Here is a 111,325-nt window from a genome sequence, read left to right as displayed (position 1 = left end):
GATCTGGCCGTCCTCGTCGCCACCCTCGATCAGGTAGCCACCGACAGGCGATCCTCCGACTGCCCCGCCAAGGACGTCCGACAGCAAAAGACCGACTTCCGGCCCAAAGGCAACGGGGGGCGCCGCGTCGGGGAAGAACTGACCGAAGGCATTGTCGGAAATGCCCTGAAGCTGGGTGGCGATTTCATCCTCGGGGATAGCTTCATCGAAGGCAATACCGTCAAATCCGCTTTCATCTTCACCAGCGACGAAGGACTCGACGCTGAACACCTCGTCCACCTCGCCGGATGGCACGTTTTGCACCTGACCGTTTCCTTCCTGGCTGACCGTGACAAAGACATTGCCGGTGTCCTGAGCAACATAGGTATCGTTGCCTTCATTGCCGAAGTAGACATCGTTGCCAGCGTTATCGAGGAACGTGTCATCCCCGGCACCGCCATCGACGAAATCGTTGCCAGGGCCCGCGTCGATCGTGTCGTTCAGACCGTCGGTTCCGTCGATCTGGTCGCCGTCTTCATCGACGAAGTCCGACAGCAGCACATCGTCTCCCGCCGTTCCATCAACCACCGGCGCATCCGGCACTTCTTCCACTTCGACGGTCACCTCGCCGGTATCGGTGTTCCCGAACCCGTCCGAGATCTCGTAGGTGATGATGTCGGTCCCGAAGAACCCGGGATCGGGGGTATATTCGAGGCTGTTGTCGTCGTTTACGGTCACCGTCCCGTTCTCGGCGCTGGCCTGCGTTACCGTCAGCGGGTCCTCTTCGGGGTCGACATCGTTCGACAGCACGTCGATCGTAACCGATCCATCCTCGAGCACGACGGCGGCATCATCAACGGCAACAGGTGCGGCATTCGCCTCGCCATCGCTGAGGATTGTCTCGATCCCTTCGAAGGTCAGGGTGCCGCCATCGGCGAAGGTGACGGTGCCCTTGGTGGCGCCCTCGTCATTCTCGTCGATCTGCTGATCGATGGTGACCGGGCCTGCACCACGCAGATCGAGCGTGTCGTTGTCCAGCGCGCCTTCGGCTCCGCCGAAGATCATGTCGCCCGCGCCATCGGTGGTGGGGTCTTCGTTATCCACGAACGGATTGTCGAAGGTGATCAGGTCATCGCCCGCGCCGCCTTCGATCCTGTCGGCATCGGCACCGCCCACAAGCGTGTCGTGGCCGTCGCCGCCAAGCAGGGTGTCGTTGCCGTCATCGCCATAGAACTGGTCATTGCCGCCACCGACAAACCCTTCGAGCGCGTCGCTTATAATGTCGTCACCTGCGCCACCGCCGATGAAGTCGTCACCGGTGTCGCCATAAAGCGAGTCGTTGCCATCCTCGCCGAGGATGTCATCATTGCCCGAGCCGCCAGCCACGAAATCGTCGCCCGCACGACCCCGCAGCACGTCGTCGCCGTCTTCGCCCATGATGTTGTCATTGCCGGCGCCTGCGTCGATGTAGTCATCGCCTTCGCGGCCACGCACGGTGTCGTCGCCGTCTCCCGCGAGGACGAAGTCATTGCCGGTCCCGCCGAAGATGTTGTCATTGCCGGTGCCGCCATCGATGAAATCATCACCACCGCCCGAGCGGATATCATCATCGCCCCCGTTGCCGAAGATGCGGTCATTCCCTTCGGTGACGACGTCGCCCTGCGTATCCGCATAGCCCACGGGCATGAACTCACCCGTTTCGGCCCCGTCGACCGTGCCATCGCCATCGCTGAGGATCGTCTCGATCCCTTCGAAGGTCAGGGTGCTGCCATCGGCGAAGGTGACGGTGCCCTTGGTGGCGCCCTCGTCATTCTCGTCGATCTGCTGATCGATGGTGACCGGGCCTGCACCACGCAGATCGAGCGTGTCGTTGTCCAGCGCGCCTTCGGCTCCGCCGAAGATCATGTCGCCCGCGCCATCGGTGGTGGGGTCTTCGTTATCCACGAACGGATTGTCGAAGGTGATCAGGTCATCGCCCGCGCCGCCTTCGATCCTGTCGGCATCGGCACCGCCCACAAGCGTGTCATGGCCGTCGCCGCCAAGCAGGGTGTCGTTGCCGTCATCGCCATAGAACTGGTCATTGCCGCCACCGACAAACCCTTCGAGCGCGTCGCTTATAATGTCGTCACCTGCGCCACCGCCGATGAAGTCGTCACCGGTGTCACCATAAAGCGAATCGTTGCCATCCTCGCCGAGGATATCATCATTGCCCGAGCCGCCAGCCACGAAATCGTCGCCCGCACGACCCCGCAGCACGTCGTCGCCGTCTTCGCCCATGATGTTGTCATTGCCGGCGCCTGCGTCGATGTAGTCATCGCCTTCGCGACCGCGCACGGTGTCGTCGCCGTCTCCCGCGAGGACGAAGTCATTGCCGGTCCCGCCGAAGATGTTGTCATTGCCGGTGCCGCCATCGATGAAATCATCACCACCGCCCGAGCGGATATCATCATCGCCCCCGTTGCCGAAGATGCGGTCATTCCCTTCGGTGACGACTTCGCCCTGCGTATCCGCATAGCCCACGGGCATGAACTCACCCGTTTCGGCCCCGTCGACCGTGCCATCCTGTTGCGGTTTCAGGCTGTACCCTGCATCGACCTCGGTCTTGCTTTCACCCGGCTGCACGTGAATTGGATCAGTTCGCCCGGTGTCTACGTTCGCGTCGCTGTCTGCACGGAAGCCACCAATGTCCTTTTCAGCCAAAGTCAGGTCATCAACCTGATTTGGGAATTGGACGAAGTAATCCCCACTTGCCAGATGCGTGAACGAATAGAACCCGTAATGATCGGTATGGGTTGCTTTGATGACATTACCATGTGCATCGAGCAGCTGAACGAGCTGTCCGTCAAGCCCGGCTTCGAAGCCGCCCGAGGCCGAAAACTCGGTATTGTCTGCATTGCTGTCTGAGAAGACGCGACCGCCGATAACGGCAGTCTTGGGATCGAAAAAGGTCAACTTGCACACTCCTACACAGGCGGTATCACCACCGCACTCATACAATTCCGGCTGCACCTGACCTGATGCGACCGAACACGAATTCCGCTGCCAATCTCCGGCAAACGGGCACAGAACCGCGGCTGACTGATCGTCAGAGGGCAGGCATCGTCTTGTGCGCCATTTCAGACGCAAAACACCTCATGGTCCCTCCGAACCACTGCCATGCCACCCAGCCGGGCTTTTGGGGCTGATTTTCAGCTGGGGTCGTTGATCCGGGAAAATTCGTGACAAATTTGGGTGTAAAGATGGCGAAAAAGGGGTCGGGGGATTGGGGGCGTTCGTGCGCCCGGGAAGCGAGATCGGCGGGATGCGAGGTACTGCTTTAGGTTGCGTGGAAAAATTGGCTAAAATTCATTTTTTACATTTTTTTCAAATCTTTAGGGGCAGAATTTAACGGTGATGCAAGGGGCGGATCCGGATTATTTCCATATCAAGGACGCACGGTTTCCGGGGCGATTTCCCGGGTTTTCGGCATCAGACCCTGACCAAGGCGCCGCCAGATACTCGCCAAAATTGTGTAAGATTTGTACAAAATTGTCGCCAGGTTGTTCCAATCAATCCACGAAAGCACGCTCGACCACATAGGTTCCGGGCACGCTGTTGGAACCTTCTTCCAGACCGGCCGCCTCGCACAGGGATTTGCTGTCGCGCAGCATCTCCATCGAGCCGCAGATCATCACCCGGTCTGTCGCCGGATCGAGCGCGGGCAAGTCCAGGTCGTCGAACACACGGCCCGATGTGATCGCATCGGTCACCCGGAGACGGCGGGGATGGTCTTCGCGGGTGACGCAAGTGTAGTGCCGCAACCGATCGGCGGCCAGTTCGCCCACGAGAGGATCGTCTTGCGTGGCGGCCACCAGCTGTTCACCATAGGTCAGCTCGGCCTGCTGGCGACAGCCATGCATCAGAACGACCGTTTCGAATTTCTCATAGGTTTCCGGATCGCGGACGAGGCTGGCGAACGGTGCGATGCCGGTGCCGGTCGAGAGCATATAGAGCCTGCGCCCGGGCAAAAGCGCATCAAGAACGAGCGTGCCTGTGGGTTTCTTGCGCATCAGGACGGTATCCCCCGGTGTGATCCGTTGCAGATGTTCGGTCAGTGGACCGTCCGGCACCTTGATCGAATAGAATTCCAGGCTGTCATCCCAGGCGGGCGACGCGATGGAATAGGCGCGAAAGACCGGGCGTTCGGCATTCGGCAGACCGATCATCACGAATTCGCCCGAACGAAACCGAAAGCTGGCCGGGCGCGTCATGCGAAAGCGAAACAGACGATCGGTGTAGTGTTCGACCTCGGTCACGGTTTCGGCAAAGCAATTGGCGGGAACAGGCGGCATGGGGGCGGTTGCGGAGTGCACTGTCATCGGGGCGTCCTTTGAAATTCGGTCCACAAAAGGTAGCAATTTTTTTGTTTGTATGCGAACAAATTTTCGACGGGCAAAGGGCTTTTGCATCCGCTCGCTCAGGCGTGGTCGCAGATGCCGAAAAATTCAGCCGATCTTGCGCAGAAGCCTTTGGAGGGTCGTCTGTTCGCTGCGTGTCAGGGGGGCGAGGGTCAGGCGGGTGATCTCGGTGGCCAAGGGCAGAACACGGTCATGCACGCGCCAGCCTTCGGGGGTGAGGCGCAGCATATGAAGACGGTGATCTTCTTCGGAGGGGAACTTTTCGATCAGGCCGCGCTGCGTCAGACGACGCACGACACCGTTGATGGTCGAGTTGTCCATGGCCGTCTGCCGCCCGAGAGAGTTTTGCGACGATGGCTCGACCTCGGCCAGCTTGACCAGTGCGGCGAATTGCTGAGCGGTGAGCCCTTCGCCCATATGTGCGGTGAAGATGCTGAGGTGCCGCTGTTGCGCCTTGCGCAAAAGAAACCCCGCCTGCGTGTCCAGCACATAGCGACGGCGCACACGTTTCGTGGTTGCGTCGTCGTCATGGACCTCGTTTGAAGGCTCGCTCCGGGTCAAAATGCGGGTCCTTTCAGGTCAGCGCAGCCCGTCTTTGCCGATCGCCTCGGCAGCTGTCAACCCGCCGACCCGGGGCAAGGGACGCCCGCTATCGGTGACAGCGACGGCGACCATGATCTCGCCTGCACGGGGCGCATCGTTCAAACGCACTTCGATCCCATCGAAATGGCTGCGCACATAGGCCGCGTCCTTGTGGCCAAGCGGCACGTCAAGCGGTTGGCCAGGACCCCCCATCTTTTTCGATGACGGCACAAGCGCTGCCCCCTTTTCGACCGCAGTCCGAAGGGGCGCGCCCAGCTTTGGATGCAGGATCGCGGCGGCATGTTCCAACTCGCCATTTTCGCCGACCATCGCGGCCTTGCCATAGCTTTCGGCCTCGGCTGGCGTGATCCCCAAAGCCTCGACGCAGCGCCGGCCCAGAAGATCACCAAGCTCGGCGCCGATATCCATCAGCGGCTCGAGATCCGCCTCGAAGCGGCCCGCAAAGGGGTTTTCGATGACCGCTACCGCGGCAGCGCGGCGCGTCGGCGGCGCGATGGTCTGGCCCATTTCAATGTGGGTTTCGTCGAGAAAGACGGCAATCTTGCGGATTTTCGCCTGCATTTTCGTGCTCCTTCAGATGACCGGCACGCGGGCCGAAGGCGGGGTCGAGCGCGAACGCCCGGTGCGCATCTTGCCGTCGATCATGACAGCGGCGATGCCGGGGATGTTGCCCATGGCCATGGCACCCAGAACGTCGTCACCCGGCGAGCCGCCGGGCCGGTCCATGAAGACCAGATCGGCCGGGCGGCCGGGCGCGAGGATGCCCTGGCTCAGTCCGCGCCGATGGGCCACGTTGCCTGTGCCGCAGCACCACGCAAGCTCGGCCGGCAGGCCCCCGAAGCTGGCCAGAAGGGTTGCCATGCGCAACATGCCGTTGGGCTGGACACCCGATCCGGCAGGCGCATCGGTGCCGATCAGGAAATCGGCCAGCCGGTCATTCGCCATCGCCCCTTCGAGCGCGACGATGGCGGATTTCTCGTTGCCATTGTGCACCGCCTCGAGCGCGCCGGTGGCATGGCGGCACAGCTCGCGGATATCGTCATGCGGGATTGAGGTGGGGCCGCCATTGATGTGGCTCACGATATCGGGCTGCGCCTCGAGCACATCAGCCGCGCCAACGAGATGCGAGCCGGCAATCGACGGCCCGCCCGTGTGCATGATCGTCTCGATGCCCAACTCGCGGCACCATGCGGTGACACGGGCGGCGTCCGGCCCCTTGGCGACGGTGCCAAGGCCGATCTCGCCGATATGGCGGATACCGGCATCTTTCAGGGCGACATAGAAGTCGCGGTCAAAGTCCAGTTCAGGCACCGGGGCGCCCGCGATGACCTTGGCACCCACGGCGCGGAAATTGGTAAAGCAGCGCTGTGCGACCATCGCCAGCGCCTTGACGCCTTCGGCATCCTTTGGGCGGCCCGGCAGGTGCACTTCGCCCGCAGAAATGAAGGTGGTGACGCCGCCGTTCACGTTCATCTCGATCCAGCCGGTCTGGTTCTGGCGAGGGGTCCAGTCGCCGAAGACCGGGTGGCAATGGCCGTCGATCAACCCCGGAGCCACGGCGCACCCGGCGGCGTCGATTTCGTGATCGGCGGGTTCGGCGGTGAAGCCCGCGATCACACCATCCTCGATCAGAAGGCAGTCGCTGTCGGCCAGAGGGGCGTTCAGATCGCCAGTGAGCAAGCGGCCGATATTGCGGATCAGGCAGCGGCCCGTGGCCGGTGTATCCTTGATTTCAACAGCCATTCAAAATCCCCAATCTTGTTTGTGTGGAAACGATACTGCGCACCGTTTGAGCTGACAAGCCCGTTGGGAGGCACGGCTAGAGCAGGGCAAGGCTGAACCATGGGACCAGTGCGAGAACCAACAGTGCAAGGCAGGCCGCCACAAAGAAGGGCGCGGTCACCCAGAACACCCGAAGCGGGCTGACATTGCTGACTTGGGCTGCCACGTAAAGGCCGATGCCCACAGGTGGCGACAGCAACCCGAGGATCAGGTTGATCGAAACGACGACCCCGAAATGCAAAGGGTGGATGCCGTAGACATCCGTTGCGATCGGCAGCAGGATCGGCACCACCATGATGAGCCCCGGAATGCCGTCGATCACTGTGCCCACCACCAGCAGCGCCACAAGCACCAGCAGCATGAAGGCCATGGGCGTTGTGGCAACGGATTGAATCCAGGCCGCGGCGGTCTGCGGCACCTGCCCGAAGATCAGCACCCAGGAGAACACCCCCGCCGCCGCCACGAGAAACAGCACCAGCGCGCTGTTGATCCCGGTACGGATAAGGATAAGGGGGAAATCACGCAGCCGGAGCGAGCGGGTATAAAAGAGGCCGATCAGCACGGCGAGCACAGCGCCCACCGCCGCAGCCTCGGTCGGAGAGCCGAAGCCGCCCAGGATGGTGCCGATGATTACCAGAGGAATGGCCAGCATCGGCACGGCATTGCGCAGCGCGGCGAAGCGCGCGGGCCATGTCTGTCGCGTGCCGACCGGATAGGCGTGCTTGCGGCCCAGAAGGGCCACGACCAGAATAAAGAGGCCGGTGAGCATCAGGCCCGGCAGGATGCCCGCTACTAGCATGTCACGCACGGCCACCTGCGCCAGCACCGCATAGACCACGAAGACGATCGAGGGCGGGATGATCGGCCCCAGAAGCCCGCCATAGGCCGTGAGGCCGGCGGCGAAGGCGCGATCATAGCCTGCGCGCTGCATCTCGGGGACCATGACCTGGCTCATCATCGCGATCTGTGCCGTGGCGGACCCAAGGATCGACGCCACCATCATGTTGGCCAGAAGATTGATATAGGCCAGCCCGCCCTTGAGCGCCCCGACAAAGGCCGCCGCCAGTTGGACCAGCCGCTGCGTGATGCCCGCCCCGTTCATCAGCTCGCCCACCAGAATGAAGAGCGGGATGGCCAGCAGGCTGAAATTGTCGAGCGACGTGAACAGTTTGAGCGGGTAGCTTTGCAGGAGAATGAGGTTGTTCGTGTCGTAGATGAAGACCAGTGCCGCCACGCACAGGATCAATCCGATCGGCAAGCCGATCACCAGAAGCAGCAGGAAAGCGGCCAGCGTCATCGGGACGTCTCCGGGAGGGGAACATCGTCCTCGGACGGATCGAGTTCACGGGCGAGGTTGCGTTGCGGGATCAGGCCCAGATCCTCGGCCAGATTGGTGAGCGCGTGAACACTCAGCGTCAGGGCGAACCACGGCATCACGAGATAGAACCAGAACACCGGCCAGACCAGCACGGGTGTCTTGCCGGAATAGATGAAGTTGAAAGTCGTGGCTTCGAATGTCGAGATGTCGAAACCGGCGGCAATAAGTCCGGGCGGATTGAACCAAATCCAGTTGAGCCAGATAAGGATAATGCCGAAGACGGAGGCCAGCACCGAGACGGACACCCGAAGCGCGCGCACGCCGAGCGGACCAACCGCCTCATGCAGCAGGCGGACGGCCGGATCGATGCGGGCCCGCAGCATCAACGAGGCCCCCACGAAGCCGGACCATGCCATCGCCAGCACGGCCAGCTCATCCGCCCATGCCAGAGTGATCTCGAAGAGGCGAAACCCCACGTTCAAGAGAACAAGAGAGACGACCGCAAAGACAAGCAGCATCAACAGAATGCGCTCGATCCGGACAATGCCATCGGACAGGGCGCGCAACAGGCGTATCAGCGGCATGCGGTTCTTCCTTGGGTCTCGGGGCCTGTAAGGTGGCGCGGCGAGAAGGCCGCACCACCCGGGTTTACCAGATCAGAACGAGGCGACCAGCTCGCGCAGGCGGGCGACATAAGAGGTCTTGGCCCCCCATTCGGCATCCCAACGTTCGACGATATCGCCAAAGAAGTCCTGACCCACATCCTCGGTGATCTGGATGCCCGCCACTTCCCGCAGGCTGGCGAGCTTTTTATCTTCTTCCGTCACGAAACGGTCGATGGTGCGGTCGCAATGCATCTGCGTCACCTCGCTGATGAGGGCACGATCCTCTTCGGAGAGCGTTGCCCAGACCGGCGCCGAAATCAGGGCCACCATGCCGAACATATGGTGGTTGGTCTCGAGGATATGCGGCGCATGTTCGTAGTAGCGGAAGTTGATGATGGATTCGTAATCCATGTCCAGCCCGTCGATCTGACCATTGGCGAGCGAGTCGTAGATCGCCGGAAGCGGCATCGGCGCGGGTGCGGCGCCGAACATCTCGAAGAAGGTGCTGATCGCCGGGGCGGGCGTGATCCGGATCCGCTTGCCGGCAAGATCGGCGGCGGAGTCGATGTTCTCGCGCAGAACCATCTGACGCATCCCGATCATCGCATAACAGACGCCGACCGTGCCGGTAGCGGCTGGCAGCGTGTCGAGGATCTCGCGCGCCTCGTCCGAGCGCAGGACACGCGCGGCATCTTCGATATTGTCCACGAGGAAGGGGGCGTGCAGCGCGGCCATGTCCGGCACGCGGAAGGTCAGCTCGGCGGTGGTAAGCCACGCCATGTCGAGCGCCCCGGTCTGCAATTGCTGCAACATGGCGGATTCGTTACCCAGCTGGCCCGAGGGGAAGGCGGTGATCGAAAAACGCCCATCCGACCGCTCCTTGAGCGTTTCGGACATCGCGTCCACCTCTTTGTTCCAGACATGCACCGGGGGCGTAATCAGCCCCAGGCGGAATTCACGCTCTTGTGCCATGGCCGGCAAGGCCAGCCCAAGCGCCACAACTGTTGCCATCATCGGCTTCAAAAACATTCTCGGTCTCCCTATCGGTTACTTGTTCAAGCCCGGTTTTCCCCGGGTCGGTATGGCGGCGCGGTCCGCGCCAGCATTCTATCGCAATCCATCCTTTCCCTCTATGTCGGCGGCGGCAAGGCCTCCGACACGCGCGTGGATGCGAGGCCCGGTCGTCATGACCAGTATCAAGGCCAGTTCGGCAGCACGAGGTGCATCTGTGAGCCCGACTTCCATCGCGTCGAAATGACTGCGCACATAAGAGGCGTTCACATGGGTGATCGGCACATCAAGCCGGGTGCCCGGCCCGCCCACCTTCTTGGTGGAGGGCACGATCGCCATGGCGTCGCCCAGAACTTCGCGCATCGCCCATCCCCCCGGCACATGCCACAGCGCGCCATGCTCCAGCTCGCCCGCAGCACCGACGATGGCGCCCTTGCCATAGCCCTGCACCTGCGCGGGATCGCCCCCAAGGGCGTCGAGCATCCGGCGGGCCATCGCCTCGCCCAAGGGTTTGAGCGTGTCCATGAAGGGCGCGATGTCGGGCTCGTAGCGGCCGGCGAAGGGGTTTTCGATGACCGACACCATGGCGACCCGGCGCAGAGGCACATCCGCGGGAGGGCCGAATTCGTGAAAGATCTCTTCGGTCAGGAGCGCCTGTTTGCGCAAGGTGAGATCAGGCATGTGCAAGCGCCTCCCTGTTGGGCTGTGAAATAGTCGCGGATAGCGGCAGATCGCCGACAATACGCACGGTGCCCTGAAGAACGATGAGCGCGCCGCCGATCAGGCCGCGCGCCAGCATCGAGCGGGCCGCCGTCTCGCCCGCGTCGAGGGCTGCCGAAATCCGGTCAGGCGAGAGCGGGGCGACATGCTGCGTCACAAGGCGCGCCCCCAGATCGCTGTCGGGCGACAGAGCATGCGCCGGAGCGCGGGTCACCGCCGGGTCGCCGGGCAGGTCAACGGCATTGGCGATGAGCGTTGCCGCCACATCGGCGGATTCGGCATCACGGGCGAGCACGGTGACACTGTCGGCGATGCCCATCGAATGGCTGCGCCCCCGCGCGCCACTGGTGGCCACCCCGCGCCAAGGGGTTTGAGGCCCGATCATGAGCCGCCCCGGTGACTCAGGTGCTGCGGGATCGACCACGATGCCAAGCCTGTAAGGAGCTGCCCCTTGCGCCAGAAAGAGTGCGATATCGCCCCCATTATTGACATAGGCGCGCCCAAGTCCCGGAACGTCGGTCATCGCCGCAAGTATGGCCGAAGCCCCGGCCCCGGCCACAGCCGCCATTGGCGTGACGAAAGCGGGCAGATGCGCGCGCGCGGCACGGGCCATGGCGCGCGCCACCCGGCCTTGCAAAGGGCACTCTGGCAAGGGTCTGACGGGTTGGCGTAAAAGCGGCAGTTCGGACACAAGCTCGGACAGGAGGCTGTCGAAGCGGGTGATGGCCTGACCATAGGCAGTCTGGACCGAGAGGGCTGGGCCGTCTGCGTCCACGATCATGTCGATCGGCCCGTGCTGCAGATGCAGCCGCCCGTCGGCAAAGTGCCGGTGGACAGGGCCTGTGCCGGTCATTCGGCGGTCCAGCCGAAGCGGTGAGGCAGCACCGGCCAGCGTGCGGGATCGCTTGCGCGGCCAAGATGGCGAAGCCCACCCTGCGCCACCCCGGTCACGTCATCCAGCGCACGGACCGACTCCATATGGCCGCCAAGGGCCGCGTAGTCAGACAGGCGCAGGGTGAATTCGATCGGAGCGACAAGTGCGGGGGTGGGCACGTAGCCGAAGGAATTTTCCGGCATTTGCATCACATCGACCATATAGGTGATCCCACCACCCGGCCAGATATAGACCTCGGCGCCGCCGGAGGTGACATGGGTCAGGGTCTCGCGCACCGAGCGGGTCAGCTTGACAGGGTTTTCCGTGACCCCGGCCCGGAGAGATCCGCCCGCGCCACCGATGAACACCACCGAACAGAGGGCGGGTTCGCAATTTTCCTGCACACGGGCCACCGAGGCTGCGACAGGATCGGGCATCGGGCTGGGAACGGGCCGCAGATCGGCGTCGAGCTCGTAATAGGCGGCGTGATCGCCGGTGGTCGAGACCATCAGCATCCGCAGTCCCGGCCATGCGGTCTTGGCGTCGAAACGGTCGATGATCGACAGGGGGTCGACAATGTCGGTGCCGCCCCAGCCCTGCCCCGGCTCGGCCACGCGGAAATAGCGGCCCGGGGTGCTTTTGTGGCCCTTGATGCGAATACCCGTGGGCGGCACGTCCAGAAGCTTGCCGGCCTGGTGCTCGGAGAGAACCCCGGTGATGTGGTCGTCCACGACAACCACCTCGTCGAGATGCCGGAACCATTGCTGGGCAAACATCCCGATGGCCGCCGATCCGCACCCGACACGCATCCGCTCTTCGCGCTCGCCGTCGATCACGGGCGGCTTGCCGGCCTCGACCACGAGGCTGACACCGTCATCCACGGTCAGTTCCACCGCCTGACGGTTGCACAGGTGGAGCAACGCCTCGCAGGTGGCGCGGCCCTCTTTCTTGCTGCCGCCGGTGAGATGATGCACCCCCCCGAGGCTCATCATCTGGCTGCCGTATTCCGCCGTGCTGACATGGCCTACCACTTCGCCGTTATAGCGCACCGAGGCGGTTTCGGGGCCAAGATGGCGGTCGGTGTCGATCTTGAGCTTGACGCCGCAATAGGAAAAAATGCCTTCGGTGACCACGGTCACCATGTCGATGCCATCCATCTGGCTCGAGACGATGAAGGGCGCGGGCTTGTAATCGGGATAGGTGGTGCCTGCGCCCACGGCGGTCACGAAACGGTCCGAGGTGTTGACGATCTCGCCACCCCAGTCGCGGCCGTTATCAAGAAAGCTGACCAGTTCGCCGCCATCAGAGGCCATGCGATCCAGGATCACCAGAGGATCGACGCGGGTCAGAATCCCATCGACATTGGCGTAGCGATCACAGGCGCCGGCCCGCCCTTCGGCGATGTAGCACAGGACAGGACAGGCATCGCAGCGGATCTTTTCGGGCTTCTCGCGGCGCGGACGGCCCGAGACGGGCGGGGGTGCGGGGGTGTCACTCATGCTGCGCTCATCTTCTGGCGGACTGCAGGGCACGCAGCACCTTGTCAGGTGTCGCCGGCATATCGCGGACCACGGCGCCGGTCGCATCACGCAATGCGTTCAGGATCGCGGGCGCGGTGGGAATCAGCACCTGCTCGCCGATCCCCTTGGCACCGAACGGGCCATGCGCGTCCGGGTCTTCGATCAGGATCGAGTCCACCCGGGGCACATCGCCCACGGTCGGGATCAGGTAATCATGCAGGTTCTCGGTGCGCCCGGGAATGAACTCTTCCATCAGGGCAAGGCCGATCCCCTGGGCCGATCCGCCCTCGATCTGGCCTTCGAGAAGCGTCGGGTTGATCGCGCGGCCCACGTCATGCGCGCAGACCAGATCGCGGACGCGGATGGTGCCCAGTTCGATATCGACGTCGATTTCCGCAAGATGCGCGCCCCAGCCATAGGCGGCATAGGGTTCGCCCTGTCCGTTCTCATCAAGCGGCGAGGTGGGCGGATCAAAGGTTTCCTCGGCCATCAGCACATAACCGAAGGCGTTTTCCTGACCCGCCAGCGTCGCCAGATCGAAAGCCGCAGATCCGGCGGAAATCACGCTGCCGGCAAGCTGCAACTGCGCATCATCGCCCGCATTGAGCCTGCGCAGGAGCTGCGCCCTGAGCGCCGCCCCGGCCCTGAGCGATGCCGCCCCCGAAACGAAAGTCTGCCGCGAAGCGGATGTCTTGCCCGCATCGGGCGTCAGATCGGTATCGGCGCCCACCAGCGTGAAGGCCGAGACCGGCAGGCCAAGCGCCTCGGCACAGATCTGGGTGATGACCGTGTTGGCCCCCTGCCCGATATCCATCGCGCCCTGATGCAGAACCAGTGTGCCGTCGGCCTTGATGCCCACGCGGATCGTGGACGGATTGGGCAGCGAGGTGTTGCCGCAGCCATACCACATGCCCGCGACACCGACACCGCGCCGCAGCGCGCCGCCTTCGGCACTTTGCGCCGCATTGAACGCAGCCGCCGCCGCGCGCCTTTCGGCCCATGCAGGGCGCAGAGCTTCAAGACAGGCGCGGATCCCGACACCTTGGGAAAAGACCTGTCCGGTCACCGTGGGCTGACCCGTCTCCAAGGCGTTCCGGATGCGGAATTCGAGCCGGTCATGACCCAGTGCATCGGCAAGTTCATCAAAAAGCGCCTCTTGCGCGATGGAGCCTTGCGGGACGCCGAAGCCCCGGAAGGCACCCGCTGGCGCGCAATGGCTATGAATGGCCGCGGCGCGCGCCTCGTAGGCGGGCAGAAAATAGGGGCCGGAGGCATGCACCGGCACCCGGTTGGCCACGGTCGGCCCCCAGGACGCATAGGCGCCCGTGTTGAAACTTGCCGCAACCGTCATGCCCAGCAACCGGCCTTCGGCATCGGCGCCGATGCGCGCGGTGATCTGCGACGGGTGCCTTTTGGTGGTCGTCATCATCGACTCCCGGCGGCTATAGACCATGCCGCAAGGTGCGCCCGTGACCCAGGCCGCCAGCGCGAGATAGGGCTGAAGCGAAAGATCCAGCTTGGCCCCGAAGCCCCCGCCGACCGAAGAAGGCAGGATGCGGATCGCCTCGCGCGGCAGGTCCATGATGAGCGCCAGATCCTCGAGGTCCATATGGGGCGCCTGCGTGCAGGCCCAAACCTCGATCCGGTCTCCGACGCGGCGGGCATAGCCGGCTTCGGGTTCGATATAGGCGTGTTCGATGAAACCGGTGGTAAATGTGGCCTCGACCACCGCCGCCGCTTGCTGGAGGGCGTCTTCGGGCGCACCACGCCGCACGAAGCCTTCGGTCAGCAGGTTGCCGGGCCGCCCCTCATGCAGCAACGGCGCCCCTTCGGCGCGGGCCGAGGGAATATCGAGCACGGCAGGCTGTTCCTCCCATGTGACGGGGAAGTGACACAGATCGAGACGCTCGACCACATCGCGCGGGCCGATGATGGCGGCGACCGGCTCTCCCTTGAAGCGCGCGACATCCTCGGCGAAGACGGGCTGATCGGCGAAGGGCGGAATGACGCCATGGCAGTTGCGACCGGGAATATCCGCGGCGGTCAGGACTGCGCGCAGGTCCGGGTGGGCCGAAGCCCAGGCCGCGATATCGCCGAAGGCGAAGCCCGCATGGTGATGCGGGCTGCGCACCAGACGCACCGCGAGCGTTCCCTCGGGCCAGCCATCCGCCCCGAAAAGATCGGTCCCAAGAACCTTGGGCAATCCATCGAGCCGCTCGATCCGCGCGCCCACGGCCCCATCGGGCGGGGTGACATCCGCGCCGCCGCAATCCATGACGGCGGAAACGATCTTGCTGTAACCGGTGCAGCGACACAGGACGCCCGACAGCGCCTCTTCGACCTCTGGCCGGGTTGGGTGCGGCACACGACGCAGCAAGCCTTCGGCCGCCATAAGCATCCCCGGCGTGCAGATGCCGCATTGCGCCGCGCCGTGGCGCTGAAACGCGCGCTGCAGCTTGCCCGGCACACCGCTGGACGGGGCGAGCGCCTTGACCGTCTCGACCACGCGACCCTCGGCGCGGGCGGCGGGCATGAGGCAGGCACAGATCGGCGCACCATCCAACAGCACCGTGCAGGCGCCGCAATCGCCCGCATCGCACCCCACCTTGATCTCTTCGCAGTCAAAGGCATCGCGCAAGGCCGCACTCAGCCGTGCCGCGGGGGCAACGACGCCCTCGCGCGGCGCGCCGTTGAGGGTCAGGGACAGGGTGATGCGATTGTCCGTGTCAGCGGCGGGCGTCGCGGGGGCGATCCTGTTCATCGGCGCTCTCCTGTCTCAGTTGTCCATGCAGCGCGCAAGCGCCCTGCGCACAAGCACCGGCACAACCGCTTCACGATAGGCTGCCTCACCCCGCACATCGGTGATCGGGGTCAGGCCTTCGATCAATTCGGGGCGCACCGCGCTTGTCAAATCCTTGGTTCGCGCGCCCACCAGTGCCGCTTCGAGCGCCCGCAGCCGCTGCGCCACCGGCGCACAGGAGCCGACCGCGATCGCCGCGCGCGCGATACGGCTGGACGCGTCGAGCTGCACATGGGCGGCGACCATTGCGATCGAGATGACGAGGTATTTGCGCGCGCCGAGCTTCACGAAAGCGGAGCGCCCGGGCAATGCGGGCAGATGCAAGGCCGTGACGATCTCGCCCTTGTTGAGGTCCACACGGCGCACTCCGGTCACGAAAGCCTCCAGCGGCAGGCGCCTTTGACCTTCGGGACCTGCGATTTCGACCTCGGCCCCCAGAGCCATCAGCGCCACGGTGCCATCCGCAGCAGGCGAGGCATTGCACAGATTGCCGACCACCGTCGCGGCATTCTGGATCTGCGGCGAGCCGACTTCGCGCCCGGCTTCTTGCAAAGCCAAAAAGGCCGGGCCCAGATCCGCCGCCTGCAGATCCGACCAGGTGGCCAATGCGCCGATGCGCAGACCGCCTTGGGGGCGGGTGATATCGCGTAGCGCAGACAGTCCGGTGATATCCAGCAGGTTGGCATGCTGAACGTCTTCAGCCAGGGAAGGGTAGATATCGGTCCCGCCCGCAACGATCCTCAGCTCGGGATTTGCCTGCAGGGCGGCCAGCGCCTCGGGCAGCGTTTGCGGACGAAGATACTGCGTCAAGGATACTTCTCCCATTCTGGCCGTCCCATTCTGGCCCGGGCAGGATTCGGCGCGTTTCGGGGCGCGCCTGCCGCCTCAGCCTTGCTTAAATCTTACAGAGCCTCAGGATTCCGACAAGATATTTTTCGATCCCATACCAACAATATATGCATCGACTTTTGATCTGATGATGTTTTGAGCAGTGGATATGGCCCTTTTTGAAAGTGATTTTGACCGAAAAAGAGAGGGAATACGGGACGACCCAAGCGACTGATGATTATTTATCTTGTTTGTCTGCATACATGTTTGACAAGTTATTCAAGGTTGCTGATTTCGTGCTCCCATGATCCGCGCATGGCGCGGAGGTTCACAAACACGGATCGCGGAAGAGCATGATTATAAGGTCATCGCCGCAGATTGGCCGCCCCCCTGCGCCACGCCCCTATCCAGGGCTGCAGCCGATGCACTGTCAGCGCCATGGCGGCGATCAACACCGTGCATATCAGGATCTTGGAAACGGTGCCCATCGTGCCCTCGATCAGGATCGCATGGGCCACGCTGCCGACGACCACAACCAAAGCCCATGTGACATGGGCAAGGCGCCATAGCTGTGGGCGCAGGCGCAGTTTCTTGCGAAACCCGGCCAAGAGCGCGGCCGCGATCAAGGCCCACATCGCGATCACGCCGAACACCGAGAACGCCGTCGGCGCCGTGAATGTCAGCGCATCGATCATGTCCGGAGGGCTTGTGATCCACAGGCCCACGACATGCACGGCGATGGCGAACAACAGCGCCACGCCGGTCCAGCGATGCACCCTGCGCCCGACGGCCATCGGCAAACCGGGAAGAAGCCCGGAGGCCAGCAATGGCTGCAAAAGCAGGATCGACAAGGCGATGACGCCGGCGAACCCCGCCACGACATAAGTGGCGCTTCGGTATTGCAGGAACTCGCTGCCCGTCGCGACGATCACGGGCACGACCATCACACCGGCAAGCAGGCTCCAGACCAGAAGCGCCCTGAGGACAGTCACGATCAGGCAGGTTTCAGCACGAAATGCGCGCTGAGGCTGGTATCGCGGGGGCTTGGCATGACAGGGCGCAGAAACACCGTCTCGAACGTGCCGCTGTCATAGGCAAGATGCGCGTGAGGTTGTCCGAATGCCGGCACGATCTGCGGCATCTCGAGTTGGAATTCACCGTCCGCGTTGGTCAGCGTTGCGCCGTGGCTGTGGGGGTCACGCTCGAACCCTTCGGTGGTATGCGCCCAGATCTGGATGCGAATGCCCTCGAGCGGCGCACCATCACCCGCACGGCGCACGGTGCCTGACATCAGGAAGCCCCCGCCACCGATCCGTTCGACAATGGGCGCTCCGGGCAAGTAATTGTTCGATCCGCCGCGCATTGAGTCCGTTGGAGCAAGACCCTGCGCCCAAACGGGCGACATCAGGCCTGTGCCGGTTGCCATCAGTGTCGCGGCCCCTGTCTTCATGAGGGTCCGGCGGCCAATCCTGTCTTTGGTCATGGGTAAGCCTCTTTGGTTTGAACAGGTTCATTCACCGCATGATAGTGCAAATCGGCGGTTCGGCATCATGGCTTGTCGGCCACCCACAAGGTTGTGAAGAGATCAAAAACCGGTGGTCACGATGTCGCCAGACGGCTTTCCAGAAGTTCGCCGCGTTCCTCGAGCAGGGGATAGGCGACCATCGCAAAGCTGGTGTTGAGCATCTTCAGAGAGCGCAACAGATCGAGGTGAATGGCGCTGGTCTCAAAGGTCTCGGTCAGGCCCTTGCGGAGCCGTTGCAGATGGGCGCGCTGGAGTCGTTGCTCGAGATCGCGCACCCGTTCTTTCTGCTCGACGAGTTCTCGGGCCAGACCGACATCCTCGGACATCAGCACGGAAATCGCATGCTGCGCATTGCGCAGCACCACGTCATGAAAATCGGTCAGTTCGCGCCATCCATCCGCGGAAAATTGCAGATCCTCGATGTCCTTGGACCGCGCAAGTTCGACCATCTTACGCGCAACGACATCCGCGCCGGCCTCGAGATTGACCGCGATCGTCGAGAGATCGAAGGCACGGTTTCCGGTGACGTCATCCTTGCTGCGGACACGTGACAGATAGGTTCGGATATCAAGCGAGATGCGGCTGACATTCTGAAATTCGGCACGGTATCCCTTTGCGGTCGTCTCATCATAGGTCTCAAAGAGCCGCAGGGCGTCACGCAGCATGATCTCGCATCGGTGGCCCATCTCGACAAGTTCGCGTTGGGCGCAGCCGAAAGCCCGCACCGGCTGATGCAAGACCGACATATCAAGGGCTGAACGCCATTCGCCGGGCGACGGGTTTTGGGCAGGGTCGCGCACGAGTGTTGTCGCGATCCGCATCAACGGACCGACAAACGGAAGGCTGATCAGGAGCAGCGCCAGATTGAAGAGCACATGGAGGTACAAGGCAAGTTGACCCGCATCCGCGCCCTGCAGTCCGGTTGCTGCATCGAACTTGACCAGCAGGGCCAAAGCCGCAGCGGCACCGCCACCGCGCAGAAACAGATTGCACCAAACCACCCTTCGCACTGCGCTGTTGGCCTTCAGCGTGAGCACGAATGCAACCACCGATCCCCCCAGATTGGCGCCGAGCACCATGGCCAGAGCCGCCTCGAGCGGCAAAAGCCCTTGCGTGGCCAAAGTGGCGAAAAGAAGCACCGCCGCGACGCTTGAATGCACAAGCCAGGCGAACATGGCCGCGAGAAGGAATGCGACCGTCACATCTTTGGCAAGATAGAGCACCAGGGTCTCGGCGCCCGCGAGATCGGTCAGCGGCAAGCTGGCATCACGGATCAGGTCGAGCGACAGGAAGATCAGCGACAGCCCGATCAGAATACGGCCGATCTGACGCATGCGGCGGGCCGAGCTACGCAGGAAAATCATCACCCCGGCCAGCAGCAGAAGCGGTGTCACGATCGCGATCCGGGAATTGAGCATCAGTGCCACGAGCGATGAACCAAGATCCGCGCCAAGCATGATCGACAGGCCCGCGACGCTTCCCATGGCCCCAGTGGACACGAAGCCGGCCATGAGAACCGCCACAGCCGTGGAACTTTGCATCAGCACGGCCGTTGACGCGCCTGACAACGCGGCGGCAAAGCGGTTGGAGGTGGATCGGCGCAGCCAGAGCCGCAATTGCCCGCCGAAGGCACGTTCGAACCCGGTTCGGACAAGGCGCACCGCCCATATCAAGAGTGCCGCAGCGGCGGCCATGTTGATGATGAACAGGGCGGGTGTACTCGCCATTATATCTCCGGGTTCTGGCCTCGTGTGCCTTGTTTTCGGGTCGTCTCAGAACTTGAACGGGCCGGTACCATGATCAAGCGGCACTGCGGTCCAGACCCAGTCAGGGCCGATGTCGATCACCGCAAAGCCTGTGGGCCCCGTCATGAAGCCGATGGGGGCGTCCTCGCGGCGGTCGAGCGCGAAGGCGCTGCAGGTCGATGGCGCGGTGACGACCGTGTGCGGACCAAGCGCGCCGTGATGGACGCCATGCACATGGCCGGCCACGATCCGCACCGGCGCGGTGCGCCGTTCAAGGACCGCCGCAAGCTCATCGGAGTTTTCCAGCCCGATCGCATCCATGAAGCGAATGCCTGTGCGCAAGGGCGGATGATGCAGCGCCACCAAAACAGGACGGTTCCCTGATGCATCGAGCGCGTTGGCCAGCACCGAAAAGCTTTCGGGGCGCAGTCGTCCGCCGCCCTGCCCTTCGACCAGCGTATCGAGACCGATGACCGTGGTGCCACCCATGTCGAAATGCCAGTCGATGAGGCCGGTGGGCGGCATCGTCGGCAAGTCGCCAAAGGCACTGCGCAAGGTGTCCCTGCAATCATGGTTACCGGGAACGACAAGCAGCGGCAGACCCAGCCTGTCCAGCTCGGAGCGCGCAAGATCATAGCTTTCGGCACTGCCGTCATCGCTGATGTCACCCGTCACCAGCAATGCTTCGATCGGGCCAATGGCGTCGAGCCGAGCAGCGATCGTGTCGATCGCACCGCGCAGCAGGCCCGGTGTGTCAAGCCGCCCGGACGCCAGAGCACCGGGGGCCACGATATGCAGGTCCGATATTTGCAGGAGGCGCGCCATCGCTATTTGATCCCCGCGCGCAGGAACGCCTGGACGAATTGCCGCTGGAAGACGAGGAACGCAATCAAAAGCGGGGCCACCGACATGATCGTTGCCGCCGAGATCACGCTGATATCCACGCCGTTCTCGGGTGCTGCGAAGATCGACAGACCGACGGTCAGCGGCCGTGTATCCGGCGAGTTGGTCACGATCAGCGGCCAGAGGAAATTGTTCCAATGGGTCGACACGGACACAAGGGCATACGCAAGGTAGGTGGGGCGTGCCAAGGGCACATAGACCCGCCACAGGATACCGAACCAGCCGCAGCCTTCGACGCGGGCAGCCTCGTGCAGCTCGATCGGGACGCCCTTGAAGGCCTGCCGCATCAGGAAGATACCGAAGGCGGACGCCATGTAGGGCATGCCAACGCCCAGGATCGTATCGAACATGCCAAGCCGCGAGACCATGACGTAATTCTCGACGATCAGAACCTCGGGCAGAATGAACAGTTGCATGAGCACGAGAATGAACACGATGTCCCGGCCCGGAAAGCGCACCTGCGCAAAGGCGAAACCGGCAAGGGTCGTGACGAAGAACTGCCCGATCAGAATGACGGTCACCAGCAAGAAGGTATTGAGGAAATACCGCAGCCACGGCGCCCCGTCCCATGCCGTCCTGAAATTGTCGAGCGTCCAGGGCGCCGCGAGGTTGAAATTCACCGCGTCCGACGTGGTGTGAAACGCTGCCCAGAATGCGAACACCAAGGGCGAAATCCAGATCACTGCCAGCAACAGGGCGCCAAAACTCTCGATATATCGTGACAGGCCGCTCATTGGTAATGTGTCCGTTTGTCGAGAATGGTGAATTTGATACCTGCGACGACGCCGAGCACCACAAGGATCATGATCGTCATGGCAGCGGCCTGAGGCGCATCGAAGAAGGCAAAGGCCATCTCCCAGATATAATAGAGGATCAGCTTGGATGCATCGTTCGGGCCACCCTTGGTCAGGATGAACAGGTGGTCGATCAGCTTCACGGAATTGATCAACGCGTTTACCATGATGAACAAGGTTGTCGGCATCAGCAGCGGCAGCACGATCCTGCGCGTATAGGTAAATCGGCTGGCCCCTTCGATATCGGCGGCTTCCTTGAGGTCTTCGGGAATGGTCTGCAGGGCCGCGAGGTAGAAGATCATGAAGAACCCGGCTTCTTTCCAGATCGTCACGATGATCACGGCCCAAAGCGCCGTTTCAGGCTGGCCCAGCCAATTGACCGTTGGCAGGCCGAACAGCGACCCGATCTGATCCAGAACGCCAAGCCCCGGCGTGTAGAAAAACAGCCAAAGGTTCGCCGCGGCGATCATCGGCAGAACCGTCGGCGTGAAATAGGCGGTTCGCACGAAACTGCGCGCCGGGATCTTGGAATTGGCCCACAGAGCCATTCCAAGCGCAATGGCGATGGACAGCGGGATCGTCGCCCCGGCGTAGATGAGATTGTTCGTGACCACCTTCCAGAACGTGGGGTCGGCAAAAAGGTCGGTGTAATTCTCGGTTCCGACGAATTCGCTTGGGCGGCGGCGGGTTCCACGGCTGAACACGCTTGTCCAGAGGGTGGCAAGGGACGGATAGAAGGCGAAAGCCGTGAGAAGGATCATGGCGGGCGACAGCAACAGCCAGCCGTAAATGGCCTGTCTGCGGCGTTCGATATTCACGTGCTTTGCCATGCAATCCGGCCTTTCGCCCTGACGGGAACGGGCGCCAGGCCGTAACCTGGCGCCCGATGAAGATTAACGGTAGTCCTTGAGAAGACGCTCGGCGGCGGCCTGCGCTTCGGCCAGGGCGTCAGCTGGCGACTTGGCATCCGTCAGCGCTGCCTGGATTGCATTGTTCAGCCCATCGCGGACCCGCGCCGTTTCGAAGGTCGAGAATTCGGCAACGGCGTTTTCAAGCTGATTGCGCGCGACCAGAGCGGGCGGGAATTCCACCGTATAGGCTTTGAGCGCTTCCGTCTCGTAAGCGGCGGGCGACACGCCCATATAGCCCGTGGCAATCGACCATTCCGCGGCCTGCTCGGGCGCGGTCATGAACTCGATCAGTTTGAGGGCGGCGGCGCGCTCTTCGTCGGTCGTGTCCTGGAAAACATAGAAGTTTCCACCGCCGGTCGGCGATCCGGGACGCACATTTGCCGGAAGTTCGGCAACGCCGAAATCAAAGCTTGCGCTGTTCTTGACTGCGGTCAGGTTGCCTGTGGAGTGCCACATCATAGCCGTCTGACCTTCGAGGAAAGCCTGACGCAGGGTGCCCCACTCGACCGTGCCGGTCGGCATGATGCCATGTTCCGCCGACAGGGACTTCCAGAACTCCAGCGTCTCAACCACGGCAGGATCGGCGAAATAGGTTTCGAGGCCATCCCCGGACATCAGCTCCTTGCCGTTCTGAATGGCAAGGGCCTGGAACATCCAATAGGGGTAGCCCGTGGACGGGATCATCAGGCCATATGTGTCACCCTTGGTCAGTGCCTTGCCCATGCTGACCAGTTCCTCCCAGCTTGTGGGCGGGGCTTCGGGGTCAAGGCCTGCCTCGCGGAACATGTCCTTGTTGTAATAGGCCACGATCGTCGACCGCTGGAACGGGATACCCCATGTTTTGCCTTCGATCCGGCTATTGGCCATCAAGGCGGGGTAGAAGCTGTCGAGCCATGCCGTATCCACACCTTCGATGTCCTCGAAGGCGACAATCGTTTCCTGTTCGATCAGATCATAGGCGTCGATCGAGAACATGACCGCCAATTGCGCAGGCTCGCCCGAGGCGATGGCCGAAAGGGCGCGCACACGGGTGTCGTCGTAATTGCCCGAATAGATCGCGTTGACCTTGATATCGGGGTTTGCCTCTTCGAATTTCGCGACGATTCCATCGACGACTTCGGTCAGCGCGCCGCCGACGGCGATGGGGTAATACATCGTCAGTTCGGTTTCGGCAGCAACCGGTGCGGCAATCATGGTTGCCATGGCAGTGGACAGTCCGATCTTCCTGATAGTGTTCATGATGGTCTCCCTTGGATTGAACACGTGCGGGTGCGCCGGCCGTCAGGCCGACACGCGTTTTACGTGGTTGGTTCGATTTCCGTCTGCGTCGAAAAAATGCAGATCCTCGTCGGCAAAATCTATTTCCAGCTCCTCTCCAGTTGGAATGGTCTGCAGCCCGGGCATCGAAATGGTCAGTCCCTTGGCCGCGGGATGCGTCAGCCCCACGAATGTCTCGGATCCGAGGAACTCGCATTCTGAAACGAGGCATTTCAGCCGGCCCTGACCCGCCTTGGCCAAGCTCAGGCTCTCGGCGCGCAGGCCGATCTTTGCGGCGCCTTCAAAGCCGGGCAGAGCCGAGCCTTCGACAAGCGCCATCGGCGGGGACCCGACAAATTCGGCGACAAAGGTGTTGGCGGAGCGGTAATACAGGCTCTCCGGTGCGCCGACTTGCTGAATACGCCCGTCCTTCATCAGGACAACGATATCGGCCATGCTCATGGCCTCGGTCTGATCGTGGGTGACGTAGATCACGGTGATCCCCAGATCGACCTGCAGTTTCTTGATGTCCTTGCGCACCGAAGCGCGCAGCTTTGCATCGAGGTTCGACAGCGGCTCATCCATCAGGCAAAGCGGCTGGTTTGCCACGATCGCGCGGGCCAGTGCCACGCGCTGACGCTGGCCACCCGACAGCTCGCCGGGCTTGCGCGCCTCATAGCCGAGCAAGCCGGTAATCTCGAGCGCGCGACGCAGCTTTTCGCGCCGTTCCGCAGCTGCGACCTTGCGGACCTTGAGGCCGAAGATCACGTTTTCGGCGACACTGAGATGCGGAAAAAGCGCATAGGACTGGAACACCATGGACAGGTTACGCTCGGATGGCGCGGCCGTGGTCACGTCCTTCCCGTCGATGATGATCCGCCCCTCATCCGCGAGCTCCAACCCCGACAGCAGCCGTAGGGTCGTGGACTTGCCACAGCCCGACGGCCCGAGAAGCGCCACGAAAGACCCGCGCGGAATGGAAAGGGAAATGTCCTCGACACCAAGCTGGCCATTCCAGCGTTTGGCCACGCCATCCAATTGAACGAACGCGTCTTCCATCATTCGGCCTCCTCTGCAAACACGATCCGCCCGCCCAAAGGCTCGATCAGATGGTGAAACTGGTCAGACGGCGGGCGGTCGCAGATGATGGTGTCCAACTCCGAAAGACTTCCGCCAACGGACGGGGCAAGCCGTCCGAACTTGCTGCGGTCGATCACGAGGATGGATTTTTGCGCGTTGCGCCACATCTGATAGGTGGCGCGAACCTCGGCCTGGTGAAACTCCAGAAGCCTGCCATCAGGGTCGATGCCGGCGGTGCCGAAGATCGCGAACTCGGCCCTGTAACGGCTGAAGAACTCCACGACCTCCTCTCCGACGAAATCACGGTCAGGAAGACGGATTTCACCGCCAGGCACGATGATGCGGTTTGATATCTCTTCGCTGAGCGCCATCGCCACGCTCAGGTTGTTGGTGATGACCGTCAGTTCCTTCTTGCGGTGCAGCGCACGCGCGACGCTTAGGGCCGTTGAGCCGATCGAGATGAAGATGGTGGAGCCATCAGGGATCAGCGCAGCGGCACTGCTGGCGATGGCACGCTTGCCGACAAGATTGGTGCCAGCGCGCTGATCGAAAGGGGTATTCCCCCGACCCTCTGCCAGCTCGATGCGCCCATGCGAGCGCTGAAGGGCCTGCCCGTCGCAGAGCGTATCAAGGTCACGCCGGATCGTCTGCATGGACACGCCGAACATCTCGGCCAGCGCGCCAACGCTCATGCCGCCCTGCTCTTGCACGACCTGCTGTATCAAATCGCGTCGCCGGATTTTCTTCGACGCCATGACCGACTCCCCCCGTTTTGATTGATTGTTGGCGAATAAAAACCACAAAGCAACATTTATTTGGATCGCCCGCCGTTACCCAGACACACCATTTATCCGAAGTACGCTATTTTATTGCGCTGCACCCTGCGACTCGGGGGATACATTATGGATGTAACAACAATATTAAATGTAGCTTTGTGGTTTTCACTTTTATTTTCCAGAAGGCGTTGTAAGTTTGAAAAGGTCAGGGCAGGCACGTGCAAACGTCGCGTCGCGATCTTTCGACGCTTGAAGGGGATGCGCCACTCATATGGATAATGTCGCCACCATATTCGATCGCTACGAAGCCGTTCGACACCGTCTGCCGTCTGCCGAGTTTTCCCCGGGAACGACGGCGATCACCTCCTTGCGTGACATCGCCGACCAGGCGGACGCCTTCATTTTCGATGCCTATGGGGTGCTCAATATCGGGGAAAGCGCCATTCCGGGCGCGTCGGACCGTCTGGCCGATCTGCGCAAGTCCGGGCACCAGATTCGCATTCTGTCCAATGCGGCAAGCTACAATCACGAGGGGGCGCTCACCAAATTTCAGAAGCTGGCGATGCATGTTCGAAGCAACGAGATCGTCACGAGCCGTGATGCCGCCTTGGCAAGACTTGAGACCGGGCTTTGGGGCTGCATCGCCGCGCCACAGGATGATCTGTCGGACATCCCGGTGCCAACTCGCCGCTTGGTGGATGATCCCGCCTGCTATGATCTGGTCGACGGGTTTCTGTTCCTGTCGACCGAAGCATGGTCGGCCGGCAGGCAGGAAACCCTGGAAGCATCGCTGCGAAAGACCCCAAGGCCACTCATCATCGCGAATGCCGACCTTGTTGCACCGCGTGAACATGGTTTTTCCCTCGAACCCGGCTATTTCGGGCACCTGCTGGCGGATCAGGGCTTTGACGACATCCGGTTCTTTGGGAAGCCTTTTGCACAAGTCTACGACATGATCGAAGCCTCTCTGCCCGGAATCGCGCCGGATCGTATCGTGATGTGTGGCGACACCCTGCATACCGACATTCTGGGTGCGGCCGCCCGCGGGTGGAAAACCGTTCTTGTGGAGATGGACGGGCTGTTTTCAGGTCACGACGCCAGCACCTATTGCAGCCGGTCGCAGATATATCCGACCTGGACATTGTCGCGGATATAAAGGCCGATCGACCGACCACATTGCTGGATTGACGGCTGAGCTGGGGTGGATCGTGCAACAGGTTGCTGACGCGCGTGCAGGCCAAGGGTCACAGCCCGTGACAATCCAGAGAAATGCAGTTTAAGTGACGGCCGTTGCTGGCGCTGACTGACAAGGAATAGATCGAATGAGCAAACTCTTCTCGCCGTGGATGCTTGGGCCGATGAAGCTTGAGAACCGGATCGTCATTGCGCCGATGTGTCAATACTCCGCCGTCGACGGGAACGCTCAGGATTGGCATATCATCCATCTGGGCAACCTGGCCCTGTCGGGCGCCGGAGTGCTTGTGATCGAGGCAACGGCCGTCTCACCAGAAGGGCGGATTACACCGAGTGATTTGGGCCTGTATTCCGACGAGAACGAAACTGCGCTGAAACGCGTGATGGACGCGGTCACAAAGCACGCGATCTCGCCCATGGTCATACAGCTTGCCCATGCAGGGCGTAAGGCTTCCAGTCAGACGCCATGGGAGGGCGGAGCACAGATCCGCCCGGATGAGCCCGGTGGCTGGAAAACGGTCGCCCCCTCGGCCTTGCCCCATGCATCAGGAGAGGACGTGCCGCTGGCGCTCGACGAAGCGGGTCTGGAGAAGGTTCGGAAAGATTTCGCCGCGTCTGCCTGCCGCGCAGTGGCCCTCGGTTTTCGCGGGATCGAAGTGCATATGGCGCATGGATACCTGCTGCATCAGTTCCTGTCTCCGATCGCAAACGAACGCCTGGATGACTATGGCGGGAGCCTTGAAAACCGGATGCGCTTTCCGTTGGAGGTTTTCGACGCGATCAAGGCCGCCATCCCGGACGATATCCCGGTCTGGGTTCGCGTATCCGCAACGGACTGGGTCCCGGGTGGCTGGGACATAGAGGACACAGTTGCTCTGGCCCACCGCATGAAGGAGCGCGGCTGCGCGGCCATTCATGTCTCTTCAGGAGGCGTGTCTCCCAAACAGCAAATCCCACTGTCCGACGGTTATCAGGTCCCTCTCGCTGCGAGAGTGAAGGAGGCCGTGGGATTACCGACCATAGCCGTAGGCCTCATCACCGACCCGGCCCATGCAGAAGCGATCCTGGAGAAAGGCGAGGCTGATGCCATCGCTCTTGCGCGAGGTATGCTCTATGATCCGCGCTGGCCGTGGCACGCCGCAGCGCAACTCGGGGCGGAGATCGAGGCCTCGCCGCAATACTGGCGGTCTCAGCCGCGCCAGTATAAGGCGCTCTTCAAGAATGCAACGGTTGGTCAGAGGTAGGGAGCAGCCACTGAACTTTCCTCGGTTTCGAACCGGAGCCTATTTGGCTTGATATGCCGATTGGCGCGGGTGAAGCGGCGGCCCCTTCGGGTCGCGCGGCGGTTCTCTCGATTGCGAAAAAGGTGTGCGGTGGCGGTTCCGACTTGGGGCTTTGCTTTTGTGACGATTATGCTTTCCTGCGTCGCTTGCTTGGCGCGAACCGGTAGACCTGTGGGAGACCACAACAGGCCACATCTACGGCTATGCCTCAAACAAGCGACGCCCAAGGTATCCGATAGCTGGACCTCAATTGAACATGGAGCGCGCCATGGCGGCGCCTTCCACAAGCGCGGCCAATTTTGCCTGTGACAGCTCTTGTGTCAGGTACTTCATACCGCAATCCGGTGCCGCCACGATATTCGCAGCAGGAATCACGGACGCGGCCGCAACCAATGTGTCTCGCACCTCTTCCGGGGTCTCGGCGGTGTCTCTGCCAAGGTCAAGCGCCCCGATCAGAAACCCTTTCTTCATTCCGGCGATCAGGGACAGGTCCAGCCGTGGCTGCGATACTTCGATGGAAAGCTCGTCAGCCGCGCAATCGTCAAGCTCGCGCAGGAACGAATAGCCCTGAGGTTTCGTCTGATCCATGATGTAGGCATAGCCGAAACACATATGGACCACCGTTCGCCCGGCCGCCCCTTCAAGCGCCTTGTTGATGGCCTTGATGGCAAATAGGCGGGCAGATTCCGGCTCCGCCTGCATATAGGGTTCATCAAGCTGAACGATATCGATCCCGCTTGCGAAGATGTCTGCGATCTCATCCCGCAAGACATCCGCATAGGCAAGCGCCAACGCTTCTTCGTCAGGGTAGTGTTCGTTCAAGGCCTGCATCGCCATCGTGAACGGCCCGGGCAAGGTCATTTTCGTCAGGTGTTTGGTGCAGCGACGCAGGAAAGCAGCCTCGCGGGCCATCACCTGCTCGCGCCGCCGGATCGGGCCAACGACACGCGGCACCACCATCGGACGTCCGCTTCGACCCGTCTTCGTGCCTGGATTATCGAGGTCACGGCCATCCAGTGACGTGGCGAAATGGTTCGAGTAACTCTCGCGGCGCACCTCGCCATCGGTTATAATATCAAGACCAACCTCTTCCTGATCGAGAACAGCCAGACGCGTGGCCGCATCTTGCGCCTCAGCCAGATCAGCCTCGGCCACCTTCCAAAGCGAAAGGTCGCGCACACGCGGCGGGCCCTTGGAGCGCAGCTTCGCGCGATCAATCAGCCAGTCCGGCTGAGGGTAGCTGCCAACGAGGCTCGTCGGGAAGAGTTTATCGTACATGAAGGCCATCCTATCGCTTCAAATTTGGCTCAGGTCGCAGTGTCGTTTCACGCGAAGGTGCTGATTTTTTCTGTCGCCTCACGCACGATCCCGTTCTCGATCGGCAGGCAGCTTTTGGGGAAATCCTGAACGAACTCCACGCCCATGGACCGGGCCTCATCACAAAACCTTGCGAGGACGTCGATCTGAGGGGCGATGAACCGGTCGTGCAGCACAAGAACCGTCCAGTCGTCACGCGCAAGATCGGCAAGCGCACGCTCCATCCAGTGCCTGTGCGGCGGCTGCCAGTCTCCGGGCGCCGACGTCCAGGTGACGACGGTAAAGCCATTCTGTGCAAGATATTCGACCGCCTCGGGACACAAGAGATGCGTTCCCAAAGCGCCTCCCCCATTCGGCCGGAAAAATTTGCGCGGATGCGCCAGCGTGCCAAGCTTCTGCTGTGCCAGGCCAATCTCATCCGCAAATCGGCTTGCGCCTTCTTCGCCACCAAGCGGAGCACCATGCGTAAGGGTGTGGTTGCCGATCCAATGACCTTCGGACATGGCCCGCTCGGCAAGTGCACGCGCGTTCGGATCGTCAAGACGCGCGCCCACCATAAAGAATGTCGCAAGAAACTTGCGCTCGGCCAGAAAGGCCAGAACCGTCTCGGTCGCGCCAAGCCATGGCCCATTGTCAAAGGTCAGGGTCAATCGCTTTGGCATCAGTCAGCCGCCTCGTCGGCATCCTGCAACGCCTGACGCAACAGCTTGCCGGTGCGATTGTAGTGGGTCATCAGCTTTTCGACGGCCAGATCCGCATCCCGAGCCAGCGCCGCCTCTGCAATGCCTTCATGCTCGTCCGTTACACTTCGCGGCGCGGTGCCGCCATATCGCGAAAGATGCCGGTAGCGGCTGTTTTCGTCAAAGAACTGACTGCACAGACGAAGCAACGTCTCTGAGCCCGAACCCGCATTGAGCGCCAGGTGAAACTCGCGGTGACATCCCTCCCATGCCGGATCGTAGGTCTCCGAAGGTGCTATGGACTGCAGTCTGTACAAGGCAACAACGATACCCTCTTCCCATTCAGGGCCACCACGTTCGATGGAAAGGCGCAACGCGCGTTCTTCGACAAAGGATCGCACATGAAGCAGCTCGTCAAACTCGCGGCCACTGATGCCGGCCACACGGAACCCACGCTGATCCTCGCGGACGACAAGGCCATCGGATACCAAGGAACTCAACGCTTCACGAATAGGCGTCGCCCCAACCCCGATCTCCCGGGAAAGATGTTCAATCTTGAGTTTCGTCCCCGGCTTAAGTTTGCCGCTGATGACGGCATCCCGGATGCGCATATGCGTCTCGCTGGTCCGTGAGCGGAACGCACGGGGATTTTCCGAAACCTTTTGCTCCAATCGCATATCACCCTCGATTTTCGTTTTGGCCCGGCTGCGTGTCACCGCAGTTGGACGTCCTCATGCACTGATCCGCTCTGCCACCACAGGATTGCTGATCGTTCCGATCCCTTCAATCTCTACCTCGACGGTGTCGCCATCGCGCATCCAAACCTGAGGGCGACGCGCATGGCCGACACCCCTCGGTGTCCCCATGGCGATCAGATCGCCAGGTTCCAAGGTCATGATCTGCGACAGGATCTCGATGGTCCGGAATGAGCTGAAGATCATTTGATCGGTATTCGAGTCCTGCATGATCTTACCGTTGAGCCGCGTCTGTATCCGCAAACCGCTCGCTTCCTGCGGCAACTCGTCCGCCGTGACGATGCAGGGGCCAAGCGCGCCGGTGCCATCAAAATTCTTGCCCGCTGTCCACTGTGCGGTCAGCCGCTGATACTCTCGGATGCTGCCATCGTTGAACGCCGTGTAGCCAAAAATCACCGAACCAGCGTCAGCGGCGGCCACATGTCGGCAACGGCGGCCAACAACGATGACCAGCTCCGCTTCATAATCCAATTGCTCGGAACATTCCGGCAGGATCATCGGATCTTTTGGCCCGATCATCGAGCTTGCCGCGCGCAGGAACAAGGCCGGGTAATCCGGGACGGCATGCCCGCCTTCCTTGGCGTGATCCGCATAGTTCAGGCCAAGACAGATGATCTTGCCGGGATTGGGGAGCGGCGACAGCAGCCTGCAATCTTTCAGAGAAACGCGCTCGACACCTGGGTCGGACAAACGCTGTCCAAGCGCCTCATGCAGGTCAGGCTCCGCGCCGATGAACTCTAGCATCGTTTCCGGGGCTTTTGAAGAAAGGCTCGCGATATCAATGATATCCGCACCAACAATAGCGCCCAGCCGAACGCGTCCATCTGTTTCATACCTTGCGTAGCGCATCTTCCCTCGCTTGCATGTCTTCGATCAAAAGCAGTCTGCAACTTGTCGCGACTATTATCGATAAAAAATACTTTCTCAATACATTTTCAAAAATATCGATTTTAATTGACTCACGAACGGGCGCTCGTAGAATTCCACCTGCAGCAGTGACGACCTGTCGCACTGCAGGACGAAACAAGGTGCACACACCCGTGCGCCGATTGCGGAGCGCGCAGAAAAAAGCGCGAGGGAGGAACTACAATGACAACTATTCGCAACATGATGGCGGTATCGGTTGCCGCCATGCTTGGCTTGGCGGGAAGCGTTTCGGCGCAGTCCTTTCCCGACAAGCCCATAACCATGATCGTCCCATTTGCCGCCGGGACATCTACGGACACCGTAAGTCGGCTCATCGCCGAGGGCATGTCGCAGGAATTGGGCCAGACCGTCGTCGTCGAGAACCGTGCTGGCGCCGGCGGCAGCGTCGGAACTCAGGACGTGGTGTCCTCCGACTCGGACGGCTACACCATTGCCATGGCCACAGTTGGCACGCTGGCGATCAACAAGTCGATTTTCCCTGAACTGCCATACGACCCCGAGAGTGACGTGACGCCAATTGCGTTTGTCGGCTACACGCCAACCCTTCTGGTGGTCAGTGCTGAGTCCAGTTTCCAGTCGCTCGATGATCTGGTCGAAGCCGCCAGATCAGAGGACGGTGTGACCTTCGCTTCGACCGGCAACGGCACCTCGACTCACCTGGCCGGCGAATTGTTGAAAACGCTCAGCGACACCAACATGATCCACGTCCCATTCGGCTCGGGTGCCGTCGGCCTGGCCGCCGTCATGTCGGGCGAGGTGGATTTCATGTTCAATCATCCAGTCTCCGCCAAGCAAAACGTGGATGCAGGAAAACTCCGGGCACTCGGTGTGAGTGGGGCCGCGGGGTCCGAAGTGGCCCCCGAAGTGCCGCCGATCAATGACAGCTACGAAGGGTTCGATCTTATTGCATGGTGGTTGATGCATGGCCCCGCAGATATGCCCACAGATGTTACGGAAAAACTCAACGCTGCCGTCACGAACGCGCTCGCGTCCGATGCGGTGAGCGAGCATTTCGTCAAAAGCGGCATCTCGAAGGGCGAGATCCCTTTCGCGGAGCTGGAAGGCTTCATTTCGTCGGAAGTGAAGAAATGGGGCGACATAGCCAGCGCCGCCAACGCGCAAGCAAACTGATATCCAGTTTGTCTCCGGTGCCGGATGTGACGCTTAGCATGCGTCACATCAGGCTTCTTGCACTGATCCGCCATGGAAGGCTTGCTGCATGTTGCGTCATCGGAATTTCGCCCATGATCTTTTTTGCCTGACGATCATAGGGTTCGGATTTTTCGTCATCTATGGCGGCCTTGAACTTTCGATCGGCACCATGCGCCGCATCGGTCCCGGATTTTTTCCGCTCGGGCTTGGGACGATCATGGCGATTTTGGGTGTTGGCCTCCTTTTCGAACGCCAGGACGAAAACCGGGATGATACGCGCAATCCGCGGGGCCTGATATTTATCTCGCTTGCCCTCGCTGCGTTCGCCGGTCTGCTGGAAACTCTGGGGCTCTTTCCTGCTACGGCGGCCATGGTTCTGTTGGTCGTGGCTGCGGAACCTGAACGCGTAAGTCTGCCAACGGTTGTGGGACTGATCGCAGGGCTATGGGCCGTAGGATATCTGCTGTTCGTGGTGGTGCTCAGGCTTCCGTTGCAACCTTTGGCACCTGAAATCTGGACGATGATGTAGGCAATGGATCTTTTCTCGAATATCGCGCTCGGTTTTCAAACAGCCTTTACGGTAGAGGCCCTGTTTTACTGTTTTCTGGGGTGCTGCATAGGAACGTTTGTGGGCGCGCTTCCGGGGATTGGACCCATGGTGACCATCTCGGTTGCGCTGCCGCTGACCTTTGGTCTCGATCCGACCGTCGCTCTGATCATGCTGGCCGGTATTTTCTACGGTGCGCAATACGGAGGGTCCATCTCTTCCATTCTTCTGAACTTGCCCGGCACAGCGTCGACGGCCGTGACTGCGCTTGACGGATATCCGTTAGCACAATCCGGCAGGGCGGGCTTTGCTCTGTTCATCAACGCCGTCGCCTCCTTCTGCGGCAGCACTTTGTCCATCCTCGTGGTGATGGCATTCGCCCCGGCGATCGCTGAAATCGCCCTGCGGTTCAAATCCACGGAATACTTCGCCGTCATGGTGCTCGGACTTGTCGCAGCCTGCACCATCGGGGGCGGATCGCCTCTCAAGTCGTTGGTGATGGTGGTGTTTGGCCTCATCTTCGGAATTGTCGGCATGGATATCAATTCCGGGGCCATGCGCTATACCTTTGGCTTTCTCGAATTGACGGATGGAATCAGCCTGATTTCGGTCGCGATGGGTCTGTTCGGTGTTGCCGAAATTGTAAGGAAAATGGCCGGGCCCTCCACGCACACGTCCAAAACGATGATCCAGGACCTGTCGCTCGCCTCGATGTTGCCAAGTCGTGAGGATCTGTCACGCCTCTGGCTGCCAATTCTGCGCGGAACGTCCATCGGCTCGATGATCGGCGCTCTGCCCGGTGCCGGACCGACGGTGGCTTCCTTCATGGCCTACGCCGCAGAGAAGAAGGCAAGCCGCGACCCGGATCGCTTTGGAAAAGGTGCACCCGAAGGCGTGGCGGCGCCCGAAGCTGCCAACAATGCTGCCGTTCAAGCGGCCTTCATTCCGACATTGAGCCTTGGGATCCCGGGCGACGTTGTAATGGCGATCCTGCTCGGCGCCATGATCATGCACGGCGTCATTCCCGGCCCACAGTTCATCGCCAACGAACCGGCGATGTTCTGGGGTCTTCTAGTGAGCTTCTGGATCGGTAATCTCATCCTGTTGTTCCTTAATCTGCCCCTGATCGGCCTGCTTGTAAGGATCATCACGGTACCGTCCCGCATTCTGCACCCTGTCGTGATCTTTTTCATCTGCCTCGGATCATACGTAAGCGGTCGCTGGCCCTCACCTTTTACCCGCTTGTCTGACCTGCGATGCCATGTCCGATGGAGATCGGTGCAGGAGTTTCGCGATGGCGACTACGTTGGAGTTTCTCCGGGATTACGGGGTGGACATAAGGACCAACGGACAGCGACGCTGGCCGGATGAGATAAAGGCTCGGATCGTTGCTGAGAGTTTGCAGCCAGGTGTGAGCGTGAATGCAGTTGCGGCGCGGTATGGTCTTCGGGCGAACCATTTATCGGAATGGCGTAGTCGGGCACGTGATGGCCGGTTGGTTTTGCCTGTGGTTGAAGATGACAGCTTCTGTTTTGCACCGATCGTCGTGTCGGATGGTGGCGGCGGTGCGGATGTGCCGGCTGTCGCCGGGCAGCCCACAAAGCCTGACGGGTTGTCCTGTAAACCCATCGAGATTGCGATAGGTCGTGTGACAATCCGGGTCGATGGCACCACCAGTTCTGACCGGATTGCCGAGATCGTGCGGGCAATCGGGGCGCGGCCATGATGTTCCCGTCAAACCGCGTGCGGGTTCTGGTCTCGACGCAGCCAGTGGACTTCAGGAAAGGTCATGATGGTCTGGCGGCAATCGTGTCATCTGTGCTGCGCAAGGATCCGTTCACCGGCACGGTGTTTGTGTTCCGATCGCGCCGTGCCGATCGGCTGAAGCTTCTTTACTGGGACGGCACCGGTCTGGTGATGGCTTACAAGCGACTGGAGGAGGCAACCTTCACCTGGCCTGCGATCAAGGACGGGGTGATGGCGTTGAACCATGCCCAGTTCGAGGCGCTGTTTGCCGGGCTGGACTGGCGTAAGGTTAAAGCCTTAGAGGCGCGCCCCCCTGCTGCGGCAGAGTGAATCAACCATATGTTTTTGCGTGATTTTACTGGGGCATCTGGGTAGCTATGGCCTATGCAAACTGCCCCGCAACTTGATCTTTCCGCTATCCCGGCTGCGCAACGCGCGGCGGTTCTGGCGTTGATGGAAAAGGTAGCGGCGCTCACAGAAATAACCCAACGGCAAGAGCACCTGATCGCCGAGTTGAACCATGCCCTGCATGGGAAGCGGTCGGAAAAGCTGACCGAGGATGAGCGACAGCTGGCGTTCGAGGATCTGTCCATCGCACTGGCAGAGGTCGAGGTGCAGAAGGAACATCTGGCTGACAGGTCAGGTGACAAGACGACAACCAAGCCTGCGCCGAAGCGCACCATCGGCAATCTGCCGACAGCATTGCCCGCATCGAAGAGGTCATCGAACCCGAGAGCTGATTTGCCCTTGTGGCTGTGGCGTCATGCACAAGATCGGTGAAGACCGCAGCGAGCGGCTGGATATCGTGCCAGCGCAGTTGCGCGTCATCGTCACCGTGCGCCCGAAATACGCCTGCCGGACCTGCACCGACGGCGTGACCCAAGCCCCCGCACCATCGCATCTGATCATGGGCGGCCTGCCGACCGAGGCGACCATCGCCCATGTGCTGGTCAGCAAATATGCCGACCACCTGCCACTATACCGCCAAAGCCAGATTCTGGCGCGGGCGGGTCTTGATCTGCACCGCGCTGTGCTGGCCGATTGGGTGGGTAAGGCGGCGTTCCATCTCAAGCCCGTCGTCGACCGGCTGACCGACCATCTGAAGCGATCCAGCAAGCTGTTCATGGATGAAACCACGGCCCCGGTGCTGGACCCAGGGCGCGGCAAAACCAAAACCGGGTATCTCTGGGCACTGGCCCGCGATGACCGACCATGGGGCGGTGAGGACCCGCCAGGCGTGGTCTACTTCTATGCCCCCGGGCGCGCGGGCCAGAATGCCGAAACATTCCTGACAGGCTTTGATGGCATCCTTCAGATCGACGGATACCAGGGCTACAACCGGCTGACCAAGCCTACCCGCAAGGGCGGCAATCCCATTCGCGTGGCCCATTGCTGGGCCCATGCCCGGCGCAAACTGAACGAAGTCTTTGACCGCGATAGATCAGAGATCGCCGCCGAAGGCCTGCGCCGCATCGCCGGGATCTATGCCGTAGAAGCTGACATTCGTGGCATCTCCCCCGGCCAGCGATTGTCTGCCCGCCAGACCCACAGCGCTCCACTGGTCGCGGCCTTCGGTGATTGGCTGCAGGCTGAGCGACGCAAGGTCTCTGCCAAATCCCGCTTGGGCGAAAAGCTGACTTACATCCACAATCACTGGGACGGGCTGCAGACCTTCTTGGCTGATGGTCGCGTCGAGATCGACAACAACCGCGTCGAAAACATGATCCGACCGATCGCTTTGAACCGCAAGAACTCACTCTTCGCGGGTCACGACGAGGGCGGCATCGCTTGGGGCCGCATTGCCTCGCTCATCGAAACCTGCAAAATCAACGGCGTCGAGCCCTTCGCCTATCTCAAGGCAACCCTCACAGCGATCGCCAATGGCCACCCGCAAAACCATATCGAAGACTTGCTACCGTGGAACTTCAAGCCGTCAAGCTAAGCCGTCAGTGTTGTCCAGCGAACGCTTACGATCATACAGTGTCTCGAACAACATTTTTGATGTCTTCGTGACACTTGTTTTCGGAGTGCTCGGATATCTGTTGGTCCGCCGCGGGTTTCATCCCGCACCGGTCCTGCTTGGCTTCATCTTGGGTCCGATGATGGAAGAAAACCTGCGCCGGTCGCTTGTCATCGCTCGCGGCGATCCATCGGTCTTTCTCGAACGCCCAGCAAGCGCGGTGATGCTCGGCTTGGCATTTCTGTTGATCGTGATGCCCCTCAGAAAGCCCGCACTCCGCTTTCTAAGCCGTGTCCGGCGGTAATATCAGATCGGCCCGGCCTCCCAACGTCAGGCCGGTCACAAACACGCGCCAGCGAAGCGCATTCATGTCGCTTCCGTCGAAAAAGGACAGACTTGCCATGCATTATGGAAGCGATCGCCCCGACGTGCTCCCATTCAATCCGTTCAAGGCGATCATCGCCCCCAGACCCATCGGTTGGATTGGAACCCTGAATGCCGATGGTGTCGCGAATCTCGCGCCCTATTCGTTCTTCAATGGTGTCGGCTCCGGGCCGGACATGGTGATGTTTGCAAGCGAGGGCGCAAAACATTCCTACATCAACGCACGTGATACCGGCGAATTTACCTTCTCGCTTGTGACCGCCGATCTTGTCGATGCGATGAATATAGCATCGGAAAACGTGCCGGACGGCATCAGCGAGTTCGATCTTGCAGGTCTTGAAAAGGGCCAGCCTGTTGTCATACGGGCGCCCTTTGTCGCCGCCAGTCCCGCGGCCATGGAATGCGTCACCATAGATGCGTTTCAAATAAAGGATCGACATGGGGTGCTCTTGGATCGCTATGTTGTCATCGGCGAGGTGGTGCGCACACATATTAAGGATGAGTTCCTGCAAGAGGGTATTTTCGACACCAGTGCCGCCACACCGGTCGCTCGGCTCGGTTACCGCGAATATACGACGATCACTCAGTCTTGGACCTTACGCCGACCCGATGACCCTGTCTGAAGCAGCACGTGAAGGCCGACCGCTCCACCTGAAATAAGCCCATTGAGGTGGGGGCAATCCGTCCAAGAAAAGGAAGGGCCCTGAAAAATGAGAACAATAAGCTGAAGCCCATGCTAGCGGCATGAGATACTGGATCATGCTGCATGGAAGGATCTCGCGACAAAAATTAATGATGCATGACGTAATGGATCGGGACGGCTTGGCACGTCTTTTTGGTGTGCAACCGAATTTATTTTCGAGCAATTTCAACGCGACCGGCATGTTTCTGCGCTTCGTCACAACGCTGTCAAGGACCTCGCCTTCGTGGTCTACGGCCCGCCAGAGATAATGACACTCCCCGTTGGTCTTCACGAACATCTCGCTCAAATGCAAACACCAATTTCTTGATTTCATGTCGGAAATTCGGCGTTTTCGGAGCTCCGCCTCAAACATCGGACCGAACCGATGCCGCCAAGCCGCCAGCACAGGACAACAAATTCTCAAGGTTCAATGTGCCACCGGTTTTTCCAACCGCAACGCCATCACCACGAGCGCCGCTCCGCTGCCCAGAAGTTCCAGCGACAGTATGACACCCAATTGCAGGCCTACGCCCAACAGCACGATCAGTCCCAAGACGATGGAGAGCCCGCCCGCCACGGCAACCACCCAGAACAGCGGATCGGTCTTGAAGTGCCGCCCGATCCACAGTTTCGCAAGCCCCACGACCAAAAGCAGCCCGCACAGCATCCAGCGCAAAAGCGTGCCATCACCGAAGGGCCCCATGAGAAGCGAAAGGCCGAGAAACAGCCCTGCCACAGCGAAAAGGCCCGCCCCGGCGCGCTCTCGTAAGGCGGCCGATTTCCAGGCGGCGCGGCCCTGCAAGAGGCTCATCACGACAAGCGCCCAGCCCGTGATGGTGGTGGACGTGATCTGCGCTGCATTCGGATTGATCAGGCCCAGCACACCTCCCGCAAATGCGACAATCCCCGCCAGGAGCCACCATAGCCAGTTTTTCATCGTCGCCTCCTCAACTTGCCGGTTTTCGGGCGGCCAGACCCAGAGCGATCATGGATATCCCGTTGGAGATCAGCTCGATCGCAAGCAGGATACCCAGCACCACTGCCGCTGAAAATGGAAAACTCGTCAGGATCATCGTGCCCAGCGCGAGCGAAATAATCCCAGACACAATAAGCAACGCCTTGAGCCCGGCACTTTTCATTCTGAAGGCAACGACAAGACGCAAAAGGCCGATAATGAGCATCAGGATAGCGACGACAACGGTCAGTTGCAGCACGCCCTGAAGCGGGTTGCTGACCAGATTGACCCCGATAGCCAGCAAAGCAATCCCGAGCACCAGTGACAGCAGCCGCGATCCCCAACTGTCATCCGAAAATATCGACAGCAGCATCAGAACGCCGATGGCCATGAACAGATATCCGGTCAGCATTTCTGCGGTCAGCGTAGCCGCCAGGGGGTTCAGCAAGGCAACTATACCGCCCAGCAGGGACAGCACGCCTATTCCGATTAGCAAAACAGAAGATTTCATCGCATTTCTCCTCGATCAAAAACAGGTCTCATGCATCTGTTGGCTCCGCCACCAGGTTAAAACTGTCCAGCCTAAACATGTCGCTCAGCCAGACCAGCAGCCTTTCGGACAAGGACAGGTCCGCGCGCGCCTCCATCACCTCCCGCGCAAGGGCGGGTTCATTGGTAATGAGCCCGTCAACCCCCATCGAGACCATCCGGGACATTGCCCTTGGATCGTCGACCGTCCAGACAAAAACTTTCTGACCTGCGTCATGCGCGCGGCGCAGGAGTTTGCCCGAGACCTGCCCGGTATTGACGGCCAGGAACTCGGCGTCGAGTCCCGTCAGGTCGCCGATCGCACGTGCCGCCAGAATGCCCATCGGCCAATCGGGGCGCAGTTCGCGCATCTTGTTCACGCCGGAGCGCTTTAGCGACATGATCATGACATCTGCGGCCATTCCGGTTTGCTCGACGATCTGCGCGACACGCTCTTCCAGACGGTCGTCATGGCCATAATATTTCAGTTCGATCAGGATACGCCCGCGCCCCTTGGCCGTCTCCAGAACCGCGCGCAACGTTGGAACACGCGCGGCGGCAAAGCTCGGGTCGAACCAGCTGCCAATATCGATCCTTTCCAGATCGTCCAGTTCCGCATCCCAGACTTTCAGTGCCACGCCGGCCTGCTTCATGAAGTCACTGTCATGCGTCACGACAACAGTGCCGTCCGCGATTTCCTGCACGTCGATCTCGACCCAGTCAGCGCGATCCTCAAGCGCCTTTTCCACCGCGGCCAACGTATTCTCGGGCCGGGCCGCCGCCGCGCCCCGATGCGCGATGATCTCGACGGGGTGTGGGGTCGCCAAGCGTGTCGTCACATCGCCCAAAACCACGGCTGAGCCGAGCCCTGCCAGCCCGGCCACCACAGCCAGACCACCCAGCACCAGCACGCCGCCACGTGGCTCGTAATCGGGCCGTGGGGCCAATATCCTTGGCGCGGCGCGGCGGTGCAGATCGTCGAGCAGCGCGGCCAGTGCTCCGTTCGACACGGCGGCCACCACCGCGTTCAGCAGCGACCAGAGCGCCAGCGTCAAAACCGTCGCCACCACAACTCGGCCCAGATCCGGAAGGACCAATGCCTGCGCTCCCGCGCCAAGCGCCCCCAGTGCCGCCGCGATGCCAGCCCCGAGCGCCAACCGCAGCACGAGCCAGATCAGGATGCCCCGGATCACCGCGCCGCGCCGCGCTCGCAGATAAACCTCGCTCTGCGCGAGACAGTCGCGCGCCGGTATCGCGTCGATCAACCGAAGGTGCAGGGCCAGCGCCCAGCCCCCGAGCCGCCAGATCAGCAGGCCCGCCATGATCAAAACGAGCGCCGCGATTACTCCCGCTGCCAGCAGAAAGGACGGTGGTCGCCAGGTTAGGTAATAGTTTATGTCATGCGCGGTCAGCCCCAATCCCGCCACGAACCCCGCGAGCGCGAGGAACGGCAGGCAGATTGCCAATATCCGCAACAGCAGGCGCAGCGCCAACCGAAATACCCCACCCAGACCCGGCAACACCATATTCCAGGCATTGACCAGAGCCACCCCGATACCCGACACAGGCCGGCGCCACAGCGCCGCCATCAGCGCAAGGTCGAGGATCGCTGCGACAATCAGCACGGCGACCACGGCCAGCGCGCCAAGCACGCCCATGGGGCTGAACAGTAGCCCGGCGATTTCTTGATCGGTCAGCGCCGGATCGCCCGACCAGCGCAGCACGAGGCCTAGGAACACACCCGCCAGCGGCAAGAGCAGCACCGAGACCGCGAGCCGGACACTCAGATGCAGGGCCAACAGCTGAAACAGATGATCCAGGGCGCGGCGATAGGCCCTTATGATCGCCGCGCCTGTCATGGCATCAGGTCTCTGCGTCGGAAGGACCACGGCCCTTTACCCGCTCGCGCAAGGATTGGAACACGACGTAGAGAGCGGGGATCACGAATATCCCCACCAGCGCCGCCGCCAGCATGCCCCCCGCCACACCGGTACCAACGCCGCGTCGCGACAACATCGACGCGCCCTCGGCCGTGACCAGCGGGATGAGCCCGGCGATAAAGGCAAAGGAGGTCATCATCACAGCCCGGAAACGCGCATGCGCGCCAGAGATGGCGGCCTGCAGGATCTCCTCACCCGCCTCGCGCCGCGCCTTGGCGAATTCCACGATCAGAATGGCGTTCTTTGCCGCAAGCGCCAGAAGCACCACCAGCCCGATCTGGGCATAGATGTTGAAGGGCAGCCCGGCGAGCAAAAGCGCTGCAACCGCGCCAGCTACGCCGAACACTACAGATAGCATCACCGGTACCGGGATTGTCCAGCTCTCATAGAGCGCCACAAGGAACAGATAGGCGAACAGCATCGCCAGCGCGAGGATCACCGTGGTCTGTCCCGCGGCCTGCTTCTCCTGCAACGCAGTGCCGGTCCATTTGAAATCATAGCCCGGCGGCAGGTTGGCCGCGGCCACCTCTTCCATGGCGGAAAGCGCCGCGCCGGACGAGAAGCCCTCTGCGGGATTGCCGCTGACCTTGGCCGCGCGCTGATTATTGTAGCGCGAGAGCGACATCGGTCCGGTAATATACTCGGCGCGGGCAAACGCACCCACCGGCACCATCTCCCCGGAGGCGCTGCGCACCTGGATGCGCGCGATATCGTCGATCGCATCGCGATATTCCGGCTCGGCGGTCATGCGAACCTGCCATGACCGGCCGAAAAGGTTGAAATCGTTGATATAAGCCGAGCCAAGCGTCGGTTGTAGAGCGGCAAAGACATCCGATACGGGAATGCCCAGCGCATAGAGCCGCTCGCGGTCGATCTCGAGGAAAAGCTGCGGGCTGTTGGCCGAGAACGTGCTATAGACCCCCGAAAGCGTCGGATTGCCGTTGGCGGCAAAGGAAAGCCCCCGCGCGGTTTCGGCCAACTCCTGTGGCGTGCGCCCCTGAGTGTCGAGCAGTTGCATCTCGAAGCCCGATCCACTGCCAAGCCCAGCGATGGGCGGCAAGTTGAAGGCGATGATCTGGGCCGAGCGGATCGCCGCGCCCTGCCGCATCGCCTGGTTGATCGCATAGAAGACACTGGTTTCTTCTGTGGTCCGCTCTGCAAATTCCTGCATCGATACCAGGGCGAAGGCAGCGTTGGACTTGGTGATGCCATCGAGCAGCGAGAAGCCGGTCACCGAGGTGACCGATTCCACACCTGGCAGGCCGAGCAGGATCTCTTCGACCTCGCGCTGCGCCACGAGCGTGCGGTTGACCGAGGCCGCCTCGGGCAGGCGCGTCTCGACGATGAAGGAGCCTTGATCCTCGGACGGCAGGAAGCCGGTGGGCACTGCCTTGAAAAGCCCGCCGGTGAGCGCGAAGGCCCCGATCAGCAGCGCCAGCCCCAGCACGGCGCGCCTTGCGATGGCGCCGGCGATCTTGGTGTACCCATCACGCCCCTTGTCGATTCCGCGCGAGATGGCACCCATGATCCCCTTCTTCGGCCCGTGATGCGGCTTGAGAATGATTGCGCAGAGCGCAGGTGACAGCGTTAACGCGTTGATCGCCGAGATCACCATCGATACCGATACCGCCACGGCGAATTGCTGGAAGAGCTGCCCCGAGATGCCTGGAATGAAGGCGACCGGCACGAAAACCGACAAGAGCACCATGGTGATCGCGAGGATCGCGCCGGTGATCTCAGACATCGCCGCCGAGGCCGCCTCGGCGGGTGTCATCTCCGGGTTCTGCTCCATCTTCGCCTCGACCGCCTCGACAACGACGATGGCATCATCCACGACGATCCCGATGGCCAGAACCAGCGCCAGCAGCGACACGGTGTTGAGCGAGAAGCCCATCGCCAGCATCACCGCGAAAGTACCCACCAGCGCCACCGGAACGGCGATAAGCGGCACAATCGTGGCGCGCAGCGAGCCAAGGAAGATGAACACCACGAGCACCACGAGGATGAACGCCTCGATCAGCGTGTGCTCGACCTCGGCGATGCTTTCCTTGACGAAGGTGGAACTGTCCGAGACGATTTCGTAGGCCATGCCCTCCGGGAAATCCGCCTTCGCCGCTTCCATCATCGCCTTGGCGCTGTCGGCTGCCGCGATGGCGTTGCCACCCGGCGCGAGGTAAATTCCGATCAGCGTGGCGGGCCTGCCGTCGAAGCTTGTCACCACGTCGGAATTTTTCTCTCCGAGTGTCACCTCGGCGACGTCGCGAATTCGGACCACACTGCCATCCACGCCCGCGCGCAATATAATCGCGCCGAAGTCCTCGGGGCTCGACAGCCGCCCCTTGGTCGAGATGTTGAGCTGCAGCCCCGGATCCTCAGTCACAGGCTGTCCGCCCACGCGCCCGATGGCGGCTTGCAGATTCTGGCTGCGCAAGGCGGCGGTGACATCGGATGGCACAAGACCAAGCGCCGCCATACGGTCCACGTTCAGATTGACGCGCATGGCGAATTCGTTGGCGCCAAACATCGAGGCATCGCCCACCCCCTCGACTCGCTTGATCCGGTCCATGAGGTTGAGCCGGGCGTAGTTGGTCAGGTCGCTGCCCTCCAACGCCTCGCTTTCGGCATAGAGCGCTATGCCCATAAGCAGGGAAGAGGATTTCTTGGCCACGCGCACGCCGGTCTGGCGTACCTCCGACGGCAAGAGCGGCTCGGCCAGAGAGACGCGGTTCTGCACATTCACCGTGGCGATATCGGGGTCGGTCCCCACCTCGAAACTGATGTTGAGGATGTAGGTGCCGTCAGCGCCGGAGGTGGACGACATGTAGATCATATCGTCGACACCCACGATCTGATCCTCGATCACCTGCGCTACGGTCTGTTCCAGCACTTCGGCGCCTGCGCCCGGATAGCTGGCGCTGACAGAGACCTGTGGCGGCACGATATCGGGGAACTGCTCCACCGGCATCCGCGTCAGCGCGATGAGCCCGGCGAGGAACAGAACAATTGAGATAACCCCGGCAAAGCGGGGGCGTTTTATGAAGGTATCGGCCAGCATGGATCAGCCCCCGGGTGCGATGGCATCGACGGCTGCGCCGGGGCGGACCTTGTTGACACCCTCGGTGATGACGCGCTCGCCTTCGCTCAGCCCCTCGGCGATGACGGCGAAGCCCTCGGCGTTTCGGCGCACGGTCACACGGCGTTGCTGGGCCACATCTCCCTCGCCCACCACAAGAACAAAGGCGCCCTGGATGTCGCGCTGCACCGCCTGCGCCGGGATCGCCAATTCGGCCTCAGGCGTATCTGATGTGAGCGTCACGCGCACCAGCTCACCGTCCAGCAAACGTCCCTCAGGGTTGGCAAATCGTGCCCGCAATGTCACGCTGTCAGTCCCGGAATTCACACGGCTATCGACGAAATCGATATCGCCGGGCTGTTCATAGATACTGCCATTGGCCAGCGTCAGTGTAACCGCTGCCGTTTTGGAGATCTCGCCGCGTTCAACGCGTTCGAGGAAATCGCGCAAAACTGCCGTTGGCACGGCGAATTCGGCATGGATCGGGTCAAGCTGGACAAGCATCGCCAACGCACCCGTCTCGGGCCCAACCAGCGCGCCCGCATCCACAGCACGGTCGCCGATGCGCCCGGCGAACGGGGCCTTGATCTGTGTATAAGACAGGTTGGTGCCCGCCCGGTCCAGCACGGCCGCAAGCCGTAGCACATCGGCCTCGGCTGTGGCGAGTGCGGCCTCTGCTTGGTCAAGACGTGCCCGCGCGCCTGCATCGCGCGACACCAACTCAGCTTGGCGGTCGCGCTCGATCCGGGCCAGATCTCGCTGCGCCTCTGCGGCACGCAACGCGCCTTCGGCTTCCCGCACCGCCGCCGCGTAGAGATCATCCTCGATCACGAACAGCGGTTGCCCCTCCGTCACCTGCGCACCGGGCGTAAACTCCGTCATCTCGATCATTCCGGACACACGCGCAGCAAGCGCAACGCGCCGATTGGCGTCGAGCCGGCCATTGAACACAGATGTTTCCGCAAGAGTTCGGGTCGTTGCCTCAACCGCGACAACCGCTGCGCGAGGGGCAGCTTCCTGTGAAAAAGCGGTGCTTCCTGCTGAAAGCACAATCGATGCAAGAAAAAGAATTTTGATCAAACGAGTCTTTCCTTATGCATAAAATATAACGTGACGATAACCAATTCATTGAGAAAGTCACCGGCTTTGTACCACGTTTGCAAACGCATCAAAATAATGTTGCTGACCTTAGGTGATCTCCTTTCTGGTCAAACCGTCAGCGCAGCTCAACACGATCCGTCACCTGCCGGACACCGACCGCGCCGCCTTGTGCCCGCGCAACTGCGCTTCCAGAAACCCGCGCTCTTCATCGCTGAAAGCAACCGATGACCGGTCCTTCATGCCGTATCTCCCAAATTTGCTTCGTGCCAATGATGGCAAATTTGGTTCCGGGTGACGAGACCACTCCCCGGCACGGACGCGATCAAAACGCAACTTGGTAAGCTCTTTGTACGGCAAATGTCCCAGCACCAACCACAATGCCGGTCAGGAGCAGCCCGACAAATGCGTTCAACACAGTAAGGAACTTACTGAAACCGGTCGTTGGACAAAAATCACCATAGCCTACCGTAGTGGCATTGATGAATGCGTGATAGAGGGAGTCTCCCACGCACCATCCCTCCAATCGACCGACGGCAAGGCCATTAGCCACGATCAAAGAAATCAGGGCGAGCAATATCGGCGTGAGTTCTACAATGGCATCCATAAATGCTTCGTAAGCGTTCGCTGGACAACACTGACGGCTTAGCTTGACGGCTTGAAGTTCCACGGTAGCAAGTATTCGATATGGTTTTGCGGGTGGCCATTGGCGATCGCTGTGAGGGTTGCCTTGAGATAGGCGAAGGGCTCGACGCCGTTGATTTTGCAGGTTTCGATGAGCGAGGCAATGCGGCCCCAAGCGATGCCGCCCTCGTCGTGACCCGCGAAGAGTGAGTTCTTGCGGTTCAAAGCGATCGGTCGGATCATGTTTTCGACGCGGTTGTTGTCGATCTCGACGCGACCATCAGCCAAGAAGGTCTGCAGCCCGTCCCAGTGATTGTGGATGTAAGTCAGCTTTTCGCCCAAGCGGGATTTGGCAGAGACCTTGCGTCGCTCAGCCTGCAGCCAATCACCGAAGGCCGCGACCAGTGGAGCGCTGTGGGTCTGGCGGGCAGACAATCGCTGGCCGGGGGAGATGCCACGAATGTCAGCTTCTACGGCATAGATCCCGGCGATGCGGCGCAGGCCTTCGGCGGCGATCTCTGATCTATCGCGGTCAAAGACTTCGTTCAGTTTGCGCCGGGCATGGGCCCAGCAATGGGCCACGCGAATGGGATTGCCGCCCTTGCGGGTAGGCTTGGTCAGCCGGTTGTAGCCCTGGTATCCGTCGATCTGAAGGATGCCATCAAAGCCTGTCAGGAATGTTTCGGCATTCTGGCCCGCGCGCCCGGGGGCATAGAAGTAGACCACGCCTGGCGGGTCCTCACCGCCCCATGGTCGGTCATCGCGGGCCAGTGCCCAGAGATACCCGGTTTTGGTTTTGCCGCGCCCTGGGTCCAGCACCGGGGCCGTGGTTTCATCCATGAACAGCTTGCTGGATCGCTTCAGATGGTCGGTCAGCCGGTCGACGACGGGCTTGAGATGGAACGCCGCCTTACCCACCCAATCGGCCAGCACAGCGCGGTGCAGATCAAGACCCGCCCGCGCCAGAATCTGGCTTTGGCGGTATAGTGGCAGGTGGTCGGCATATTTGCTGACCAGCACATGGGCGATGGTCGCCTCGGTCGGCAGGCCGCCCATGATCAGATGCGATGGTGCGGGGGCTTGGGTCACGCCGTCGGTGCAGGTCCGGCAGGCGTATTTCGGGCGCACGGTGACGATGACGCGCAACTGCGCTGGCACGATATCCAGCCGCTCGCTGCGGTCTTCACCGATCTTGTGCATGACGCCACAGCCACAAGGGCAAATCAGGCTCTCGGGTTCGATGACCTCTTCGATGCGGGGCAATGCTGTCGGCAGATTGCCGATGGTGCGCTTCGGCGCAGGCTTGGTTGTCGTCTTGTCACCTGACCTGTCAGCCAGATGTTCCTTCTGCACCTCGACCTCTGCCAGTGCGATGGACAGATCCTCGAACGCCAGCTGTCGCTCATCCTCGGTCAGCTTTTCCGACCGCTTCCCATGCAGGGCATGGTTCAACTCGGCGATCAGGTGCTCTTGCCGTTGGGTTATTTCTGTGAGCGCCGCTACCTTTTCCATCAACGCCAGAACCGCCGCGCGTTGCGCAGCCGGGATAGCGGAAAGATCAAGTTGCGGGGCAGTTTGCATAGGCCATAGCTACCCAGATGCCCCAGTAAAATCACGCAAAAACATATGGTTGATTCACTCTGCCGCAGCAGGGGGGCGCGCCTCTAAGGCTTTAACCTTACGCCAGTCCAGCCCGGCAAACAGCGCCTCGAACTGGGCATGGTTCAACGCCATCACCCCGTCCTTGATCGCAGGCCAGGTGAAGGTTGCCTCCTCCAGTCGCTTGTAAGCCATCACCAGACCGGTGCCGTCCCAGTAAAGAAGCTTCAGCCGATCGGCACGGCGCGATCGGAACACAAACACCGTGCCGGTGAACGGATCCTTGCGCAGCACAGATGACACGATTGCCGCCAGACCATCATGACCTTTCCTGAAGTCCACTGGCTGCGTCGAGACCAGAACCCGCACGCGGTTTGACGGGAACATCATGGCCGCGCCCCGATTGCCCGCACGATCTCGGCAATCCGGTCAGAACTGGTGGTGCCATCGACCCGGATTGTCACACGACCTATCGCAATCTCGATGGGTTTACAGGACAACCCGTCAGGCTTTGTGGGCTGCCCGGCGACAGCCGGCACATCCGCACCGCCGCCACCATCCGACACGACGATCGGTGCAAAACAGAAGCTGTCATCTTCAACCACAGGCAAAACCAACCGGCCATCACGTGCCCGACTACGCCATTCCGATAAATGGTTCGCCCGAAGACCATACCGCGCCGCAACTGCATTCACGCTCACACCTGGCTGCAAACTCTCAGCAACGATCCGAGCCTTTATCTCATCCGGCCAGCGTCGCTGTCCGTTGGTCCTTATGTCCACCCCGTAATCCCGGAGAAACTCCAACGTAGTCGCCATCGCGAAACTCCTGCACCGATCTCCATCGGACATGGCATCGCAGGTCAGACAAGCGGGTAAAAGGTGAGGGCCAGCGACCGCTTACAATGCTTCGAAAAACGCCCATGTGTATTCCATCTCAAGGCTCCTCACGTTCAGTGGTTTCCGCCAATGGCATTTAGGGGATGAACCGGTGTCTTTGGAAGTCTTCGTTCAATTACCGGTCGACGTGATGTACTGCGGCGAGAAAGGTCGGCTATATCCGAATTCTGTCGAAAAACTCCGCTTGAACGAGTCTTTGACTGCTCATTCACTGCTCCCGAGGCGAGGGAGAGCTGGCGATGACAGGGCCGAGGCTTGTGGCGCAAGAGCGCTGTTCTTCGAGATCTTGATTAGGATCATTTACCGTCAGCCCCCTTGCTGCGGTCGATTGATCGTTTTGTCGATCTCGGCGACACGCCTCGACAACTTGTGCCGTTCTACAGCTCGACGGGCAGGCCTTGGTGGACCCGGAATGATGATACTCATACCGGTCACCTGTTTGGGATTTCGTGGAGCAACCCGTGCTGTGTATCCGATCACACGAAGACCTGATGCATCGGCAGTGTCTCATTGGGTATTGTGTGCCGGGCACCGCCTTTTCTTGATGTTGCAAAGCCCATTAGAGGACGCGACAATACTGGTCGATGAGGTCGAGATGCCCGGCAGGTGTTGCGCGTCGTGGGTGGTGACGGTCGGCGCTAAGTGACACACTTTCCGGCGATCATCTCAAAGACGAAGACGCTTGTAGCTACGCGGCGACATGTGCCAGTTTATCTGGGCGCAATCAATTCGGTGGTGCAACAAATGGCGGATCGCAGTTTGGGACGGAGTATCAGAAACCTCGTACTGGCGTTTCTGAACGCCACCTTGATCCTGACAGCGCTTTGCCTTTGGCTCGTCTGGGGGGCACTGTCGGCAGCGGAACGCGTCTCGGAACAGATTGGGGAGGCCGCCAGGGCTGTCTTGCCGTTGCGAACCGACATAACCACCTTGTCCAAGGAAATCGCCGCCGCCCGCACCGATCTGGCCACACCTAGCATGGCGCGCGGCATAGACACCTCGACGCTCGAGGCGCGTATCGCCGGAGCAGAGATGCAACTTGCCGAGTTGACCGCAGCGGTGACCGCACTCGGCGCAGACCCGGACGCGCTGATTGAAACAGCAGTCACCTCTGCTTTTGACAGTTTGGGGAAATCTGTCGCGGACATGCTTACCGGTCTGCGTGGGACATCAGCGAACGAGTGATGCGAGCTCAAAGCAAGGGCGCCAGGAGCCGCGCCAGAGTCGCGCTGGTCGTCGAAATAGGCACAGGCGGCACGCCATGGGAATTGGTGATCGATCATCTCGGGCACCAGAATCCGCACATCACGCGCGGCGAGGGCGGCATGTTTCAGCACCGTCAGAATATCTGTGTCTGGGACGTGATAGGCGGACGCGATCCAGACCCTTTCGCGTGCCGCGACGATGCCCGCCCGAACTCGTCGTCATGCACAATAAAGAATTGCACCAATATGTAGCGTTCCGCCCTGTCGATGGCCGCAAAAATGGTATCGACACCATCAGACCCGTCGATCAGGGGATCAACGAATTTCCCCGCACGGCAAGGAGATTGGCGATCACCTCAAAAGGGGAGCGGATCAATCGGCAGCTTAGTAACATGCTTATGTTCGGTCGCAAGATGGCGCAAACCGTTGATGACCCGCTCGCGCCTCTTGCGCAGCATGGCGTAGCGCCGGTAGCGATGACGCCCGAAAGCCAGTTAAAGAAGCACACTGATATACGGTGCCCTGAGCAAAAAAGGCCCAGCCTACTCCGCCCCGGCGGCCTCCGAGCCGAGGCAACTACCCGCCAGGCAAAATAGATGGCGCCGACCTGAAGCGCGCCGCGTGACAGAATGATAACTTTAATGACCACGACGGTTCCCTCCCGCCCTGCCAAAACTTCGTCATTCAATTTAAAAACGATCCGGCGCTTTGGTCCATCCTAACTAGGACAAGGGGACGAACGGAGCTTAACCCGTCGCCGGCCAAATGCTTTTGCGGACGCTGATGAAGGTTGCCCGACCATGCCGGGCCATGCGATAAATTGCGACGGGTCTTTTTACACGAAAGGCGGACAATGGGCTTCCTGAGATTTCTTCTCAAGACCGTCATTGTAGCGGCGCTTGTCATCGTTGTTCTGCGGCTGACGCACCCACTGCCCGACCCGCCCACCGAACAGGCCTCGACGGCTATTCGCGCCAACGTCGACACCCGCCTCGGCGGCGCCCTTCTGCCCCTAATTGCTGAACATGAAGGTCTCAGTGGGGTTGTTCCCTTGGCCGATGGCCGCGACGCACTGACCGCTCGAATACTTCTTGCGCGCGCGGCGGAAGCGTCAATCGACGTGCAATACTACATCTGGCAGACTGACACGACTGGCTGGTTGTTGCTCGAGGAACTGAGAGCCGCGGCAGAGCGCGGGGTGCGGGTTCGCATTCTGCTGGATGACAACGGCATCCCCGGCCTCGACAGTGTTCTGGCCGATCTCGACGGGATGGAAAATGTCGAGGTCCGTATCTTCAACCCCTTCACCATGCGAAAACCCAAATTGCTATCCTACGCGTTCGACTTCTTTCGCCTGAATCGGCGAATGCACAACAAGTCGATGACCGTAGACGGGTTGGCAACCGTCATCGGCGGGCGCAACATCGGCGACATATATTTCGCTTATGGTGAGGGCACGGCCTATTTCGACTTTGATGCGCTGGCGGTCGGGCCCGCGGCCCAAGATGTTTCGGACAATTTCGACGCGTATTGGACCAGCGGTTCCTCATATGATGCCGCCGACGTGCTACCGCTCTCCGAAGACGGGCTTGCGGAGATGGCCGTCGCTGTTGCCGAAGCGCAGAATAGTTCACGCGGATCAGATTACGCAGCCGCGATCGTTGACGCCCCCATCATGGCGCGTGTTCTGGCGGGGGAGGACGTGTTGGAGTGGACCACCGTCACTCTGGTCAGCGATGACCCAGCCAAGGGAGTTGGCAAGGCGGAAGATGACGCGCTGCTCATAGGTCAGCTTCCCGAAATTTTGCGTCAGCCCAAGCGTAGCCTTGATCTGGTGTCTGCCTACCTGATCCCGGGCGAGGCCGGTACAGCCCTTATCGAGGGGTATCTGGCCGACGGAATCCGCACCCGACTGGTAACCAATTCGCTAGAGGCAACGGATGTCCCGGTGGTTCACAGCGCTTGGGTAGGGTACCGTGACCGCCTGCTGCGAGCGGGTGCCGAGATTCTCGAATTACGTGCCCGCCCTGACATGCCCGACGGCACGTCATTCGCGCAGCTTTTGACGGGTTCACAATCGAGCCTTCATGCCAAGACGTTTGCCGTCGACGGTGAACGCATCTTCATTGGCTCTTTCAATTTCGACCCGCGCTCCGCCTCACTGAACACCGAAATGGGTTTCCTGATTGAAAGTCCGGCAATCGCGGCATCACTCGCGGCAGCTCTGGACCGAAACGAGATGTTCTACCACCTGGGCGAAGGTTTGGACGGACAGATCGAATGGTCCGAGGTCAGTGACAGTGACGCGCCGCTGGTCTGGCTTGAGGAACCGAACACCACGGCATTCCAACGCGGCCTTGTCGGCTTCATGAGCCTGCTGCCTGTTGAATGGATTCTGTGACCTGGACAAACGTGTTCATTACGCCCCTGTGCTGGCGTAACATAAGGCAAGAAAGCGGTGAGTCTCGTACTGACCAGCAGCCTTGGCAGCCTTCAGGTTGCGTAAGATGCATGATCCGGCATGCAAATCTCGAATAACTGGATGCGCGCTTAGAGTGACCGAGGCGTGGTATCAGGAGGCTTGCATGAGAATTGATACGTAACCCTCATTTTCATTCGACCTGCACAGAGAGAATGCGTGCAGCCTGATCGCCAATGACCCGGATTGCCCGGCCGGGGTTTTCATAATCTGTATCTTCCAGACGTATGACCGCACCGGCGTTGAACCGCTCCACATGACCTGCACTCGAGGTCAATTCTACTTCGCCAGAAAGCAGAACGCAAAGTTGGCGACGGCTGGAAAAATCCTTGCTGCTTACGTAACCGGAAGGCAGCTCTGTGTAGAAATAGCGCTTGCACGGCTCAGCCGAGGACATCATCGGTGACGTGGCTAGGAAGTCGCTAAGGCCTGCGCGCAATTCCACTGTCTCATGACCGAGCTTTGTGCCGCCTTCGCCATCATTGGAAAAGGTCGCAATCCGCATCGTCATTTGTGTCTCCTTTTTCACCAATTGAGCGTTGGCCGGTGCAAACCGGGCCATTTACCAAGAGGCTACAAGCTCCTTTTTAATTTGGAAATGTGCTTCAAGTGACCGAGCAGCTTTTCATCACGTTCAGACGCCGAATTTCTTGCCTATGCCTATAAGGTGAGACAGAATTTTGCCAAAACAGGCGCTTCAGGCAGATGGGGACGGCATGGAAAGGTGGCTTGCAGGTTTGTTGACGTGTATCGGCGTTGGCATTCTAAATGCCTGCGCCGTGATGGCCTGTACGCTGCCAACCATGCGCACCGACGTGGCACCAATACGCGAAGATGGTGGTCCAGTTCAGGTGAACGCATCCTTTATCGTACTCGACATCCTCGGTGTTGATGATGTGACACAACAAATCAACGTCGATATTGGCGCGACGTTGGCTTGGCAAGATCTACGTCTGATATCGCTTGAAGGGTGTCGGTTTGCACGCTCAGAGGTTTGGGTTCCTGACCTAGTCTTGCAGAACTCGTCCAGCCTGCGCACCGCGCGAAACAATGCGCGCGATCAGGTTGTGATCGGGGCAGAGGGACGCGTGAGCTACAGGCAGAGGTTCTTTGGAGACATTTCGACCTATCATAACCTGCGCAATTTTCCATTCGACACGCATGATTTCGCCATCACGTTCATGCCGGTCGGCACTGGTGCCGCGACCCTGAAATTCGTGCCGGATCAGGCGAACACATGGCTATCGGACCAGCTCAATATATCGGGCTGGCATGTCAACACCCTGTCACTCCAAGAGCAGCAAGCAAAACTTCGAGAATCCGGGCATTTTTTGAGCATGCTCACACTGACCATTTCGGCGGACCGTGAGGTGAATTACTACCTCTTCCGGATCATGCTGCCGCTGTTTTTCGTGGTCGCGATGTCTTGGGTGATCTTCTGGGTGCCGCCAAACAGGTTTGAGTTTCAGATCGGCCTAGGAGCCACATCAATGTTGACGGTGATCGCCTTCAATCTTGCGGTCGCCGGGTCCCTGCCCCCGCTTGGCTATCTGACAGTTCTTGATCAGATCCTGATATGGTCAATAGCGATTGTGTTTCTGGCCATCGCCGAGGCTCTTGTGACGGGGCTGTACGTCGTCAATGGCCACGAGGCACGCGCGCACCAGATTGACCGTTGGGCGCGCGTGATTTTTCCTATTTTGCTGATTGGCGGATGGGGCACCCTTGCAATGTCGGGAATACACTGAGCGGCGAAACCGAGACGCGTTTCACTCCGGGCCGGAGCAACAGTTCGTCTGCACCGTCTGATTGGTCAGATAGTGTTGCCCCCGCCAGCGGGCGTCGGCAACGATGTATTCAGAGACATCTGAAGGCGATGGCCTTCGTTGCGCAGATGCCATGTCATCTGACGCACGCCGTAAAACGGTGTTTCCAGGAACTGCTTATCGATCACGCGCATCAAGTCGAGGTTCATCTCGCTCTCGCCCTTCGGCTCATAGTAAAACGAGGACCGTGAGATCGACAGCAAAGCGCATTGCTTCCCAACAGACAGGCCCGGCAGGTTCGGTTCAATCATCTTACGCCTCACTTGCCGGTCCAGGGTTTGAGCTTTCTGGCCAAAAAATCGTTGGCGACGGCCAGCTCCCCGATCTTGGCGTGCAGGTCTTTGACCTGTTCCTCATCGACTTCCGGCACCTTGCGACCGCCGCGCTCGAACACGCCCGATGCGCCTTCCAACAAAGCCCGTTTCCATTGGTGTATCATTGTTGGATGCACGCCGAACCGACTGGCCAGTTCACTGACCGTCTCCTCGCCTTTCAGCGCCTCCAACGCCACCTTGGCTTTGAATTCTGGATGATGTTGCTTCCGTTTCGACATTCCTGATCTCCTTCGTGTTGAAGATCAGCAGACTACAAATTGCAGCTTACGTCAGTGTCCGAATTTCGGGGGGTAGCTCAGTGGTAAGGCGTTCATACAAGGCGGACGAAAATTCCTGCGCGATGCACTCTATATGCCCGCGCTCGTCGCTGCCCGCTACAATCCGGATCTGAGGCAGAAATACCAAGCGATGACATCGGATGGAAAACCCGCCAAAGTCGCTCTGACAGCCCTCATGCGAAAGCTCATCGAACTGGCCAACGCACTAGTCCGACAAGACCGCACATGGACGCCAAAACCCGCTTGATCAAGACGGATACTCTAGACAAAGCAAGTCTTCGTCTATGCTGCGAAGTAACGAGCCAGTGGTCGCACAAAAAGCGCTTCGCGACAAACCCAAACAAAGGAATTTTGCGACTTGCTGCAATAAAATGCATCATCCACTTGACACTCGTCAAGATTCAGTTGGACAAGACAGCGGGAATATTAAGGCGCAATTTACTTGCTGAAATGAACACAAAGCAGAGCCCACTCTTGAAAGATCCCAGAGGTGGGACAAAAGAACTAAGAACTTTTTTTATACACAGCTATTTCGTTATGAAGCTTTCTCTTCATTTGATACATTTTTTGATCAGCTGCCAGAAGCGCACCATCTAGTGAAGAAAAATTTGTCAACAAACAAATTCCGTACGACAGCGGAAATTGCTTGGAAATATTTTTATAATCAGGAAATAGTAGCATGATTTTTTTTGACGCGTCATTAAAAAGCGCTGCCAATTCATCAACGGGTAGGCTTGACCCAACCCAAAACTCGTCACCACCGACACGAGCCACAAAACCAGCTTGAGAAGTTACGTTTTCCAATGCCACCGACGCAGCTTTTAATAATTGATCTCCAGCACTATGACCCAGCGTATCGTTGACTTCCTTGAGCTTATTCAGATCAATAACCGCAATACTTAACAGATTTTTTTCTTGCGCAGCAACATCATAAAAGCCTGATCTAGAAAGGCTACCAGTGAGTGCGTCATGCCGCAGCTCATCTTCCAAGACTTCGCGACGACTTGAAATCCGGACATTAATAAAAACGAGCCCAAGGGTTATCAGGACAAACAATGCGCCAATCAATATAGAATTTCGTGCATTACTCAACGCATCCCGAGCAGCCTCTAATTGGTTGAACTTTTGCTCACGCGCGGCCTGTAGGATCGCAAATTTATACGGTCGCCAAAGGTCCTGAAGGTCAGATGCGATAGTATACACTTGGAAAAGATTGTCACCGGAGGCCGGACCTGGTGCATCCAAAATATTTGCCATAGACGCCCTTGCCCTTTCGACTTCGCCTACAGGGAGAGTGAAGTTAGTATTTTCCAAAACTTGTGCCAGAATGGGATCCGATACTTGCACTAGCCTCGAATAGAAAATATCAAATTCCAGATCAATTGATTTTCCCATCATTTTATCAGGCGCATACAGTTCATACAAAATAAGGCGCCTAAAATCGGTAATAGAATTGTCAATTTGAGTTGATGCCCATACAGTCTGTTCTTGATCAAGCTTATCAACTCTCGAAAGAGCTTCATTTAAGTTCTGCAAAGCTAACGTAATTTTTACAATTACCAGAAAGCAAACTGGAATCGCTAATATTTTCGATATCCTTATAATCGCCATCCTCGCCTCCGAACAAACACCATTTAAAACTTAGCTAAGTATCATTTTAGAATAATATCAATCGCCTTCAATTGCCAGACGCTTTGCGCGAAGAACTTCTCAGATTTATATTCTGGCTTGTCAAAAGGATAAATAATCCAAAATGGACCTCTATCTCGGACTCTGAGAGTTTTTCCATTCATCTTAAACGCAACTATGGGAAACTCATCGCTCAACTCCGAAGATTGCAATGTTACAGTGTAATCGTTTAATGCAATTAGCTTGATCAATACATTTTCAGAGACGGCTCGGATTAAACCTTTAAGCGGAACCCCTTCAAACTCTTGTAAACCCTCAGTCCAGGGCGTGGTCGTTGTTATTTTTGTAAGAGGCGCGGCCAACAATTTGTCGCGGCTCAGTGTAATGCTGTTTTCAACTTTGCCTGACCTTAGAGAGCGCACCTCAAGATATGCTGGTGTTGCCGATCCCAGCTGTTCCGCAACTACTTTTGACGGCGTCACGATCACCACAATTACGCAGGCCATAGCAATTAATAGAAGGGCGCCGCATGTAAACGTTCGAGCTTTTTGAAAGAGCAGTTTTATCATTGTGATTTGACTCCCACTTTCCTGTACGACAAGAGCACAAACTTTAATTATTCGATAGAAGGCAAACGTCTAAGCACTCGGTCAATAGATCGCAAATCGAAAAAGATTTCAATCATTATGCTTAAAAATCGCGTGTATAACCACTCATTATGAGCTGTTCTTAATCAGGCGCCCTCTGGATGAAGGATGTATACCAGTACGAAGCTCGAGCACTTCTGTTTGGCACTAAACCGCTCTCCATCTGAACGATCAAGCCGCAACCTTTAGCTTGTAACAGTGTAGTTATTAGGACGTTCAACATCCGAGCCAATGATCCGGCCACCAAGGACTATCATCATGCCAACTGCGCGAGCAATGTACTAACCCTGAGTATTAAGCCGAAGATCATTTATAGGGCATCAGAGCAAAGCACTCGGTAGACGGGGCAAGAACAAAGTTGGGCCCGCACTAGAAGCAAACCAATTGGTAAAAAGCATTCATTGCGAGCTCAACGGCTATTGTTTATAATATGCAGCTAGTCAGGTAGGAAAGAGCACCCTCATGGTACTGAACTACGTCGATGAAATTGCCAGCTCATCACACTCAGACCCTGTAGAGCTACTGCGTTTAATTAGGAGTGTTGTACGAGAGTTGCGAGAGTTTTTACATATGGACATTGCTTATGTATCTCAGTTTCACGATGAGTTTCAAACATTTTTAGCAGTAGACTTTTCACAGGAAGGGGAACAGGTCGGTATCTGCGAAGGTGACAGCACGTATCTCTCAAAAAGCTTTTGCAAAAGAGTTGCCGATGGCAAGTTGCCTAACCTTATTATTGACGCGACGACAGAACCCGCGGTTGCTGATATTCCTGAAACCTTTGCCGTACCAATTAAATCATTCATTAGCGCGCCCATACGAATGGGTGATGGAAAGATATTTGGATCTATTTGTTGTTTCTCTCGTAGCACTTGCGATTGGCTCACTCCGCAAGACGCCTCTTTACTTAGTCTTTTCTCTGAGTTTATTGCTCGTAGCTTTAGCGTCAAAGCAGATACATTAAATGAGTTATTTAATCGTCAGAAAGAAATAAGTGATATAATAAAAAGTAAACGATATCGGATTTTATACCAACCAATCGTTGAATACCCCACCAAGAGTATAATTGGCTTTGAGGCATTGACGCGTTTTCAAAAGAACAACATTTCTAGAGATACTGAAGAGGTTTTCAAAATTGCATCAGCAGCTGGCATGGCCCCACAACTGGAGTTGGAAATAATCCAGTCTGCTTATGAACAGTTCGCACCGGCCTCTGATGATCAGTTTTTATCTGTAAATCTCTCACCCAAAACTGTCGAAAGTGAAGCATTCTTCACCGCGTTTCCGACCTGGCAGGAACATGCACTCGTGCTTGAACTGACTGAACATGATGCGGTCGAAAATTATGCGTCTTTCAACAAAAGACTCGATACCTTGATACGCTCTGGAGCCAAACTGGCTATTGATGATGCGGGTTCCGGCTATGCGTCTTTCAAACACGTTGTTGAGCTTAATCCAGAGATCATCAAGATTGACGCGAGTACAATTCGCGGCATCAATGAAAACAAAAACAAACAAGGCTTAATCAAGGCATTTGTCGAGTATGGCAACTTTACAGGTACCAAAATAATTGCGGAAGGTGTGGAATCTGAAATGGAGTTGGATATACTCCTGGCACTAGGCGTTAAATTATTTCAGGGTTATTTCTTTTCGCAACCCGTGGAGGGCACCTCTCTCCACATTAATTGAACAGTTTCAAAACATTCGAATATAGGTTTGTTGACTTGACAACTCTCACTTGAGAGAAAATTGGCATCTTTTCGTTTGGCACATTATCCAGAGCAACTTTGAAAGACTGCATTCGTGCCTGTGCATCAAAGGCCAACTGAAACTCGGGCAGCACTTCCGGTGCAATAGGGTCAATGGAAACCACGCGCCCTGTTATTTGTGATCCCCCTGTTCGCACGAAGACTTCATCATTTACATTCAAATCAAACAGACGGCCGACCTCCAGAAAACCGGTGACGTATGGCTCCCCATGTAACACTGTCGCCAAAACCGCACCAGGTTGAACGTACTCACCAGGCAGAACGTGTATTTTTTCAACGACACCGGGAAGTAAGCTTGTGATGTTGCCACTGTTGAACGTTGTGGAGATATCTTCGAGTACTGCTTCGAACAGCCGGAGCTCCTCCTGGTTCTGTTCTATTTGCAACGCAAGGCTCTGCCGCTCCGCTTTTAACTCGACATAATCTTGTTGCGCTTCAAACAATCTGTCTGCCAGAATCTCAGAACGATTTTGCGTGATGAGCCCCTGCTCCCCTAAAGACCCAACGGCCCTGTTAGCTTTTTCTAAATTTTCAACCCGAGACCGCGCCAGGGGTATTAATTCTTCCAAGCTATTTAAGCGGCGCTCCTTATCTTGTAGTTCAAAAATGTACGAGTTGGTATTCGAAAGTAAATTGGCAACATCTTTATTGGTTTCCAAGCTTCGAACCTTAGCGATGTGAGCACCCTTTGTGATATTGTCTCCTTCTTCCACAAACACAGCCTCAACCACGCCTGCAAAACCCAATGAAACAGATTGCTCATCTTTAACAATAAGCGCCGGCGCTTTGAGATAGAGATAATTTCCAAAAAACAAATCAAATATGAAAGCAAAAAGTGCGATAACAACTGAAAAATAGATGAATCGACCAAGTTTTTGTGACCGCTTAGTACGGACCTCACTTGAAATATTATCGATTCTTTTTTTGCCAAGAATGCGTCTCATCAGAACTTCTCTTGCTGTTGCCTTACTTTTGTCGGGTAGAAGCTGTCATTGTATGAGGAGCGAAATAAAAGCTCTGAAAGATATGCATACACCCTGTTTGCGCGCATCAAAAAGCCGCCATAAAGCGCGTAAGCGGGTAAGTATAGGACGAGTTTCCAAAAGTAGCCTCTTGGATGCAAGGTCGCCGCTTGAAGAAAAAGAAGAACATCAAACACAAACATTATTATATGCAGCGACAAAATAATCATAATTGCCCACTCACCATAGGTTATGATTGAGTAGAAAATATAAAATAAATACGCAAATGTTGCTATGAAGTTGAACCATAACTGGTTCGTCGCGGCGACGACCTCGACCAATGAAAAGTTGTGAAGGAAAGGATTGAACACAGATCGGAACTTTCTCCACCTATTCCGTATCAGACTTCTGTTCCAGCGCAGTCTTTGGGTCCATAGGGCCAGAAAAGAGTCCGGGACGTCCGTCAACGCCCAAGCGTCAGGCTCAAATTGAATCTTCCAGCCGCTCAAACGAATTTTTGTGGTGAGGTTTGAGTCATCGCCCGGTCCAACGTCCCAGCCACCAACTGATCTTATTGCAGACGCGCGGAAAGCTCCAAATGCTCCTGACACAATGGTCAGGATACCAAACATGGACTGGAATTGACGTCCAATCGTGATGTTATTCAAGTATTCGATCGCTTGGACTGACGGCCAAAAACCCGACGCGAGGTTTCTTGGCGCGAGATTACCGCTGACCCCACCAATCTTCTTATCGCTGAGCAAGCGGCCGATAATTGTGCTAATTGCGTTTCTATCAAACGAGGTGTCGATATCTGCCACAACAACGTATTCTGAAGAGCAACGCGTAAATCCTATGTTCAAAGCCGCTGCTTTTCCGCCCCTTATCTCAGTTTTAATGTACTTTTGTATGTCGCCAGAGGCTTCAAACTCTTTTCCCAGCTGATACATTGTGGTTCCAGGGCCATCCTGCACGACAATGATCTCTAGGTTCTTATGGGTCTGGGACTTCAGAGATTGAAGAGTTCTCGCCAACCCTGCTTTATCATTCAACCCTACGATGAGGACGCTGACAAGGAGGTCTTTGGGACTATCAGGCCTTTCTCTCAGAACGGATGCCACCGCAACAGCGAGTGCGGATAAAATAAAACGCGGAAATTCAAAAAGAAAATAGTACCAATACAGATGAACAGCGCTGGATGCGCTTAAATTTGCCAAAAAAGCAAAACTCAGTTCAAACATTACTTGAGCATCTCTTTATAAGGTCTTCGACCTCCTTTCGAGACAACTTCCGGATCGATACTCCTTTTTCAGATTTGGTGTAATTTTCTATTTTGGTCTTAAACCGTTCAATCGCTTTGTCGGCGCCTTGATCATCGGTTTCCGGCAATGCTATAAAAATTTCGCTTTCGATAGACGTGAGGAAGTCTGTTCCTCGAAGCGTTTCTACCAGTAGATCAATGACGAAATCCTGGTAGCGTTGGGTTTCCACACTGGCATCGTCTGACATGAAGACTTGCTGACTTGAGTGCCCGACTTTCATGCACAGGACGTTTAAATTACGCGCATAGCGATCAACAATGCCAAGATAAAAATCCAAGATCAAACTGAAGCTAAGACGCGGCTTCCACTTATCAAAACTCTCCAAAAGCTCCTGCATACGGCGCTGCGGCAGTATACCAAGGCTAGCCGTAGATTTACCCGCGCTTGTTATGTCGTATTGATACCACTCCTTAACCACGGCTCCATCGGAGGCCATGGACTCGCCACAATCACCACACAAGAAATTAACTGATACGTCGTCAGATATTTCATCGCAGGCTTTACATTTCACGATCACGCTCGGTTGATCATAATCCACGCCAAAATGCCTCAATTGCTTGTTGCATTTGGGGCATATTAATTCAGCGCCATCTCGAAAGGCACTTTTGGCTTGTTGGGTCCCACAAGCAAAATGATGGATCAGGCTATCCTCTTGAATATCCACGCTACCGCATTTTGAGCAAGTTTCTCTGGCAATCAGACGCGCCGATGAACACTGGGCACAGTGAAATGTTTTCTGTTGAAGAGATACGCTGAGCAAATTGTTGCGCACGAGACTTTCGAGGGCCGCTTGAGTATTCTCCAGCCAATATAATCGTGGATAGTAAAACATGGTTTTTAAGTTTGCATCTGCCACTGGGGCCAAACGGGTGTGGCGCGTAGAGAGGAGCCCGAGGATATGCAGACGATCCTGCTCTTCCTTAAATTTTGGTGGATTTAGCTTGCGTGTTTGTTGAACGAAATCAGCAGCTTCTGACAGCTTTGCAAGCAGGTCCTGCCCGGCCGACGCGTCGACATGAATGTCACACCAAGCTGGCGGGTTTTGCCCGACATATATGATGCAAATGAGCGGTGATACGGAGGCCGAGACCAGACTGTGCGGCACGTGTTGATCACCCTCGAAACAAACAATGGCGTCGAGATTGCTATCGTTTGGAATGGTGTCGACAAACACCCAAGGGTCTGGGAGATCGCGCAGTGTTTGGTCTGCGAAAATTTTATACTGCTCCAACTTTGTGTCCCCCGTTGGTTTTTTTGTCATTTAGGCAGGTTTATGATCTGGGGAAGTCTCCGGGATTAAAAAAACGCAGTTTTTTGGTTGGGTGTTGGCTTTGTGGTAGTGATTGATAGTTTTTTATGTGGATTGTGTGGTGTGTTATTGGTGTTGTCGGGCGTTATTTTGTGGCGTGCGTACCCACGTTATCAGGCATTCTAAGTCGGCGCCATTTTGGGGCTGGGCCCCGTTATTCCTGTTTTTTTAACAGGTTTCCGGATCGAAAAAATGGGGGCGACTGCGCGGCGGGCATTCCGGGGTGGCGCGGCTTTGATGGTGGTGGCGCGGCGCTCCGGTGGCTTTGTTTCGGGAAACGCGTCCGCCGCACGGCGCCAGAGGCTGGCTTTGTTTCGGGATATGACCTCTGGCTTTGTTTCGGGAAACTGCGGATCTCATGAGACGGCCTCACATTCGCTGAGCGAGAGCCAGTGGTTGAGCGCCTTGCGGCGCCGCGACCGAGCCTCCGAGGCATAGCGCATGAGGAGCCTCACGCGTTTTGCGGGCGGACCCGGCTTTTCAATGGCAGGGTTTGTGACCTCGTCGCGCAAGGCCTGCTCGGCGGCGGTGAGGACGGCCTCGGCGCGGGCAAGCGCGAGGGCGGCCTGGCCGCGGGCGTCTTGCGGGAGTGTGGCGGCACTTGGCAGGTCGTCACATTCCAGAATAACCCGGAGCCAAGCGGCCACGTCGCCCGGCCGCGGCTCGGCGGTGAGGCCATGGCGGCGGGCGTTGCCGGCCACGACGGCCTTGCCAGCCACCGATTTGGGCCCGGTGCTGCGGGCCGCGTTGCGGAGGTTTCGGGCGGCGCGCTCGGACGGGGCGGTCACGCGTCGAGCCTGCTTGCGTCAATGGGGCGGCGCGACTGCAGGGTCTCGTAGTCGCGCATGACCTGGCGGCGGCGCAGCTCGAGGATGGCCAGGGGGCCGTCGGTTTTATTTGCGACCTGCTCTTCGTAGATCACGCTCATTGCGTCGGCGAGGTCGAGCCCCATTTTGTCAATCTGGTCCAGGGCGGCCCACTTGGTCTCGGGATCGTCGGAGCTGTCACATCCCGGAAGGTAATATGGCTGTTTCTTGAACAGCTCAGGCTTGAGTTTGTGCCAGTCCTTCATCGCCTGCAAGGGCGACCTGCTGCCCAATGCTGATTGTGGGAGTTGCTGGTTGTAGAGCCAGACATAGCGATGCAGCGTGGCCTCTAGCTCCTCACCTGATCGGAAGTGATGGCTTTGAAGCACCTCTTCGATCCGACCGTTGAACCGTTCGACCATGCCGTTTGTCTGAGGCGATTGCGGCGGGGTCAGGCGGTGCTCGATGTCCAAGTCAGCACACAGCTTGTCGAACTCGTGCTCGCCCGTCGCAGCACGCTTGCGCAGGCCGAAGAGGCGATCGGTGAACTCTTTTCCGTAACACCTTCGGAATGATGCTGATTATGAGGCTATGACCGCCTGCGCAGCCCCCAAATAGCGCAGCAGGTGGTCATAGCCGGGTCTCGGGTCCCTACAGTGGTTTTGCACAAACCACACCGCAAAGGAGACCGACTATGACCAAGATTATTGTTGCACAAGATGCCCCTGTTTTGGTGGCTATCGACATCGCCAAGGCCCGGCATGAAGTTTTGATCGCTATGCCAGATAAGAAACGGCGACGTCGCTTAACCGTTTTGAACGAACTCGCCGACTTCAACCGCCTCGTCACAGTACTGAAGGAATACGGACGGCCAGTTCGTGTAGCCTTTGAGGCGACTGGCAATTATCACCGTGCCTTGGCGTACCATCTGGCAACTGCTGGCTTTGAGGTAAAGCTGGTTTCCTCAGTAGCTTTGGCGCGTACGCGCGAAGCCCTCAACAACAGCTGGGATAAGAATGACCCAAAGGATGCGCAAGTTATCCTGCATATGATGGAGATTGGGTGCGAGCAATATTACCACGACCCTCTGGTATGCGGCACGAATGACATTCAAGAGCTGTCCAAAACCCACGATATCGTCTCCAAGTCGAAGACTGAACTTTGGCACCGGGTCTTGACCCATTATCTGCCGCTGTACTTCCCTGAAGTGGATCGATTTCACCGCAGCTCGCGCAGTGATTGGTTCTTTGCATTCCTTGAGCGTTATCCATCACCACATTTTATCACGGCAATGGGCAAAGACGCTTTCACCGCTGATGCTTGGGACGTCATTGGGCGCAAGGTCGCGAAAGAGCGTTTGCTTGCAGATATTTACGAGACAGCCAAGTCTTCAGTGGGACTGCCGGTTGCCCCAGATTCTGATGCGATCAGAATGTTCCGCTTGGTACTTGGAGAAGGCCGCAGTCTCATTGCGCAACGCAATCAAATTGAAGATCGCGCCATCGCGCTTCTCAAAGATCTACCTGACTATCAGTTGCTGACATCAATACCTGGGATTGGCCCGATCAACGCTCTGACCATCCTCGCAGAAGCTGGCGACTTGCGCCGCTTTGGACACCACCGGCAGTTCTTGAAGTTTTGTGGCATGGACCTTGCAACTATCCAGTCCGGTACATTCCGGGGCCAAACCAAGCTGTCAAAATACGGGAATGCCCGCTTGCGCCGCACCCTGTGGATGGCTGGTCAGGTTGCCATTCTGCAGCGGACCAACAGCTTCCGGGATAAGTTCGAGCGCTACATCGCTAAGGACCGCCACAACACACATTTGCGCCGAAAGGCGTATACCGCAATCGCCGCCAAGATGGCCCGAACAGTTCACGGGATCATTAAACATGGCGAGCCCTATCGCCCCTTCTTTGAGGGGTGATCGATCGCAGAAGGACCTTTCTCTGTAAGGGCCGTGGAGGCAGACATCTGACCTCGTAGATAATGTTCAGGCCTTCTGTGTTAGCGACCCAATGATCTCGTCTTAAGGACGGTGAGAGCCGCAACAGCGTACTCTGTGTTTGTTATGGGAGAGACTGTCGTTGACCAAATCGCCGAACTGAGCCAGTTTATGTACGTGTCGAGGCACCTCGATACGACAATGACCTGATGCCAAATCAGCCAATTATTCCGCGCATAGGACGTTGTCCGTGAGAATCGTGCGGATGCGGATCGGGCAGGCACGCTCCAGGTCTCGCAGGAAGCGCCGAGCATTCGCCGCAGTCTTTGCCTTGAAGATGCGGATGAAAACCCATCGCGTCGCGCGGTCGATGGCCACAAACAGATAGCGGCGTGAAGTTTCGTCAGCCATCTGGGGCAGATACTTCACGTCGATGTGGATGTAGCCAGGCTCGTAAGCTTTGAAGCCGCTGTGTTTGGGCCGCGCCGCCTTGGCCTGCAGGTCACGCAGGTTGCCCACCCCATGCCTGCGAAGGCAGCGGTCGAGCCCCGAGCGCGAGACATCCGGGTTCAGGAACTCCCGCACCACCGCCAGCAGGTCATCGAGCGAGACCAGCAGCGTCTTGCGCAGCGCCACGGCCACGGCTTCCTGCGCGGGCGTAAGCGTGGTCTGCAGACGGTGTGGCGTATGGCTTCGATCTTCAACGCTATCGCGCTTGCGCCACTTCCAAACAGTTTGCTCTGTCGTCCCGTGGCGCTCTGCAAGAACCCAGGCAGGCTCATCGCTGGCCTGTATTGCCGCCCTGATCTTCGGCGTCGTGGTTGCCTGACTGTGAAGCTTGATCAGCATGCCGCTCTCCCGTCCCGCGCCTCGGTCAGAACCCAGCGTGCCATGAAAAGCGCGGACCGACGAGGGGCTATGTGATCATCCGGGATGGAACATGTAATCTAGGTTTTTCGCGAAACACTTTAAACGCTGGAACAGTTTAGCCAAAATCAGCGCCTAAAACGGCGCGCCTCAAATGGCTAAAACATAATATTATGTCCCTTGTGTTGCGTTGTATAATATCATAAGCCAAAGCTCCAATGTTGCACACTTTGTAGTGATAATATGTAGTGATAATATCAAAATGATAATAAATCCGGCTATTAATGACGATGACCTTAAATCATATTCTTGGATAAAAATGTGAATAAACCAAATCCAATATGACCAATGATGATTAGTCACGTAAACCCACTCAAAATATCAAGGACCAAACGCGCATGGCTATTTCCAAATCCGATCTCGATAAAATGTCGCTCGAGGAATTGAAACAGCTCCAAGAAGATGTCGCCGTCGCCATTTACGATTTGAGCGGCGACGCCTCGAGGAGGCAAAATCCGCCCTCGAGGCGACGGCCAAGCAGTTCGGCTTCTCTCTGGACCAGGTCATCGGGCAGACGCCGGCCAAAACTGACCGCCGCACCAGAACAGTCGCCCCGAAATACGCCGACCCCGCCAACCCGGACACCACCTGGTCAGGCCGCGGCAGAAAGCCCAAGTGGGTGGAGGCGTATCTGGCGTCCGGCAAGACCCTGGACGATCTGAAAATCTAACATCAGTCGCCAAAACCGGGTCGCAGATGATTGAGCCGTGCGCCCAGCCTGCCTGCAATGCGTGCCCCGGGCCGCGGGCAGGTCATTTGCGGTTCCTCGGCACAAAAAACGCCTACCCGCGCCAATAATTGGGACTGCGCGGGTAGGCGTTAGTTGGCTAGCTCATGGGGGATGGCTAGCCTGGAAGGCTTTACTCAGGACGGCGCCGAGGTCCTTTTGACCAAAAGAGACACTGAGACAACCGCCTCGGGTAGGTCGATAGGCGCCCCGTCGCCGAGCGTGTAGATAATGGCCTCACCCGACGGGTCAAGTTCGGCACCGAGGACGCTGACATCCACCTTGTGCAGCTCATTGTATGCAATCCAAGTCAGCGTGGCCTCGGCGGCGCTCGGCTCTTTCCAAAGCTCTACATACGCGTCCGGGCTGAGGTGGCCGTGCACCCGCTTGACGCCATCCCGGAAGGCAACGATCTGCTGGTCAACGGGCAGGCTTAAGCTCGCCCCGCTCACCGTGACCGATTGCGCAGATTGAATATACATCCACTTCGGTTTGTCATGCGTCTCAGCCAGCAGCGGCCCGGAGACAAATAAGGCCGACGCGGAGACGACGAGATCCCTGATTTTTTTCATATCACAACTCACGTTTGACACGCCGTTTCGCGGAGCATCTACCCATTAAATAAGATTATTTGTACATATGGTAAAAATCCAATCAATTGACACTCAGGCACCATTCCTACCGTAAAATATTGTTTTTATTTATTTTTATTGATACACTCGGGATCAAAATTCGTTTGCCAACGTGGGCCACAGATTTTGCGACATGCAGCGCGCCCTTTCAATCGTTCCGCCCCTCGCTGATGCCTAGCGTTAAAGGCGCGACGCTGTGACCCCTGCGACGCGGCGCCTGGCGGCGGACAAAAAGGAGCCCCCGCAATTCGCGGGCGCCCGTAGGTGGCTCTCAAGCGCCTGAAACACAAGCCACACCATATGACGGTGCAATTGGCATGCTTGTGGAGCGGTTTACGCAGAGAGCAAGGCATTCTTTGTCCCGCCGAGAGCGGCCAGCCCGAGCCGCGTTAGCGCATGCACAGAACCTCCGGCGTGGGCGTTGGGGAATTGTCGCAAGGGCTTGCCCCAAAGACGCCGTCAATGAACAGCGACACGCTGCCGAGCGCCTCGGGCAGCGGATGACCCGTCCCGAATTCTATCTCATAGGTAATAGCCCGCCCGAAATCCGTCACCTCGGCGCCCAGAAGACCGATCTCGGCCTCCCGGACCTCGTCATCCGCAACCCAGGTGATCACGGCATTCGGCGGGTTCACAGTAAAATTATCCCCCTCAAACTCCCACATGTGCATGAATTCATGCGCCGTCAGGTGGTCGTGCAAGCGGTCGGGGCGGTCCGTGAACGCAAAGATTTCGCGATCATAGGGCAGGGTCAGCGACCCCTCCGCCGACGCCGCCGACAAAGCCGTCTGCACAAAGAGCCACTCGGGCTGGTGGTCATCGGCCACTGCCGGGCCCGCTACGGCCATCGCCGCCGCCAAGCTTACCATTTTGAACTTTGCAATCATCGTTTGGGCTCCATCATTATCTTGGGTCTGAGTGTCGGTGCTCATGAAGATGCACGGCAAGGTGGAAGTCAATTCAGCTGTACTGGACCCACATCCCCTCGCCCACTCGCCTGTTTTTAATAAGTTTTTTTGAGACACGGCCACATTTAGGCTTACCCCAGTCGCCAGGACTGCGCGGCGCGGGTCGCAGGGGACAAGCCACGGCCCGCACGCGTCGCACTTACACGGGCATCGGCGCCGCCGTGGACTTTTGTTTCAGCGACATCGTCAGCATTCTGAGATATTCCGCATAAAAGGCCTCCACAAGCTCGAGCTGGCCTCGGGTAATCTCCAGAGCCGCCCCCTCGTCAAAAGAAAAGTCGGGGCTGTCCACGCCCGCGCTCAGCCGCGCCAGCCTCGGCTGGGCGCGCCCGTGCCCCTCCGAGATGTGGTCGCGCACCGCCTGCAATACAGCAACAAAGGCGTTGACTTGCTGGAGGGCGTCGCGGTCGTAGCCGCCGGCCATGAACAGCTGCGCGTCGCTCCAATACCAGGACACCAGTTTGCTCGCGTCACTTTGCGTCTGACTGCGGCGCCAGTTGACCATGAAGGTGGACCATGACTTGGCCCAACCGTCCGGGTTTTCGGCGCGGCGCTGGTAAATGCGTTTGAGCCCGCGCTCGGTGGGGCGCTCGAGGACACTGTGCGGCCCCTTCAGGAGCAGGATCTCAAAGGCTTGTAGGGCGGACCTCTCGATTTCGTCCACCATTTCCCGCATCGCCAGCCGCATCGCCGACGACAGCGCCGCATCGTGGCGCTCCACCGCCGTCTGCGGCGACCACGCGACCAGTGGCGTGCGCTCAAAGTTCTTTGCTCCAGGCCTCAGGCCCGTCACCTCATAGGTGCCCGCCATCATGGCGGCGTCGCAGCGCGACGCGCAAAGCGCGCGGTCCGTGACAGACCACCTAAGATAGGCGTCGCTCACGCGGGTTTGCCACACAGGGATTTGCTCCAGCGTGAGCTCCATCCAACGCGTCGAGGCGTCGGCCAGCCAGTTTGGATCCAAACCAGAGCCCGGCATCACGCCGGCGCCACTGCCGGATACGGCGTGAACCCGCGGCAGAGCGCTCACCCGCGCCCACTCATATGCGCTATCAGTGGTCATCTTGGCCTCAATATCTGCTCTCGCAAGGGGTCACGGTTTTATTCGCGCCCCTTTTTATTGGGGATAAGTATACGGTAAAAACTCTGACATCTCGCAGTGCATGAGATCAAAAACTCTCGCCTGATTGTATCGAGACGCGATCGATAGCAGTCGAGCCGCCGTAGGCTGAGAGACTTGGAACAACTCGAACCCGTTTTGTCGCTCAGCGCGCCGCGTGAGCCACCCTTTATTCCCGATCGGCGCCCGTCAGCGGGAGCCGCGTCACCGGCATGGGCTGGGCGCAGTTGTGAAGCCCAGCCCCCAAAACATGCTCTCCTTGGGCGCTTTTACTCATAAGGGGCGTGCGCCATCGAAAGACAGCTTGATGACGCGTGGCGATTGGCGGACACCAAAAGCACCGAGCCGCCCCGCGCTCTCGCAGGCCGCTTGGAGCAAGATCCTTGATAAACGGGAGGCGCGGCTCGCCATGGCGCAGACTGAAAACCAAACGGGCTCTCAAAGTCAAAATGCCGGCTTCAGCGGCAGCATGGCCTTCATCCTGGCGGCGTCAGGCTCGGCCGTGGGCTTGGGCAACATTTGGAAGTTCCCCTATGTGACCGGGGAAAACGGCGGCGGCGCTTTCGTGCTCTTTTATCTCATGTGCATCCTGGCACTCGGCGCCCCACTCATGTTCGCCGAAATCTTCATCGGCAAGCGCGGCAAGGCCGGCCCCGTCGACAGCTTCAAGAACCTCGGCACAAAGGCCGCCGCGCGCGCCCACCCTGTGGGCTATATCTTCATCCTCACCGCTTTTGTCGCCCTCTCAGTCTACGGCGTCATCGGTGGCTGGGCCGTCTACTACACGTCACTCGCGCTGGATAACGGCTTTGACGGCATGACGCCCGAAGCCGCGTCGGGGACGTTTGGCACGCTCATGGATGATTTTGCCACGATGGTCCTCTTCCAGATCCTCTTCATGGCCGCAATCACCTACGTGGTGGCCAAAGGCGTCTCCACTGGCATCGAACGATACACCACAATCCTGATGCCACTCTTTTTTATGATGCTCCTGGGCCTGACTGCCTACGCCCTCACCACGAGCGGCGCGGGCATGCGCAGCGTGTCCTTCATGTTCAATCCAGACTTCACCAAGCTCACACCCTCGGCAATGGCGGAGGCTTTGGGGCACGCGTTCTTCTCGCTGAGCCTTGGAGTGGGGGGGATGCTCGTCTACGGTCAGTACATGCCGTCCTCCCCCTCAGCAACGCCAATCACCCGCTCGGTGGCCACGATTGTCGTCGTAGACACGCTGGTGGCCCTCTGCGCGGGCTTGCTGATTTTTTCCGTCATCTTTGGCCACGGGGGCGAAGCCGCCGGAGGGCCGGGCCTTCTCTTCATGTCCCTCCCCGTGGCCTTTGGCGAAATGACGGGGGGGTATTACGTGGCGGTCTTGTGGTTTGCGCTCGTCGTCGTGGCCGCCCTCACCTCTGGCATTAGTTATCTGGAAATCATCGTAGCCCACGCCGACCGCCTCGGCATGGGCCGCGCCAAGGCCGCTGTCTCTCTCGGCGTCGCGATTACCTCCGTGGGCTTTGCCACGGTCTGGAGCTTGGGGCCTGGCAAGGACGTGATTATCTTTGCCGGCAAGAACCTCTTTGACACGCTGGATTTTTTCGCCTTCGGGGTCTCGCTGCCTTTGGGCGGCCTCGTAATCGCCATCACCGTGGGCTGGGCGGTGCGGCGAGAAGAATACCGCGCCTATCTGAGCGAGCTGGGCGAGGGGACCTTCAACAAGGTCGTGTTCTTGACAAAATATGTCACGCCCGTCCTGATCATCATGATCATGGCCTATCTGATCAAGACAAGCTGAGGCCGAGGAAGGGATAACACGCAGGCCGCGTTGTGCACGCCTTCGCACGGCGCGCCCTAGGCAATCACTGATCCAGAAAACGGCTGCTGCCGTCCACGAAGAGCGAAATGCTCCGCGCAGTTTCCGGCAGCGCGGCGCCCACGACGAATTCGAATTCGAAAATAACTGCCGCGGCGGAGGGGCCCATGTGCGCGCCGGTGAGCACGATTTCTGCCTCGTGGACACGGTCTACGTCAGCCCAGGTCAGCACCGCGTTGGGCGGCGTGTCCGTAAAATTGGCCTTGCCGTCTTTCCAAAGGGCCACGAATTGCCCCGCCGTTAAGTAGCCGTGCTTGCGCTTGGGCCGGCTTGTGAAAGCGAATACGTCACGCTTGACCGGCACCACCAGCTTGTTGCCTTGGATCTCAATGGACTTCGCAGTTTGCACGAAAAACCAGTTCGGCTGCCGATACTCCGCAAACGCCTTCGTCGATGCGAAAATCGCGGTCGCGAGCAAGGCCGCCGGGATGACGTGCGTGACATAGTTCATGGATCAGGGCTCGATATGCGTTTCGCCTCGTTGCACATGAAAGAAAGCCCAGCACCCATCAAAGTCAAACTATTTGCGCCCCTAACGCGCATTTAAACCAATTGGTCACACTGCTCGCGCCAGAAGAAGCCGCCCGCTGGCAAAGTCTTCTCGTTGAGATTGCGCCGCGCGCATACGCCTTGTCATGCCGCCACCGCGTCAGCTACTGCTTTAAGCAGATTGCAATCCGACACGCTGCCAAAAACAACGCGGTGAGCTGCCCCCACTAAGTGGTCCAAGTTGATTGTTAGTGCATGACCGGCCTCTGGTCCATCTGAACGATGCTTTCCGGTGCGGGAGGCCGGTATCCAAGGGCGCTGTGAGGCCGAACGGTGTTGTAGTGTCTTCTCCAGTCTTCGATGATGATCCTTGCCTCCTTTATTGAGTAGAAGAGCTCGCCATTGAGCAACTCGTCCCGGAAGCGTGCATTGAAGCTCTCGCAGTATCCATTCTCCCAAGGCGATCCTGGCTCGATGAACGCAGCCTTGGCACCTACTGCGGCGATCCAGTCCCGGACCTTCTGAGCCACGAACTCGGGACCGTAGCACGTCGGGAAGCACGCTGTTTTTGAGGTATGGCCACGCGCGCAGCCCCAAATAGCGCAGCGTGTGGCCATAACCGGTCTCAGGTCTCAACAGTGGTTTTGCATAACCACACTGCTGAGGAGACGGCTATGACCGCCACGATATTACCGCTTCGACCTTGCTAGTCGCCATCGATATTTCCAAGTATCGCCATGAGGTGCTGATCGGCATCCCTGGCAAAAAGCGCCGTCGCCGAATGACGATCCTGAACACGCTTGACGACTTCCAGCGTTTGTCCGCAACCCTTGCCAGCTACGACCTGCCGGTGCGGATAGGGTTCGAAGCGACCGGCAACTACCACCGAACGTTGGCGCATCATCTCGGGCAGGCCGGGTTCGAGCTGAAGCTCGTCTCGTCCGTCGGCCTGGCTCGAACACGGGAGGCCCTGCACAACAGTTGGGACAAGAATGATCCCAAGGACGCCCAGGTCATCCTTCACATGCTGGAGATCGGCGCCGTGCAGTTCTTTCACGATCCGATGGTGGTCGGGACCGCCGACATCCAGGAACTCTCGAAGACGCACGAGATCGTCTCTCGATCGAAGACCGAGCTGTGGCACCGCATTCTCACCCACTACCTGCCACTGTATTTTCCCGAGGCTGAACGATTTCATCGAAGCTCACGGACGGATTGGTTCCTGGCATTCCTTGAGAAGTACCCATCGCCACATATGATCTCGGCCATGAGCCGCGAGGCCTTCATCGCCGACGCCTGGGATGTCGTTGGCCGAAGGGTTTCGAAAGAGCAATTACTTTCCGATATTTACGCCACTGCGGCCGCTTCGGTCGGCTTGCCAGTTCAGGCAGATTCTGACGCGGTGCGCATGTTCCGCCTTGTTCTTGCCGAGGGGCGTAGCCTCATCCGGCAGCGCGATGTTATCGAGGCACGGGCCGTCGAGTTGTTGTCGGACCTACCCGACTATCAGCTGCTGACCACCATTCCCGGCATCGGCCCAATCAACGCAATGACCATCTTGGCCGAAGCAGGCGACCTGCGTCGGTTCCGACACCATCGACAGTTCTTGAAGTTTTGCGGCATGGACCTCGCCACCGTCCAGTCTGGCATGTTTCGCGGACAGAGCCGGATCTCAAAGTACGGCAATGCCCGGCTGCGGCGCACGCTCTGCATGGCCGGTCAGACCGCCGTTCTAAAGCGGACTAACAGCTTCCGCGACAAGTTCGAACGTTACATCTCCAAGGATCGACACAACGCCCATCTGCGCCGGAAGGCCTACACCGCGATCGCGGCCAAGATGGCGCGCACCGTACACGCCGTGGTCAATCACGGCGAACCCTATCGCCCCTTCTTCGAGGGGGTGAGCCCAGGCGGAAGGACCTCTCTCTGACATGAGCCGTGGAGGCAGACATCTGACCTCGTAGATAATGTTCGGGCCTTCTGCTTGGGATTTGGGATCTCGTATTAAGGACGGTGAGGGCCGCCGAAGCGCGTACCCTGTGTTTGCTATGGAAGAGATCATTTCTTGACGGCAGAGCCCGTCTGGGCAACTTTAACAGGGCATCTGGGACACCAGATGCCCCACGACCTGCTGACCTAAGCGGCCAGATTTTCCCGACATAGGACGTTGTCGGATCGTATGTAGTCCGGCGGGCCGCGGAGGATGAACAGGTCCGTCAGCGCATCAAGCACATCGGTCGAGTTGAGCTTTCGGTCTATGCGGATCATCAGCGCCTCCCTGGTGAACTCGTCTATGATGTTGAGAATGCGATAGGTGCGGCCGTCCGCTGTCCGGTCCTGCATGAAGTCATAGGACCAGACATGGTTTGGACGCTCCGGTCGAAGCCGGATATGCGCCCGATCTTATTAAGGATATCGATAGGTATCTTGAGATGCGTCAATGGCCGGACCTGCTTGCGCCCGGGAGGACGCTCCGCCCGATCGCGGCCTCGTCCGCTACCACCTATCGTTACATGTTACTGCGCTTTGTAAGTCACGTCGTTGGACATGGAGTTGCGCCCCAAGAGATTACTTCGATGGAAGCATTACTGCAGCCTGCTCATGTGGAAGGGGGTCTGCGGCAAATGTTGGAGCGTAACGGTGGCGCGACATGTACGTCGATCGGCGATACCGCAGGGCTTCTTCTGACTATCGCCAAACATCTGGGCTTGCCCGACGAGACAGTGCGCGCCCTCACTACATACAAAGAACGCCTTGCTGTTCACGAACCAGGCGGTATGACGGCCAAGAACCGCGACCGCTTGCGCGTGTTGCGCAACCCTGATGTTCTGCGCCGTCTGCTGCATCTGCCAGAGCAGATCATGGCGCGCCCGCTCGGCCAGCACCGCTATAAAGCGCTGCGGATGCGGGAGGATGCCATCGCCATCGGCATTTTGCTCTACTGTCCCTTGCGAGTTTCGAACTTGTCATCTTTGGAGATCGATCGCCACCTGCAGCGCCCCGGCATGCGGCTGTCGAGAAAGTCACGAATGCCGATCATCTCTTCCTCGCTGTCAGCCCGGATGGCCTCAGCGATCAGGCGCGAGGCGAGCGTCCAGACCTCCGCGCTGCGCCGGTCGCGCTCAGGGCAGCGGGTCATGGTGCCGAAGAAGCCGTAATCCTCGTTGCGGCTGGGCAGAATGGTGGGCGTGGTCATTTCAGAAATCCTTGTCGCTAGGGTTGCGGGGCGCTGAGCCCCGCGCGTTGGGGTTCAAGCGGCGCTGGCGGCTTCCAGCGTGGCGATGTGGCGGCGCAGCGTGGCCGCTTCCTCGCGCGCGGCGTCAGCCCAAAAGGCGGCGCGGGCGCTGCAGGCTGCTGCAAGGCACTCGGCATCCTCGCGGGTGAAGCGGTTGACCTTATGCGCACGGCCGTGACCGGTGCAGGTGGCGCGGTGCTTTTTGCCCTCAGGCGTTACCGTGAAGGTCAGCGGCCCGAAGTCGTCGATGATGATCCAGTTATGCGAGGCGATCACAGTGCAGGCGCTGGGTGCGAGGCGGGCTTCGATCTCTTCGGCGGCGGCGCGGAAGTCGGCGATCAGGGTGACGGTGGAGGTGCTCATGGCGTGGTCCTTTCAGGTGAGTTGCATCGTTTTGGTCCTATGAGCATCGCTCTGAAGCACCGATTAACGTAGCAAAATCAGAGCAATAACATTTCTTTCTGATCATTCGGCTTGATCCGTCGCATCGATCCATGTCCCACCTTGCCAGACGTAGAGATGGGATAGCTCACAAGTCGGTCGCGGCAGGATGCGAGGCTCACGAGACGGGTCAAAACAGTCCAGTGCCTCAGCGGTCACCTGTCGGAGTTCTCGGGCGGCAAGAATGTCCTCTGGCGTCCAAGCGGCCAGCGCCGGCAACATGTGGGACGGGTAACCGTCATAATGCACATAGTTGTGGGCCCATTCTTCGGGACCGATCTGGATGGCGATTTGTGCGCGGGTGCTCATTGGATCGCCCTCACTTCTGCTGATCAATCAGCGCGAGAAGGACCGCCGCCATGCCGCTGAGGTATTCGCTGCGGCGGAACACGATCTCGTCGATGTGGCCGGCGTTGTCGATCGTGGGGTCAACCGAGAGATCGTCTGCCATGTGCGGCATCAGGCGTTTGGCTTCGGCGTTATAGCGGGTGGCAATGGTCATCTGTGTTTCTCCATTCAGGCAATTTGCTTGATGTGAGAATCGCTCTACGCCGAAGTGCAATCAACTCAAATAGACAGTTTTTTTTGTTTACTTTCAATATATTGAGGACAATTCAACCGCCATGGAAGGTCTATCTGAACGCGCCTATGCCGAGCATGCCAGGATCTCCCGCGGGGCTGTTCAAAAGGCCCGCAAGACCGGACGGCTGGTGCTTTTCGCGGATGGGTCGATCAATGCTGCTGCCTCGGATGCGCGGCGTGGGGCCGCCACCGATCCGGATCAACAGATGCGCTCACGGGGTGGATTTGGTGCGGCGAATGATGGGCCTACAGTTTCAGGCTCCGGCGATAGCAGCTCTTACATCAAGGCCCGCACCGCGCTGACGGTCTATCAAGCGCAGGAACGGCAGCTGTCGATCCAGAAAAAGAAGGGCGTGCTGGTCGATCGCACGCGCGCCGAGACTCTGGTGTTTCGTCTGGCCCGTCAGGAGCGGGATCTTTGGGTCACCTGGCCCACACGCGTGGCGGCGCTCATGGCCGCACAATTGTCCGCAGACATGGAGAAGGCATCCGGCAAGGCAGTGACGATCGAGACTGCGACCTTGCAGAGGGTGCTGGAAACCCATGTCCGAGAGCAGCTCGACGCCCTGGCCGACCTCAGGGTCTCGCTTGAATGAGGAGGAAAATACATCTGATCTGACCGAGGGCCTCGACCTCGCGTTCGAGGGCGCTGAGGATATCCTGCGCGCCTGGCGCCGGGGCATGCGACCTGACCCGGACCTGACGGTGTCGGAATGGGCCGACACCCATCGCAAGCTATCCTCGCGCGCCTCAGCCGAGCCTGGGCAATACAGAACAGCCCGCACGCCCTACCTGAGGGCCATCACGGATGCGTTGAGCCCGGGCCACCCGGCGCAGCGGATCAGCTTTATGAAAGCAGCGCAGGTCGGCGCAACGGAGGCCGGCAACAACTGGATCGGGTTCGTGATCCATCATGCGCCGGGGCCGATGCTGGCTGTACTACCCACCGTAGAAATGGCCAAGCGCACCTCACGTGGGCGGATCGATCCGCTGATTGAGGACAGCCCGGCGCTAAAAGAACGGGTCCAGCCGGCACGGTCGCGAGATGCGGGCAATTCGATGCTGTCGAAGGAATTCCCCGGCGGCATTTTGGTGCTGACCGGGGCGAGTTCGGCGACAGGTCTTCGGTCGATGCCTGCGCGCTATGTGTTTCTGGATGAGGTGGACGCGTATCCCGCTTCGGCCGATGAGGAAGGCGACCCGGTCAGTTTGGCCGAGGCGCGCACCACGACCTTCGCGCACAGGCGAAAGGTGTTCATGGTATCGACGCCTACGATCCGGGGGCTGAGCCGGATCGAGCGCGAGTTCGAGGCCAGCGACCAACGGCGGTATTTCGTGCCCTGCCCGCATTGTGGCCACATGCAATGGTTGCAGTTCGAGCGGCTCCGCTGGGCAAAGGGACAGCCGGAAACCGCGGCTTATGCCTGCGAGGGATGCGAGCAGCCCATTGCAGAGCACCACAAGACGCAGATGCTCGAGCTGGGTGAGTGGCGGGCGACAGCGACCAGTGCTGATCCCAATGCGATCGGGTTCCACCTCTCGGCGCTTTATTCGCCGATCGGCTGGAAAAGCTGGGAGCAAATCGCGCGGGACTGGCTGGCGGCCCAGGGCTCGGACGAAATGCTGCGCGCGGCGCGCAACACACTGCTCGGCGAGACCTGGGTGGAAAGCGGCGAGGCGCCGGAATGGCAGCGTCTGGCAGATCGACGCGAAGTGTTTGAGGCGCAAATACCCATGCAAGGTCTATTCCTGACCGCCGGGGCCGATGTGCAAAAAGACCGCATCGAGGTCGATGTCTGGGCTTGGGGGCGAGGGCTGGAAAGCTGGCTCATCGATCACATCGTCATTCCGGGCGGACCTGGAGATCCCGCCTGCTGGCAGGCGCTCACAGCGCTGCTTGGCCAAACTTGGGTGCATGAAAACGGTGCCGTGATGCCGCTTGCCAAGCTGGCGATCGACACCGGCTATGAAACCGCCGCGGTCTACGCCTGGGCGCGGGCGCAAGGTATCGCGCAGGTGGCAGCCGTCAAAGGTCTGGAAGGGTTCAATCGGGCCACACCCGTCTCGGGGCCCACCTTTGTCGATGCAACTGTGAATGGGCGGAAGCTGAAACGAGGCGCTCGTCTCTGGACGGTGGCCACCGCCACCTTCAAGGCCGAGACCTATCGGTATCTGCGCCTTGAGTGGCCGTCGGATGAGGATCGTGCGCGGGGTGTGCCCAACCCGGCGGGCATGATCCACCTGCCAGACTGGGCGGACAGCGAATGGCTGAAGCAGCTTGTAGCCGAGCAATTGGTGACGATCCGCGACCGGCGCGGTTACGCCCGCCAGGAGTGGCAAAAAATGCGGGAGCGGAACGAGGCCCTCGATACGCGGGTCTATGCCCGGGCCGCGGCTTGGATCCTTGGGGCCGACCGCTTTGATGAGCGCATGTGGCGGCAGTTGGAGAAGCAGGCGGGCGTGGAGACCAAGGTCAGTGATCAAACGGACGCTCCGGAGACATCGAATGAACCCCAAGCAGGGCGCATCGAAACGCCCCGGCGGCGCGGCTGGAAGATCAGTACGCCCAAATATATGGAGTAATCAGAAGCCAGAGAAAACCATGTCGAGCGCGCCGCGGATTTCATAATCGGAAGCGGTCAGGTCAGCTACAGGCTCCCCTTTGAGAAGTGATGATGGAATCGCGGCCATCTCGGCAGTGTGCAGAACGCAAGGCACGCCTTCTATTTTTAAAATTGGCTCAAGTCGTCCGATCGGCTTTGGCCCCGATGATACCGGTATCAATGGGGCGACAACGCGCGTGCCGGTCTCGATCAAATCTGTCTGCAGGTCGAGTACGAGACGATCACCAAGGACCCGATAAACATGAAACTGTGCCATCAGTCGATGTTCAAAACCTGCAGATCCGCCAATGGCGTCCCATGCGTTTCAATCCAAGTACGGCGCTCTTCGATGGCTGACGCATTTTCTTGCGCCCAAGCTTTTGCCTTGGCCAAGCGAACCGCTTCGGCAACGGCGGCGTCGCTGATCGCCGACACATTAAGACCTAACTCCCTAGCGGCAGCCAAATTGGCAGCCGTGAGGGTGACGTTGGTGCGCTGCTTTTCTGTGGTGGCGTGCTGCATTGGGTCCTCCCGACACATACGCAACATACACACTCCTAGTGTGCAAAACAAGAGACCCTCATGACCCTCGACGAGCTGAAACTTCGCCACAGCGCGCTCTTGGCTGCGCGCTACAGCGGCACGCGCTCGGTCAGCTATGACGGTAAGACCCTGAATTACGGCACCGACGCCGAGCTTGCCGCGGCGATCAGCGATGCCGAACGGCGCATTGCAAAACTCGAGCGCGGCGCTGGGCGTGTGCTCCGCCCCTTTGCCGTGAAGGATCTGTGATGAACTGGCGGCAGCGTCTTGGCGCTTTCATCGGGGGCTTCGATGCCGGCCAGCACCACCGCAGGCTGCGCGGATTCCAAGCGACGCGGGCCCATGTGAATGCGTTGATCGCCGCGAGCGGCCCTGACATCACCGCTCGCGCCCGCTGGCTCGTGCGCAACAATGGCTATGCCGTGAACGCGATCGAAAGCTGGGCGGCCAATACAGTCGGCGACGGGATCAAGCCGATCTCGAAGCTGGCCGATGCTGCCCGAAAAGAAGAGCTGCAGCGGCTTTGGCTTGCCTGGACGGATGAGGCCGATGCCGAAGGGCTGACGGATTTCTATGGGCTGCAGCGCCGGGCGGCGCGCGAAGTATTCTTGGCGGGTGAAGTGTTCGTGCGGATCCGGCCGCGGCGGGTCGAAGATGGGCTGACGGTGCCGCTCCAACTTCAGATGCTGCCCTCGGAAATGCTGCCGCTTCATGAAACGGGCGTGGCGCGCAACGGCAACGCTATCCGTCAGGGGATCGAGTTCGACCAGATCGGACGCCGCGTTGCCTATCACTTTCTGCGCCGACATCCGGGCGACAGCACCGATCCGGGGCTTTCGGGCGAAATCGTGCGCGTTCCGGCCAGCGAGGTTATCCATGTGATAGACCCGGTCGAGGGCGGTCAGCTGCGCGGCGTCTCGAAACTGGCGCCCGCTATCGTGAAGCTCTTCCTGCTCGATCAATACGACGACGCCGAACTCGACCGCAAAAAGGTCGCGGCGATGTATGCAATGTTCGTAACGTCGCCTGCCCCAGAAAACCCACTGGCAGCCTTGGACGATGAAGAAATGCCGACAGGCGTCGAGATCAGCCCGGGCCAGATCGTGCGGCTGGACCCCGGCGAAGATGTCACCGTGGGCCAGCCGGCCGATAGTGGCGCGACCTATGAGCCCTTCCAATACCGGACGCTGCTGCAGATCTCGGCAGCGCTCGGCATCCCCTATCCCTATCTCGCCAATGACATGGTGAAGGGGAACTTTTCGAACTCGCGGCTGGCGTTGATCGAATTCCGTCGGCGCGTCTCTGCCTGGCAGCACTCGGTCATGGTCTATCAACTCTGCCGACCGGTCTATGCACGCTGGTTGGATCTGGCGGTGCTGTCCGGCGCGCTACCCCTGCCCGGCTATGAGGCGGAGCGCCCGCGCATCCTGGCGGCCGACTGGCTGCCGACGAAATGGGATTGGGTCGACCCGCTGAAAGACGCCAATGCCGAAATCGCCCAGATCGAGGCCGGCCTCAAATCCCGCACGCAGGCCATCGCCGAGCGCGGCTATGACGCCGAGCAGGTGGACCGCGAAATCGCTGCCGAGCGCACCCGCGAACGCGCGCTGGGCCTCGATTTCCGCCAGCCGGGATCGCCAGCGCAGGGCGTGCAAGCGGTATCAAGCGCGGAAGACAACGCTAAAACCGAGGATCCTGATCTTGAGGACAGACCAACCACAGCGGCGGAGGAAGGATAGACGTCAGTTACACAGCAGGCAAACATCGCAAAGTCGCGCTGCCTTGCGATCGAAGGTCACCAATTTGGCGGCACCTACGCGCCGGGCCGCGGCGGCAATCATCAGGTCGGCAAAGCCAAACCCGTCATTGCGGTAGAGTTCCAGCGCTGGAGCAACCTCATCGGAGCCTTCGATCTCCAGCTCGGTTGCCGACAGCAAAGCGTCGAGGGCAACAGCGATTTCCGCACGGCCGAGGCGATAGGCACGCTCAAGCACCCAGACGAGTTCGATCAAGACCTCGCGACTGACAAAGCCCTGGGCGTCGTCCGTCAATAGGTCGATCACTTTCGTGGCCAACTGCGCCTGCAATGGGTCATCCTGCACCAGAAAGCGCACCAGAACGTTGGTATCGAGCGCGATCACTGATCGGGATCCATACTATCCGTTGCGCCAGCGGAAATGGCCTCGTCCATCTCTTCCAGAGAAACAGGCTTTTGATCGGACCTCGACAGGATGCCCCGTAATTCCTTGACGGAGCGCGCCTTCAGGATCCGCACCTCACCATCAAGGATCAGATAGCGCACCTTGTCCCCGCTAGTCAGGCCAAGCGCGACCCGGACATCCTTCGGTAGGGTTGTCTGGCCTTTTACTGTCACCGTCGATTCATGCATCGGCGCACTCCTTACATATTGCAATTTCCCCTTACCATATGGGAATCAGAAATGCAAAACCAAGCCAAGGACCAACCCTGATGCTTCACGCCCGGATCGCCGCACGCGCCTTCAACACGCCGCTGCTGGTGGAACCCTCCAAGGCTATGGCGTTCCTATCGGGCCTTGGACCGCGCATTTTAGGACGGCAGTTTGAGATGGTGGACGGCGACGGCGCGGCGGCTGGCATCACAGCTCTGCCGGCCCGCGCCAGTCTTATCACTGGTGGCCTGACCGAGAGCCTTCAGCACAACGGCAACGCGCCCTACCCGATCGTAAACGGTATCGCCGTGATCGAAATCTCTGGCGTGCTGATCCATCGCGGTGGTTGGATCGGCCAATCATCCGGCCAGACGAGCTATGAGGGGATCGCAGCACAGATCGAGGCGGCAGCGCGCGATCCGTCGGTGCGGGCGGTGGCACTCGAGATCGACAGCTTTGGCGGCGAGGTGGCCGGCGTCTTTGACCTCGCCGACCGGCTCCGCGCGCTGCGTCGAAACAAACCGGTCTGGGCCTTCGTCGCCGAACACGCCTTCTCAGCGGGCTATGCGCTGGCCTCCCAGGCCGATCGCATCCTACTGCCCCGCACCGGCGCCGTCGGCAGTATCGGTGTGGTGGTGATGCATGCCGATCTCAGCAGCCAGCTTGATCAAAACGGAGTGCGGGTCACGCTGATCCATTCCGGCCAGCACAAGGTCGATGGCAATCCGTATGAGCCGCTGCCCGAGAGCGTGAGGGACGACATCCAGCGCGAGATCGATGTCTTGCGGTTCCTCTTCGCCGAGACCGTCGCAGCCGGCCGCTCTGGGCGGCTGAACCAAGATGCCGCGCTGGCGACCGAAGCCGCGACCTTTCGCGGGGCGGATGCCGTCAGCGCTGGCTTAGCCGATGAGGTGATAGACCTCACCCGTGGCTTTGCCAGCTTTCGCGAAAGCCTATCCAGACCATCCCCCACCGCGCGGCTGCCCCGCGCCACTCATCCCAGACCAAAGGAGGCCGCCATGAGCGCCAAGACAGATGCCGCTGAGGCACAAGCGGAAACCCCCGACACCGAAGGCACGGTGCTGGACGATGCAGAAAAGCTATCCGATGCCCAGGATGATGCCAGTGGCGTGCAGGAAGCCGACCCCGCACCCGTCGCCGCCGCAGCACCCATTCAAACGCCATCCGCTGCGCAGCCCAGCAATCTGGCAGAGCTTTCGGCTCAGCTTCGGGAAGCGGCGGCCGAGATCGCCGAGATCGCGGCGCAGGCGGGCCGCCTCGGCATCGCAATCGATGCCGCGAAAGCGCTCCGCGAGGGCACGGCCCCTGAAGCCCTCCGCAAACTGGTCCTGCAGCGCGCCTCCGCGGCGGCGGATGCCCGCGACATCGTGGCCGCGCCACCTTCGCCCGTTCTCCCCAAATCCGTTGAAAGCCCGATTGTGGCCGCCGCAAAGAAGGCTGCCTCGGCGGGCAGCAGGGGCTGAACCGCCGCCCCGAGCATCTGTACCGCCCACCTGATCCCCCGCGGCTCCTCCCCAGCGGGGGATTTTTTTTGACCCCCAATCCTTCGGAGATTGCCCATGTCCGTGCTGACCCAACCGCCCACCATGGGTGATGTCCTCAAATACGAGCTTAACCCCAACTTCACCCGCGAGACCGTCACGCTGCTGGCAGGCACCAACTATCCCGTTGGCGCCGTGCTTGGCCGGATTACAGCCAGCGGCAAATACAAGCTGGCCACTTCGGGTGGCACCGATGGCGCCCAGAATGCTGCCGCTGTCCTGCTCTACACCACCGACGCCAGTGATGCGGATAAGGAGGCAGTGGTGATCGTCCGCGGACCCGCCCTCGTCTCAAAGGCCGGTCTGGTCTTTGACGCCAGCGTCGATGATGCAGCAAAAACTACCACGAAACACAACCAGCTCGTAGCGCTGGGCATCATCCCGCGCGACGCCGCCTGAGCGGGCGGATCACTCGTTCCCTCCATCGCGCTCGTGCGCGTTCCCCCCTTTTCCCGGAGTTCTCCCATGACCATCATCCGCAACCCGTTTGACGCGGGCGGCTATTCGCTCGCCGAAATGACGCAGGCCATCAACATTCTGCCCAATCTCTACACCCGCCTTGGCCAGATCGGCCTTTTCCGCTTCGAGGGCGTCACCCAACGCTGCGTTATCATCGAACAGCGCGAGGGGGTGCTGAGCCTCCTGCCGTCCGTTCCGCTCGGCGCGCCCGCCACGGTCGGCACGCGCGAGCAGCGCTCCATGCGCAGCTTTGCCTTGCCTTGGATCCCGCATGACGATGTGATCCTGCCGGCCGATATCCAGGGCATGCCCGCACTGGGCGTCTCGGATGCAGCCGACCCGCTGGTCGAGGTGATGAACCGCAAGCTCACGCTCATGCGCCGAAAGCATGCCCAGACCCGCGAATACATGGAGATGAACGCGCTCCGCGGCATCGTGAAGGATGGCGCAGGCACCACGCTGTACAACTACTTTACCGAGTTCGGGTTGGACCCGATCTCCGTCGATTTCGTCTTTGGTACGGCGGGCACAAACATACAGGGCAAAGTGCGCTCCATTTTGCGTGCCATCGAAGACAATTTGCTTGGCGAGACCATGACCACTGCGCATGCTCTGATCAGTTCTGAATTCTTCGACAAACTGATCAGTCACCCCAAAACGGAAGAAGCCTATAAATACTTCTCTGCCAATGGTGGCCAGCCGCTGCGCGAAGACATGCGCCGGGCGTTTCCGTTCGCGGGCCTGCTCTTCGAGGAATATAACGGCTCCGTTACCCTCTCTAATGGAACAACCGAGCGGTTAATCCCTGCGGGCGAAGGCATTGCGTTCCCGCTTGGCACGTTTGACACCTTCACTACATATGGCGGACCGGCCAACCTGCTGGAAACTGCCAATACCGTGGGCCTGCCGCTTTATGCACGCCAGCAGATAGACAGCAAGGGCCGCTGGATCGATCTCATGACCGAGGCCTCGATTCTGCCGGTGAACAAGCGCCCACGGCTGGCCATCCGTCTGCACAGCTCGAACTAAGCGCGAGTCTCATGACCGCCTTTGCTGCGGCGCTCAATGCGCTCTTTGCTGATCCCAATATCTCGGTGGAGGTCTGGCATCGCGATGTCATGGGCCGTTTTACCCGCGCCCGGGGCATCCTGCGCCGCCCTGACGATATCACCGAGTTTGGCGCAGCGCGGCTTGTGTCGGATACCGTGCGTCTGGACGTGCGGACGGTCGAGATCCCGGACCCACAGCCCGAAGAACAGATTCTGATCGCCGACGAGACGTTCCGGATCCAGGGCGCGCCGCGCCGAGACCGCAAGCGACTGATCTGGACGCTGGAGCTGCATCCCGCATGAAGCTTGGCATTGAGATCACGCCGGATCTCGCAGCGCTGATGACCGCCGAAATCAAAACTGGAGAAAAGGCGGTGACGGCGGCGATGCGGGAAGCTGGCTCGGGCCTCAAGCAGAGCTGGCGCGGACGGATCACCCGAGCAGGCCTTGGCCGGCGACTGACCAACTCGATCCGAAACCAGACCTATCCCCGGTCTGGGCAAAGCCTGAACGCCGCGGCCCTTGTCTGGTCAAAGGCGCCAGAGATCATTGGTGCCCATGAAACTGGGCCGCTGATCCGCTCGAAAGACGGATTCTGGCTGGCAATCCCATTACCCGCGGCTGGCAAGGGGGCACGCGGCAAGGCCCTGAGCCCCGGCGAATGGGAACGCCGGCGCGGGCTGCGTTTGCGATTTGTCTACCGCCGCCGTGGGCCGAGCCTGCTGGTGGCTGATGGCCGGCTGAACAATCGCGGGTTAGGTGTGGCATCGCGGGCGAAAATCGGGCGTGGGCGGGCCAGTGTGCCGATCTTCCTGCTTGTGCCGCAGGTCAAGTTGCACAAAAGGCTGGATCTCGATCGCGATGCGCGAAAAGCGCAGGCTGCAGTGCCGGGATTGATTGTGGCGAAATGGGTGGAGGCCAAAGCGCACAACACAGGATGAACGTTCAATGTCCTGCTTCGCGTTGATGACGAATAGCCAGAAGTACGGCTTTATGACCGTCAAACCTGTAGAGAGCTACGTAGCCACTGCCACCGAATGGGATTAACCATTCCCGAAACTCTGGCGACATATGGTCCATGGGACGCCCGGCTTCGGGGTTATCAACAAGGATGTTCAAACTGCTGCGGATGGTTTTCACCGCCTGCTGAGCTGCGCTCTGATTTTTGTCACCCAGAAACCTGTAAAGGCGATCAACATCTCTCAGCGCTGCCGGCGACCAAATCAGTTGTGGCATTCGGGCGGCTCAACATCCTGCCCCTCTTCAAGGCGCGCCAACCAGGCATCAGCCTCTGAGTGCGTGACATGCAGGCCGCTCAGTTCAAACTCTTCCCAAGCCGTGAGCGCCGCTTGCCGCATGGTCTCGCGCTTTTCCTCGCGGTCCAGAAACTCTGAAACAGCTTCACGCAATATCCAGTGAGGTGACCGATCTCGGGCTTCCGCCAATTTTTGAACCCGGGATCGGGTATCTTCGTCCAACTTGACGGCTACGGGGCGCATGGCACTCATGGGCCTCCCTCCTAAAAGTATTGATAGGTAATACCTAGCATGCCCCAACGATCACATCCAGCATGAACTCGTATTCAAACATTGTCACACCACGCGAAACCATCCTCACCGCCCTGGCCGACCTTATGCGCACGATCCCACATGTGCCGGTCTTGCGAGGTGAGGTCTTGCCCGAACGCGTGCCGCCCACCGGCTTGATCATCCTGCGCGATGGGGATCCCGGCACGCCGGGCGTGACGCTGTCCCCACTGCGTTATCACTATCAGCATCGGGCTGAATTAGAGGTGGTCGTACAGGACGCCAAGACCCGCGATGTGCGATTTGCCGAACTGGTGGCGTCGATCGGTGCCGTATTTGTGGCCGACCGCACACTTGGCGGGCGCTGCGACTGGGTCGAGGCCGAGGCGCCGGAGCCGGTGGATCTGCCGGTCGAGGGAGGCGCCACATTCAAAGCCGCGGTGGTGCCCGTGATCCTGCACTATGCAACCAGCGATCCGCTGGTCTGACCACACAAGCTGACAGCTTAGGAGATGAGATAATGGCACGAGCCCAAGGGGCGCGGGCGCAGATGGCGCTTGCGTTTGAGACGAGTTACGGCACGCCGCCGGCGAGCGGTTTTACCAAGATGCCCTTTGCCAGCACGACGCTTGGCGCGGAACAACCGCTGCAAACATCTGAACTGCTGGGCTACGGACGCGACCCGCAGGCCCCGATCAAGGATGCGGTGACGGCGGATGGCAATGTGGTGGTGCCGATCGACGCTGAAGCGTTTGGCTTTTGGCTGAAGGCGGCGTTTGGCGCGCCCACCACAACGGGGGCCGAGGCGCCCTACACCCACGAGTTCCGCTCAGGGAACTGGGCGCTGCCGTCCTTCTCACTGGAGACCGGCATGCCCGAGGTGCCGCGCTATGCGATGTATGCAGGCTGCATGGTCGACAGCTTGAGCTGGCAGATGGCGCGCTCGGGCCTCTTGACCGCGACGGTCAGTGTCGTGGCGCAGGGCGAAGAGGTTGTTACGGTGAGTGCTGCAGGCGTCCCGGCGCCGGTCGCCCTACAGCGCTTTGGGCATTTCAACGGTACCATCACACGGGATGGGGCCAATATCGGCAATGTGGTCTCGGCGGATATCACCTATGCTAATACGCTCGACCGGATTGAAACCATCCGGGCCGATGGCAAGATCGACGGGGCGGACCCGTCGATCGCAGCACTGACTGGCAATGTCGTGGTCCGCTTTGCCGATCAGACACTGGTGCAACAGGCGATCAATGGCGCGGCCTGCGAGCTTGAGTTCTTCTACACGCTGGCCACGGGCGAACGCCTGACGCTGACCGCACATGCGGTCTATCTGCCGCGGCCGCGTGTCGAGATCCCCGGCCCACAGGGCGTGCAAGCCACATTCGATTGGCAGGCGGCGAGCGACGTGGCCGTGGGCCGGATGTGCACCGTCACGCTCATCAACGATCGGGAGACATATTAATGCTGCGGTTGACCTTATCCAATGAACCCAGCTGGCTCGATCTTGGCCACGGTGTAAGCCTTCTGGTCGAGCCTTTGTCCACGGCCGTCATGATGGCCGCACGCAGTGATCCGGCCGTCAGGGCTGTCGCCGGTGACAATGCCGACCTGGAGGACGCCGCCGGTTCTGATCGCGATGACCAGATCGCCGTCATCGTGGCCAAGGCCGTGGCGCGCATTGTGGTAAAGGACTGGGAAGGGATTGGCGATGCGGATGGCCAGCCCATCGAGCCCACGCCGAACCGCATCGACGCGCTCCTGGACATCTGGCCGATCTTCGAGGCCTTCCAGACCAGATATATCGCGGGCGGGCTGATCCTGGAGTTGGAAAAAAACGCCTGACCGCTCTCGCCGACTGGGAGTTCGGCGGGGGCGGTGAGTATTGTGCGGCCTGCGACAGCGCCTGCCCGGACTGTCCCCGCGCCCGTCACGCGCCGTGCAGCCTCGAGGGCTGGCAGATCTGGGATCTGGTCCAGCGGCTGGGTGGCCAATTGCGCGTGGCTGCCGGCGCAAATGGCGGCGCGGTCTTGGGCTGGGATATGGGCGCGGCGCTGCACTTGGGCACCGCGCTCGGGCTTTCACCCCGCATCATCGCAGAACTCCTGCCGCCCATCGAGGCGGTGATGGTGCGCAAGATCAACGACAACATGGACCAACATCATGGCTGAGAAACGAGTGAGCGTCCGCTTGTCCGCCACAGGCGGCCGGCAGGTCCGCGCCGAGCTTGAGGGCGTGGGCGTGGCGGGCTCCAAGAGCATGAGCCGCCTGAGCCATGAGATGGAGGCGGCGAACAAACGCATGGCGGCGTTTGCGCGGCGCGCGAGGCTTGTCGCGGCCGCGGCCACAGCGGCGGTCACCGCTGCCGGCGTGTCGATGGTGCGCGCGGGACTGGACACCGTGGATGCACAGGCCAAGCTGGCGCAGTCGCTCGGCACGACGGTGGCCAGTGTGCAGGTGCTGGAGCGCGCAGGCGAACTGGCGGGCGTGGCGATGTCGGGCATTGAGCAGGCCACGAAGGATTTGACCCGGCGACTGAGCCAGGCGGCGGCCGGGGGTGGACCTGCTGCTGAGGCGCTCGATCGGCTGGGCCTCTCGGCGGGGGTCTTGATGGAGCTGCCGCTCGATGCGCGAGTGGCGGCTATCAATGACGCGATCACAGATTTTGTGCCGGCGGCCGAGCGCGCAGCGGTGGCGGGGCAGCTTTTTGGCGAGGAGGGCTCGATCGCCATGGCGCGGATCGACAGCGCCACGCTGCGCCAGGCCACGAAAGACCTTGCCGATTTTGGCGTGGTGGTCTCTGAGCAGGATGCGGATCAAATCGAGCGGACCAATGACGCGCTGTCGCGCCTCGGACTGATTGGCCGGGGTCTGGCCAACCAGCTGGCGGTGGCGGCGGCCCCCGCCCTGGAAACTTTGGCCGAGGCCTTGGCCACGGCCGCGCGGGTCACGGGGCCTCTGGGTCAGGCCATTCAGGGTCTCATGAGCAATCTGGATCGCATCGTGACCTATGCCGGCACATTTGCCGGTCTGATGGCGGGCAAATGGGTGGCGGGTGTCGCGGCAGCTGCGCTTTCGGTCAAAGGCCTCGCTACGGCGCTGGTTGTGCTGCGCGGCGCGCTCATTCGAACCGGGATTGGCGCGCTGGTCGTGGGCGCGGGTGAGCTGGTCTATTGGTTTACCAAGCTCGTGCGTGGCGCCGGCAGCTTTGGCAAAGCGATGGGGCTTCTGAAGGATTTAGCCTCTGAGGTCTGGTCCAAGGTCTCGCTCTCTGCACAGGCGGCCTGGGCCAATGTCGAGAGCAGCTGGGCCACCGCACAGGCCGGAATCCTCGAGGGCCTGCAGACCGCTAGCGATGCCGTGGTCGGCTGGGCCAACTCGGTCCTCAACACTTTCGAGGGCACCTTCCTTGGCGTAAAAGCCATCTGGGACGCGCTACCAGACGTTTTTGATCGCATCGGTGCACTGGCCATCAACGGCCTTGTCACAGCTATGGAAACCGGGCTTGCGGGGATCACCGCGGCGGTGAACAGCCTGCTGACCCTGGGCGGGCGCCGCCCGGACTGGGCGATCGAGGCGCCGGATCTGTCGGAGTGGAAAGCCACCGTGCCTGCGGCGGTGGAACTCGGCAAGGCGGCGCGCACGGCCTATGATGAGGCCTTCAACGACAGCCCGCTGAAGGCGCCAGATCTTTTTGGCAATATGGCCGATGACGCGCGGTTGCGCGTGGCAGGCTATGCCGAGGCCGCGCGTATGCTGGGGGACGCCGCCGCGCGCCCGCTCACCGCCTGGCAGGCGCTGCGCAACGCGATCAACGGCGCAGGCATAGAAGGCGCCGCATCGCTCGAAGAAGCCGCAGCTTCCGCCAACATCGTCACTGAGGCGCTCACCAAAGCGGGTGGCGCGGCCGGGTCATTGGCTCCCAAAATAAAGTCCGATGAGCAGCTCAAGGGATTTGCGGCAGTGAGTGCCAGCCTAAAGGCCTATGCCAAAACCGCGATCGATTGGGGCAAGGGCCTGGGCGAAACCCTGAGCAACGCCTTCAGCGGCGCCGAGACCGCCTTCCGCCGTTTTGTCGAGACCGGCAAGCTGGACTTCAAAACCCTGGTGCGCTCGATCCTCGCTGATCTGGCGGTGCTGGCCTTCCGACGCGCGGTGCTCGGCCCCATCGCCAGTGCGCTCTCGACCGTGTTTGGCGGGGCAGCTGCCGCCGTACCCGTCCTGCATGCCGGCGGCATGGTCGGCATCGCGGGTCAAACGCGCCGCGTACCCAGTGCGGTGTTTGCCGCAGCGCCCCGGATGCACAGCGGTGGCTGGGCCGGGCTGCGCCCTGATGAGGTACCCACGATCCTGCAGCGCGGCGAGCGCGTGCTGAACCGGCGTGAAGCGGCTCAATATGGCGCGGGTGGCGGATCAAGCGGCGGCGTCTCCATCGCCATCGATGCGCGGGGTGCACAAGCGGGCGTGGCCGAGCAGATCGACGCCAAGCTGCGCGCCGCCCTGCCGGAAATCCAACGTCTGGCCATTCAAAGCGTCAGCGACCGGCGCCAGCGAGGCTACGCCCTATGAGCCAACTCCCTCTTACACTGATCTCCTCGATCGAGCGGCGCCTCGTGACGGCGGTCACAGCGCAGACCTCACCCTTTACCGGCAGCCAGCAGATCCAGGACTGGGGCGGGGAATGGTGGGAGATGTCGTTTGAGGTGGCGCTGACCAAGGGCCGTGACGGCCGGCGGCTCTCGGCTTTCTTCACGGGGCTTGGCGGCCTGCGCGGTTGGTTTGTGCTGCGCGATCCGTCCATGGCGCGACCCGATCTCACGCAAAGCATTACCGTGGCCGGGGCTGGTCAAAACGGCAGCACGCTGGTCACAGCCGGCTGGGCGCCGGAGACCCTGGCGCTGGAGGCCGGCGACTTCATCTCGCTTGGCACAGGTCAAGACCTGCGGCTCTATCAGGTGAGCTTTGACACCTATGCCGATGCGCAAGGCCAGGCCACGCTCAGCCTTACGCCGCGGCTGCGCGTTGTGCCGGCTGATCTGAGCCCGGTGGAGATTGCCGAGCCTGGCGTGGCGCTGCGGCTTGTGCAGCCCGTGCCCACGCGGATTGCCCGCGCGGACAGCTTCCGCTTCTCGGTCACGGCCCGGGAGGCGCTCTGATGGCGCGCGATCTCTCGCCTGCGATTGCCGCGGCGCTTGATGAGCGGACCCTGCGGCCGGTGCTGTTTTTTGAAGGGGCGTTTGCCTCCGGTTGGGTGCGCATCTGGTCCGGTGCCGGCGAGATCACTTGGAACGATCACATCTGGACCGGGGTGGGCAGTCTTCTCGGGATCGGGCCCATTGAGGAGACCCAGCAGGTGGTGGCCAGTGGCACCACCGTGTCGCTCTCGGCCGTACCAACGGAAATGGTGGCGCTCGCCATTGACGAGGCGCAGCAAGGCAAGCCCGGCCGGGTATGGCTTGGGCTCTTGACGCCAGAGCGCGAGATCATCTCCGATCCGGTGCAGGCCTTCACGGGGCGTTTGGATGTGCCCGAGATCGCCGATAGCGGCGAGAGCTGCACGGTGACAATCAGCTATGAGAACCGGCTCATCGATCTCGGGACCGCGCGCAATTGGCGCTACACCCATGAAAGCCAGCAAGTGCTGGCCCCCGGCGACCGGGGCTTTGAGTTCGTGGCCGCCATTCAAGACAAGGCCATCACCTGGGGGCGGGCATGAGAGGTGCAGGCTGGACATCCCTTCTGGCTGCGCGCCTCGAGGCCGCTCGGGAGGCACCCTTTGTCTGGGGGCAGCATGATTGCGCCACTTGGGCCTTTGACATACGCCGCGATCTGACAGGCGGCGCGGATGTGGCCGCCCTCTGGCGCGGGCGCTACCGCACGCAGGTGGGTGCGGTCCGCGTGCTGCGCCGCCTCGGCTGGCCCAGCCTTGAAGCGGCCGGACGGGATCTCTTGGGAGGCCCGCTGCCCAGCCCGATGCTGGCACAGCGCGGCGATATGGTGCTGGGCGGGGACGATCCCGCCTTCGGGATCTGCATCGGCGCGCGGGCTGCCTTTGTATCCCCTGAGGGCTTGGTCTTGCTGCCGCTAGATCGCTGCCACCTGGCCTGGAGGGTCTGATCCATGCCGCCTGTCGTGATTGGCGCCGTGGCCCTGGGCGGGGCGGCGATTGCGGCTGGCGGTGTGGCCGCCGCCTTTGCCGCAGGCGGCCTTATCGGCTTTGCCGCCACCTTTGGCACCTCGGTCCTTCTGTCGGCCGCCTCGCAAGCCTTGATGCCCAAGCCCAAGGTCACGCCCACGCTGGGGCCGACCCTGCAGCTCAAGCCGCAGACCGTCAGCGTGCGCGAGCTGGTCATGCCCCGCGATCTCGTCTATGGCCGCACCCGCAAGGGCGGCACCATCGTGTTCCTGCACGAAAGCGGGCCTTCGGATCAGTATCTGCACATGGTGATCGTGCTGGCAGCCCATAGGGTGCAGTCGATCGGTGCTGTGTATTTTGACGGCGAGCAGGCGATCGACGCGAGCGGCACGCTGCTTGGCCGGTGGGTGGGGCATGTCACCGTGGACAAGAAGCTGGGCCATCCCGGTCAGACGGCCTTCGCAGGCCTCATGCGCGATGTCTCCGAGCATTGGACAGCAGCGCATCGGCTGGAAGGCTGTGCAGCCCTATACTTGCGTCTCACCTATGACCGGGATGTCTTTCCCGGCGGGATCCCGAGCATCTCGGCGGATATGACCGGCAAGGACGATATCCTTGATCCGCGCACGGGGCTGCGGGGCTACTCGGAGAATGCCGCGCTTTGCGTGGCCGACTATATGGCCCATCCGGTCTTCGGCCTCGGCGCGGGCATCGGGCTTGAGGACGGGATCGAGACCGCAAGCCTGATTGAGGCCGCCAATATCTGCGATGAGGCGGTGCCCCTGGCCGCAGGCGGCAGCGAGCCGCGCTACAGCTGCAATGGCATTGTCACGCTTGATCAATATCCCCAGCCAATCATTGAGGCGATGCTCACGGCCATGGCGGGGCGCTGTGTGTGGCAAGGCGGGGCCTGGCGCATTCATGCAGGCGCCTACCGCATGGCCGATGTCACGCTCGATGTGGAGGATCTGCGCGAGGGCGGCATTGCGCTCACCACGCGGCAAAGCCGGGCGTCGAACTTCAACGGCGTGCGCGGGCAGTTCATCAGCCCGGAGAATGACTGGCAGCCCGATGACTTCCCGGCCTATGCCTCGGTCACCTATGCAACGGAGGATGGCGGAGAGCGGGTCTGGCGGGATGTCTCGCTGCCCTTCACGATCTCGTCTTCAGCCGCACAGCGCATTGCCAAGATCGAGCTCGAGCGTGGCCGGCGCCAGCAGATGGTCAAATGGTCGGGCAAGCTCAGCGCCTGGAAAGCCGCCGCGGGCGATACGGTCCATCTCGACTATGCCCGTTGGGGCTTTGCCGGCAAACCCTTCGAGGTGCAATCGGCCCGGCTTGATCTGAGTGCCATGGGCGATGGCGTGATGCTGGTGCCCGAACTGATCCTGCGCGAGACCTCGCCGCGTGTTTATGACTGGGACGCCACCGAGGAGCAGATCTATGCCGCGGCCCCGCGTACGCGGCTGCCCTCGGCCTTCCGCACAGCCGCGCCGGGCGTGCCGGGGATTACAGAGGCGCTCTATGTCACCCGCGATGGCGGCGGCGCCAAGGTGCTGATCACGGCGCATTGGGCCCCGGCACCCTCAAGCTTTGCCGACACCTACCAGATCGAGGCGCGCCGCGATGGAGAACCTTGGATCGAGTATGGCCGCCAGGCGGGCACCCATCTGGAGATCCGGGACGCCAAGCCGGGGCAATGGGAGATCCGCGTCAAGGCGGTCTCATCCTTGGGGGTCTCGTCCGAGTGGCGTGTGGGGCGCGCGGAGATTGCGGGGCTCAGCGCACCGCCTGTAGCGTTGCAGAATGTCACGCTGCAGACCGTGGGCGGTTTGGTGATCCTCAAATGGGCGCGGGCGGCGGATGCGGATGTGCGGGTGGCTGGCAATATCGTCATTCGCCATAGCGGTGAGACGCCAGCCAGCTGGGCCAACAGCTATTCGATGGACCGGGTTGCCGGCGCCGAGGCGATTGCCGTGGTGCCGCTCAAGCCCGGGACATACCTTTTGCGCGCCGAGGATAGCGGTGGACGGCAAGGGCCGGTCACCACCATTGCCACGAAAGGCGCGCAGGCGCTGGCCTTTGCCGCCGTGGAGACCCTGCAGGCCGATGACAGCTTTCCGGGAGGCAAGACGGATCTTGTGGTCGAGGAGGCCACGCTGCGTCTGGCCACGGGCGTGGATGGCAACGGGGTGCCATATGTTCCGGTGGCCCAGGGGCTCTACAGCTTTGGGGCGGGTATGGATTTTGGCGCGCTGCGCCGGATCCGGCTGCGCAGTGAAATCAAGATGGGGGTGCTGGCTCTACTCGATGAGATCGACGCACGGCTGGAGCCCATCGATACATGGGCGGATTTTGACGGCACAGACGGGGCGGAGACCGATGTGGTCGTGGAGATCCGCGAGACCGATGATGATCCCACCGGATCACCTGCCTGGTCCGCTTGGGGCCGGGTCGACAACCATGAAATCGAGGCCCGCGCCATCGAAGCGCGCGCGCTCCTGCGCACGACGGATGCCAGCTATACGCCGGTGGCCTCGGTCCTGCGCCTGCATGCGGATGAGGTGGCGTGAGTGCGCCGTGAGGGATTGATCCGTGGTCTCTGAAAAACGCGTGGCCTGGCGGCATACGCGCGCCCGCACACCGCGCCCGCGCGTATTTTTGAAAATCGGAGTCACGACACATGGCCCAGACAGACAGCTACGAGCTTGGCAATGACGCAGGGCTGGCCTTCCGGCTGCGGCTCAATGCAGTTCTCGCCGCAGTGCAATCCACGAATGCCGGGCCGACCCCGCCGGTGCAGACCCGGCCGGGGATGCTGTGGTGCGACACGAGCGGAAGCACGCCTGTTCTGATGATCCGCACGCTCGGCGATGACGCCTGGGCGGAGCTGCTCGATGGTGGCACCTACTGAAATTGCCCGAGCAGGGACGAACCGCGCGGGCGCGCCTGTGCCGGCGCATCTCATCAATACACCTGACAGCGAAGAAAGGCCGGCAGATGGGCGGGCAAAGTTTACTCGAGATGCTCAACAGCGTCTTTGGCGGGGCGCTGACCACTCTGATTGGCGCCTTTACAGGCCGGCTGATGTATCACTCGGGCGAGGTCAAGCTTGGCAGGCGGCGGTTCTTTGGCAAGGAGCTTCTCTGGGAAATCCCCGTCGCCGTCGGCATGGCCCTCATTGGCGAGGCGGCCGCGAGCTATATGGGCCTCACCCAGCCGGTCTCGACCGGCTTTATTGCCACGCTGGCTTATCTCGGGCCGCGTGGGGCGGAAAGCCTGCTTGCCGCTTGGCTTGGGCGGCGGAAATAGCTCCCTTGAAACCCCGCGCGGCGCGCGCATCTACGAGGCATTCACACCGAAAGAAATTGGGAGGACGAATGCGATGGCAGACATTCCACAGATCCTGGGGCAGCTTGCGCGGGCCGAGGATCCCACAGAGGTGATCAAGGCCCATGTCCTGCAGGAAGGTGGCTTATGGCTGGAGCCCGGTGACCACGTGCGCAGCCTCGTTGAAATCCAACTCTGCGGCCTCGTGGGGATCGGACCCAGTGTGGCAGCTGCCGTCGATGATTGGATTATGCAGGCCAGACACGCCGCGCAGAAGGAAGAGGTTGCTGCTGCCGAGTAAGATCAGCCGCCTGTTCTGAGCGATAGACAAGACATGATGACACAACAAGCTGTCCCCCGGGGGCGGCTTTTGCTTTTTGAGGACCACGTGAAATGACACCATATGAGATCGCTCAAGGCTATATCGGCGCCACGGAAGGGCCCGGACCTGAAAACAATCCGACCATCATGGAGATGTATGCCTCGGTCGGCCATGACTGGGTCGAACATGACAGCGTCGCCTGGTGCGCTGCCTTTGTGGGCCATTGCCTTGAGAAGGCAGGACTGCGATCAACGCGCCAGCTGACAGCGCGGTCCTATCTCACGTGGGGGATAGGTGTTGCGAGGGACGACGCCCGACCGGGCGATATTGCCGTCTTTCCGCGGGGAGCCAAAAGCTGGCAGGGCCATGTTGTTTTTGTTCACCGCATCGAGGGAGGCTGGCTCTGGGGTTTGGGTGGCAACCATGGCGATGCTGTCTCGATCAAGCGCTTTGCCCTCTCCAAGATGCTCGGGGTCCGCCGGGCAGGCCAAGTGGCCCCGGCCGTGCAGATGAGCGTGCGCGATGTACAGTCTCGCCTCAAAGCCCTTGGCTATCACGAGGTCGGCGCTATCGACGGTATCATTGGGCCGCGCACACGCGCCGCGATCCTTGCTTTCCGTGATGACAATAGCCTGCCACGCATGCCAGTCATTGACGTGGCGCTTAAGGAGGCCTTGCGCGGCGCTCCACCACGTGACATCGCGCCAGAACGCGCACAGGGCGCCCCGGAGCGCAGCCGGATTATCAATGCCGCCAACGCCCAGATCGGGCTGGGGGCCGTCGGCGCTGCAGGCAGTCTGGCCAGCCAGCTGGACCCCGTGCTGCGCGACGCCGAGACCGCGCAAGGGCTACTGGCCCGTCTCATGGATAGTCTAGGTGTGGCGCATTGGGCACCCACACTCTTGCCGCTCTGCGCCGCGCTTGTTTTTGCCCTGGTGATTTTTTACGCCTTGCGAGCGCGCGCCGCACGCCTTGAAGATCATCAATCGGGGAAAACGCCATGAGCCTCCTGAGCACTTTTTTGCCGCCTGCGGTTCTGCGACGCCTGAGCCTGGCTTTTGCCTTGATCGGGGCAAGCTTCGCAGCACTTGCTGTCGCCTGGCGGCGGGGGCGTGCAGCAGGTCAGGCGGATTTTGCCATTCGTCAGGCGGATGCCCGGATTGCGGCGCTGCAGGCGGCGCGCAAGGCGCAAATGCAGGCTGGGAATTTGTCAGAGAGCTCGGTGCGCGACCGGCTTGCCCGCTGGAGGCGGGAAGACGATCGAGAGTGAACCCGACGCTCTCTGTCAGGTCAGTGCGCCCCGCAGCAATGTTTGTATTTGCGCCCAGATCCACAGGCACAGCGCTCGTTACGACCTGTCTTGGGGCTGTGGCTATGGGCCGAGAAATCAATCACATTGTCACGGCACGTGAGGCCCGCCGCATCCGGCGTGGCGCTGCCAACCCGCAGGGCGTAGGGATCGCGCTGGCGTCGCCACTCATTGATGCTGGCCACAGCCTGCGGCAGCAAAGCGGGGGCGCGTTCGTCCATCTCGTCAATCTCGGCCTCGGTCAAATCGCTCTCGCCGATGTCGATATCGTGCAGCAGGAGGATCAGGCTGACTGAGGCCGCAGCTTCTTCGTCATCGCCGCCTAGAATGCGGTTCCAGCCGTCCGGGGCAAACTGCATGCCGAGCTCGAACCCTGACACCCACGGCTCCCAGAGCGTCTCACCACTGTTCATGTCCTCTTCAAAAATCGGAGTCACCTTCCGCCCCTGATGCAGTTCGCTGGCAATGATGTTGTAATGTTCCATCACCGCATCGACGAGCATTTGCGCAGCAGCATCATCTGTCATGGGCATGATCCCTCCACCACCCCAGATCTGCGGCAGCCAGCGGGACGGGGTGACCAGATCCGGACTGACCAGGATCGCCGTCAAAAACCCGTTGAGCTCGCTCAGTGACATCGGCGGGTGATCCCAGTCGGTGAAGGGGATCTCGGAAAGCAGCTCCTCGAGAAACGCAAGCTGCCGCTTTGGATAAATCGATCGTGCCATCAAGCTGTCTTGTTCTGCTGCGGGACGGTGTTGTCCCATTCTTTTGCCACAGGTGTGCCATGCCCCATCTCCTTGCACCAGCCCTCCTCGGGATCATGACATTGAGCGCCTGCAGCGCGCCGCATCTATCATCGATAGATGACTGTGACTGGGCGTCACCAATCCGCCCCTCTGTGGCCGATCAGCTGACAGAGGACACAGCGCGCCAGATCCTGATCCATAACGAGACCGGGGCTGCGCTCTGCGGGTGGCAGCCATGAGCAGCGAGATCCACGAAGGGCCGGCCATCATGATCGGCTATGCCTATCGCCTCCGGCTTGAAGCGGAAGGAGTTCTGTTCCCTGAGGGCGCCGCTTTTGTTGGTCAGGTGCGCCAGAGCCCTAGGGCGACTGAGGTGCTGGCCACGCTGAGCAGCGCCAATGGCGGCCTGGTGCGGGTCGCCGATCATGCGCTGGATCTGCAGATTGTGGCCTCTGACACCGCTGGCATGGAGGTTGGATCCGTCGTGATCGATGTGGTGCGCACTGATGTCAGCCCCGATCTGCATCTGGGCTTTGCGCTGGAGATCCCGGTGCTGCTGCCCGTGACACGAGGGCTTTGAGATGGCGGACGCAATTTCTGTGGTCGGCTCCTCTGTGCCAATCCGGATCACGCCGTTCGAGGATCTGCCCTTGCGCGTTGCCCTGGCCGCGGGGCCGATGGTGGTCCGGCTCCGCGGCACGCCCGGGCCTGACGGTGCCATCGGCCCCCCGGGGCCGAAGGGCGATGAGGGCGCGCCCGGTATCACCATTCTTCCAACCGATGCGCCGATCAACGGAGGGTTCTTCTGATGGCCAATACAATCCAGTTCAAACGCCGTGTCTCCGGTGCGGCCGGTGCGCCCGCCGCGCTCAAATCCGGCGAGGTCGCTCATAACGAGGTGGAGGACACGCTCTATATCGGCAAGGGCGATGATGGGGCCGGCAATGCCACCTCCATCGCCGCACTGGCCGGACTTGGCGCCTTTGTGGCCCGGATCGGAGCCCAAAGCGTGGCCGGCAAGAAGACCTTCAGCACGGTGCCGGCCGCTGCGCAGGATGCCGCGGCCGGGTCCGACCTGGTGCGCAAATCGCAAATCGATACGCTCTTGAGCGGCAAGGCCAATAGTAGCCACACACATGGGCTGTCGGATGTCACGGGGCTGCAGGTGGCCCTCGACAGTAAGGCCGCCGTGAGCCATGGGCATGGTGCCGATGAGATCACCGACAGCACCCTGGCCGGGCGCGCGGTTTTGACAGCGGCGGATGTACCCGCACAGCACAGCCTGTTGGGGCTCGGCACCGCAGCCCTGATGAACAGCACGGCCTTTGCGGCTGCTGCCCATGGTCATGGGATCTCTGATGTCACCGGCCTGCAAACCGCCCTCACGGCCAAGGCGCCGCTGGCCTCGCCCGCGTTGACCGGCACGCCCACCGCGCCGACGCCTGCGTCGGGTGACACCTCCACCCGGCTCGCCACTACGGCCTATGTGCAGACCGAGATCGCCGGGCTCAACACCGGCGATATGCATGTCGCCACCTATGACAGTGACGCAGACGGCAAGGTAGATGCCGCCGAACTGGCCGATGCGGTGCCCTGGAGCGGTGTCACCGGCAAGCCGTCGAGCTTTGCGCCTGAAGCCCATGGGCATGCGCTCTCCGAGGTCACGGGATTACAGACCGCCCTGAACGGTAAAGCGCCGCTGGCCTCGCCGGGCTTCACCGGCACGCCGACAGCACCGACGGCGGCCAGCGGGACCAACACGACGCAGATCGCCACCACTGGCTTTGTCGCGGCCGCCATCGCGGCGCTGATCGACGCCGCGCCTGGCGCGCTTGATACGCTCAATGAATTGGCTGCGGCCCTGGGCGATGATCCCAATTTTGCCAGCACAGTCACCAACGGCCTCGCCGACAAGCTCGGCAAATCCGCAAATCTCTCGGATCTGACCAATGTGGCAACCGCGCGCAGCAATCTCGGGCTGGGCTCCATGGCGACCCAAGCGGCGAGCAACGTGGCCATCACCGGCGGCAGTATCTCCGGTATCGCCCTCGATGGCGGGACGTTCTGATCCCGCGTCTGGCTCATCACACCCCGATCAGGAGGCCATCCCATGGCATTCAAACTGAAGCGCTCGGCCGTGGCCGGCAAGGTGCCCACACCCACCCAGCTCGCGCTGGGTGAGAGGTGGTCCTGCTTTTTCGACCAGATTGCAGCCCAGTTAAGGTGGATCAAGGTTTCACATCAGGCTGCAATTCTCATGGGTTCCGTTTTGCTTGCATGGACCTCATCCGGGGTCAAGATGCCATGGGTCGAGTGGGGCCGCTCGGCGTTGTAATAGGCCAGCCATCGCCCGATACCCTCCCTGGCTTGTGACCCGGTCTCGAAGGCACGCAGGTAAACGCACTCGTATTTCAGCGACCGCCAAAGGCGCTCTATCATTCGATTGTCGATCCAGCGGCCCTTGCCATCCATCGATATCTTCACCTTGGCCTCCTTCAGTTCATCGATCCAGTCGCTGCTGGTGAACTGCGATCCCTGATCGGTGTTGAAGACCTCTGGCGGGCCATAGGTGGCCAGCGCCTCTTTCAGCGCCGCGACACAGAAGTCTGCCTCTAAGGTATTCGACAGACGCCAGGCCAGAACCTTGCGGCTATACCAATCCATGATGGCGACCAGATACAGGAACCCCCGCTCCATCCGGATATAGGTGATATCGGCGCACCAGACCTGATTGGGTCGGGTGATCGCCAACCCCTTGAGCAGGTAGGGGTAGATCTTGTGCGCCGGGTGTTTCTTGCTGGTGTTGGGCTCCTGGTAGATCGGCACCAACCGCATCAGACGCATCAGGCGCCGCACACGATGACGGCCGCACTTGTGACCCTGCCGCTTCATGTGACGCGCCATCTGGCGAGAGCCATACCACGGGGTCTCCAGGAACTGCTTGTCGATGATCTCCATGAAACGTAAGTTCTCAGCGCTTTCACCCTTGGGACGATAATACAGCGTAGAGCGCGACAATTGCAGCAGCGCACATTGCCGCCGCTGGCTCAGCTCATGATCCTTGCTCACCATTTTTTGCCTCGCGTCCCGAGCAGCTGAACCGAGGCATTGGCTAAAAAATCCCGTTCCACCACCAGCTGCCCGATCTTCGAATGCAGCTTCTCGATCTCAGCCTCGTTAACCTTCCCGGGATCAGCACCCCGCCGGGTGAACGCCGTGGCCATGTTCTCAATCGCCGCCCGCTTCCATGTGCTGATCTGGTTCGGATGCACGCCATACTTCTTCGACAGCTCGGCCAGCGTCATCTCTTCGCGGATCGCTTCAAGCGCGACCTTCGCCTTGAAATCAGGCGTATGCGTCTTTCTCTTTGCCATTTCGGATCGTCTCTTTCGTCATGCGATCCACCTTAACGCTTGGTCCAAGTTTCCGCGACCACCTCTGACGGATGTGGTCGCAGCCTATGCGCCACTGGCGGTTTGGGAGGTAGCTGAGGCTGTGTTTGCCGAAGTGGCAGTAGGTGCGTCTGGAGAGGTGGCGTTGTCTCTCTCACAGCCGGTGGCCGTTCTTGCCGCGCAAGTGCGCGCCGAGCGCGATCTGCGCCTCATGCAGACTGACTGGATTTACCTGCCCGATGTCACACCACCTGAGGATATCGCCGACTGGAAGGCGTATCGCCAGGCGCTCAGGGATGTGCCCCAGCAGGAAGGGTTTCCGGGGGAGGTGGTGTGGCCAGACTTTGGATAATACCCAAATCGCTGCCAATACGCTTATCTTCGGGTTTGACTAAGCACGACGAGGTAATGGTGACGGGAGAACGCTAAACTGCGCCTGTTCTATATTCTGGTCCAGAGGCCACGCAACCCAAAATGTTGACCCTTTATCCGGAACAGTTGAAAGCGCGATACAACCGCCAGCGCCTTTCACAATTTCTGAAACCACCGCCAAACCCAGTCCAGTTCCGCGTTGCCCTTTTGTCGTGAAGCCTTGTGTCCATAGATGTTTTCTAGCGGCTTCAGATATACCAGTTCCAGTATCTATCACTGTGAAGAGAGCAAAAGGGCCAGCTGGCACTTGTCCAATCTCGACCGTTGCACCTTCAGGCAATTTATCCGCAAAAATAATACTCAGTTCGATCTCTTTGATGTCTCCTTCCAAGGCATCACGAGCATTCAGCCCAAGGTTCAGCAATATCTGCATTATCTGCATTGGATCGACTTCGGCCTGGAGCGCGGCCTTGGGAAGCCGTATATTCACAACAAGATCAGGTGGGGCACCAAGTTTAAGAAGCTCCGCTGCGTTTTTGAGTAGCGCGCAAAAGTCAGTATCCTCGATCTGTGTCTGGCGTTGTCCTAAATCCCGGATCGGTTCCAAAAGGCCAATGACCTCACGGGCGGCACGGTGGATATCGGCAAATGTATCTTGCAACTGAATGCCTTTAGACTGCAGGTACAAGGGGTCTGACATATGCAAGATGATTGTTGTGAGATTAAACAAATCGTGCGTCAAGCCGGCCGAAAGCAAGTTGGATATTTCTTGTCTTTGCGCCCTCTGCACACGATCGCGCAACTCTAATCGGCTACGTTCCAAAACATTGCGCTGCGAGACATCTGCATTGATACAGACAATCTTGCCATCTGGCATTTTAGCAAGACTGAGTTCCTGTTCAAAGCGGGTGCCATCCGCTCTGAGTGCTAAAGCCTCACCTTGCCATTTTCCTGTAGCTCGCAATTCCGGGAAGGCGTCAGCAGCCAACGAAGCTGCCGCATCTGAACTGTACAGAGAATACCAGGGCTTACCTATCAGGTCTGTTGGCGAATCGTAACCAAACATTCGGGCATGTGCCAGATTGGTATCAAGGATGGTTCCTGCCTCATCTGTGACTGTAATGCCATCTGGCGTCGCATTTATAGCCGAATTGCGAAGGCGCAATTCATCTTCCAAGGCTTTGCGCTTCGAGATGTCGAGGTGAACACCCGCGATCTGACGCGGGCTGCCATCCGAATTCCATTCGGACACGCCACCACGGCTGAGTACCCAAACCCAGCGGCCAGAAAGGTGCCGAAGACGATATTCAACTTCCCAGTTTTTGGCCTTTCCAGCGAGACAGGTCTGAAATTCTTTCTCCATCGAAGGTAGGTCATCAGGATGCACCAACTCCCGCCAGTCCTCGTAGCGCATAGGCATCAACGCGTCGCGATCATACCCAAGCATATCGGCCCAGTAGCTGTTGATTGTTCCCTCACCGCTTGTAAGATCAAGGTGCCATGTACCTACCTGTGAACCCTTCATGACATTGCGAAGATAAATCTGCGCACCCTTCAGCGTCGTGATGTCTGTGAGCACATGAACTCTACCGCCATCTTCCGCGCCGCGCTCAGCAACACGAAACCACCGACCATCCTGTAGCCGAAGCTCCAGCTCAAAAGAAGATTTACGCCGACTTGACAAACGCTCGGCCAACCAAGCCTCTTGCGCCTCAGTGGCAATATCCAAAGCGCCGTTGGCAATGTCACGACGTAAGATCGCTTCAAATGTCATGCCGAGTTCAACGGCCCCCTCAGATCCCATATGCAATTGCGAATAGGCCCGGTTACAAATAACCAACCGGTCCTCGCGATCAAAATAAGCGACAGGATCTGAAATAGCGTCCATAGCATGTCGCAACCGCCGACGCACCGTGTTCAACTCAAGAATTGGTTCAAGATCTCCAGACTCATAGCTGACTACCAATTGGTGAATTTTACCGTCCAAGCCTCTTTGAGGCGCAATACGCCGCAGGTAATTCCGGCCATCCGAAGGGCTGATCTGCACTGCTTCATGTGCACGACCATTCAAAACCGCATCACAACCTAGAGGCAATCCCGGGTCGACCCGCAGCAAATGCGCCGCAGCCTCCAGCGGCATTCTTAAGCAATCGACATTCGGCGCAAACGGCTCGATAGCGTCAGGGGAAACGAAATCAATTCTGAGGTCGGAGGATAAAAGCAAGATTAGCATAAACCGCCTACTTTCGGTAGATTTAAAGCTGTCATTGATCAATGGAGCAAATGAAGTTTTCAGCAGCAATCAATCAGGCGGGGCGCATTGGCCATGGCGGCCATAATCGAAAACATTCTCCCTCAACACGGTTTTTGCTTAAATCAATTTGCTTTTGAACACATTCCTAGAGTGTAAAGATACCTTGAGGCACAGCCTAAAGTGTCCGCTGTTGCGGGCTAAGCGCCTCTATTCAGCTGCAGTTCGAAGAGCTTCCGGTATCGCGATTTCGTTGCGCAAATCTTCAAGTTCTATGAAGTCGTCAACAATCCGACGCAGATCGTCCGCAGGACGGAAACCTTCCGCCTTTAGCGAGCTTAGGAGTGTAACGCGTGCCCCAAAACGCTTAGCTTGTTGGATGGCATAGCAATAGTCGGTGTGACCACCGATCAGCAAGATATGATCGACCTGTTTAGCCATCATAATTATATCAACGCTCAAATCAGCCGTTATCGACCCTTTTACTCGCGCACCATCAACATCATCAAAGACGCGCGCCATTTTCCTGTGGATTTGGTACCCATTATAGTCAAGCCAATCCAGCAGCTTAACATATGGGTTCTCAACTTTATCGGCATCGACGATCGCATAATATTTGACTGTGGTCAGCTTTGAAACGCGCGCAAAACGAGATTTTAGCCGTCGATAATCAATCTTCATGCCGAGGCCAAAACCCAAGCTGGTCAACGCCTGACCGTCGATCAGAATTGCAAGTTTATCCGTTGAGTATAGCATGTTGTAATCCAGCAAAAAAACGGCCGACTTCAGTAAAAGCTTTCACACCGGAGCGCGCAAATGCGCAAGAGTTAGATGTTTGTTCTTAAGTTATCAAAAAGTCTCAAAAAGTTATATATTGATCAATATGAGATAATTCTCCCGTCAAAGTTCAAACAGCACTGAATTAAAATTATCATTTTGTGATTTCACAAAGACCTACCGACAGACTGAAATGCTTATTACCGCCATGGACATTGGACTCCCAAATGCACAAAAGCCACGTCGCGCTGCAAGTTATTCATTCTTGACCAGACGTTAAGAGACATCCAACTTTACCCAGAAAAATACTGCATTGCCTGAATATTAAAATTATAAAACAATGATTTAAATGCTTCTGAAAATCCATCTACATTTGAAGGACCGTGAGATGACGGCATCTTTGTGGAGAGAATTTTTGCGGTATCCACAGAGTTTTCCACAGCCGCCTGCATGCGGAACCTTCGATGTCTTATTTTGGGATTTTTACAATAATCATCCACTTAAACCGGACGATTTTTTTGTAACTTTTGAGAATATGTCTGATCTCAAACATTGAACACGATAGGCAGGGCAATGTAATCGGCAGCGCTCGATGCCTCGGTGAGGACACAAAGATCATGCCCTTGCGCCCGACGGCACATCGCCAAACGCTATATCCCTTCCAGCTTACTAGCCAACCGTGGAAAGTTCAGGATTATTCCAATGAGGGCACTTTGTTAAAGTAAAAGGGCCCTCCATCGACTTAACAACAGAGGGCCAGGTAGACAGTTAGAGTCGTAGCAGCAAACTGCGACATTCTGTGGATAACTCTTCGCCGGCCAAAAGGCCCGTGTTCGATGGATTTCTTATTGCCTCAAAAGATATGCCCCCTGCCGAGTTAACGACAGAGGGCCTAAGACGCAGCATGATACCATGAAAGAAGCGATTCAACCTCATGGATGTCTAGCATGGGGGATGCATTGACATCACGCTGCATGTTCTTGACGCTAAACGTGATGCCCGAATTCACAAGCACCCATAAGATAAAATGAGACCTCACTCGATAGAGCGATGGGCAACTCGAGCGACGGGGCTCGCAAATTATAATGTAAGTATCTGCTGCATTTGCGGCCCTTTAAATAGTAATTGGCCGCTATTGAATTGAGGGCGGTCGCCACAGCAGTGGGTCTTAGCAGTTGTTTTGGTTCTGTATCAGTTGCCGGCGTGAGCGCTGGGGAGATTTGCAGACACGTATACCAAATCGGGTATAGCTGGTATGGGGCGTTATCAAGGCTTATAAGGGCTATATTTTTACTTGTTAATCAATGAGTTAAAAGGCCGCCGCCTGGCCGCTTTTCGGCGTTGCATTGGACCTGCAGTCGGTGTCCTGAGCCGGGTGCCGTGCTGGGTTTGTTTCGGGAATTTGAGCCTTGCGCCCGCCCAGCGACCCGTGGCTTTGTTTCGGGACTCGCGGGATGTGTCAGATCGGCGGCATCAGGTGGTTGGCTTTGTTTCGGGAATTTGGCCTTCGCACGTGGCCATGGGCTGCTGGCTTTGTTTCGGGATATCGAGCCTCGCGTCAGATCGGCGACGTCAGGCGCCTGGCTTTGTTTCGGGAATCCAGCCTTCGTGCGTGGCCATTGGCTGCTGGTTTTGTTTCGGGATATGGGATGCAGCGTAATGAGGCTGCCTCTTGCGCAACTCGCGAGGGCCAGCGATCCATCGCTTTGCACCGCAGTACTCGGAGCAGCAAGGCTGATCATCAGGCGCGCCCGGAAGGCGTCGCAACCGCCCTACCCTTTACCGATTGCCGTGTTTTGCGCGCCGAGCACGCGCGCGACGGTCGCGAGATCCAAAAGCGGAACGCTGGATGGGGACGGCTCGTGTGACATGCCAGTATGTCCTTTTGTGTCTTTGCGCCGCGGGCCCTAGGTGGAAAAATCTATATTTAGGCGCGCGATCGAAAACAACCACAACATATAGAAATTCGAGGCTTTAAGCAAGCGTGTGGCCCCGTTTTGCCCTCACGCCATAGCTGCCACGCGATCGCGCAATATCACGTATCAAATGGGGCGATCCGAGACCCAAGATAGTTCGCATGCTCAGATCACATATGACACGATCTTCTTTGGGAATTTTGGGCACGCGCGCCCATATACGCCGCAGGATATGCGTATGCAGCAATCAAGCTACGGGACGCGCCATCTGGTGCGGCTCGGACAACTTCTATCTGAGATCCCTGCTCAGGACCGGGATCAGCCCCCAATGACCGTGAGCGAGCTGAACGGCTTTCTCATCGGCGTAGCTCTTAGCCCAGACCCGGTGGATCCGCAGCTGTGGCTTCCCTGCATCTGGGGTGGTGGCAGCTCTATCCCCCTCTCCGATGCTGTCGTGGCGCAACTGCTCATCGACGCGGTGGTGGAGCATTATAACGAAATCTTGCGCCAGCTTCATGAAACCTCGGCCTGTGATTTGGTCCTCAAAGATCACCCAAACCAGCTGGACACACGTTGGGAGCCCTGGGTTGCCGGGTTCGAACTCGCGATGATATTGGCCTCAGACGGGTGGCAGCGGATGATGAAAAGTGACGACGAGGACGCGTCGTCGGCGCTGAGCCTTATCATGGCGCTTTACGCAATCGATATGGGCGAAAGCACTCTGAGTAAGCAGCAGGTGCAGATTTTTGAAAAAACAGCCCCTGAGTTACTGCCGCATTGTGTGACAGTGTTCCAAAAATGGCGGCGCAGGCGCAATCCGTTTACGTGCCAGACACAGCTCAAAAAGCAGGACGTAAACCAGTTTATCTTGAGCGAGAATATGCGCGCGTTTCCAGAAGATGCAGCCTTTCCTTGTACGCCTCCAGATGCGTGCCGCTGCGGCTCCGGCCGCCAGTATATCAAGTGTTGTGGCGCGCATTAAAGCGTTTCGCGAAAAACCTGACACACAGATTTTCGCGAAATGCGGTGCTCGGTTCAATCGTTGCACGCGTTCCGCCTGTCGCTGATGCTGCAGGTTAAAGGCGGAACGCTTTAGACCGGCGCGCCAGAAACCCTCCGTCCCGCAATCCGCTCAAATTGTCTCATAGGTGCTGACGTCAGACACTTCCTGTTGAAGGCCTCAACCAATTCCAGCTGGAAATCACAATTGACACGGACAATCCACCAAGATGCGCGGGCATAGCACTTGCCACCTCCCCCATGCCTCCGTTACCTCTAGGGTAGGTCTGCCTTAGCGCGCGCCGTCACTCAAAGAGCCGGGAAACAGATGGAAAAATCACTCGCTCATATCATGGAAGAGTTTGCCATGCTGTTCGCCGTAGTGGACCCCATCGGGACGATCCCTGTGTTTTTGGCGATTGTGATCTCGCTGCCAGAGGAAAAACGGTCGAGTGTCGCGTTCAAAGCGGTCCTCATCGCCGGGTCGCTTCTGCTCTTCTTCATCGCATTTGGTCAGATGTTCCTGGAAGCGATCGGCGTAAGCCTGTCGTCCTTCCAACTTGCGGGATCCCTGGTGCTGCTGCTCTTTGGCCTCAACATGATATTCGGCGAGGCAAGACAAGACAGCGAAATAGGCTTGGCTGAAAAGTCCGACGTCGAGCTAGCCGTCTACCCGCTTGCAATACCCTCCATCGCCTCCCCCGGCGCCCTGTTGGCCGTGGTGCTCTTAACCGACAATCGCACCACGCCAATCCTGGAACAAGTGATCACAACAGGGCTTGTGCTGGTCATCCTGATGATGACCCTTGCGTGCCTTTTACTTGCGACGCGGGTTCACAAGATCATCGGCAATGCAGGCTCCTCGATTATCAGCCGTGTCATGGGGCTGATAATTTCAGCTTTAGCCGTGGAAACAGGGCTCGACGCACTCTCGATCCGTTTTGGGCTCTGAGCGGCGCGAAGCTTGCCGCAGGGGCGCCAAAGTCGGCGCGGTGCAGGTTTGCTGAGGTAAGGTTGCCCAACATTGCATCACCAATACCCTGCCAGGCCCACGGCCACCTCGGGACATTGGTGATGTACTTTGATACAAGGCAAACTGGACACGCTCCAGGAAGCGCGTGGGTGCGCGCCGCTAACATAGCCCTGACCCGCACCTTGCAAAATCTTTGCAACTCTCGCAACTTTACCTATAGTAGTAGCATGGATGATTACACACCATCCGAGGATGACATGAACGTAAAAGTGAACAAATATCCTCAGCTACGACAGCTATGCTGGAACCGTCCCAACGATGCCGTTGTGGACGGACAAACTGCGCTTGCGCTCTACGAGCGCAACTGGAGATTTATTGATCATGATGCGCTCACCCCAGCCGAGCAAAAACTTCTGGATCGCCTTGTTGCTGTGCACGGCAACGGTCACTTTCTTGCCGCTTGATGAACGAGCCGCAGGGTGCTGACTTATTCCGACGGAAACATCATAATGATATTCTTGATGTACTTCGCTGCTTAAAGCGTTTCGCGGAAAACTGAATCACAGATTTTCGCGAAATGCAGTGCTCCGTTCAATCGTTGCACGCGTTCCGCCTGTCGCTGATGCCTCAGGTTAAAGGCGGAACGCTTTAAATGGCGCGTTACTTCGCGATGCAGAGTGCTATTTCGGTCGGGGCACGGCGATTGTTTTAAGCCTTGATGAGTATCGTGAGAGCGTGGACATCGATTTCCTCTGCGCCTCTCAACCGGGATATAGGAAGCTCCGCCAAGCCGTTTGGGGCATGTCTGATCTTGATTGGCTATTACTTCCAGGGACCAAGCTTAAAACACTGCGTGATGTTAGAACCGACCAATATGGCATCCGCACTTTGATAGGGGTGGCGGATGTATCAATCAAATTTGAGATCGTCCGTGAAGCTCGAATTCAGCTCGCGGGTGAGATGGATCACCGCTTCGGCGTCCCCGTTCTAAACCGGGACTGCATGTATGCAGAGAAACTGCTCGCGAATGCTGATCGCTGGGCAGACAAGGCGGTTCTCAACCGAGACGTCCTTGATCTGTCGATGATGATCTCACGCTGGGGGCCGATCCCTGACGGCGCGTGGGCCATCGCCGATAGGTGCCTACGGCGACACAGTTCGCAAGGCATACGACGCAGCAATCACGCGCATACGAAACACGGAGTGGCTTCGGGAGTGCATGGCCGGCATGGCTATGGATCCGGCTATTGAAGGTGAGATACTCGCCCAACACGGTGGCCCCTTGAACCAAAAGCTGTGATGAATTCACGAGACGCGTAGTCGCACTCGACATTGATTTTACCCTTTTGACCCACCGCGAAGATATTCGCGGAATGCAGTGCTCTGCCCAATCGTTGCACGCGTTCCGCCTTTGGCTGGTGCCTCACGTTAGAGGCGGAACGCTTTAGGTTGAAGCCGGCCTGCTGTGGGCGAGCATAGGCCCGAATTCGCGATCACGTCTCCGGTTGTGCCGCATCCACAGCAAAATCATCAGCTGCACGTTAAGACGCGCGAATGCGAGGACATAAAAGACGATACCACGTCTAAGCACTGCGCTCGCTTCACTCAGTTTTGTTTCCGGGCCCGGGTTTACCAATGCGAATACCAGGACGGTCATCTGGGCTGCCAATGAACTCGATGCCGGCGGATTCTAAGGCGTTCACAAGAGCTGAACTATTTGCTTGCGTACTTGTCGGAGGGTCATCTTGAGCTTCAATCCGCTTAATGGTGCTCGTGCTGACTTTTGAGCGTTCTGACAGTTCGGCAACACTCCATCTTAACGCTAATCGCGCAAGACGTATTTGAAGTCCGGCTATTGATTTTTGGCTCATTTGATACTATTTAGTTCATATGAAGCAAACACTGACAAACATAAGTACAAACTGGCGCTCCGCATTCCAGCGCCTCGAGGGCGCCTACTCGCCGGCCACCATGCGCAGCTATCGCGGCGATGTCGAGGCCTTTGAAATCTGGTGCCACGAAAATGGCATTCCAACGCTGTTTCCGGCAGAGGTCGAGACACTGTGCCAGTTCCTGGAAGATCAAGGGCAGACAAAGGCGCCCTCAACCGTCAAGAGGCGGATCGGTGCGATCCGTCTCATACATAACTTGCTCGACCTGCCCGATCCGACCGTGCATCCGGATGTCAAATTGGCGCTCCGTCGTGCCTGCCGGTTGAAGCCCGCGCGTCCAAAGCAGGCCAAAGCGCTCACACGCGATTATCTGGATCAGTTTCTGGCCGCACAGCCGGATACACCTTGGGGGTTGCGCAATCGCGCGATGCTGTCCTTGGGCTATGAGTTGCTGACACGCCGCTCTGAACTCATCGCGTAAAGA

Annotated in this window: 112 protein-coding genes and 8 pseudogenes (1 of these 120 cut by a window edge); 53 read left to right on the top strand and 67 right to left on the bottom strand. The window is 59.3% G+C overall.

All coding sequences use genetic code 11. The annotated features are described in order from the left end of the window. From RAZWK3B_RS04725 to RAZWK3B_RS04615, 22 genes are all read right to left on the bottom strand, one after another. Positions 1–2,931 carry the 5' portion of an Ig-like domain-containing protein gene (locus RAZWK3B_RS04725; protein WP_007812732.1) on the bottom strand. The gene continues 156 nt to the left of window position 1, outside the view, so 2,931 of the gene's 3,087 nt are visible here — the first part of the coding sequence; it begins with the start codon at positions 2,929–2,931; the stop codon falls past the left edge of the window. A gap of 596 nt (positions 2,932–3,527) precedes the next feature. Continuing rightward, a complete protein-coding gene (locus RAZWK3B_RS04715; protein WP_037295071.1) occupies positions 3,528–4,337 on the bottom strand; it encodes a ferredoxin--NADP reductase in 810 nt (269 codons plus the stop codon). A gap of 126 nt (positions 4,338–4,463) precedes the next feature. Then, entirely contained in the window at positions 4,464–4,937 is a 474-nt protein-coding gene (locus tag RAZWK3B_RS04710) for a MarR family winged helix-turn-helix transcriptional regulator (protein ID WP_007812727.1), read from the bottom strand. Positions 4,938–4,955: 18 nt separating this feature from the next. Then, a complete protein-coding gene (locus RAZWK3B_RS04705; RefSeq protein ID WP_007812724.1) occupies positions 4,956–5,540 on the bottom strand; it encodes an amino acid synthesis family protein in 585 nt (194 codons plus the stop codon). Positions 5,541–5,552: 12 nt separating this feature from the next. Beyond that, the gene (locus RAZWK3B_RS04700) at positions 5,553–6,722 is read right to left on the bottom strand and encodes an amidohydrolase family protein (protein ID WP_007812722.1); all 1,170 of its coding nucleotides are present in this window, start codon (positions 6,720–6,722) and stop codon (positions 5,553–5,555) included. 76 nt (positions 6,723–6,798) lie between these two features. Continuing rightward, complete coding sequence (locus tag RAZWK3B_RS04695) at positions 6,799–8,058, bottom strand: TRAP transporter large permease (protein WP_007812720.1); 1,260 nt, start codon at positions 8,056–8,058, stop codon at positions 6,799–6,801. Beyond that, positions 8,055–8,663, bottom strand: coding sequence for a TRAP transporter small permease (locus RAZWK3B_RS04690; protein WP_007812719.1), 609 nt, complete (start codon positions 8,661–8,663; stop codon positions 8,055–8,057). Before RAZWK3B_RS04690 ends, RAZWK3B_RS04695 begins: the two co-directional genes overlap by 4 nt. A 72-nt stretch (positions 8,664–8,735) precedes the next feature. Beyond that, positions 8,736–9,713, bottom strand: coding sequence for a TRAP transporter substrate-binding protein (locus RAZWK3B_RS04685; protein WP_007812717.1), 978 nt, complete (start codon positions 9,711–9,713; stop codon positions 8,736–8,738). Positions 9,714–9,791: 78 nt separating this feature from the next. Beyond that, a complete protein-coding gene (locus RAZWK3B_RS04680) occupies positions 9,792–10,376 on the bottom strand; it encodes an amino acid synthesis family protein (protein WP_007812714.1) in 585 nt (194 codons plus the stop codon). Further along, positions 10,369–11,268 (bottom strand): UPF0280 family protein, encoded by a 900-nt coding sequence (locus RAZWK3B_RS04675; protein ID WP_007812712.1) that lies wholly within the window; start codon positions 11,266–11,268, stop codon positions 10,369–10,371. The genes RAZWK3B_RS04680 and RAZWK3B_RS04675 overlap by 8 nt, the downstream gene beginning before the upstream one ends. Continuing rightward, the gene (locus RAZWK3B_RS04670) at positions 11,265–12,788 is read right to left on the bottom strand and encodes a hypothetical protein (protein ID WP_007812710.1); all 1,524 of its coding nucleotides are present in this window, start codon (positions 12,786–12,788) and stop codon (positions 11,265–11,267) included. The genes RAZWK3B_RS04675 and RAZWK3B_RS04670 overlap by 4 nt, the downstream gene beginning before the upstream one ends. A 7-nt stretch (positions 12,789–12,795) precedes the next feature. Beyond that, positions 12,796–15,570 carry a molybdopterin-dependent oxidoreductase gene (locus RAZWK3B_RS04665; protein WP_007812708.1) on the bottom strand — a complete coding sequence of 925 codons (2,775 nt, stop codon included), beginning with the start codon at positions 15,568–15,570 and terminating at the stop codon, positions 12,796–12,798. 15 nt (positions 15,571–15,585) lie between these two features. Next, complete coding sequence (locus tag RAZWK3B_RS04660) at positions 15,586–16,419, bottom strand: FAD binding domain-containing protein (RefSeq protein ID WP_007812706.1); 834 nt, start codon at positions 16,417–16,419, stop codon at positions 15,586–15,588. A gap of 383 nt (positions 16,420–16,802) precedes the next feature. Then, positions 16,803–17,429, bottom strand: coding sequence for a ferric reductase-like transmembrane domain-containing protein (locus tag RAZWK3B_RS04655; RefSeq protein WP_007812704.1), 627 nt, complete (start codon positions 17,427–17,429; stop codon positions 16,803–16,805). 2 nt (positions 17,430–17,431) lie between these two features. Beyond that, the gene (locus RAZWK3B_RS04650) at positions 17,432–17,920 is read right to left on the bottom strand and encodes a peptidase associated/transthyretin-like domain-containing protein (protein ID WP_007812702.1); all 489 of its coding nucleotides are present in this window, start codon (positions 17,918–17,920) and stop codon (positions 17,432–17,434) included. Between the two features lie 116 nt (positions 17,921–18,036). Beyond that, positions 18,037–19,689 (bottom strand): Na/Pi cotransporter family protein, encoded by a 1,653-nt coding sequence (locus RAZWK3B_RS04645; RefSeq protein ID WP_007812700.1) that lies wholly within the window; start codon positions 19,687–19,689, stop codon positions 18,037–18,039. Positions 19,690–19,734: 45 nt separating this feature from the next. Next, entirely contained in the window at positions 19,735–20,532 is a 798-nt protein-coding gene (locus tag RAZWK3B_RS04640) for a phosphodiesterase (protein ID WP_007812698.1), read from the bottom strand. 2 nt (positions 20,533–20,534) lie between these two features. Then, positions 20,535–21,344 carry a carbohydrate ABC transporter permease gene (locus RAZWK3B_RS04635; RefSeq protein WP_007812696.1) on the bottom strand — a complete coding sequence of 270 codons (810 nt, stop codon included), beginning with the start codon at positions 21,342–21,344 and terminating at the stop codon, positions 20,535–20,537. Beyond that, positions 21,341–22,234, bottom strand: coding sequence for a carbohydrate ABC transporter permease (locus RAZWK3B_RS04630; protein ID WP_007812694.1), 894 nt, complete (start codon positions 22,232–22,234; stop codon positions 21,341–21,343). Before RAZWK3B_RS04630 ends, RAZWK3B_RS04635 begins: the two co-directional genes overlap by 4 nt. A 63-nt stretch (positions 22,235–22,297) precedes the next feature. Further along, on the bottom strand, positions 22,298–23,554 hold the full coding sequence (locus tag RAZWK3B_RS04625) for an ABC transporter substrate-binding protein (RefSeq protein WP_037295067.1): 1,257 nt from the start codon (positions 23,552–23,554) through the stop codon (positions 22,298–22,300). Positions 23,555–23,596: 42 nt separating this feature from the next. Beyond that, the gene (locus RAZWK3B_RS04620) at positions 23,597–24,634 is read right to left on the bottom strand and encodes an ABC transporter ATP-binding protein (RefSeq protein ID WP_037295065.1); all 1,038 of its coding nucleotides are present in this window, start codon (positions 24,632–24,634) and stop codon (positions 23,597–23,599) included. Then, positions 24,631–25,407, bottom strand: coding sequence for a DeoR/GlpR family DNA-binding transcription regulator (locus tag RAZWK3B_RS04615; RefSeq protein WP_007812687.1), 777 nt, complete (start codon positions 25,405–25,407; stop codon positions 24,631–24,633). The genes RAZWK3B_RS04620 and RAZWK3B_RS04615 overlap by 4 nt, the downstream gene beginning before the upstream one ends. Before the next feature lie 292 nt (positions 25,408–25,699). On the opposite strand from RAZWK3B_RS04615, the gene RAZWK3B_RS04610 reads away from it, so the two are divergent. Next, positions 25,700–26,584, top strand: a complete 885-nt coding sequence (locus tag RAZWK3B_RS04610) for an HAD-IIA family hydrolase (protein ID WP_007812683.1) — start codon at positions 25,700–25,702, stop codon at positions 26,582–26,584. A gap of 166 nt (positions 26,585–26,750) precedes the next feature. Further along, positions 26,751–27,866 (top strand): NADH:flavin oxidoreductase/NADH oxidase, encoded by a 1,116-nt coding sequence (locus tag RAZWK3B_RS04605; RefSeq protein WP_007812681.1) that lies wholly within the window; start codon positions 26,751–26,753, stop codon positions 27,864–27,866. A 285-nt stretch (positions 27,867–28,151) separates the two neighbouring features. Here the strand turns inward: RAZWK3B_RS04605 and RAZWK3B_RS04600 are convergent, their stop codons facing one another. Genes RAZWK3B_RS04600 through RAZWK3B_RS04585 form a run of 4 tightly spaced genes read right to left on the bottom strand, consistent with a single transcriptional unit; the run spans position 28,152 to position 31,401 of the window. Beyond that, positions 28,152–29,183, bottom strand: coding sequence for a 5-methyltetrahydropteroyltriglutamate--homocysteine methyltransferase (locus RAZWK3B_RS04600; protein WP_007812679.1), 1,032 nt, complete (start codon positions 29,181–29,183; stop codon positions 28,152–28,154). Positions 29,184–29,230: 47 nt separating this feature from the next. After that, entirely contained in the window at positions 29,231–29,884 is a 654-nt protein-coding gene (locus RAZWK3B_RS04595; protein ID WP_007812677.1) for a polysaccharide deacetylase family protein, read from the bottom strand. Then, positions 29,884–30,618 carry a GntR family transcriptional regulator gene (locus tag RAZWK3B_RS04590; RefSeq protein WP_007812675.1) on the bottom strand — a complete coding sequence of 245 codons (735 nt, stop codon included), beginning with the start codon at positions 30,616–30,618 and terminating at the stop codon, positions 29,884–29,886. The genes RAZWK3B_RS04595 and RAZWK3B_RS04590 overlap by 1 nt, the downstream gene beginning before the upstream one ends. Before the next feature lie 15 nt (positions 30,619–30,633). After that, positions 30,634–31,401 (bottom strand): fumarylacetoacetate hydrolase family protein, encoded by a 768-nt coding sequence (locus tag RAZWK3B_RS04585; protein WP_007812673.1) that lies wholly within the window; start codon positions 31,399–31,401, stop codon positions 30,634–30,636. 345 nt (positions 31,402–31,746) lie between these two features. Between RAZWK3B_RS04585 and RAZWK3B_RS04580 the strand changes: the two genes are divergently transcribed. The 8 genes and pseudogenes from RAZWK3B_RS04580 (at position 31,747) to RAZWK3B_RS04545 (ending at position 37,996) form a co-directional block, all read left to right on the top strand. Beyond that, complete coding sequence (locus RAZWK3B_RS04580; RefSeq protein WP_037295062.1) at positions 31,747–32,715, top strand: Bug family tripartite tricarboxylate transporter substrate binding protein; 969 nt, start codon at positions 31,747–31,749, stop codon at positions 32,713–32,715. Between the two features lie 88 nt (positions 32,716–32,803). Continuing rightward, on the top strand, positions 32,804–33,265 hold the full coding sequence (locus tag RAZWK3B_RS20125) for a tripartite tricarboxylate transporter TctB family protein (RefSeq protein WP_007812670.1): 462 nt from the start codon (positions 32,804–32,806) through the stop codon (positions 33,263–33,265). Between the two features lie 3 nt (positions 33,266–33,268). Continuing rightward, positions 33,269–34,654 carry a tripartite tricarboxylate transporter permease gene (locus tag RAZWK3B_RS04570; RefSeq protein ID WP_007812668.1) on the top strand — a complete coding sequence of 462 codons (1,386 nt, stop codon included), beginning with the start codon at positions 33,269–33,271 and terminating at the stop codon, positions 34,652–34,654. Beyond that, positions 34,578–35,009, top strand: a complete 432-nt coding sequence (gene tnpA / locus RAZWK3B_RS04565; RefSeq protein WP_007811945.1) for an IS66-like element accessory protein TnpA — start codon at positions 34,578–34,580, stop codon at positions 35,007–35,009. Before RAZWK3B_RS04570 ends, tnpA (RAZWK3B_RS04565) begins: the two co-directional genes overlap by 77 nt. After that, positions 35,006–35,359 (top strand): IS66 family insertion sequence element accessory protein TnpB, encoded by a 354-nt coding sequence (gene tnpB / locus RAZWK3B_RS04560; protein ID WP_007812645.1) that lies wholly within the window; start codon positions 35,006–35,008, stop codon positions 35,357–35,359. The genes tnpA (RAZWK3B_RS04565) and tnpB (RAZWK3B_RS04560) overlap by 4 nt, the downstream gene beginning before the upstream one ends. A gap of 54 nt (positions 35,360–35,413) precedes the next feature. Beyond that, positions 35,414–36,971: pseudogene (tnpC, locus tag RAZWK3B_RS04555) on the top strand (IS66 family transposase). 10 nt (positions 36,972–36,981) lie between these two features. After that, positions 36,982–37,293 (top strand): hypothetical protein, encoded by a 312-nt coding sequence (locus tag RAZWK3B_RS04550; protein WP_157132156.1) that lies wholly within the window; start codon positions 36,982–36,984, stop codon positions 37,291–37,293. 64 nt (positions 37,294–37,357) lie between these two features. Then, positions 37,358–37,996 carry a flavin reductase family protein gene (locus tag RAZWK3B_RS04545; protein ID WP_232279478.1) on the top strand — a complete coding sequence of 213 codons (639 nt, stop codon included), beginning with the start codon at positions 37,358–37,360 and terminating at the stop codon, positions 37,994–37,996. 180 nt (positions 37,997–38,176) lie between these two features. Here RAZWK3B_RS04545 and RAZWK3B_RS21580 read toward each other — a convergent pair. From RAZWK3B_RS21580 to tnpA (RAZWK3B_RS04500), 10 genes and pseudogenes are all read right to left on the bottom strand, one after another. Continuing rightward, a pseudogene (locus tag RAZWK3B_RS21580) lies at positions 38,177–38,449 on the bottom strand (DDE-type integrase/transposase/recombinase); the annotation flags it as partial. A gap of 33 nt (positions 38,450–38,482) precedes the next feature. After that, complete coding sequence (locus RAZWK3B_RS04540; RefSeq protein ID WP_007812658.1) at positions 38,483–38,992, bottom strand: DUF308 domain-containing protein; 510 nt, start codon at positions 38,990–38,992, stop codon at positions 38,483–38,485. A 10-nt stretch (positions 38,993–39,002) separates the two neighbouring features. Continuing rightward, a complete protein-coding gene (locus RAZWK3B_RS04535) occupies positions 39,003–39,521 on the bottom strand; it encodes an HdeD family acid-resistance protein (RefSeq protein WP_007812655.1) in 519 nt (172 codons plus the stop codon). A 28-nt stretch (positions 39,522–39,549) separates the two neighbouring features. Then, a complete protein-coding gene (locus RAZWK3B_RS04530; RefSeq protein ID WP_007812654.1) occupies positions 39,550–41,397 on the bottom strand; it encodes a glycerophosphodiester phosphodiesterase family protein in 1,848 nt (615 codons plus the stop codon). Between the two features lie 4 nt (positions 41,398–41,401). Beyond that, on the bottom strand, positions 41,402–44,533 hold the full coding sequence (locus RAZWK3B_RS04525; protein WP_007812652.1) for an efflux RND transporter permease subunit: 3,132 nt from the start codon (positions 44,531–44,533) through the stop codon (positions 41,402–41,404). Between the two features lie 3 nt (positions 44,534–44,536). Continuing rightward, on the bottom strand, positions 44,537–45,601 hold the full coding sequence (locus RAZWK3B_RS04520; protein ID WP_286131797.1) for an efflux RND transporter periplasmic adaptor subunit: 1,065 nt from the start codon (positions 45,599–45,601) through the stop codon (positions 44,537–44,539). A 373-nt stretch (positions 45,602–45,974) separates the two neighbouring features. Further along, positions 45,975–46,256 carry a potassium channel family protein gene (locus tag RAZWK3B_RS04515; RefSeq protein WP_007812647.1) on the bottom strand — a complete coding sequence of 94 codons (282 nt, stop codon included), beginning with the start codon at positions 46,254–46,256 and terminating at the stop codon, positions 45,975–45,977. Positions 46,257–46,294: 38 nt separating this feature from the next. Then, on the bottom strand, positions 46,295–47,854 hold the full coding sequence (gene tnpC, locus RAZWK3B_RS04510; protein WP_007811937.1) for an IS66 family transposase: 1,560 nt from the start codon (positions 47,852–47,854) through the stop codon (positions 46,295–46,297). Between the two features lie 54 nt (positions 47,855–47,908). Next, positions 47,909–48,262: an IS66 family insertion sequence element accessory protein TnpB gene (tnpB, locus tag RAZWK3B_RS04505; RefSeq protein ID WP_007812645.1), complete on the bottom strand. Its 354-nt coding sequence runs from the start codon at positions 48,260–48,262 to the stop codon at positions 47,909–47,911. After that, on the bottom strand, positions 48,259–48,690 hold the full coding sequence (tnpA, locus tag RAZWK3B_RS04500; RefSeq protein ID WP_007811945.1) for an IS66-like element accessory protein TnpA: 432 nt from the start codon (positions 48,688–48,690) through the stop codon (positions 48,259–48,261). The genes tnpB (RAZWK3B_RS04505) and tnpA (RAZWK3B_RS04500) overlap by 4 nt, the downstream gene beginning before the upstream one ends. 723 nt (positions 48,691–49,413) lie before the next feature. Here tnpA (RAZWK3B_RS04500) and RAZWK3B_RS04495 point away from each other — a divergent pair. From RAZWK3B_RS04495 to RAZWK3B_RS04485, 3 genes are all read left to right on the top strand, one after another. Then, positions 49,414–49,956, top strand: coding sequence for a hypothetical protein (locus RAZWK3B_RS04495; RefSeq protein WP_157132152.1), 543 nt, complete (start codon positions 49,414–49,416; stop codon positions 49,954–49,956). Between the two features lie 241 nt (positions 49,957–50,197). Next, the gene (locus tag RAZWK3B_RS04490) at positions 50,198–50,572 is read left to right on the top strand and encodes a hypothetical protein (protein WP_007812642.1); all 375 of its coding nucleotides are present in this window, start codon (positions 50,198–50,200) and stop codon (positions 50,570–50,572) included. Between the two features lie 257 nt (positions 50,573–50,829). Beyond that, entirely contained in the window at positions 50,830–52,377 is a 1,548-nt protein-coding gene (locus RAZWK3B_RS04485) for a phospholipase D family protein (RefSeq protein WP_007812640.1), read from the top strand. Positions 52,378–52,588: 211 nt separating this feature from the next. On the opposite strand, the gene RAZWK3B_RS04480 is transcribed toward RAZWK3B_RS04485, so the two are convergent. Beyond that, complete coding sequence (locus tag RAZWK3B_RS04480; RefSeq protein WP_007812639.1) at positions 52,589–52,966, bottom strand: cupin domain-containing protein; 378 nt, start codon at positions 52,964–52,966, stop codon at positions 52,589–52,591. 205 nt (positions 52,967–53,171) lie between these two features. Here RAZWK3B_RS04480 and RAZWK3B_RS04475 point away from each other — a divergent pair, with 205 nt between their 5' ends. After that, positions 53,172–54,203, top strand: a complete 1,032-nt coding sequence (locus RAZWK3B_RS04475) for a ligand-gated ion channel (RefSeq protein WP_083798998.1) — start codon at positions 53,172–53,174, stop codon at positions 54,201–54,203. Between the two features lie 65 nt (positions 54,204–54,268). Here the strand turns inward: RAZWK3B_RS04475 and RAZWK3B_RS04470 are convergent, their stop codons facing one another. After that, positions 54,269–54,532: a hypothetical protein gene (locus RAZWK3B_RS04470; RefSeq protein ID WP_007812636.1), complete on the bottom strand. Its 264-nt coding sequence runs from the start codon at positions 54,530–54,532 to the stop codon at positions 54,269–54,271. An 8-nt stretch (positions 54,533–54,540) separates the two neighbouring features. Beyond that, positions 54,541–54,834 carry an IS3 family transposase gene (locus RAZWK3B_RS04465; protein WP_007812633.1) on the bottom strand — a complete coding sequence of 98 codons (294 nt, stop codon included), beginning with the start codon at positions 54,832–54,834 and terminating at the stop codon, positions 54,541–54,543. 79 nt (positions 54,835–54,913) lie between these two features. Here RAZWK3B_RS04465 and RAZWK3B_RS20465 point away from each other — a divergent pair. Then, positions 54,914–55,141, top strand: a pseudogene (locus RAZWK3B_RS20465) (IS110 family transposase); the annotation flags it as partial. A gap of 257 nt (positions 55,142–55,398) precedes the next feature. On the opposite strand, the gene RAZWK3B_RS20120 reads toward RAZWK3B_RS20465, so the two are convergent. Both RAZWK3B_RS20120 and RAZWK3B_RS20115 read right to left on the bottom strand, forming a co-directional pair. After that, positions 55,399–56,505 carry a GGDEF domain-containing protein gene (locus RAZWK3B_RS20120; protein WP_007812630.1) on the bottom strand — a complete coding sequence of 369 codons (1,107 nt, stop codon included), beginning with the start codon at positions 56,503–56,505 and terminating at the stop codon, positions 55,399–55,401. A 41-nt stretch (positions 56,506–56,546) separates the two neighbouring features. Further along, positions 56,547–57,092 (bottom strand): putative pterin-binding protein, encoded by a 546-nt coding sequence (locus RAZWK3B_RS20115; RefSeq protein WP_007812629.1) that lies wholly within the window; start codon positions 57,090–57,092, stop codon positions 56,547–56,549. A gap of 540 nt (positions 57,093–57,632) precedes the next feature. Here RAZWK3B_RS20115 and RAZWK3B_RS20460 point away from each other — a divergent pair. Beyond that, positions 57,633–58,859, top strand: coding sequence for a sensor domain-containing phosphodiesterase (locus RAZWK3B_RS20460; protein ID WP_007812627.1), 1,227 nt, complete (start codon positions 57,633–57,635; stop codon positions 58,857–58,859). Here the strand turns inward: RAZWK3B_RS20460 and RAZWK3B_RS04445 are convergent. The 5 genes and pseudogenes from RAZWK3B_RS04445 to RAZWK3B_RS20455 all read right to left on the bottom strand — a co-directional run. Beyond that, on the bottom strand, positions 58,852–59,883 hold the full coding sequence (locus RAZWK3B_RS04445) for an HlyD family secretion protein (RefSeq protein ID WP_007812626.1): 1,032 nt from the start codon (positions 59,881–59,883) through the stop codon (positions 58,852–58,854). The two genes, RAZWK3B_RS20460 and RAZWK3B_RS04445, sit on opposite strands and share 8 nt — an antisense overlap. Beyond that, the gene (locus tag RAZWK3B_RS04440) at positions 59,883–61,142 is read right to left on the bottom strand and encodes a glycosyltransferase family 2 protein (RefSeq protein WP_007812624.1); all 1,260 of its coding nucleotides are present in this window, start codon (positions 61,140–61,142) and stop codon (positions 59,883–59,885) included. Before RAZWK3B_RS04440 ends, RAZWK3B_RS04445 begins: the two co-directional genes overlap by 1 nt. Then, the gene (locus tag RAZWK3B_RS04435; RefSeq protein WP_198133245.1) at positions 61,135–62,454 is read right to left on the bottom strand and encodes a TackOD1 domain-containing metal-binding protein; all 1,320 of its coding nucleotides are present in this window, start codon (positions 62,452–62,454) and stop codon (positions 61,135–61,137) included. Before RAZWK3B_RS04435 ends, RAZWK3B_RS04440 begins: the two co-directional genes overlap by 8 nt. Positions 62,455–62,888: 434 nt before the next feature. Further along, the gene (locus tag RAZWK3B_RS04430) at positions 62,889–63,320 is read right to left on the bottom strand and encodes a hypothetical protein (protein WP_007812621.1); all 432 of its coding nucleotides are present in this window, start codon (positions 63,318–63,320) and stop codon (positions 62,889–62,891) included. A 215-nt stretch (positions 63,321–63,535) separates the two neighbouring features. Further along, positions 63,536–63,895: pseudogene (locus tag RAZWK3B_RS20455) on the bottom strand (integrase core domain-containing protein); the annotation flags it as partial. Between the two features lie 137 nt (positions 63,896–64,032). Between RAZWK3B_RS20455 and RAZWK3B_RS04420 the strand changes: the two are divergent. Beyond that, the gene (locus tag RAZWK3B_RS04420; RefSeq protein ID WP_007811738.1) at positions 64,033–65,265 is read left to right on the top strand and encodes an IS110 family RNA-guided transposase; all 1,233 of its coding nucleotides are present in this window, start codon (positions 64,033–64,035) and stop codon (positions 65,263–65,265) included. A 261-nt stretch (positions 65,266–65,526) separates the two neighbouring features. Here RAZWK3B_RS04420 and RAZWK3B_RS04415 read toward each other — a convergent pair. Then, positions 65,527–66,132: pseudogene (locus tag RAZWK3B_RS04415) on the bottom strand (transposase family protein); the annotation flags it as partial. A 460-nt stretch (positions 66,133–66,592) separates the two neighbouring features. Here RAZWK3B_RS04415 and RAZWK3B_RS20450 point away from each other — a divergent pair. Next, positions 66,593–66,880, top strand: coding sequence for an H-NS histone family protein (locus RAZWK3B_RS20450; RefSeq protein ID WP_353611282.1), 288 nt, complete (start codon positions 66,593–66,595; stop codon positions 66,878–66,880). A gap of 194 nt (positions 66,881–67,074) precedes the next feature. On the opposite strand, the gene RAZWK3B_RS04410 is transcribed toward RAZWK3B_RS20450, so the two are convergent. The 3 genes from RAZWK3B_RS04410 to RAZWK3B_RS04400 all read right to left on the bottom strand — a co-directional run bounded on the left by RAZWK3B_RS04410 (position 67,075) and on the right by RAZWK3B_RS04400 (position 69,600). Then, the gene (locus RAZWK3B_RS04410) at positions 67,075–67,509 is read right to left on the bottom strand and encodes a hypothetical protein (RefSeq protein ID WP_007812614.1); all 435 of its coding nucleotides are present in this window, start codon (positions 67,507–67,509) and stop codon (positions 67,075–67,077) included. 449 nt (positions 67,510–67,958) lie between these two features. Then, positions 67,959–68,456, bottom strand: a complete 498-nt coding sequence (locus RAZWK3B_RS04405; protein WP_007812612.1) for a hypothetical protein — start codon at positions 68,454–68,456, stop codon at positions 67,959–67,961. Between the two features lie 220 nt (positions 68,457–68,676). After that, positions 68,677–69,600 carry a hypothetical protein gene (locus RAZWK3B_RS04400; RefSeq protein WP_007812611.1) on the bottom strand — a complete coding sequence of 308 codons (924 nt, stop codon included), beginning with the start codon at positions 69,598–69,600 and terminating at the stop codon, positions 68,677–68,679. A gap of 364 nt (positions 69,601–69,964) precedes the next feature. On the opposite strand from RAZWK3B_RS04400, the gene RAZWK3B_RS04395 reads away from it, so the two are divergent. Beyond that, positions 69,965–71,449, top strand: coding sequence for a sodium-dependent transporter (locus RAZWK3B_RS04395; protein ID WP_007812609.1), 1,485 nt, complete (start codon positions 69,965–69,967; stop codon positions 71,447–71,449). Positions 71,450–71,513: 64 nt separating this feature from the next. Here the strand turns inward: RAZWK3B_RS04395 and RAZWK3B_RS04390 are convergent, their stop codons facing one another. After that, the gene (locus RAZWK3B_RS04390) at positions 71,514–71,978 is read right to left on the bottom strand and encodes a hypothetical protein (RefSeq protein WP_007812607.1); all 465 of its coding nucleotides are present in this window, start codon (positions 71,976–71,978) and stop codon (positions 71,514–71,516) included. Positions 71,979–72,264: 286 nt separating this feature from the next. Continuing rightward, a pseudogene (locus tag RAZWK3B_RS04385) lies at positions 72,265–72,558 on the bottom strand (integrase core domain-containing protein); the annotation flags it as partial. 146 nt (positions 72,559–72,704) lie between these two features. On the opposite strand from RAZWK3B_RS04385, the gene RAZWK3B_RS04380 reads away from it, so the two are divergent. After that, complete coding sequence (locus tag RAZWK3B_RS04380) at positions 72,705–73,946, top strand: IS110 family RNA-guided transposase (RefSeq protein ID WP_037295054.1); 1,242 nt, start codon at positions 72,705–72,707, stop codon at positions 73,944–73,946. Positions 73,947–74,182: 236 nt separating this feature from the next. On the opposite strand, the pseudogene RAZWK3B_RS04375 reads toward RAZWK3B_RS04380, so the two are convergent. Next, positions 74,183–74,419: pseudogene (locus RAZWK3B_RS04375) on the bottom strand (DDE-type integrase/transposase/recombinase); the annotation flags it as partial. On the opposite strand from RAZWK3B_RS04375, the gene RAZWK3B_RS21040 reads away from it, so the two are divergent. Continuing rightward, on the top strand, positions 74,383–75,174 hold the full coding sequence (locus RAZWK3B_RS21040; RefSeq protein WP_157132149.1) for a hypothetical protein: 792 nt from the start codon (positions 74,383–74,385) through the stop codon (positions 75,172–75,174). The pseudogene RAZWK3B_RS04375 and the gene RAZWK3B_RS21040 overlap by 37 nt on opposite strands. Positions 75,175–75,266: 92 nt before the next feature. Here the strand turns inward: RAZWK3B_RS21040 and RAZWK3B_RS04360 are convergent, their stop codons facing one another. The 3 genes from RAZWK3B_RS04360 to RAZWK3B_RS04350 form a co-directional block, all read right to left on the bottom strand. Beyond that, complete coding sequence (locus RAZWK3B_RS04360) at positions 75,267–75,614, bottom strand: hypothetical protein (RefSeq protein WP_007812594.1); 348 nt, start codon at positions 75,612–75,614, stop codon at positions 75,267–75,269. Between the two features lie 102 nt (positions 75,615–75,716). Beyond that, positions 75,717–76,001: a hypothetical protein gene (locus tag RAZWK3B_RS04355; RefSeq protein WP_007812592.1), complete on the bottom strand. Its 285-nt coding sequence runs from the start codon at positions 75,999–76,001 to the stop codon at positions 75,717–75,719. Positions 76,002–76,011: 10 nt separating this feature from the next. Continuing rightward, positions 76,012–76,194: a hypothetical protein gene (locus tag RAZWK3B_RS04350; RefSeq protein WP_007812590.1), complete on the bottom strand. Its 183-nt coding sequence runs from the start codon at positions 76,192–76,194 to the stop codon at positions 76,012–76,014. A gap of 121 nt (positions 76,195–76,315) precedes the next feature. Between RAZWK3B_RS04350 and RAZWK3B_RS04345 the strand changes: the two genes are divergently transcribed. Beyond that, positions 76,316–76,870, top strand: coding sequence for a hypothetical protein (locus RAZWK3B_RS04345; RefSeq protein WP_007812588.1), 555 nt, complete (start codon positions 76,316–76,318; stop codon positions 76,868–76,870). Next, positions 76,818–78,857 (top strand): phage terminase large subunit family protein, encoded by a 2,040-nt coding sequence (locus RAZWK3B_RS04340; RefSeq protein WP_050774167.1) that lies wholly within the window; start codon positions 76,818–76,820, stop codon positions 78,855–78,857. The genes RAZWK3B_RS04345 and RAZWK3B_RS04340 overlap by 53 nt, the downstream gene beginning before the upstream one ends. Here RAZWK3B_RS04340 and RAZWK3B_RS04335 read toward each other — a convergent pair whose 3' ends face one another. Both RAZWK3B_RS04335 and RAZWK3B_RS04330 read right to left on the bottom strand, forming a co-directional pair. After that, the gene (locus RAZWK3B_RS04335; RefSeq protein WP_007812583.1) at positions 78,858–79,154 is read right to left on the bottom strand and encodes a CcdB family protein; all 297 of its coding nucleotides are present in this window, start codon (positions 79,152–79,154) and stop codon (positions 78,858–78,860) included. Next, positions 79,154–79,399 (bottom strand): type II toxin-antitoxin system CcdA family antitoxin, encoded by a 246-nt coding sequence (locus RAZWK3B_RS04330; protein ID WP_007812581.1) that lies wholly within the window; start codon positions 79,397–79,399, stop codon positions 79,154–79,156. Before RAZWK3B_RS04330 ends, RAZWK3B_RS04335 begins: the two co-directional genes overlap by 1 nt. 60 nt (positions 79,400–79,459) lie before the next feature. Here RAZWK3B_RS04330 and RAZWK3B_RS04325 point away from each other — a divergent pair, with 60 nt between their 5' ends. Next, positions 79,460–79,669: a phage head-tail joining protein gene (locus tag RAZWK3B_RS04325; protein ID WP_007812579.1), complete on the top strand. Its 210-nt coding sequence runs from the start codon at positions 79,460–79,462 to the stop codon at positions 79,667–79,669. After that, entirely contained in the window at positions 79,669–81,159 is a 1,491-nt protein-coding gene (locus RAZWK3B_RS04320; protein ID WP_007812578.1) for a phage portal protein, read from the top strand. Before RAZWK3B_RS04325 ends, RAZWK3B_RS04320 begins: the two co-directional genes overlap by 1 nt. Before the next feature lie 3 nt (positions 81,160–81,162). Here the strand turns inward: RAZWK3B_RS04320 and RAZWK3B_RS04315 are convergent, their stop codons facing one another. Next, the gene (locus tag RAZWK3B_RS04315; RefSeq protein WP_007812576.1) at positions 81,163–81,561 is read right to left on the bottom strand and encodes a type II toxin-antitoxin system VapC family toxin; all 399 of its coding nucleotides are present in this window, start codon (positions 81,559–81,561) and stop codon (positions 81,163–81,165) included. Beyond that, on the bottom strand, positions 81,558–81,809 hold the full coding sequence (locus RAZWK3B_RS04310; protein WP_007812573.1) for an AbrB/MazE/SpoVT family DNA-binding domain-containing protein: 252 nt from the start codon (positions 81,807–81,809) through the stop codon (positions 81,558–81,560). Before RAZWK3B_RS04310 ends, RAZWK3B_RS04315 begins: the two co-directional genes overlap by 4 nt. Positions 81,810–81,889: 80 nt before the next feature. Between RAZWK3B_RS04310 and RAZWK3B_RS04305 the strand changes: the two genes are divergently transcribed. The 5 genes from RAZWK3B_RS04305 to RAZWK3B_RS04285 all read left to right on the top strand — a co-directional run bounded on the left by RAZWK3B_RS04305 (position 81,890) and on the right by RAZWK3B_RS04285 (position 85,841). Then, entirely contained in the window at positions 81,890–83,314 is a 1,425-nt protein-coding gene (locus tag RAZWK3B_RS04305) for a S49 family peptidase (RefSeq protein WP_007812572.1), read from the top strand. A 96-nt stretch (positions 83,315–83,410) separates the two neighbouring features. After that, the gene (locus RAZWK3B_RS04300) at positions 83,411–83,791 is read left to right on the top strand and encodes a head decoration protein (RefSeq protein ID WP_007812569.1); all 381 of its coding nucleotides are present in this window, start codon (positions 83,411–83,413) and stop codon (positions 83,789–83,791) included. A gap of 66 nt (positions 83,792–83,857) precedes the next feature. Next, positions 83,858–84,880, top strand: coding sequence for a major capsid protein (locus tag RAZWK3B_RS04295; RefSeq protein ID WP_007812568.1), 1,023 nt, complete (start codon positions 83,858–83,860; stop codon positions 84,878–84,880). A gap of 11 nt (positions 84,881–84,891) precedes the next feature. Further along, positions 84,892–85,203, top strand: coding sequence for a head-tail joining protein (locus RAZWK3B_RS04290; RefSeq protein ID WP_007812566.1), 312 nt, complete (start codon positions 84,892–84,894; stop codon positions 85,201–85,203). Continuing rightward, positions 85,200–85,841, top strand: coding sequence for a DUF6441 family protein (locus RAZWK3B_RS04285; RefSeq protein WP_007812563.1), 642 nt, complete (start codon positions 85,200–85,202; stop codon positions 85,839–85,841). The genes RAZWK3B_RS04290 and RAZWK3B_RS04285 overlap by 4 nt, the downstream gene beginning before the upstream one ends. A 4-nt stretch (positions 85,842–85,845) precedes the next feature. On the opposite strand, the gene RAZWK3B_RS20445 is transcribed toward RAZWK3B_RS04285, so the two are convergent. Further along, entirely contained in the window at positions 85,846–86,136 is a 291-nt protein-coding gene (locus RAZWK3B_RS20445; protein ID WP_007812560.1) for a type II toxin-antitoxin system RelE/ParE family toxin, read from the bottom strand. Next, a complete protein-coding gene (locus RAZWK3B_RS04280; protein ID WP_007812558.1) occupies positions 86,124–86,408 on the bottom strand; it encodes a CopG family ribbon-helix-helix protein in 285 nt (94 codons plus the stop codon). Before RAZWK3B_RS04280 ends, RAZWK3B_RS20445 begins: the two co-directional genes overlap by 13 nt. 62 nt (positions 86,409–86,470) lie before the next feature. Here RAZWK3B_RS04280 and RAZWK3B_RS04275 point away from each other — a divergent pair, with 62 nt between their 5' ends. The 14 genes from RAZWK3B_RS04275 (at position 86,471) to RAZWK3B_RS04215 (ending at position 97,481) form a co-directional block, all read left to right on the top strand. Beyond that, the gene (locus tag RAZWK3B_RS04275; protein ID WP_007812556.1) at positions 86,471–86,914 is read left to right on the top strand and encodes a hypothetical protein; all 444 of its coding nucleotides are present in this window, start codon (positions 86,471–86,473) and stop codon (positions 86,912–86,914) included. A gap of 32 nt (positions 86,915–86,946) precedes the next feature. Then, positions 86,947–87,888 carry a phage tail tube protein gene (locus RAZWK3B_RS04270; protein ID WP_007812554.1) on the top strand — a complete coding sequence of 314 codons (942 nt, stop codon included), beginning with the start codon at positions 86,947–86,949 and terminating at the stop codon, positions 87,886–87,888. Next, positions 87,888–88,268 carry a phage-derived protein YdaY family protein gene (locus RAZWK3B_RS04265; protein ID WP_007812553.1) on the top strand — a complete coding sequence of 127 codons (381 nt, stop codon included), beginning with the start codon at positions 87,888–87,890 and terminating at the stop codon, positions 88,266–88,268. Before RAZWK3B_RS04270 ends, RAZWK3B_RS04265 begins: the two co-directional genes overlap by 1 nt. Before the next feature lie 155 nt (positions 88,269–88,423). Then, on the top strand, positions 88,424–88,594 hold the full coding sequence (locus tag RAZWK3B_RS21035) for a DUF7697 family protein (RefSeq protein ID WP_157132148.1): 171 nt from the start codon (positions 88,424–88,426) through the stop codon (positions 88,592–88,594). Then, positions 88,587–90,992: a phage tail tape measure C-terminal domain-containing protein gene (locus RAZWK3B_RS04260; protein WP_037295052.1), complete on the top strand. Its 2,406-nt coding sequence runs from the start codon at positions 88,587–88,589 to the stop codon at positions 90,990–90,992. Before RAZWK3B_RS21035 ends, RAZWK3B_RS04260 begins: the two co-directional genes overlap by 8 nt. Then, entirely contained in the window at positions 90,989–91,579 is a 591-nt protein-coding gene (locus RAZWK3B_RS04255; RefSeq protein WP_007812546.1) for a hypothetical protein, read from the top strand. The genes RAZWK3B_RS04260 and RAZWK3B_RS04255 overlap by 4 nt, the downstream gene beginning before the upstream one ends. Next, positions 91,579–92,139, top strand: a complete 561-nt coding sequence (locus RAZWK3B_RS04250; protein WP_007812545.1) for a hypothetical protein — start codon at positions 91,579–91,581, stop codon at positions 92,137–92,139. Before RAZWK3B_RS04255 ends, RAZWK3B_RS04250 begins: the two co-directional genes overlap by 1 nt. After that, positions 92,136–92,540: a DUF6950 family protein gene (locus RAZWK3B_RS04245; RefSeq protein WP_007812543.1), complete on the top strand. Its 405-nt coding sequence runs from the start codon at positions 92,136–92,138 to the stop codon at positions 92,538–92,540. The genes RAZWK3B_RS04250 and RAZWK3B_RS04245 overlap by 4 nt, the downstream gene beginning before the upstream one ends. A gap of 3 nt (positions 92,541–92,543) precedes the next feature. Continuing rightward, the gene (locus RAZWK3B_RS04240) at positions 92,544–95,132 is read left to right on the top strand and encodes a phage tail protein (protein ID WP_007812542.1); all 2,589 of its coding nucleotides are present in this window, start codon (positions 92,544–92,546) and stop codon (positions 95,130–95,132) included. A gap of 110 nt (positions 95,133–95,242) precedes the next feature. Next, on the top strand, positions 95,243–95,473 hold the full coding sequence (locus RAZWK3B_RS04235) for a hypothetical protein (protein WP_007812540.1): 231 nt from the start codon (positions 95,243–95,245) through the stop codon (positions 95,471–95,473). A gap of 86 nt (positions 95,474–95,559) precedes the next feature. Beyond that, positions 95,560–95,871, top strand: coding sequence for a phage holin family protein (locus RAZWK3B_RS04230; RefSeq protein ID WP_007812539.1), 312 nt, complete (start codon positions 95,560–95,562; stop codon positions 95,869–95,871). A gap of 73 nt (positions 95,872–95,944) precedes the next feature. After that, positions 95,945–96,190: a hypothetical protein gene (locus RAZWK3B_RS04225; protein ID WP_007812537.1), complete on the top strand. Its 246-nt coding sequence runs from the start codon at positions 95,945–95,947 to the stop codon at positions 96,188–96,190. A gap of 92 nt (positions 96,191–96,282) precedes the next feature. Further along, complete coding sequence (locus RAZWK3B_RS04220; protein ID WP_007812535.1) at positions 96,283–97,215, top strand: C40 family peptidase; 933 nt, start codon at positions 96,283–96,285, stop codon at positions 97,213–97,215. Beyond that, entirely contained in the window at positions 97,212–97,481 is a 270-nt protein-coding gene (locus RAZWK3B_RS04215; RefSeq protein WP_007812533.1) for a hypothetical protein, read from the top strand. The genes RAZWK3B_RS04220 and RAZWK3B_RS04215 overlap by 4 nt, the downstream gene beginning before the upstream one ends. 20 nt (positions 97,482–97,501) lie before the next feature. Here RAZWK3B_RS04215 and RAZWK3B_RS20875 read toward each other — a convergent pair whose 3' ends face one another. Beyond that, positions 97,502–98,248 (bottom strand): UPF0149 family protein, encoded by a 747-nt coding sequence (locus tag RAZWK3B_RS20875; RefSeq protein ID WP_007812531.1) that lies wholly within the window; start codon positions 98,246–98,248, stop codon positions 97,502–97,504. Between the two features lie 256 nt (positions 98,249–98,504). Here RAZWK3B_RS20875 and RAZWK3B_RS04200 point away from each other — a divergent pair, with 256 nt between their 5' ends. The 3 genes from RAZWK3B_RS04200 to RAZWK3B_RS04190 are packed head-to-tail and all read left to right on the top strand — an operon-like array spanning position 98,505 to position 100,337. Then, positions 98,505–98,849 carry a hypothetical protein gene (locus RAZWK3B_RS04200; RefSeq protein WP_007812529.1) on the top strand — a complete coding sequence of 115 codons (345 nt, stop codon included), beginning with the start codon at positions 98,505–98,507 and terminating at the stop codon, positions 98,847–98,849. A 1-nt stretch (position 98,850) separates the two neighbouring features. After that, positions 98,851–99,078 (top strand): hypothetical protein, encoded by a 228-nt coding sequence (locus RAZWK3B_RS04195; protein WP_007812527.1) that lies wholly within the window; start codon positions 98,851–98,853, stop codon positions 99,076–99,078. After that, on the top strand, positions 99,078–100,337 hold the full coding sequence (locus RAZWK3B_RS04190) for a phage tail fiber repeat family protein (RefSeq protein ID WP_007812525.1): 1,260 nt from the start codon (positions 99,078–99,080) through the stop codon (positions 100,335–100,337). The genes RAZWK3B_RS04195 and RAZWK3B_RS04190 overlap by 1 nt, the downstream gene beginning before the upstream one ends. 173 nt (positions 100,338–100,510) lie before the next feature. Here RAZWK3B_RS04190 and RAZWK3B_RS04185 read toward each other — a convergent pair. Then, positions 100,511–101,643 (bottom strand): IS3 family transposase gene (locus tag RAZWK3B_RS04185; protein WP_502685140.1). Its coding sequence is split into 2 segments (ribosomal slippage): positions 100,511–101,370 and positions 101,370–101,643, totalling 1,134 coding nucleotides; the frame shifts between segments, so codons are not numbered across the junction. 163 nt (positions 101,644–101,806) lie between these two features. Here RAZWK3B_RS04185 and RAZWK3B_RS21030 point away from each other — a divergent pair. Further along, a complete protein-coding gene (locus tag RAZWK3B_RS21030; protein ID WP_198133244.1) occupies positions 101,807–102,013 on the top strand; it encodes a tail fiber assembly protein in 207 nt (68 codons plus the stop codon). A gap of 39 nt (positions 102,014–102,052) precedes the next feature. On the opposite strand, the gene RAZWK3B_RS04165 is transcribed toward RAZWK3B_RS21030, so the two are convergent. Together RAZWK3B_RS04165 and RAZWK3B_RS04160 are read right to left on the bottom strand one after the other, a co-directional pair. Then, the gene (locus tag RAZWK3B_RS04165; protein WP_232279476.1) at positions 102,053–104,335 is read right to left on the bottom strand and encodes a PAS domain-containing protein; all 2,283 of its coding nucleotides are present in this window, start codon (positions 104,333–104,335) and stop codon (positions 102,053–102,055) included. Positions 104,336–104,494: 159 nt separating this feature from the next. Further along, positions 104,495–105,055 carry a LabA-like NYN domain-containing protein gene (locus tag RAZWK3B_RS04160; RefSeq protein WP_007812514.1) on the bottom strand — a complete coding sequence of 187 codons (561 nt, stop codon included), beginning with the start codon at positions 105,053–105,055 and terminating at the stop codon, positions 104,495–104,497. Between the two features lie 2,160 nt (positions 105,056–107,215). Here RAZWK3B_RS04160 and RAZWK3B_RS04155 point away from each other — a divergent pair. From RAZWK3B_RS04155 to RAZWK3B_RS04140, 4 genes and pseudogenes are all read left to right on the top strand, one after another. Next, complete coding sequence (locus tag RAZWK3B_RS04155) at positions 107,216–107,959, top strand: YecA/YgfB family protein (RefSeq protein ID WP_007812512.1); 744 nt, start codon at positions 107,216–107,218, stop codon at positions 107,957–107,959. 345 nt (positions 107,960–108,304) lie between these two features. Then, positions 108,305–108,928 (top strand): MarC family protein, encoded by a 624-nt coding sequence (locus RAZWK3B_RS04150; protein ID WP_007812510.1) that lies wholly within the window; start codon positions 108,305–108,307, stop codon positions 108,926–108,928. A gap of 122 nt (positions 108,929–109,050) precedes the next feature. Beyond that, positions 109,051–109,413, top strand: a complete 363-nt coding sequence (locus tag RAZWK3B_RS21570) for a protein-tyrosine phosphatase family protein (protein ID WP_232279475.1) — start codon at positions 109,051–109,053, stop codon at positions 109,411–109,413. Between the two features lie 226 nt (positions 109,414–109,639). Continuing rightward, positions 109,640–110,200, top strand: a pseudogene (locus RAZWK3B_RS04140) (nucleotidyl transferase AbiEii/AbiGii toxin family protein); the annotation flags it as partial. A 350-nt stretch (positions 110,201–110,550) separates the two neighbouring features. Here RAZWK3B_RS04140 and RAZWK3B_RS21915 read toward each other — a convergent pair. Next, positions 110,551–110,820, bottom strand: coding sequence for a helix-turn-helix domain-containing protein (locus tag RAZWK3B_RS21915; protein WP_157132145.1), 270 nt, complete (start codon positions 110,818–110,820; stop codon positions 110,551–110,553). Between the two features lie 19 nt (positions 110,821–110,839). On the opposite strand from RAZWK3B_RS21915, the gene RAZWK3B_RS04130 reads away from it, so the two are divergent. Continuing rightward, entirely contained in the window at positions 110,840–111,322 is a 483-nt protein-coding gene (locus tag RAZWK3B_RS04130) for a tyrosine-type recombinase/integrase (RefSeq protein ID WP_007812506.1), read from the top strand. Positions 111,323–111,325: the final 3 nt, after the last annotated feature.

The sequence above is a fragment of the Roseobacter sp. AzwK-3b genome (assembly GCF_000170875.1).
Taxonomy (GTDB): Bacteria; Pseudomonadota; Alphaproteobacteria; order Rhodobacterales; family Rhodobacteraceae; genus Roseovarius; species Roseovarius litoreus.
The sequence above is the reverse complement of the archived record's forward strand: the minus strand, read 5'-3'. Positions and strand labels throughout refer to the sequence as shown.

What these genes read in the sequence shown, in the direction of transcription:
- RAZWK3B_RS20875 (WP_007812531.1), bottom strand. Translation starts at nt 98,248, where the DNA reads ATGGCACGATCGATTTATCCAAAGCGGCAGCTTGCGTTTCTCGAGGAG.
- RAZWK3B_RS04570 (WP_007812668.1), top strand. Translation starts at nt 33,269, where the DNA reads ATGGATCTTTTCTCGAATATCGCGCTCGGTTTTCAAACAGCCTTTACG.
- RAZWK3B_RS04620 (WP_037295065.1), bottom strand. Translation starts at nt 24,634, where the DNA reads ATGATGGAAGACGCGTTCGTTCAATTGGATGGCGTGGCCAAACGCTGG.
- RAZWK3B_RS04610 (WP_007812683.1), top strand. Translation starts at nt 25,700, where the DNA reads ATGGATAATGTCGCCACCATATTCGATCGCTACGAAGCCGTTCGACAC.
- tnpA (WP_007811945.1), top strand. Translation starts at nt 34,578, where the DNA reads ATGGCGACTACGTTGGAGTTTCTCCGGGATTACGGGGTGGACATAAGG.
- RAZWK3B_RS04700 (WP_007812722.1), bottom strand. Translation starts at nt 6,722, where the DNA reads ATGGCTGTTGAAATCAAGGATACACCGGCCACGGGCCGCTGCCTGATC.
- RAZWK3B_RS04490 (WP_007812642.1), top strand. Translation starts at nt 50,198, where the DNA reads ATGCACAATAAAGAATTGCACCAATATGTAGCGTTCCGCCCTGTCGAT.
- RAZWK3B_RS04330 (WP_007812581.1), bottom strand. Translation starts at nt 79,399, where the DNA reads ATGCAGCACGCCACCACAGAAAAGCAGCGCACCAACGTCACCCTCACG.
- RAZWK3B_RS04545 (WP_232279478.1), top strand. Translation starts at nt 37,358, where the DNA reads ATGTCGCTTCCGTCGAAAAAGGACAGACTTGCCATGCATTATGGAAGC.
- RAZWK3B_RS04270 (WP_007812554.1), top strand. Translation starts at nt 86,947, where the DNA reads ATGGCACGAGCCCAAGGGGCGCGGGCGCAGATGGCGCTTGCGTTTGAG.
- RAZWK3B_RS04670 (WP_007812710.1), bottom strand. Translation starts at nt 12,788, where the DNA reads ATGAGTGACACCCCCGCACCCCCGCCCGTCTCGGGCCGTCCGCGCCGC.
- RAZWK3B_RS21915 (WP_157132145.1), bottom strand. Translation starts at nt 110,820, where the DNA reads ATGAGCCAAAAATCAATAGCCGGACTTCAAATACGTCTTGCGCGATTA.
- RAZWK3B_RS04310 (WP_007812573.1), bottom strand. Translation starts at nt 81,809, where the DNA reads ATGCATGAATCGACGGTGACAGTAAAAGGCCAGACAACCCTACCGAAG.
- RAZWK3B_RS04445 (WP_007812626.1), bottom strand. Translation starts at nt 59,883, where the DNA reads ATGAGACGCATTCTTGGCAAAAAAAGAATCGATAATATTTCAAGTGAG.
- tnpB (WP_007812645.1), top strand. Translation starts at nt 35,006, where the DNA reads ATGATGTTCCCGTCAAACCGCGTGCGGGTTCTGGTCTCGACGCAGCCA.
- RAZWK3B_RS04215 (WP_007812533.1), top strand. Translation starts at nt 97,212, where the DNA reads ATGAGCCTCCTGAGCACTTTTTTGCCGCCTGCGGTTCTGCGACGCCTG.
- RAZWK3B_RS04580 (WP_037295062.1), top strand. Translation starts at nt 31,747, where the DNA reads ATGACAACTATTCGCAACATGATGGCGGTATCGGTTGCCGCCATGCTT.
- RAZWK3B_RS04480 (WP_007812639.1), bottom strand. Translation starts at nt 52,966, where the DNA reads ATGACGATGCGGATTGCGACCTTTTCCAATGATGGCGAAGGCGGCACA.
- RAZWK3B_RS04525 (WP_007812652.1), bottom strand. Translation starts at nt 44,533, where the DNA reads ATGCTGGCCGATACCTTCATAAAACGCCCCCGCTTTGCCGGGGTTATC.
- RAZWK3B_RS04675 (WP_007812712.1), bottom strand. Translation starts at nt 11,268, where the DNA reads ATGACCGGCACAGGCCCTGTCCACCGGCACTTTGCCGACGGGCGGCTG.
- RAZWK3B_RS04190 (WP_007812525.1), top strand. Translation starts at nt 99,078, where the DNA reads ATGGCCAATACAATCCAGTTCAAACGCCGTGTCTCCGGTGCGGCCGGT.
- RAZWK3B_RS04220 (WP_007812535.1), top strand. Translation starts at nt 96,283, where the DNA reads ATGACACCATATGAGATCGCTCAAGGCTATATCGGCGCCACGGAAGGG.
- RAZWK3B_RS04630 (WP_007812694.1), bottom strand. Translation starts at nt 22,234, where the DNA reads ATGGCAAAGCACGTGAATATCGAACGCCGCAGACAGGCCATTTACGGC.
- RAZWK3B_RS04440 (WP_007812624.1), bottom strand. Translation starts at nt 61,142, where the DNA reads ATGTTTGAACTGAGTTTTGCTTTTTTGGCAAATTTAAGCGCATCCAGC.
- RAZWK3B_RS04535 (WP_007812655.1), bottom strand. Translation starts at nt 39,521, where the DNA reads ATGAAATCTTCTGTTTTGCTAATCGGAATAGGCGTGCTGTCCCTGCTG.
- RAZWK3B_RS04295 (WP_007812568.1), top strand. Translation starts at nt 83,858, where the DNA reads ATGACCATCATCCGCAACCCGTTTGACGCGGGCGGCTATTCGCTCGCC.
- RAZWK3B_RS04325 (WP_007812579.1), top strand. Translation starts at nt 79,460, where the DNA reads ATGACCCTCGACGAGCTGAAACTTCGCCACAGCGCGCTCTTGGCTGCG.
- RAZWK3B_RS04615 (WP_007812687.1), bottom strand. Translation starts at nt 25,407, where the DNA reads ATGGCGTCGAAGAAAATCCGGCGACGCGATTTGATACAGCAGGTCGTG.
- RAZWK3B_RS04405 (WP_007812612.1), bottom strand. Translation starts at nt 68,456, where the DNA reads ATGATTGCAAAGTTCAAAATGGTAAGCTTGGCGGCGGCGATGGCCGTA.
- RAZWK3B_RS04305 (WP_007812572.1), top strand. Translation starts at nt 81,890, where the DNA reads ATGCTTCACGCCCGGATCGCCGCACGCGCCTTCAACACGCCGCTGCTG.
- RAZWK3B_RS04410 (WP_007812614.1), bottom strand. Translation starts at nt 67,509, where the DNA reads ATGAAAAAAATCAGGGATCTCGTCGTCTCCGCGTCGGCCTTATTTGTC.
- RAZWK3B_RS04130 (WP_007812506.1), top strand. Translation starts at nt 110,840, where the DNA reads ATGAAGCAAACACTGACAAACATAAGTACAAACTGGCGCTCCGCATTC.
- RAZWK3B_RS21570 (WP_232279475.1), top strand. Translation starts at nt 109,051, where the DNA reads ATGTACTTTGATACAAGGCAAACTGGACACGCTCCAGGAAGCGCGTGG.
- RAZWK3B_RS04225 (WP_007812537.1), top strand. Translation starts at nt 95,945, where the DNA reads ATGGCAGACATTCCACAGATCCTGGGGCAGCTTGCGCGGGCCGAGGAT.
- RAZWK3B_RS04685 (WP_007812717.1), bottom strand. Translation starts at nt 9,713, where the DNA reads ATGTTTTTGAAGCCGATGATGGCAACAGTTGTGGCGCTTGGGCTGGCC.
- RAZWK3B_RS04695 (WP_007812720.1), bottom strand. Translation starts at nt 8,058, where the DNA reads ATGACGCTGGCCGCTTTCCTGCTGCTTCTGGTGATCGGCTTGCCGATC.
- RAZWK3B_RS04475 (WP_083798998.1), top strand. Translation starts at nt 53,172, where the DNA reads ATGGAAAGGTGGCTTGCAGGTTTGTTGACGTGTATCGGCGTTGGCATT.
- RAZWK3B_RS04155 (WP_007812512.1), top strand. Translation starts at nt 107,216, where the DNA reads ATGCAGCAATCAAGCTACGGGACGCGCCATCTGGTGCGGCTCGGACAA.
- RAZWK3B_RS04335 (WP_007812583.1), bottom strand. Translation starts at nt 79,154, where the DNA reads ATGGCACAGTTTCATGTTTATCGGGTCCTTGGTGATCGTCTCGTACTC.
- RAZWK3B_RS04245 (WP_007812543.1), top strand. Translation starts at nt 92,136, where the DNA reads ATGAGAGGTGCAGGCTGGACATCCCTTCTGGCTGCGCGCCTCGAGGCC.
- RAZWK3B_RS04530 (WP_007812654.1), bottom strand. Translation starts at nt 41,397, where the DNA reads ATGACAGGCGCGGCGATCATAAGGGCCTATCGCCGCGCCCTGGATCAT.
- RAZWK3B_RS04600 (WP_007812679.1), bottom strand. Translation starts at nt 29,183, where the DNA reads ATGTACGATAAACTCTTCCCGACGAGCCTCGTTGGCAGCTACCCTCAG.
- RAZWK3B_RS20125 (WP_007812670.1), top strand. Translation starts at nt 32,804, where the DNA reads ATGTTGCGTCATCGGAATTTCGCCCATGATCTTTTTTGCCTGACGATC.
- RAZWK3B_RS04345 (WP_007812588.1), top strand. Translation starts at nt 76,316, where the DNA reads ATGGAAGGTCTATCTGAACGCGCCTATGCCGAGCATGCCAGGATCTCC.
- RAZWK3B_RS04645 (WP_007812700.1), bottom strand. Translation starts at nt 19,689, where the DNA reads ATGGCGAGTACACCCGCCCTGTTCATCATCAACATGGCCGCCGCTGCG.
- RAZWK3B_RS04280 (WP_007812558.1), bottom strand. Translation starts at nt 86,408, where the DNA reads ATGAGTGCCATGCGCCCCGTAGCCGTCAAGTTGGACGAAGATACCCGA.
- RAZWK3B_RS04265 (WP_007812553.1), top strand. Translation starts at nt 87,888, where the DNA reads ATGCTGCGGTTGACCTTATCCAATGAACCCAGCTGGCTCGATCTTGGC.
- RAZWK3B_RS04400 (WP_007812611.1), bottom strand. Translation starts at nt 69,600, where the DNA reads ATGACCACTGATAGCGCATATGAGTGGGCGCGGGTGAGCGCTCTGCCG.
- tnpA (WP_007811945.1), bottom strand. Translation starts at nt 48,690, where the DNA reads ATGGCGACTACGTTGGAGTTTCTCCGGGATTACGGGGTGGACATAAGG.
- RAZWK3B_RS04300 (WP_007812569.1), top strand. Translation starts at nt 83,411, where the DNA reads ATGTCCGTGCTGACCCAACCGCCCACCATGGGTGATGTCCTCAAATAC.
- RAZWK3B_RS04290 (WP_007812566.1), top strand. Translation starts at nt 84,892, where the DNA reads ATGACCGCCTTTGCTGCGGCGCTCAATGCGCTCTTTGCTGATCCCAAT.
- RAZWK3B_RS04250 (WP_007812545.1), top strand. Translation starts at nt 91,579, where the DNA reads ATGGCGCGCGATCTCTCGCCTGCGATTGCCGCGGCGCTTGATGAGCGG.
- RAZWK3B_RS04395 (WP_007812609.1), top strand. Translation starts at nt 69,965, where the DNA reads ATGACGCGTGGCGATTGGCGGACACCAAAAGCACCGAGCCGCCCCGCG.
- RAZWK3B_RS04255 (WP_007812546.1), top strand. Translation starts at nt 90,989, where the DNA reads ATGAGCCAACTCCCTCTTACACTGATCTCCTCGATCGAGCGGCGCCTC.
- RAZWK3B_RS04715 (WP_037295071.1), bottom strand. Translation starts at nt 4,337, where the DNA reads ATGACAGTGCACTCCGCAACCGCCCCCATGCCGCCTGTTCCCGCCAAT.
- RAZWK3B_RS04230 (WP_007812539.1), top strand. Translation starts at nt 95,560, where the DNA reads ATGGGCGGGCAAAGTTTACTCGAGATGCTCAACAGCGTCTTTGGCGGG.
- RAZWK3B_RS20460 (WP_007812627.1), top strand. Translation starts at nt 57,633, where the DNA reads ATGGTACTGAACTACGTCGATGAAATTGCCAGCTCATCACACTCAGAC.
- RAZWK3B_RS04585 (WP_007812673.1), bottom strand. Translation starts at nt 31,401, where the DNA reads ATGCTAGAGTTCATCGGCGCGGAGCCTGACCTGCATGAGGCGCTTGGA.
- RAZWK3B_RS04285 (WP_007812563.1), top strand. Translation starts at nt 85,200, where the DNA reads ATGAAGCTTGGCATTGAGATCACGCCGGATCTCGCAGCGCTGATGACC.
- RAZWK3B_RS04705 (WP_007812724.1), bottom strand. Translation starts at nt 5,540, where the DNA reads ATGCAGGCGAAAATCCGCAAGATTGCCGTCTTTCTCGACGAAACCCAC.
- RAZWK3B_RS04350 (WP_007812590.1), bottom strand. Translation starts at nt 76,194, where the DNA reads ATGACCATTGCCACCCGCTATAACGCCGAAGCCAAACGCCTGATGCCG.
- RAZWK3B_RS04390 (WP_007812607.1), bottom strand. Translation starts at nt 71,978, where the DNA reads ATGAACTATGTCACGCACGTCATCCCGGCGGCCTTGCTCGCGACCGCG.
- RAZWK3B_RS04485 (WP_007812640.1), top strand. Translation starts at nt 50,830, where the DNA reads ATGGGCTTCCTGAGATTTCTTCTCAAGACCGTCATTGTAGCGGCGCTT.
- RAZWK3B_RS04470 (WP_007812636.1), bottom strand. Translation starts at nt 54,532, where the DNA reads ATGATTGAACCGAACCTGCCGGGCCTGTCTGTTGGGAAGCAATGCGCT.
- RAZWK3B_RS04515 (WP_007812647.1), bottom strand. Translation starts at nt 46,256, where the DNA reads ATGGATGCCATTGTAGAACTCACGCCGATATTGCTCGCCCTGATTTCT.
- RAZWK3B_RS04625 (WP_037295067.1), bottom strand. Translation starts at nt 23,554, where the DNA reads ATGAACACTATCAGGAAGATCGGACTGTCCACTGCCATGGCAACCATG.
- RAZWK3B_RS04640 (WP_007812698.1), bottom strand. Translation starts at nt 20,532, where the DNA reads ATGGCGCGCCTCCTGCAAATATCGGACCTGCATATCGTGGCCCCCGGT.
- RAZWK3B_RS20445 (WP_007812560.1), bottom strand. Translation starts at nt 86,136, where the DNA reads ATGCCACAACTGATTTGGTCGCCGGCAGCGCTGAGAGATGTTGATCGC.
- RAZWK3B_RS20115 (WP_007812629.1), bottom strand. Translation starts at nt 57,092, where the DNA reads ATGATAAAACTGCTCTTTCAAAAAGCTCGAACGTTTACATGCGGCGCC.
- RAZWK3B_RS04235 (WP_007812540.1), top strand. Translation starts at nt 95,243, where the DNA reads ATGGCCCAGACAGACAGCTACGAGCTTGGCAATGACGCAGGGCTGGCC.
- RAZWK3B_RS04650 (WP_007812702.1), bottom strand. Translation starts at nt 17,920, where the DNA reads ATGACCAAAGACAGGATTGGCCGCCGGACCCTCATGAAGACAGGGGCC.
- RAZWK3B_RS04420 (WP_007811738.1), top strand. Translation starts at nt 64,033, where the DNA reads ATGACCAAGATTATTGTTGCACAAGATGCCCCTGTTTTGGTGGCTATC.
- RAZWK3B_RS04465 (WP_007812633.1), bottom strand. Translation starts at nt 54,834, where the DNA reads ATGTCGAAACGGAAGCAACATCATCCAGAATTCAAAGCCAAGGTGGCG.
- RAZWK3B_RS04635 (WP_007812696.1), bottom strand. Translation starts at nt 21,344, where the DNA reads ATGAGCGGCCTGTCACGATATATCGAGAGTTTTGGCGCCCTGTTGCTG.
- RAZWK3B_RS04595 (WP_007812677.1), bottom strand. Translation starts at nt 29,884, where the DNA reads ATGCCAAAGCGATTGACCCTGACCTTTGACAATGGGCCATGGCTTGGC.
- RAZWK3B_RS04320 (WP_007812578.1), top strand. Translation starts at nt 79,669, where the DNA reads ATGAACTGGCGGCAGCGTCTTGGCGCTTTCATCGGGGGCTTCGATGCC.
- RAZWK3B_RS04690 (WP_007812719.1), bottom strand. Translation starts at nt 8,663, where the DNA reads ATGCCGCTGATACGCCTGTTGCGCGCCCTGTCCGATGGCATTGTCCGG.
- RAZWK3B_RS04665 (WP_007812708.1), bottom strand. Translation starts at nt 15,570, where the DNA reads ATGAACAGGATCGCCCCCGCGACGCCCGCCGCTGACACGGACAATCGC.
- RAZWK3B_RS04360 (WP_007812594.1), bottom strand. Translation starts at nt 75,614, where the DNA reads ATGAGCACCTCCACCGTCACCCTGATCGCCGACTTCCGCGCCGCCGCC.
- RAZWK3B_RS04340 (WP_050774167.1), top strand. Translation starts at nt 76,818, where the DNA reads ATGTCCGAGAGCAGCTCGACGCCCTGGCCGACCTCAGGGTCTCGCTTG.
- RAZWK3B_RS04195 (WP_007812527.1), top strand. Translation starts at nt 98,851, where the DNA reads ATGGCGGACGCAATTTCTGTGGTCGGCTCCTCTGTGCCAATCCGGATC.
- RAZWK3B_RS04540 (WP_007812658.1), bottom strand. Translation starts at nt 38,992, where the DNA reads ATGAAAAACTGGCTATGGTGGCTCCTGGCGGGGATTGTCGCATTTGCG.
- RAZWK3B_RS04275 (WP_007812556.1), top strand. Translation starts at nt 86,471, where the DNA reads ATGAACTCGTATTCAAACATTGTCACACCACGCGAAACCATCCTCACC.
- RAZWK3B_RS04355 (WP_007812592.1), bottom strand. Translation starts at nt 76,001, where the DNA reads ATGAGCACCCGCGCACAAATCGCCATCCAGATCGGTCCCGAAGAATGG.
- RAZWK3B_RS04200 (WP_007812529.1), top strand. Translation starts at nt 98,505, where the DNA reads ATGAGCAGCGAGATCCACGAAGGGCCGGCCATCATGATCGGCTATGCC.
- RAZWK3B_RS04260 (WP_037295052.1), top strand. Translation starts at nt 88,587, where the DNA reads ATGGCTGAGAAACGAGTGAGCGTCCGCTTGTCCGCCACAGGCGGCCGG.
- RAZWK3B_RS04240 (WP_007812542.1), top strand. Translation starts at nt 92,544, where the DNA reads ATGCCGCCTGTCGTGATTGGCGCCGTGGCCCTGGGCGGGGCGGCGATT.
- RAZWK3B_RS20120 (WP_007812630.1), bottom strand. Translation starts at nt 56,505, where the DNA reads ATGGCGATTATAAGGATATCGAAAATATTAGCGATTCCAGTTTGCTTT.
- RAZWK3B_RS04150 (WP_007812510.1), top strand. Translation starts at nt 108,305, where the DNA reads ATGGAAAAATCACTCGCTCATATCATGGAAGAGTTTGCCATGCTGTTC.
- tnpB (WP_007812645.1), bottom strand. Translation starts at nt 48,262, where the DNA reads ATGATGTTCCCGTCAAACCGCGTGCGGGTTCTGGTCTCGACGCAGCCA.
- tnpC (WP_007811937.1), bottom strand. Translation starts at nt 47,854, where the DNA reads ATGCAAACTGCCCCGCAACTTGATCTTTCCGCTATCCCGGCTGCGCAA.
- RAZWK3B_RS04605 (WP_007812681.1), top strand. Translation starts at nt 26,751, where the DNA reads ATGAGCAAACTCTTCTCGCCGTGGATGCTTGGGCCGATGAAGCTTGAG.
- RAZWK3B_RS04680 (WP_007812714.1), bottom strand. Translation starts at nt 10,376, where the DNA reads ATGCCTGATCTCACCTTGCGCAAACAGGCGCTCCTGACCGAAGAGATC.